The sequence below is a fragment of the Parasphingorhabdus sp. genome (genome assembly GCF_048267785.1).
In the GTDB taxonomy this organism is placed as follows: Bacteria; Pseudomonadota; Alphaproteobacteria; order Sphingomonadales; family Sphingomonadaceae; genus Parasphingorhabdus.
The window spans coordinates 1-97,807 of sequence record NZ_JBLWWU010000015.1; the positions used below are offsets into that span (position 1 = coordinate 1).

At 55.8% G+C, this 97,807-nt stretch carries 85 protein-coding genes, 3 tRNA genes and 2 pseudogenes; 45 read left to right on the plus strand and 45 right to left on the minus strand.

Annotated features, from left to right (window positions below):
* Nucleotides 1-26: 26 nt before the first annotated feature.
* The 4 genes from ACN0VD_RS12310 to ACN0VD_RS12325 all read right to left on the minus strand — a co-directional run bounded on the left by ACN0VD_RS12310 (nt 27) and on the right by ACN0VD_RS12325 (nt 3,135).
* Nucleotides 27-103: transfer RNA gene (locus ACN0VD_RS12310), tRNA-Pro, on the minus strand.
* A 103-nt stretch (nt 104-206) separates the two neighbouring features.
* A tRNA-Ile gene (locus ACN0VD_RS12315) sits at nt 207-283 on the minus strand.
* Nucleotides 284-394: 111 nt separating this feature from the next.
* Complete coding sequence (locus ACN0VD_RS12320; RefSeq protein ID WP_417594664.1) at nt 395-1,381, minus strand: polysaccharide deacetylase family protein; 987 nt, start codon at nt 1,379-1,381, stop codon at nt 395-397.
* Nucleotides 1,382-1,461: 80 nt separating this feature from the next.
* On the minus strand, nt 1,462-3,135 hold the full coding sequence (locus tag ACN0VD_RS12325; RefSeq protein ID WP_417594666.1) for a sensor histidine kinase: 1,674 nt from the start codon (nt 3,133-3,135) through the stop codon (nt 1,462-1,464).
* 178 nt (nt 3,136-3,313) lie between these two features.
* Between ACN0VD_RS12325 and ACN0VD_RS12330 the strand changes: the two genes are divergently transcribed.
* Nucleotides 3,314-3,787 (plus strand): Lrp/AsnC family transcriptional regulator, encoded by a 474-nt coding sequence (locus ACN0VD_RS12330; protein WP_417594668.1) that lies wholly within the window; start codon nt 3,314-3,316, stop codon nt 3,785-3,787.
* 45 nt (nt 3,788-3,832) lie between these two features.
* On the opposite strand, the gene ACN0VD_RS12335 is transcribed toward ACN0VD_RS12330, so the two are convergent.
* Nucleotides 3,833-5,128, minus strand: a complete 1,296-nt coding sequence (locus tag ACN0VD_RS12335; RefSeq protein WP_417594670.1) for a hypothetical protein — start codon at nt 5,126-5,128, stop codon at nt 3,833-3,835.
* Between the two features lie 176 nt (nt 5,129-5,304).
* Between ACN0VD_RS12335 and ACN0VD_RS12340 the strand changes: the two genes are divergently transcribed.
* From ACN0VD_RS12340 to ACN0VD_RS12355, 4 genes are all read left to right on the plus strand, one after another.
* A complete protein-coding gene (locus ACN0VD_RS12340) occupies nt 5,305-6,063 on the plus strand; it encodes a YaaA family protein (RefSeq protein WP_417594672.1) in 759 nt (252 codons plus the stop codon).
* On the plus strand, nt 6,060-6,764 hold the full coding sequence (locus ACN0VD_RS12345; RefSeq protein ID WP_417594674.1) for an SDR family NAD(P)-dependent oxidoreductase: 705 nt from the start codon (nt 6,060-6,062) through the stop codon (nt 6,762-6,764). Before ACN0VD_RS12340 ends, ACN0VD_RS12345 begins: the two co-directional genes overlap by 4 nt.
* Nucleotides 6,765-6,933: 169 nt before the next feature.
* Entirely contained in the window at nt 6,934-9,627 is a 2,694-nt protein-coding gene (gene gyrA / locus ACN0VD_RS12350; protein WP_417594819.1) for a DNA gyrase subunit A, read from the plus strand.
* Between the two features lie 116 nt (nt 9,628-9,743).
* Nucleotides 9,744-10,580, plus strand: a complete 837-nt coding sequence (locus ACN0VD_RS12355; RefSeq protein ID WP_417594676.1) for a TauD/TfdA dioxygenase family protein — start codon at nt 9,744-9,746, stop codon at nt 10,578-10,580.
* Here ACN0VD_RS12355 and ACN0VD_RS12360 read toward each other — a convergent pair.
* Nucleotides 10,571-11,251: a lysoplasmalogenase gene (locus ACN0VD_RS12360; RefSeq protein ID WP_417594678.1), complete on the minus strand. Its 681-nt coding sequence runs from the start codon at nt 11,249-11,251 to the stop codon at nt 10,571-10,573. The two genes, ACN0VD_RS12355 and ACN0VD_RS12360, sit on opposite strands and share 10 nt — an antisense overlap.
* Before the next feature lie 99 nt (nt 11,252-11,350).
* Here ACN0VD_RS12360 and trmFO point away from each other — a divergent pair, with 99 nt between their 5' ends.
* Nucleotides 11,351-12,703 (plus strand): methylenetetrahydrofolate--tRNA-(uracil(54)-C(5))-methyltransferase (FADH(2)-oxidizing) TrmFO, encoded by a 1,353-nt coding sequence (gene trmFO / locus ACN0VD_RS12365; protein WP_417594680.1) that lies wholly within the window; start codon nt 11,351-11,353, stop codon nt 12,701-12,703.
* On the opposite strand, the gene ACN0VD_RS12370 is transcribed toward trmFO, so the two are convergent.
* Both ACN0VD_RS12370 and ACN0VD_RS12375 read right to left on the minus strand, forming a co-directional pair.
* On the minus strand, nt 12,700-13,158 hold the full coding sequence (locus ACN0VD_RS12370) for a hypothetical protein (RefSeq protein WP_417594682.1): 459 nt from the start codon (nt 13,156-13,158) through the stop codon (nt 12,700-12,702). The genes trmFO and ACN0VD_RS12370 overlap by 4 nt on opposite strands.
* 29 nt (nt 13,159-13,187) lie before the next feature.
* On the minus strand, nt 13,188-13,859 hold the full coding sequence (locus tag ACN0VD_RS12375) for a hypothetical protein (protein ID WP_417594684.1): 672 nt from the start codon (nt 13,857-13,859) through the stop codon (nt 13,188-13,190).
* Nucleotides 13,860-13,991: 132 nt separating this feature from the next.
* Here ACN0VD_RS12375 and ACN0VD_RS12380 point away from each other — a divergent pair, with 132 nt between their 5' ends.
* From ACN0VD_RS12380 to ACN0VD_RS12390, 3 genes are read left to right on the plus strand one after another with little or no spacing between them, the layout of a single operon-like run.
* Entirely contained in the window at nt 13,992-15,965 is a 1,974-nt protein-coding gene (locus tag ACN0VD_RS12380) for a pilus assembly protein TadG-related protein (RefSeq protein WP_417594686.1), read from the plus strand.
* Nucleotides 15,962-16,567 carry a TadE/TadG family type IV pilus assembly protein gene (locus ACN0VD_RS12385; RefSeq protein ID WP_417594688.1) on the plus strand — a complete coding sequence of 202 codons (606 nt, stop codon included), beginning with the start codon at nt 15,962-15,964 and terminating at the stop codon, nt 16,565-16,567. The genes ACN0VD_RS12380 and ACN0VD_RS12385 overlap by 4 nt, the downstream gene beginning before the upstream one ends.
* Nucleotides 16,568-16,584: 17 nt before the next feature.
* Nucleotides 16,585-17,292 (plus strand): TadE/TadG family type IV pilus assembly protein, encoded by a 708-nt coding sequence (locus ACN0VD_RS12390; protein ID WP_417594690.1) that lies wholly within the window; start codon nt 16,585-16,587, stop codon nt 17,290-17,292.
* Between the two features lie 51 nt (nt 17,293-17,343).
* On the opposite strand, the gene ACN0VD_RS12395 is transcribed toward ACN0VD_RS12390, so the two are convergent.
* The 4 genes from ACN0VD_RS12395 to eno all read right to left on the minus strand — a co-directional run bounded on the left by ACN0VD_RS12395 (nt 17,344) and on the right by eno (nt 21,617).
* Nucleotides 17,344-18,726 carry a pyruvate dehydrogenase complex E1 component subunit beta gene (locus ACN0VD_RS12395; protein WP_417594692.1) on the minus strand — a complete coding sequence of 461 codons (1,383 nt, stop codon included), beginning with the start codon at nt 18,724-18,726 and terminating at the stop codon, nt 17,344-17,346.
* Nucleotides 18,726-19,811 (minus strand): pyruvate dehydrogenase (acetyl-transferring) E1 component subunit alpha, encoded by a 1,086-nt coding sequence (gene pdhA / locus ACN0VD_RS12400; RefSeq protein ID WP_417594694.1) that lies wholly within the window; start codon nt 19,809-19,811, stop codon nt 18,726-18,728. Before pdhA ends, ACN0VD_RS12395 begins: the two co-directional genes overlap by 1 nt.
* A 118-nt stretch (nt 19,812-19,929) precedes the next feature.
* A complete protein-coding gene (locus ACN0VD_RS12405) occupies nt 19,930-20,241 on the minus strand; it encodes an FtsB family cell division protein (protein ID WP_417594696.1) in 312 nt (103 codons plus the stop codon).
* Nucleotides 20,242-20,342: 101 nt separating this feature from the next.
* Nucleotides 20,343-21,617: a phosphopyruvate hydratase gene (eno, locus tag ACN0VD_RS12410; RefSeq protein WP_417594698.1), complete on the minus strand. Its 1,275-nt coding sequence runs from the start codon at nt 21,615-21,617 to the stop codon at nt 20,343-20,345.
* Nucleotides 21,618-21,762: 145 nt separating this feature from the next.
* Between eno and ACN0VD_RS12415 the strand changes: the two genes are divergently transcribed.
* From ACN0VD_RS12415 to ACN0VD_RS12435, 5 genes are read left to right on the plus strand one after another with little or no spacing between them, the layout of a single operon-like run.
* The gene (locus tag ACN0VD_RS12415) at nt 21,763-22,359 is read left to right on the plus strand and encodes a hypothetical protein (RefSeq protein WP_417594700.1); all 597 of its coding nucleotides are present in this window, start codon (nt 21,763-21,765) and stop codon (nt 22,357-22,359) included.
* A gap of 35 nt (nt 22,360-22,394) precedes the next feature.
* Nucleotides 22,395-22,805 carry a phage holin family protein gene (locus ACN0VD_RS12420; RefSeq protein WP_417594702.1) on the plus strand — a complete coding sequence of 137 codons (411 nt, stop codon included), beginning with the start codon at nt 22,395-22,397 and terminating at the stop codon, nt 22,803-22,805.
* A gap of 6 nt (nt 22,806-22,811) precedes the next feature.
* The gene (locus tag ACN0VD_RS12425) at nt 22,812-23,129 is read left to right on the plus strand and encodes a hypothetical protein (protein ID WP_417594704.1); all 318 of its coding nucleotides are present in this window, start codon (nt 22,812-22,814) and stop codon (nt 23,127-23,129) included.
* Nucleotides 23,130-23,132: 3 nt separating this feature from the next.
* Complete coding sequence (locus ACN0VD_RS12430; protein ID WP_417594706.1) at nt 23,133-23,672, plus strand: DUF883 family protein; 540 nt, start codon at nt 23,133-23,135, stop codon at nt 23,670-23,672.
* On the plus strand, nt 23,669-23,917 hold the full coding sequence (locus ACN0VD_RS12435; protein ID WP_417594708.1) for a DUF4170 domain-containing protein: 249 nt from the start codon (nt 23,669-23,671) through the stop codon (nt 23,915-23,917). Before ACN0VD_RS12430 ends, ACN0VD_RS12435 begins: the two co-directional genes overlap by 4 nt.
* Before the next feature lie 14 nt (nt 23,918-23,931).
* On the opposite strand, the gene ACN0VD_RS12440 is transcribed toward ACN0VD_RS12435, so the two are convergent.
* The 4 genes from ACN0VD_RS12440 to ACN0VD_RS12455 form a co-directional block, all read right to left on the minus strand.
* Nucleotides 23,932-24,552, minus strand: coding sequence for a rhomboid family intramembrane serine protease (locus tag ACN0VD_RS12440; protein ID WP_417594710.1), 621 nt, complete (start codon nt 24,550-24,552; stop codon nt 23,932-23,934).
* A gap of 26 nt (nt 24,553-24,578) precedes the next feature.
* The gene (gene greA / locus ACN0VD_RS12445; RefSeq protein WP_417594712.1) at nt 24,579-25,052 is read right to left on the minus strand and encodes a transcription elongation factor GreA; all 474 of its coding nucleotides are present in this window, start codon (nt 25,050-25,052) and stop codon (nt 24,579-24,581) included.
* A 113-nt stretch (nt 25,053-25,165) separates the two neighbouring features.
* Nucleotides 25,166-28,501: a carbamoyl-phosphate synthase large subunit gene (gene carB / locus ACN0VD_RS12450; RefSeq protein ID WP_417594714.1), complete on the minus strand. Its 3,336-nt coding sequence runs from the start codon at nt 28,499-28,501 to the stop codon at nt 25,166-25,168.
* Nucleotides 28,501-28,821, minus strand: a complete 321-nt coding sequence (locus tag ACN0VD_RS12455) for a ribonuclease E inhibitor RraB (RefSeq protein ID WP_417594716.1) — start codon at nt 28,819-28,821, stop codon at nt 28,501-28,503. The genes carB and ACN0VD_RS12455 overlap by 1 nt, the downstream gene beginning before the upstream one ends.
* Before the next feature lie 58 nt (nt 28,822-28,879).
* Here ACN0VD_RS12455 and ACN0VD_RS12460 point away from each other — a divergent pair, with 58 nt between their 5' ends.
* Nucleotides 28,880-29,149: a FitA-like ribbon-helix-helix domain-containing protein gene (locus tag ACN0VD_RS12460; protein WP_417594718.1), complete on the plus strand. Its 270-nt coding sequence runs from the start codon at nt 28,880-28,882 to the stop codon at nt 29,147-29,149.
* Nucleotides 29,146-29,559 carry a PIN domain-containing protein gene (locus tag ACN0VD_RS12465; protein WP_417594720.1) on the plus strand — a complete coding sequence of 138 codons (414 nt, stop codon included), beginning with the start codon at nt 29,146-29,148 and terminating at the stop codon, nt 29,557-29,559. Before ACN0VD_RS12460 ends, ACN0VD_RS12465 begins: the two co-directional genes overlap by 4 nt.
* Before the next feature lie 72 nt (nt 29,560-29,631).
* On the opposite strand, the gene ACN0VD_RS12470 is transcribed toward ACN0VD_RS12465, so the two are convergent.
* The 3 genes from ACN0VD_RS12470 to carA all read right to left on the minus strand — a co-directional run bounded on the left by ACN0VD_RS12470 (nt 29,632) and on the right by carA (nt 31,791).
* Nucleotides 29,632-30,009, minus strand: a complete 378-nt coding sequence (locus tag ACN0VD_RS12470) for a ribonuclease E inhibitor RraB (protein ID WP_417594722.1) — start codon at nt 30,007-30,009, stop codon at nt 29,632-29,634.
* 115 nt (nt 30,010-30,124) lie between these two features.
* The gene (locus ACN0VD_RS12475) at nt 30,125-30,601 is read right to left on the minus strand and encodes a hypothetical protein (protein WP_417594724.1); all 477 of its coding nucleotides are present in this window, start codon (nt 30,599-30,601) and stop codon (nt 30,125-30,127) included.
* Nucleotides 30,598-31,791, minus strand: a complete 1,194-nt coding sequence (gene carA, locus ACN0VD_RS12480; RefSeq protein WP_417594726.1) for a glutamine-hydrolyzing carbamoyl-phosphate synthase small subunit — start codon at nt 31,789-31,791, stop codon at nt 30,598-30,600. Before carA ends, ACN0VD_RS12475 begins: the two co-directional genes overlap by 4 nt.
* Nucleotides 31,792-31,924: 133 nt before the next feature.
* On the opposite strand from carA, the gene ACN0VD_RS12485 reads away from it, so the two are divergent.
* The 7 genes from ACN0VD_RS12485 (at nt 31,925) to ACN0VD_RS12515 (ending at nt 39,712) form a co-directional block, all read left to right on the plus strand.
* Nucleotides 31,925-32,377 (plus strand): GatB/YqeY domain-containing protein, encoded by a 453-nt coding sequence (locus ACN0VD_RS12485; RefSeq protein ID WP_417594728.1) that lies wholly within the window; start codon nt 31,925-31,927, stop codon nt 32,375-32,377.
* 122 nt (nt 32,378-32,499) lie between these two features.
* On the plus strand, nt 32,500-32,856 hold the full coding sequence (locus ACN0VD_RS12490) for a GIY-YIG nuclease family protein (protein ID WP_417594821.1): 357 nt from the start codon (nt 32,500-32,502) through the stop codon (nt 32,854-32,856).
* Nucleotides 32,853-34,727, plus strand: a complete 1,875-nt coding sequence (dnaG, locus tag ACN0VD_RS12495) for a DNA primase (RefSeq protein ID WP_417594730.1) — start codon at nt 32,853-32,855, stop codon at nt 34,725-34,727. The genes ACN0VD_RS12490 and dnaG overlap by 4 nt, the downstream gene beginning before the upstream one ends.
* A gap of 23 nt (nt 34,728-34,750) precedes the next feature.
* The gene (gene rpoD, locus ACN0VD_RS12500; protein ID WP_417594732.1) at nt 34,751-36,760 is read left to right on the plus strand and encodes an RNA polymerase sigma factor RpoD; all 2,010 of its coding nucleotides are present in this window, start codon (nt 34,751-34,753) and stop codon (nt 36,758-36,760) included.
* Between the two features lie 143 nt (nt 36,761-36,903).
* The gene (locus ACN0VD_RS12505; protein ID WP_417594734.1) at nt 36,904-37,563 is read left to right on the plus strand and encodes a DUF6975 family protein; all 660 of its coding nucleotides are present in this window, start codon (nt 36,904-36,906) and stop codon (nt 37,561-37,563) included.
* 106 nt (nt 37,564-37,669) lie between these two features.
* Nucleotides 37,670-38,515: an AAA family ATPase gene (locus ACN0VD_RS12510; protein WP_417594736.1), complete on the plus strand. Its 846-nt coding sequence runs from the start codon at nt 37,670-37,672 to the stop codon at nt 38,513-38,515.
* A gap of 15 nt (nt 38,516-38,530) precedes the next feature.
* On the plus strand, nt 38,531-39,712 hold the full coding sequence (locus ACN0VD_RS12515; RefSeq protein WP_417594738.1) for a vWA domain-containing protein: 1,182 nt from the start codon (nt 38,531-38,533) through the stop codon (nt 39,710-39,712).
* A gap of 3 nt (nt 39,713-39,715) precedes the next feature.
* On the opposite strand, the gene ACN0VD_RS12520 is transcribed toward ACN0VD_RS12515, so the two are convergent.
* Genes ACN0VD_RS12520 through ACN0VD_RS12530 form a run of 3 tightly spaced genes read right to left on the minus strand, consistent with a single transcriptional unit; the run spans nt 39,716 to nt 42,022 of the window.
* Nucleotides 39,716-40,018 (minus strand): hypothetical protein, encoded by a 303-nt coding sequence (locus tag ACN0VD_RS12520; protein WP_100094996.1) that lies wholly within the window; start codon nt 40,016-40,018, stop codon nt 39,716-39,718.
* A gap of 58 nt (nt 40,019-40,076) precedes the next feature.
* Entirely contained in the window at nt 40,077-41,273 is a 1,197-nt protein-coding gene (locus ACN0VD_RS12525) for an exo-beta-N-acetylmuramidase NamZ domain-containing protein (protein WP_417594740.1), read from the minus strand.
* Nucleotides 41,273-42,022, minus strand: a complete 750-nt coding sequence (locus ACN0VD_RS12530; protein WP_417594742.1) for a DOMON-like domain-containing protein — start codon at nt 42,020-42,022, stop codon at nt 41,273-41,275. The genes ACN0VD_RS12525 and ACN0VD_RS12530 overlap by 1 nt, the downstream gene beginning before the upstream one ends.
* On the opposite strand from ACN0VD_RS12530, the gene tyrS reads away from it, so the two are divergent.
* Together tyrS and ACN0VD_RS12540 are read left to right on the plus strand one after the other, a co-directional pair.
* The gene (tyrS, locus tag ACN0VD_RS12535; protein ID WP_417594744.1) at nt 42,021-43,250 is read left to right on the plus strand and encodes a tyrosine--tRNA ligase; all 1,230 of its coding nucleotides are present in this window, start codon (nt 42,021-42,023) and stop codon (nt 43,248-43,250) included. The genes ACN0VD_RS12530 and tyrS overlap by 2 nt on opposite strands.
* A gap of 93 nt (nt 43,251-43,343) precedes the next feature.
* A complete protein-coding gene (locus ACN0VD_RS12540; protein ID WP_417594746.1) occupies nt 43,344-43,661 on the plus strand; it encodes a PilZ domain-containing protein in 318 nt (105 codons plus the stop codon).
* A 3-nt stretch (nt 43,662-43,664) separates the two neighbouring features.
* On the opposite strand, the gene recG is transcribed toward ACN0VD_RS12540, so the two are convergent.
* Nucleotides 43,665-45,722, minus strand: coding sequence for an ATP-dependent DNA helicase RecG (gene recG, locus ACN0VD_RS12545; protein WP_417594748.1), 2,058 nt, complete (start codon nt 45,720-45,722; stop codon nt 43,665-43,667).
* A gap of 59 nt (nt 45,723-45,781) precedes the next feature.
* Between recG and ACN0VD_RS12550 the strand changes: the two genes are divergently transcribed.
* Nucleotides 45,782-46,048: a succinate dehydrogenase assembly factor 2 gene (locus ACN0VD_RS12550; RefSeq protein ID WP_417594750.1), complete on the plus strand. Its 267-nt coding sequence runs from the start codon at nt 45,782-45,784 to the stop codon at nt 46,046-46,048.
* Nucleotides 46,049-46,083: 35 nt separating this feature from the next.
* Entirely contained in the window at nt 46,084-49,554 is a 3,471-nt protein-coding gene (gene mfd / locus ACN0VD_RS12555; RefSeq protein ID WP_417594752.1) for a transcription-repair coupling factor, read from the plus strand.
* On the opposite strand, the gene ACN0VD_RS12560 is transcribed toward mfd, so the two are convergent.
* Nucleotides 49,551-51,566, minus strand: coding sequence for a putative bifunctional diguanylate cyclase/phosphodiesterase (locus ACN0VD_RS12560; RefSeq protein ID WP_417594754.1), 2,016 nt, complete (start codon nt 51,564-51,566; stop codon nt 49,551-49,553). The two genes, mfd and ACN0VD_RS12560, sit on opposite strands and share 4 nt — an antisense overlap.
* A 155-nt stretch (nt 51,567-51,721) precedes the next feature.
* Here ACN0VD_RS12560 and moaA point away from each other — a divergent pair, with 155 nt between their 5' ends.
* The 3 genes from moaA to ACN0VD_RS12575 all read left to right on the plus strand — a co-directional run bounded on the left by moaA (nt 51,722) and on the right by ACN0VD_RS12575 (nt 53,639).
* The gene (moaA, locus tag ACN0VD_RS12565; RefSeq protein ID WP_417594756.1) at nt 51,722-52,720 is read left to right on the plus strand and encodes a GTP 3',8-cyclase MoaA; all 999 of its coding nucleotides are present in this window, start codon (nt 51,722-51,724) and stop codon (nt 52,718-52,720) included.
* A complete protein-coding gene (locus ACN0VD_RS12570) occupies nt 52,717-53,490 on the plus strand; it encodes an NAD kinase (protein WP_417594758.1) in 774 nt (257 codons plus the stop codon). Before moaA ends, ACN0VD_RS12570 begins: the two co-directional genes overlap by 4 nt.
* A gap of 74 nt (nt 53,491-53,564) precedes the next feature.
* Nucleotides 53,565-53,639: transfer RNA gene (locus ACN0VD_RS12575), tRNA-Asn, on the plus strand.
* 166 nt (nt 53,640-53,805) lie between these two features.
* Here ACN0VD_RS12575 and ACN0VD_RS12580 read toward each other — a convergent pair.
* The 4 genes from ACN0VD_RS12580 to ACN0VD_RS12595 all read right to left on the minus strand — a co-directional run bounded on the left by ACN0VD_RS12580 (nt 53,806) and on the right by ACN0VD_RS12595 (nt 59,300).
* Nucleotides 53,806-54,960: a GGDEF domain-containing protein gene (locus ACN0VD_RS12580; protein ID WP_417594759.1), complete on the minus strand. Its 1,155-nt coding sequence runs from the start codon at nt 54,958-54,960 to the stop codon at nt 53,806-53,808.
* A gap of 372 nt (nt 54,961-55,332) precedes the next feature.
* The gene (locus ACN0VD_RS12585; protein ID WP_417594761.1) at nt 55,333-56,094 is read right to left on the minus strand and encodes a sulfite exporter TauE/SafE family protein; all 762 of its coding nucleotides are present in this window, start codon (nt 56,092-56,094) and stop codon (nt 55,333-55,335) included.
* Nucleotides 56,095-56,126: 32 nt separating this feature from the next.
* Nucleotides 56,127-58,868: a preprotein translocase subunit SecA gene (gene secA, locus ACN0VD_RS12590; RefSeq protein ID WP_417594763.1), complete on the minus strand. Its 2,742-nt coding sequence runs from the start codon at nt 58,866-58,868 to the stop codon at nt 56,127-56,129.
* Between the two features lie 105 nt (nt 58,869-58,973).
* Nucleotides 58,974-59,300 (minus strand): hypothetical protein, encoded by a 327-nt coding sequence (locus ACN0VD_RS12595; protein WP_417594765.1) that lies wholly within the window; start codon nt 59,298-59,300, stop codon nt 58,974-58,976.
* A gap of 59 nt (nt 59,301-59,359) precedes the next feature.
* On the opposite strand from ACN0VD_RS12595, the gene argJ reads away from it, so the two are divergent.
* Both argJ and ACN0VD_RS12605 read left to right on the plus strand, forming a co-directional pair.
* Nucleotides 59,360-60,589, plus strand: coding sequence for a bifunctional glutamate N-acetyltransferase/amino-acid acetyltransferase ArgJ (gene argJ, locus ACN0VD_RS12600; protein WP_417594767.1), 1,230 nt, complete (start codon nt 59,360-59,362; stop codon nt 60,587-60,589).
* A 4-nt stretch (nt 60,590-60,593) separates the two neighbouring features.
* A complete protein-coding gene (locus ACN0VD_RS12605; RefSeq protein ID WP_417594769.1) occupies nt 60,594-61,400 on the plus strand; it encodes an inositol monophosphatase family protein in 807 nt (268 codons plus the stop codon).
* Here ACN0VD_RS12605 and trxA read toward each other — a convergent pair.
* The 7 genes from trxA to ACN0VD_RS12640 all read right to left on the minus strand — a co-directional run bounded on the left by trxA (nt 61,397) and on the right by ACN0VD_RS12640 (nt 72,734).
* Entirely contained in the window at nt 61,397-61,723 is a 327-nt protein-coding gene (gene trxA / locus ACN0VD_RS12610; protein WP_100095014.1) for a thioredoxin TrxA, read from the minus strand. The two genes, ACN0VD_RS12605 and trxA, sit on opposite strands and share 4 nt — an antisense overlap.
* 75 nt (nt 61,724-61,798) lie before the next feature.
* Entirely contained in the window at nt 61,799-65,254 is a 3,456-nt protein-coding gene (addA, locus tag ACN0VD_RS12615; RefSeq protein ID WP_417594823.1) for a double-strand break repair helicase AddA, read from the minus strand.
* Nucleotides 65,244-68,243, minus strand: coding sequence for a double-strand break repair protein AddB (gene addB / locus ACN0VD_RS12620; RefSeq protein WP_417594771.1), 3,000 nt, complete (start codon nt 68,241-68,243; stop codon nt 65,244-65,246). The genes addA and addB overlap by 11 nt, the downstream gene beginning before the upstream one ends.
* Nucleotides 68,236-68,952 (minus strand): nucleotidyltransferase family protein, encoded by a 717-nt coding sequence (locus ACN0VD_RS12625; protein ID WP_417594773.1) that lies wholly within the window; start codon nt 68,950-68,952, stop codon nt 68,236-68,238. Before ACN0VD_RS12625 ends, addB begins: the two co-directional genes overlap by 8 nt.
* The gene (locus tag ACN0VD_RS12630) at nt 68,949-69,935 is read right to left on the minus strand and encodes an aminoglycoside phosphotransferase family protein (RefSeq protein ID WP_417594825.1); all 987 of its coding nucleotides are present in this window, start codon (nt 69,933-69,935) and stop codon (nt 68,949-68,951) included. Before ACN0VD_RS12630 ends, ACN0VD_RS12625 begins: the two co-directional genes overlap by 4 nt.
* On the minus strand, nt 69,932-70,375 hold the full coding sequence (gene tsaE, locus ACN0VD_RS12635; protein WP_417594827.1) for a tRNA (adenosine(37)-N6)-threonylcarbamoyltransferase complex ATPase subunit type 1 TsaE: 444 nt from the start codon (nt 70,373-70,375) through the stop codon (nt 69,932-69,934). The genes ACN0VD_RS12630 and tsaE overlap by 4 nt, the downstream gene beginning before the upstream one ends.
* A 7-nt stretch (nt 70,376-70,382) precedes the next feature.
* Nucleotides 70,383-72,734 carry an ATP-binding protein gene (locus ACN0VD_RS12640; protein WP_417594775.1) on the minus strand — a complete coding sequence of 784 codons (2,352 nt, stop codon included), beginning with the start codon at nt 72,732-72,734 and terminating at the stop codon, nt 70,383-70,385.
* Nucleotides 72,735-72,847: 113 nt separating this feature from the next.
* Between ACN0VD_RS12640 and moaB the strand changes: the two genes are divergently transcribed.
* Nucleotides 72,848-73,375, plus strand: a complete 528-nt coding sequence (gene moaB, locus ACN0VD_RS12645) for a molybdenum cofactor biosynthesis protein B (RefSeq protein WP_417594777.1) — start codon at nt 72,848-72,850, stop codon at nt 73,373-73,375.
* 48 nt (nt 73,376-73,423) lie between these two features.
* Nucleotides 73,424-74,521, plus strand: coding sequence for a PA0069 family radical SAM protein (locus tag ACN0VD_RS12650; RefSeq protein ID WP_417594779.1), 1,098 nt, complete (start codon nt 73,424-73,426; stop codon nt 74,519-74,521).
* Here the strand turns inward: ACN0VD_RS12650 and ACN0VD_RS12655 are convergent.
* The 5 genes from ACN0VD_RS12655 to ACN0VD_RS12675 form a co-directional block, all read right to left on the minus strand.
* Nucleotides 74,518-76,125, minus strand: coding sequence for a long-chain fatty acid--CoA ligase (locus tag ACN0VD_RS12655; protein WP_417594781.1), 1,608 nt, complete (start codon nt 76,123-76,125; stop codon nt 74,518-74,520). The two genes, ACN0VD_RS12650 and ACN0VD_RS12655, sit on opposite strands and share 4 nt — an antisense overlap.
* A 49-nt stretch (nt 76,126-76,174) precedes the next feature.
* Nucleotides 76,175-79,678, minus strand: coding sequence for a DNA polymerase III subunit alpha (dnaE, locus tag ACN0VD_RS12660; RefSeq protein WP_417594783.1), 3,504 nt, complete (start codon nt 79,676-79,678; stop codon nt 76,175-76,177).
* 176 nt (nt 79,679-79,854) lie between these two features.
* Nucleotides 79,855-80,328 (minus strand): glutathione peroxidase, encoded by a 474-nt coding sequence (locus ACN0VD_RS12665; protein ID WP_417594785.1) that lies wholly within the window; start codon nt 80,326-80,328, stop codon nt 79,855-79,857.
* 109 nt (nt 80,329-80,437) lie between these two features.
* Nucleotides 80,438-81,124, minus strand: coding sequence for an ABC transporter ATP-binding protein (locus tag ACN0VD_RS12670; protein ID WP_417594787.1), 687 nt, complete (start codon nt 81,122-81,124; stop codon nt 80,438-80,440).
* Nucleotides 81,117-82,367, minus strand: coding sequence for a lipoprotein-releasing ABC transporter permease subunit (locus ACN0VD_RS12675; RefSeq protein ID WP_417594789.1), 1,251 nt, complete (start codon nt 82,365-82,367; stop codon nt 81,117-81,119). The genes ACN0VD_RS12670 and ACN0VD_RS12675 overlap by 8 nt, the downstream gene beginning before the upstream one ends.
* Before the next feature lie 507 nt (nt 82,368-82,874).
* Here ACN0VD_RS12675 and ACN0VD_RS12680 point away from each other — a divergent pair.
* A complete protein-coding gene (locus ACN0VD_RS12680; RefSeq protein WP_417594791.1) occupies nt 82,875-83,354 on the plus strand; it encodes an Hsp20 family protein in 480 nt (159 codons plus the stop codon).
* Between the two features lie 166 nt (nt 83,355-83,520).
* Here ACN0VD_RS12680 and ACN0VD_RS12685 read toward each other — a convergent pair whose 3' ends face one another.
* The 4 genes from ACN0VD_RS12685 to tpiA all read right to left on the minus strand — a co-directional run bounded on the left by ACN0VD_RS12685 (nt 83,521) and on the right by tpiA (nt 87,560).
* A complete protein-coding gene (locus tag ACN0VD_RS12685; protein WP_417594793.1) occupies nt 83,521-84,207 on the minus strand; it encodes a Crp/Fnr family transcriptional regulator in 687 nt (228 codons plus the stop codon).
* A 142-nt stretch (nt 84,208-84,349) separates the two neighbouring features.
* Nucleotides 84,350-85,981: a CTP synthase gene (locus ACN0VD_RS12690; protein WP_417594795.1), complete on the minus strand. Its 1,632-nt coding sequence runs from the start codon at nt 85,979-85,981 to the stop codon at nt 84,350-84,352.
* 180 nt (nt 85,982-86,161) lie between these two features.
* Nucleotides 86,162-86,560, minus strand: a complete 399-nt coding sequence (gene secG / locus ACN0VD_RS12695; protein ID WP_417594797.1) for a preprotein translocase subunit SecG — start codon at nt 86,558-86,560, stop codon at nt 86,162-86,164.
* A gap of 253 nt (nt 86,561-86,813) precedes the next feature.
* Nucleotides 86,814-87,560, minus strand: a complete 747-nt coding sequence (tpiA, locus tag ACN0VD_RS12700; protein ID WP_417594799.1) for a triose-phosphate isomerase — start codon at nt 87,558-87,560, stop codon at nt 86,814-86,816.
* A 153-nt stretch (nt 87,561-87,713) separates the two neighbouring features.
* Here tpiA and ACN0VD_RS12705 point away from each other — a divergent pair, with 153 nt between their 5' ends.
* The 3 genes from ACN0VD_RS12705 to ACN0VD_RS12715 all read left to right on the plus strand — a co-directional run bounded on the left by ACN0VD_RS12705 (nt 87,714) and on the right by ACN0VD_RS12715 (nt 91,818).
* Nucleotides 87,714-89,657 (plus strand): SurA N-terminal domain-containing protein, encoded by a 1,944-nt coding sequence (locus tag ACN0VD_RS12705; protein ID WP_417594801.1) that lies wholly within the window; start codon nt 87,714-87,716, stop codon nt 89,655-89,657.
* A gap of 7 nt (nt 89,658-89,664) precedes the next feature.
* The gene (locus ACN0VD_RS12710) at nt 89,665-91,215 is read left to right on the plus strand and encodes an anthranilate synthase component I family protein (protein WP_417594803.1); all 1,551 of its coding nucleotides are present in this window, start codon (nt 89,665-89,667) and stop codon (nt 91,213-91,215) included.
* A 225-nt stretch (nt 91,216-91,440) separates the two neighbouring features.
* Nucleotides 91,441-91,818 (plus strand): DMT family transporter, encoded by a 378-nt coding sequence (locus ACN0VD_RS12715; protein ID WP_417594805.1) that lies wholly within the window; start codon nt 91,441-91,443, stop codon nt 91,816-91,818.
* Nucleotides 91,819-91,904: 86 nt separating this feature from the next.
* Here the strand turns inward: ACN0VD_RS12715 and ACN0VD_RS12720 are convergent, their stop codons facing one another.
* Entirely contained in the window at nt 91,905-92,207 is a 303-nt protein-coding gene (locus ACN0VD_RS12720) for a polyhydroxyalkanoic acid system family protein (protein ID WP_417594807.1), read from the minus strand.
* A gap of 88 nt (nt 92,208-92,295) precedes the next feature.
* Between ACN0VD_RS12720 and ACN0VD_RS12725 the strand changes: the two genes are divergently transcribed.
* The 7 genes and pseudogenes from ACN0VD_RS12725 to ACN0VD_RS12755 all read left to right on the plus strand — a co-directional run.
* Nucleotides 92,296-92,880, plus strand: coding sequence for an anthranilate synthase component II (locus tag ACN0VD_RS12725; protein ID WP_417594809.1), 585 nt, complete (start codon nt 92,296-92,298; stop codon nt 92,878-92,880).
* Nucleotides 92,877-93,863 carry an anthranilate phosphoribosyltransferase gene (gene trpD, locus ACN0VD_RS12730; protein WP_417594811.1) on the plus strand — a complete coding sequence of 329 codons (987 nt, stop codon included), beginning with the start codon at nt 92,877-92,879 and terminating at the stop codon, nt 93,861-93,863. The genes ACN0VD_RS12725 and trpD overlap by 4 nt, the downstream gene beginning before the upstream one ends.
* The gene (gene trpC / locus ACN0VD_RS12735) at nt 93,860-94,651 is read left to right on the plus strand and encodes an indole-3-glycerol phosphate synthase TrpC (RefSeq protein WP_417594813.1); all 792 of its coding nucleotides are present in this window, start codon (nt 93,860-93,862) and stop codon (nt 94,649-94,651) included. Before trpD ends, trpC begins: the two co-directional genes overlap by 4 nt.
* Nucleotides 94,648-95,118 (plus strand): cyclic pyranopterin monophosphate synthase MoaC, encoded by a 471-nt coding sequence (gene moaC / locus ACN0VD_RS12740; RefSeq protein ID WP_417594815.1) that lies wholly within the window; start codon nt 94,648-94,650, stop codon nt 95,116-95,118. Before trpC ends, moaC begins: the two co-directional genes overlap by 4 nt.
* A complete protein-coding gene (gene glp / locus ACN0VD_RS12745) occupies nt 95,115-96,299 on the plus strand; it encodes a gephyrin-like molybdotransferase Glp (protein ID WP_417594817.1) in 1,185 nt (394 codons plus the stop codon). The genes moaC and glp overlap by 4 nt, the downstream gene beginning before the upstream one ends.
* A 993-nt stretch (nt 96,300-97,292) precedes the next feature.
* Nucleotides 97,293-97,421: pseudogene (locus tag ACN0VD_RS12750) on the plus strand (LexA family protein); the annotation flags it as partial.
* 168 nt (nt 97,422-97,589) lie between these two features.
* Nucleotides 97,590-97,807 (plus strand): annotated as a pseudogene (locus tag ACN0VD_RS12755) (LexA family protein); the annotation flags it as partial.

Genomic DNA, 97,807 nt, shown 5'->3' on the forward strand with positions numbered 1-97,807 from the left:
GATTAATGCTCAACTTTGAGAAAAAATGGTCGGGGAGACAGGATTTGAACCTGCGACCCCCTGTACCCAAAACAGGTGCGCTACCAGGCTGCGCCACTCCCCGACGCGCGCTTCCCCTAGGCGGTGCTTTTGGGAAAAGCAAAGGGTTTTTACGCTTCTTTTTGCCGCTGCTCAAACTGAGCCATTCGCGGCATGGGAAAAAAATATGGTGGGCCCGGAGGGACTCGAACCCCCGACCTAGCCGTTATGAGCGGCCAGCTCTAACCAACTGAGCTACAGGCCCGTATGAGCAGCTTTTTTCAGGCAAATCTCAATGGGATGGTGCGATAGCGGAAGCCGTGATGATTTGGCAAGACCGATCATCGCAATTCGTCAGTTTGATAAAAATGAGATGCTAAGCGCCCGCAGCCGCCTGCACCAGTTCATGGATATCGACGGGCTTTACATTTCGCGTCTGCAGATGATCCAAAACCTCCCGCCACCAGTCGTAAAAGCCATCGAGATCTTCAGCGGTCCGCACATAAGGTGTATGCCCCGGTGACAGCGACGGAGAATGAAAAGAAAAAACCAGCAACCGCAGATCATCGTCCAGCGCAACGTCTATGGCTTCCTTGGTTTCGCGCGCCGAAACCCCTTCGGGAGTCAGCGGAATGCGTTCCAGCATCTTGCTACGCGACAACAGAGCATTGGCAAGCGGTGATTTTTCCATGAGCGCCGCCACGAGCCCCGGTTGCTTGCGCAACAGGCCCGAATAGATAGTCGTAAGCGGCACTTCGAGAAGCTGTTTGTCTCCGTCCCACCAGAATGGTTCGGAACCGACCGCCAGAAAATCCGGTCCACCCTCCCCGCTATAGTCAAAGCGCGGCCGGATGCTGCTGTCCATGACAAAGGCGTGCTTGATCAGCAGTTCAGCCGTATGCGGCCCAATACCATATCGACCGGCACGGTAGATGGTGGGCGTGATGCCGATTTTGGCGCGAATGGTATCGCGCAGTTCCACAAGCTTCTGTTCTTCCAGTTCTTTTGGCAGATTGCCGGCGAAGCTGTTATGATCATTCACCCGTTCGTCAAAAGGCGGATTGACCCAGGGATGCAGATGAACGCCGATTTCGGCAGTTTTCTGCTCCGCGACAGTTTTGAGAAACGCCACCGCCTCGGGATTCGTGATGATCGAATAGTCGACAAAATAGGCCGGTTTGACCTGGTATTTCTCGATAAACTCCTGAAATCTTCGCAGCATGGGCACGGAAATGGTCGTGTGTCCGCTACGCTGGAACGGGGCATCCCAATCGAATTCCTCTTCCGTGTCTACCGATATCAGAAAGCGTCTTCCGAATTCCGCCGACCATCGCACAGGACGATCCTGTCCATGGATTTTCATCGGCTGATGTTCTTGAACAGAAATTCCAGACGACTCCATTTGGCAGATCATTGTCGAAAATTACATTATCGACGGGACGCTTAATCCAGCTCCGTTTCCCGAATGGTAATTTTGCTAGACGTCGCTGCCGGTAGGGTCAAGGCAATGTTTTCCTGGTTGATCGTCAGCGATCCGCCGGCCGCTTGCGCCAGATTTCTTACCAGACGCAACGAGAAGCCAAGGCCGAGCAATGATGATTCCCCGCCATCGTCGTCGATTCCCTGCGACGGATCGAGCAATATGCTTTCGGCAATATCCTTTATCCGGGAGGGCCGCGACAGAGTGAACTGATTGGTCGGGTGCAGGCCTATCCGTGTCCGTAGCTCGCCTTTCAGAATCTCGCCATTTTCACAGGAAATGATCGCCGCCGACAATAATCGGGCAAATATCCGTTCGACAGATTCACCGTCCAGCGCAAACGGCCGAATGGGCTCCGCTTTGTTGATATTCAGTTCCACAGCCTTGCTCTGAGTCAGTCCCTGCAGCCGCTGCGTCATCCGCTCGAACAACCAGTCCGCTCTGGTGGTTCCCGTCGACTCAGGCAATTGTCCCGCATCAACCTTCACCGCGATATCCAGATCCTCAAACCCCGCCAGCAGTCGTCGCGCTTCATCCATGATGTTGCGCGCGAGCGAACGATATTCAAAGGAAGCAGGTCCGAAGAGTTGCTGTTCGATAATTTCGCTAAAACCGATCACAGCGTTGAGCGGCGTCCGCAGTTCGTGGATCAGTTGCTGGAGCTGTTCCCGTCGTTCGAGATCGATATTACGATGACCGGCATCCTCGGCAATATTCGGTCGCCGCATGATACCGCGATAGCCTTCGAACCGACCGGTTTCATCACTGAAAAAGGGAATGGCGCTCATCCGCCAGTCGCCGACCACGATGGATGCACCACACAGGCGCATACGGGCATTTTCCATCGGCATCCGCTGACGAAAAGCTGCGGCACCATAAGCGTCCGGGCCAGGTCCTTCATCGAACGCGGGCTGTGCTATGGTGACCCCTACGATTGCGCCTTTCGGAGGCCCCTCAGTCCAGACGATCGTCCCCGACTCGTCGGTCTCGAATCTGATCGTCTCAAGCGACTCGACAAAATAGCTTGTGTTGCTGCCGCTGCTTTTCGCAGGCTGTGGCGTTTCAGCGGTGCGGTTTTTTTGATAGTCGGCAATTTTCTCGACCAGCGCGCTGATCTGGGACGCTTCATCTGCCCCGGCAGAAACCTCGGACCTATTTTCTGGCAGATCATCGTCCGCCTTTTTATCAGGACTGTCGCTGACAGGATGGATCGCGCCCAGCGACGCCGGGGCACCTTCTTCCCTCTTTTTGTCCGCAAGTCCAAATCCCTGTGATTGCAAGTGCGCCTGCGCCCGTTCGGATAGCCGCGGAAACGCATCGGCACATATTTCCGGCGAGAGATCGGCCGCAGCGATGGCAGCATCGCAGACAGCATCAGTGTCGGCGCTCAGGTAAACCAGCAAAGGAGCCGAACGCAATCTGCCGTTGAGCGCCTGCACCGCTGCTACCCGGTCCGCTTCGGCGACCAGGCTGTGCAAATCGCGCAATCGGGTAAGTCCCGCCTGCACCTCCTGATTGCCCAGATCTCCCGGCTTCTGGGCCAGTAGATCGAGCACCTGTCGCCATTGCGTGGCAGCGGCCGGGCCTTCTGGCAGGCTCCCCTTGAGCACGGTGGTCAGGCGGTCATCGAAGCGCAATATTTGATCCTGAAAATCTTGGTTATTCACAACTGTTAACTGACCGATAACCTTTTCGCGCCGCCACTGGAAGCCATGAAAGTTTCGCGTCACAATGTGGGACATGGGAGAAAGCGTTGCTTGGGCGACTTATTATATTATACAGATCAAATGATTCGCGAACGGAAATTACTTCACCATGGCTGACATTACCCTTGATGAAATCGATCTTAAGATCTTGGAGCGGCTGCAAACTGATGGCCGGATTACCAATGTCGAACTTGCTAATAGTGTTGGCTTAACGGCCCCTCCCTGTCTTCGTCGTATGCGCGCGCTGGAAGAAGCGAATGTCATCAAATCCTATCACGCTGCGATCGACCCTGCCAAAATGGGATATACGATCACTGTCTTTGCGATGGTTAGCCTGAAAAGTCAGGCAGAAATCGATTTGCAGGCGTTCGAGGACCATGTGCAAAAACTGCCCGAGGTACGCGAATGCTACATGCTGAACGGTGAAATCGATTTTATGCTGAAGGTGGTCGCCAAGGATCTCCAGCAGTTCCAGAGTTTTCTGACCAGCCAGCTTACTTCGGCGCCAAATGTCGCCAGCGTAAAAACGTCGCTCACCATCAGGTCGGCAAAGCATCTCCCTGGCGTCCCGATCAATCAATAAAAAAGGGCGCCAAAAGCGCCCTTTTAATCTTCAAACCTATAGAGACTAGCTCGCTGGCTCCGCCGCAGCCGGAGCTGCCGCCGAAGCGGCTGGCTTTGTCTGTTGGCTTATCCACGTCTGCCACATCTTCGCGAGCGGAGCGCGGGTTCCCGAAACTTTGGTAAACGCCTCGGTTGCTGCTGCATAATTACCGGCATAGGCTTCGGCTGTACCAATGCCCATATAGCCACGATTCACGTCAGCCCCCGATTTCGACAGACCTGACTTATAAAAAGTCACGGCCTTGCCATAATCCTTATAGCCCAACCAGACATCGGCAAAATTCATCATCACCGAACTGCTCCCGGAACCGCGTACGCCAGATGGATCGGAAGGCAGTGATTTCTTGTCTGCAGCCACTTCGCGGCGGGCCGGTGCGAGCAGCTCTGCAATCAGAGGACTGGTGGAACTGACGATCCCCTTCTGCTGTCCATCTTCCAGAACCGCGACCACTTCACCAAAGAGGTTTTTGCGCTGCGCTTCTTCCGCAAATTCCTTATAGTCGCCAGAAGTCTTGAGCGAACCGGTTGCTTTCATAAACCGCAATACTTCGAGATTTTGTACACTGTCAGCTTGCGATGTACGGCGACTGGCTGCCACTGCATCGCCCCATGAATCACCCGACGGATAAGCGGAAGCCCATCTGGCAGCCCATGTCGAGTAGAGTCCCATATTACCGCTCGCCAACGCGCGGTCACGGGCCAGCCTGTACCAGCTTTCCGGTGGCTTGGTTTCTGACGCATTGGCGTTGTTGATGATTTCATCCCATTTCGCCAGGCCTTCGGTATGCATGTTCCTCTTGAAATAGGTCTCCGCCAGCAGGGGCTCTATGTTATTCTGGCGATAGCCAAGATCATAGGCAACCTGAAACCATTTGGCGGCGTCGGCCCAACGATCAGCGCCATAGGCAAAGTTACCGGCGAAAAAGTTGAACGCAGGCAATTGCTCCGGTCCGGTGCGACCACTTTCCAGCGACGCGATGATGCCTTTTTCCTGCAATCCGGTGTCTTTCAGCGTACCGCCGAGTTGAATGGCCAACTGGCCGGCAACGTAGCGATCATCCGGTCCCAGCGTTTCGGCAAGCAGCGCTTCCACCAGCGGCTTCGCGGTTGCTGGGGCGTCCGAGCCCATGGCCTTTTGAATTTCAGCCACTTTTGGCCGGACTTCTTTGCTAATTTTGATTTCAGATTTTTTTTCTTTTTTCGGTTTGGCCGCTTGCGCGTCCTGCGGCATCGCCGTCAGCGCCAGCGTGCCGGCAGTCGCCAATGCAACGGCCATGGAAAAATGAGATAAAAAACGCATGTATATCCTCCGGATGATGATTATGTGGGAGAAACGAGTTCCCCGGAATATGGTTGCACCACACACTCTTGGCCTTATTACCAAGCTTTCACCTATTTCCTAGAGGGAATCCGCTGAATAGAGGTTGAACAGTGGCAACCGCATCCCTCCCACATCGTATAATGAGGTAAAATCGCGTGCTTGCAATTATTTCTCCCGCCAAATCACTTGATTTTGAGTCCACCATTCCATCGGTTGCGCCAACCGAAAACCGCTTTCCTGCTGAAACCGAAAGACTGGCCAAAGCCATTGGCAATCTGACCGTAAAGAAATTGAAGGAAATCATGCCGGTTTCCGACAATCTGATTGCGCTCAACCGGCGGCGGTACAGCGATTTTTTCGCGCAACCCGAACGGCCTGCGATCTACGCTTATAATGGTGACGTATATACCGGATTCGAGGCGGCCAGCATAGGTGAGGAAGCAATGGCCTTTGCCCAGGATCATCTCCGGATTCTGTCCGGTCTTTACGGTTTGCTCCGCCCGCTGGATCCGATCCGCCCCCACCGTCTGGAGATGGGCACAAAATGGGCACCGCGCTACAACAAGCTGACCGACTTCTGGAAAGACAAGATTGCGGGCGCGCTTGCCGCAGATCTCCGGCAAATTGAGACCGAAACAATCGTCAATCTTGCGAGCAACGAATATTGGGCATCGGTCAAACCCCACGTGGCGAAATTGCCCGCGCGGATCATAGAAGTCGATTTCCGCAAGGATAGTCCCGACGGCCCCAAATTCATCAGCTTTGAAGCCAAACGCGCCCGCGGTATGATGGCGCGTTACATTTGCGAAAACCATCTGACCGATCCCGAAGCACTCAAGGGTTTCGACTATGACGGTTACCGCTATGACGCAGACGGCAGCACCGAGAGCAGCTTGCACTTCGTTCGGACATGACCGGAAAATCCGCGGTGGTGATCGGCGCGTCCGGCGGGATTGGCGCCGCCGTCGCCGATCTACTGGAGACCGGCGGCGAATATGAAGCCGTCGTCCGGCTGTCCCGCTCCGGCGATAGCCCCGTACCGCTAGACGTGACCTCCGAGGGCAGCATCGACGCGGCGGCGAAATGGCTTAGGGATCATCACATCGCCCCTTCGCTGGTTTTTGTTGCGACCGGGCTGCTCCACGACGAGAGGAACGGACCGGAAAAAAGCCTCCGCCAGCTGGACACCGCCTGGCTGATAAAAAATTATCAGGTCAATGCGATCGGCCCGACTCTGATCGCCAAATATTTGCTGCCGCTGATGTTACGAGACGGGACCATAAAATTTGCTGCTCTCTCTGCCCGCGTCGGCAGCATTTCCGACAACCGGCTCGGCGGCTGGTACGGCTACCGTTCGTCCAAGGCGGCACTCAACATGATGATCCGCAACCTGTCGATAGAATGGTCGCGCAAGAACCAACGTTCGATAATCGTTGCTCTGCATCCGGGCACCGTCGACACAGATCTGAGCGCCCCATTTCAAGACAATGTTCCGCCCCAAAAACTGTTCGGTTGCGGTCGCGCCGCCCGCCAGCTTCTGGCTGTTCTTGATGGCCTGGAACCCGCTGACAGCGGAAAGATTTTTGCGTGGGACGGTACGGAAATCAAACCCTGATTTCGGCAGTGCAATATTAATATAAAAATGGCCTGAAAGGCTGGCTTTTACCGGTCCGATCCCCTAGAGGAATCAGCAAGAAAAAACCCATGAAAAAGGCCCGTTTGTGAACGAACAAACCACTCCACCGTCGCCCTCCAGTATCGAACCGGTAGACATCGTCGATGAGATGAAAACCAGTTATATGGACTATGCCATGTCGGTCATCGTCAGCCGCGCGCTGCCCGATGTTCGCGATGGCCTCAAACCCGTCCATCGCCGGATTTTATTTGCCTCACAGGAAGGCGGCATGGTTGCCGGTCGGCCCTATCGCAAAAGCGCAAAAATTGTCGGTGACGTGATGGGCAACTATCACCCCCATGGCGACAGCGCGATCTATATGGCGCTGGCCCGGATGACTCAGGACTGGTCGATGCGCGTTCCACTGATCGACGGTCAGGGGAATTTCGGATCGATGGACCCGGATATGCCGGCGTCGATGCGTTATACCGAAGCACGGCTGAACAAGGTTTCCAATTTCCTGCTCAACGATCTCGACAAGGATACAGTCGATTTCATCCCCAACTATGACGGCAGCCGACAGGAGCCGAATGTTCTGCCCGCCCGCTTCCCCAATCTGCTGGTCAACGGCGCTGGCGGTATCGCGGTCGGCATGGCAACCAATATCCCGCCGCATAATCTCGGCGAGGTGATAAACGCCAGCCTAGCCTATATTGAGAATCCCGGGATCACGATCGACGAGCTGATCGAAATCATTCCAGGACCGGATTTCCCGACCGCACCTTTGATCCTGGGCCAATCCGGGGCCCGTGCTGCTTACAAGGACGGACGCGGATCGATCATGATGCGTGCCCGCCACGAGATCGAGGAAGGCCGGGGCGACAAGCGCTCGATTGTTCTGACCTCTATCCCGTTTCAAGTCGGCAAATCCGGGCTGGTTGAAAAAATAGCCGAAGCGGCCAAGGACAAAAGGATTGAGGGTGTCTCCGATATCCGCGACGAGTCCAGCCGCGCTGGCGTGCGTGTGGTGATCGACTTGAAGCGCGATGCAACGGCAGATGTCGTGCTCAACCAGATCTGGCGCTTCACGCCCGCGCAATCGAGCTTCCCGGCCAATATGCTCGCCATTCGTGGCGGTCGGCCAGAAGTTCTCAATTTGCGTGACATCATCGAATCCTTCATCACTTTTCGCGAAGAAGTCATCACCCGGCGGACCAAGTTTGAACTGAACAAGGCCCGGGACCGGGCGCATGTATTGCTCGGACTGGTGGTCGCGGTCACCAATATGGACGAAGTCGTCAGGATTATCCGCGGATCCGCAACCCCGGTCGAAGCACGCGAATCATTGCTTGCTCGTGAGTGGCCGATTGCCGAGATTGCGGGCTATATCAAGCTGGTCGAGGCGACGGAAACCGAGGTCGAGGGCGATGTCTACAAGCTGTCCCAGATACAGGTCAAAGCGATCCTGGATCTGCGCCTGCAAAAGCTGACCGCGCTGGGCCGCGACGAAATTGGCGACGAGCTAAAAGAACTGGCAGCCGCAATCGAGGAATATCTCGAAATATTGGCGGACAGGGTAAAACTCTATGCCGTGATGCGCGAAGAACTGGAGGAAGTGCGCGATCAATTTGCCACGCCGCGACTCTCCGAAATCACCGCTGCCTGGGATGGTCTGGAAGACGAAGACCTGATGGAACGGTCCGAAATGGTCGTGACCGTCACCCATGGCGGCTATATCAAGCGGACCCCGCTCGACACGTTCCGGGCCCAGCGCCGCGGCGGCAAGGGCCGCGCCGGCATGGCGACCAAGGATGAGGATGCCGTCACCGAATTGTTCGTAACCTCGACCCATACGCCGGTTCTGTTCTTCTCGAACCATGGCAAGGTCTACCGCCTCAAGGTCTGGAAACTGCCGGAAGGCGGTCCGCAGACCAAGGGACGTCCGATGATCAACCTCTTGCCACTTGCGGACGGGGAAGTCATTTCCACCGTATTGCCGTTGCCGGAAGACGAAGCCGAATGGGCTGATCTTCACGTCATGTTCGCCACCGCAAAGGGCAATGTGCGGCGGAACAGTATGGACAGCTTCACCAATGTGCCGTCCAACGGTAAATTCGCGATGAAATTTGATGAAGGCAGCGACGATCGCCTGATCGGCGTGGAGTTGCTGACCGACAATGACGACGTCCTGCTCGCAACCAAAAACGGCAAGGCCATTCGCTTCGCCGGTGACGCCGTGCGGTCCTTTCAGAGCCGGACCTCTACCGGTGTTCGGGGTATTGCACTGAAAGGCGATGACGAAGTCATCTCACTGTCGGTTCTGCGTGGTTTTGATGCATCGACCGAGGAACGTGACCAGTATCTCAAGGCCGCGGCATGGAAAGACAATGAGAATAAGCCGGAACTGTCCGCAGAACGCATGGCGGAATTCTCTGAAAATGAGGATTTCATCCTTACCGTCTGCGCCAACGGCTATGGCAAGCGTTCGAGCGCCTATGAATATCGCCAGTCGGGCCGGGGTGGTCAGGGCATTCTCAATATCGACAATATCCAGCGCAATGGCACGGTCGTTGCCAGTTTCCGCGCGTCTGACGATGAGCAGGTCATGCTGGTCACCGACCAGGCCAAGCTGATCCGCATGAAAGTCGCGGACATGCGGGTGATCGGGCGGAATAGCTCGGGCGTGAAATTATTCGACGTTGCGAAGGGCGAACATGTCGTCGGCGCGGCCAAGATTGACGAGGAAGAAGAGCCGGAAAACGAAGCAGAAGAAGCCGTGGTCGAGGAAATGGTCGATCAGGGCGTCTCGGACGGAGATGTCACGACGCCGGAAGATGACACACCGGAAGATACAGAAGAATGATCCAATACCGTTCGTCCTGAGCTTGTCGAAGGACGTCTTGCGAAAACAGGCCTCTCACTAGAAAGAGGTGTTGCGAAAGCCTCAGCACGAACGGAAAAATATCGAGGGGAAAGCCAATGAAGGTCACAGCATCCAACCAGGCATGCGGGGCCGAAGTGACGGGCGTCGACCTGACGCAACCGCTTTCCGCTGACATGGTCGCCGCAATTCGTTCTGCATGGCTCGAACATCATATTTTGTCCTTCCCGGATCAGACCATGGATGACGACGATCTCGAACGATTCACGCGCTATTTCGGCGATTTCGGACATGATCCATTTTTCGATCCGATCGAGGGCCGCCAGCATATCGCCGCGATCCGCCGCGATGCCGACGAGAAAAGCCCGCTATTCGCCGAAAACTGGCACAGCGACTGGAGCTTTCAAGCGCAGCCACCAGCGGGAACCTGCCTTCTGGGAATCACGATCCCGCCGGTCGGCGGCGATACATTGTTCGCCAATCAACATGCCGCGCTCGACGCCATGCCATCCGAAATGCGCGCGCAATATGACGGTCTGACCGCGATCCACAGCGCCCAAATGGCCTACGCGCCTGACGGTGCCTATGGTGAAAAGGACGAGGGGCGCAGCATGGCCATCCGACCCGACGAATCCGCGCGCGCAACCCAGACCCACATGTTGATCCGCGAACATCCAGAGACCGGACGGCCGGGACTGTTCAGTTGTCTCGGTTATATTATCGGCTTTGAGGGCATGGAACAGCAAGACGCCCTGCCCTTGCTCCAGCAATTATACGCCTGGCAAAGCCGAGACGAATTTGTCTATCGTCACCAATGGCAGGAAAATATGCTGATCATGTGGGACAATCGCTCGCTGCTGCATTGCGCGACCGGTGGCTATGACGGCCATGACCGGTTGTTGCACCGGACCACGATTGCGGCCTATCAGGCGTGAACCGGATCAGCGCTGTCCGCGGCCATCTCATGGCGTAACGTCCTGACAATCCCCGTAGCAATCATGAACTGGCCGAAATAATATAAGGGCCAGACCAGAAGATCGGGAATGATACTGGTTTCCAATGGTCCCATGCGGGCAAATATCAGCAAGTCGGAAACCAGAAACAACACCGCCCCCATACCAACCTGATAGCGTGAAAAGCGGCTCGTCCAGGCCATCGCCGCCATTGCCGCGACCGACAGGCAATAGACTCCAATACCCGCAGCGGCAGCCCGGTCCGATGGCAAGATCCATGCGATCAGCACGGACAGCGGCACCAATATGATCGCAAAGACTTTCTGGCTGAACCCCAGTTGGTGGCGGCGGAAGCGGGAATAGAAGGCAATCGCCAGCAAATGGCCGGCCATAAACGCTGCCGCTCCCAATATCAGGTCATATTCCAGAGCCATGTCGCCAATCGCGCCAAGCGCCATGATCCCGCCGACAATCTTGCCGTCCAGACGATGCAGGCGAACCAGCGCATAAATCGCGAGAAATCCGACGCCCGCTCCTTTCCAGGCCATCAGGTACAAGCCCGGAATATTGCTATCCTTAACAAAGAAATAGCTGATGCCGAACAACAGGCTGAGCAACAGAAACGGTCTGGATTCGGCAAATGCGTGTTTCATCGGAATGTCATGGTCCCCTCTCTTGTAAATCGCCTCTATCACGCAACAAGCGTGACTGCCAGATTGACTTTGCAGTCTTACCACAACACTAAGGCGCCCATGACAGATGTACATATTATCGGTGGCGGGCTCGCCGGGTCGGAAGCAGCATGGCAACTCGCGGAACAGGGTGTAAAAGTCCGCCTTTCCGAGATGCGGGGTAGCGGCGAGATGACGCCCGCGCATCAGACCGATGGCCTTGCCGAACTGGTCTGCTCGAACAGCTTCCGCTCGGACGATGCCGAAAAAAATGCCGTCGGACTTTTGCATCAGGAGATGCGCGACCTCAATTCCATCATCATCGGGGAAGGCGACAAGCACCGCCTGCCGGCCGGATCAGCACTGGCTGTCGACCGCGATCATTTCTCCGAAGGCGTAACCAAACGGCTGAGCGAGCATCCCAATATCGAGATTGTCCGCGAGCGGATCGATCAACTGCCCGAAAGCGGTCTGACGATTGTTGCCACCGGCCCCCTCACCGCGATGACGCTCGCGGAAAGTATCGGCGCCGCCACCGGCGAGGATTCGCTGGCCTTCTTCGATGCCATTGCCCCGATCGTCTATAAAGACAGTATCAATATGGACATCGCCTGGATGCAGTCGCGCTGGGACAAGGTCGGGCCGGAAGGCGATGGCAAGGACTATATCAACTGTCCGATGGATGAGGAGCAGTATAAGACCTTCATCCAGGGCCTGCTCGAGGGCGAAAAGACCGACTTCAAACAATGGGAAAAAGACACGCCCTATTTCGAAGGCTGCATGCCGATCGAAGTCATGGCTTCGCGCGGGCCCGAGACACTGCGCTTTGGACCGATGAAGCCCGTGGGTCTGACCAACAGTCACACCGGTGGCAAGGCATATGCCGTCGTCCAGCTCCGTCAGGACAACGCGCTTGGCACACTCTGGAATATGGTCGGCTTCCAGACCAAGCTGAAATACGGCGCGCAGGTCGAATTGCTCAAGACCATTCCCGGCCTTGAAAATGCCGAATTCGCCCGGATGGGCGGCCTCCACCGCAATACATTTATCAACGCGCCGAAATTGCTCGACAAGGAGCTGCGGCTCAAGAAAGCACCGCATATCCGTTTCGCCGGACAAATCACCGGCTGTGAAGGCTATGTCGAAAGCTCGGCGGTCGGCTTGATGGTCGGCCGAATGGTCGCAGCGGAAATCCGCGGCGAGCCGTTCACCCTGCCCCCGCAGACCACCGCGTTCGGCGCGCTGCTGTCGCATATCACCGGCGGTGCCGATGCCCGCGACTATCAGCCGATGAACGTCAACTTCGGTCTCTTTCCTCCGTTCGAACAGCGCGTGAAGAAGAAGGAACGCAAGGAAGCCTATACCGCGCGAGCCCGCGAAGACTTTGCCTTGTGGTTGCAGCCGCTGTCATCAAAAGGTCTGCAGCTCGCCTAGCATTTGCACTTGGGCGCCGAGCGCTTGGGGCGCGTGCTTCTGAATTCGGTTCGGGTCAGCTGACTGTTACCATCCCGGTCCGCGCCAGCGAACCGGTCACTGGTCGCGACGGCCCACTCCTCGAAGGTCAAAAGATTATTGCCGTCCTTGTCGAGCTTGCGGAAAGCATCGGTGCGGCTGCTTAACATCTCGAGACGGGTGATAATCTCATCGCCATTGCGGTCATAACGATTGAACCGCATTTCCTCGCGAGAAGGCTTGTAAGCTTTTGGCGGTGCCGGACCGATCATTTCCGCGTCCAGATCGGCCTCGGGCAAAATTTCGGGATCAACCGGTTCCGGTGGCGGCGGCGCAGCGGGCAGCGGAATATCCTGTCCTTCCGCACCGATCCAGAGGAACAGGCCTGCGGTCAACATCAGCATCATCCCGGCGGCACCGGCGGCAAATTTCTTCATAAGCAGATCCCGTGGATCAGCGGCTCGATCTAGCGACCAGCGATACCGTGCCAGATAATCCGCGCGGCGCTGGCCGGATTATATAGATCGGGAGCCAGTTGCCCCTTCCTAACATCACGCATCACCAGTTGGCAGAGGATTGAAAGCGGTCGTCCGCTTCTGTCAAAACCTGTACGCTGCCGTGATTGCAATATCCGCCTGCTGCGGTCGAAGGCGGAAGCCCGCATATTTGCGTCCGAGCAATGACGGGCAAAATCCCACAAGGCCCATGCCCTGGCTGTTTGAGCCTGACCTTCCGTCAAACTCTCTGTGCCCGGCAAGGCAAAATCGAAAAACCCGCAACCACGCGCACGGGCATAATTTTCAAACTGACGGTCGTCCCAGGGAAAATCATCAAGCATGAACTCCCATCCTTCGAGCAAGGCACACAGCGGCGCGAGATTTTCTCCATTGGCTTCCAGCAGATTGATTTGTTCGACCAGCGGTTCACCGACCGGTCGTTCAGCGGCAGGCTTGGTTAAAATATCCCGCCACCAGGTTAACCGCATCTGTCCTATCAATGTTTCCGATGTCGAACGGATAATCTCTGCGAATCGCGCATCGAGCGCAAATGCCAGCGCATAGCGGTCACGATCAGCCGATTTTGCATAGGCAATAATCAGCCGCTGTAGTGGTTCCAACTCTTGCAACGCATCACTCATGGCGCTGCGGTCGCGAGTTTTCTGCCAGAAATCAAGGTAAACTTCACCTTAACCAGCCCTGTTGCGCCGCCGCTAACCCTTTTTCCCGTAATTGGCATATTCAAATTGGATTATTTCAGGGGGCCGGAGCAAATGCTTGGCAAAAAGGACAAGAGTTCAACACGGGCTATTTTAAAGGCCTTACGGTCGAACACGGCCGGTAATGTCTATGCCATGGCAGCCGCCGCATTATTTCCGATCGCCGGTATCATTGGCGGCGGCGTTGATATTGGTCGCGCCTATATGGCGCAGGCCCGCCTGCAACAGGCCTGTGATGCCGGCGCGCTAGCCGGTCGTCGCGCGATGTCCGGGGCTACAATGTCGTCTGCCGATGCCGCGGAAGCACGAAAATTCTTTGATTTCAACTTTCCCGAGGGATCATTTGATACCGACCCCTTTGTCGCAACCAGCGATGGTGCCAACCCACGATTTGTTGATGGCCCCGGTGATAAAACCGTGAACGGTTATGCCGAAACCACATTGAACACCTCGATCATGAAAATTTTTGGTTTCAAGAAGATGAAGCTGAAGGTGGATTGTTCAAGCCGTCTGGACATCGGCAACGTCGATGTGATGATGGTGCTTGACGTTACCGGTTCGATGAATTGGAAACCCAATGGCTCTAGCACCAGCAATGAATCACTGAAGAAGATAACCGGTCTGAAGGACGCGGTTGAGGATTTCTACAATATTCTGGGGAGCGGCGGTGGCGCACAGGGTAGCCAGATCCGCTATGGTTTCATGCCGTATAACGCGATGATCAACGTCGGCGAAACTTTGTATGACGCAGATCCCTCCTGGCTGGTTGGTGGCGTCGGCACTGCTGAAGAAGACGAGTGGAATTATCAGACCCGGCGCGCTCATTGGAAAGTTCCTGGTACAGGACTGCGAACCACCTACGAACAGATCAACGTCGCTGGAGCCAGCGGCAATGACCGTGATGCCTGCGAATTCAAGTTCGGGCAAAACAAATCCACGCCTCCTGTATGGAGTCCGGGCGACAGTGGATACGGGTCCGGTACACCGCTCACGCAGAACGGCTATTATTATGAATTCAGCTATTACAGCTACAAGCGGAAAAGCTCGAACAACAAGGTGTGCAAGCGCAAGGTCGAACGATATGATACGCCCCCGATAAAAACGACCACCTGGCAACCGGGTGCTCAGTTCGACTTCTGGGAATATGACGAACTTGACCATGATGTATCGGCCTATGTCGCATCAATAAAATCGAGCAATCCAAAGGCACTGCGTCCAACCCTCTACAACAATCCTTCGGATAACACCGACGGTCCAACCGATCGCTGGGATGGCTGTATCGAGGAACGTGACAGTTATGCGGATATCACCGCTACCACCAATGCCATTCCCGCCAACGCCTATGATCTGGATATCGACCTGATTCCGGAGAGCAAGGCCACCCGCTGGCGGCCGTACTGGAGTGGCGTGGAATATCTGCGCAACGGCAATTCGGCGAACGATTCGTCATGCCCGGCACCGGGAAGACGGCTTGCCGAATATGCCAGCTATGATTCCGATCCCGGTCTCAATTCCGATGGCAACACGATCTACTCGGGCAGCCTGAAGAGCTACATCAATGCACTCAGCCCCAATGGCAACACCAACCATACTATCGGTATGATCTGGGGCGCGCGGTTCCTGTCGGCGAGCGGCCTGTTTGCGACGGAAAATTCCAAGTCCAAAAACGGATTCAATATCTCTCGTCATCTCATCTTCATGACGGACGGCGATTTGAACGTCTTTCCCAATAGATATAACGTCTATGGCTATAACGAGCTGGATGGACGCCTCGCTCCGGAAAACACCAACCAGTCGAACTATGAGAAAATTCAGGCGCAACGCTTTCAGTTGATGTGCCAGGCGGTGAAAGCACAAGGTGTGACGATCTGGGTTGTCCAGTTTACCAACAGCAGCACCATTCAGACGCATCTCAAAAATTGCGCGACCAGTGAAAGTCATGCTGCCGCTGCAACCAGTAACGCCGCACTGCAGGACGCGTTCGGCGATATCGCGAAAACCATTGGCGGACTGAGGTTGTCGAAATGACCAGATTGAAGATGAAAAAAATTCCTGTTCTGGTCAATGAAAGTGGCGCGACCTTGGTCGAGTTTGGCTTGGTGGCGGGACCGTTCATCCTGATGCTGCTCGGCATTATGGACCTTGGCTATCGCGGCTATGTCGATACCGTATCCAAGTCCGTTCTCCACCAGGTGGCTCGCGATGCTTCGACCGGCGAAATGACCGTGGCCGAGATCAAGCAACAGGTAAATGATGGCCTGGATGATCTGGTCCTCGACGACGCTGTTATTGCCGTGACCACCCAGAGCTATTTCGATTTTACCAATATCGGAAAACCGGAAAAGCTGACCACCGACAATAATGGCAATGGCGAAGTCGATCCCGGGGACTGCTTTATCGACAATAACGGCAATGGTGTGTTCGATACCGATTATGGCATCGAAGGTACTGGCGGCCCCGACGATATTGTGAGCTATAATATCGAAATTAAATCGCCGCGCCTGTTCCCGCTGGCATCGATGATCGGGCTGGATGAAGAAATGGTAATATCAAACAGCACAGCGGTACGGAATCAACCTTTTGGTGCACAAGTCGATCTCGTCGAAACCTGCATATCAACACTGGATTAGAGGGAGGCGGATTGAACATGGAAAATATACTGAAAAACAATGCCACCCAGATGGTCGAGCGGTTCAAGAATTTGCCGATCGTCGAAGATACAAGTGGTCTTGCGCTGCTCGAATTTGCCTTCACCGCACCGGTCATGCTTCTGATCGGCATGGCTGGCATGGAGACCGCAAATCTTGCCATCGCCCATCTTCAGGTCAGCCAGATTGCAATGCTGGTCGCCGATAACGCTTCGCGCGCACGGGAATCCATCGACGAAGCCGATATTCGCGAAATATTCACCGGCGCAGATCTCACCGGCGACGCAATCGATTTCTCTCCCAATGCCCGCATCATATTGTCCAATCTGGAAAGCAACGGTCGCAGCGGTTCCTCCAAAGGGCAATGGATCCGGTGGCAGCGCTGTTATGGCGGCAACACCAGTTTTTCTTCCTCCTACGGGGCCGAAGGTGACGGAAGATATGACTCCAGCCTGGCCGCCGGAATCGGACCAACCGGGAAGAAAATATCGGCAACGGGTTCAACCGCGATCAATTTCGCAGAAGTCGCATATGATTATAAACCGCTGATATCCGACCGGTTTTTCGGCAATACCATCATCCGCTATGAAAGTGCCTTCGTGGCACGTGAACGTGACGACCACGCGATGAAAAATGCCAGTTCGATTCCCAACAACCAATTGTGGAAATGCAATGTCTACGCAACGATAGACAATCCACCAAGCTAGGACGCCCGAACAGACAAATGTCCCGCGCCGGCTCCCGGGCCATCGCCAAGTCTATCGATAGCAGACCTTTTTCGCTGCCGCGATGATCCGTGCGCTGTCGATCAGGGCCGCTTTTTCCAGATTGGCCGCATAAGGTAGTGGCACATCTTCGTTGGTCACCCGCATCACCGGGGCATCGAGATCATCGAATCCCTGTTCCATGCACAATGCGACAATTTCGCTCGCAATCGAACAGGTCGGCCACCCTTCCTCGGCCACAACCATCCGGTTGGTTTTGGCAAGGCTCTTGAGCACCGTTTCTTTGTCCAGCGGTCGCAATGTGCGCAGATCGATAACCTCCGCTTCTATGCCTTCGCCGGCCAGACTGTCTGCTGCCTCGAGCGCAAGACCGACACCGATGGAATAGCTGACGATCGTCACATCGCTGCCTTCGCGCATGATCCGTGCCTTGCCGATTGGAAGCGTGTAATCATCAATCTCCGGCACTTCGAAAGACCGCCCGTAGAGCAGCTCGTTTTCCAGAAACACGACCGGATCGGGGGTCTGAATTGCCGCTTTCAACAGACCTTTGGCATCGGCTGCATCATAAGGGGCGATCACGACCAGACCCGGCACAGCGGAATACCAGGGACCGTAATTCTGACTGTGTTGCGCGCCCACCCGGGATGCCGCACCATTGGGGCCACGGAATACAATCGGGCAGCGCATCTGGCCACCGGACATATAATTGGTCTTGGCTGCCGAGTTGATGATCTGGTCAATCGCCTGCATGGCAAAGTTGAAGGTCATGAATTCGACTATCGGCTTCAATCCCCCCATCGCCGCACCGGCACCAATGCCGGCAAAACCATGTTCGGTAATCGGGGTATCGATCACCCGCTTCGGACCAAATTCTTCGAGCAGGCCCTGTGTCACTTTATAGGCGCCCTGATATTCGGCAACTTCTTCACCCATGACAAAGACCGTCTCGTCCTTGCGCATTTCCTCTGCCATCGCGTCGCGCAAGGCTTCTCGAACAGTGACCGAGACGAGATTGGTACCGGCAGGCACGGACGGATCATCTGCTCTCGAGACCGGGGCTGGCGGTGCAACATCCGCGATTTCCGGTTTCACTTCTTCCACGGCTTCATCCTTTGCGTCCGGCTTCGATGCACTGGCGGGTTTTTCTTCAGCCGCCGGACCGGTCTCTTCGTCTTCCCCGGCCATTTCAGCAATCACCGCACCGACCGGAACTTCATCGGTTCCGGCTGCGACCAGAATTTTCGTGATCACGCCTTCATCGACCGCTTCGAATTCCATCGTCGCCTTGTCGGTTTCAATTTCCGCCAATATGTCGCCGGAACTGACTTCGTCGCCTTCCTTGACGAACCATTTGGCCAATGTACCTTCTTCCATGGTTGGAGAAAGAGCGGGCATTTTGAGTTGGATCGCCATCAATATTGCTCCACCAGCACGTCAGTATAGAGTTCGGACATCGCCGGTTCCGGAGATTCCTCTGCGAAATCTGCAGCCTCCATCACCGTCTTGCGAACCTTTTTGTCCATCGCTTTCAAATCCTCTTCCTTCACACCCTGTTTGATCAGGGCCGCTTTCAAACGTTCGATCGGATCGGATTTCTCGCGCACATCCTGTACTTCGTCACGGCTGCGATATTTTGCAGGATCGGACATTGAATGGCCGCGATAGCGATAGGTTTTCAGTTCCATCAGAACCGGACCGCCGCCGCCACGCACGTCCTTCAAAACTTCTTCCACCGCACCACGAACAGCAAGAACATCCATGCCGTCGACTTGCACGCCGGGAATGCGAAAGCTTTCGCCGCGCCGGTAAAGCTGGTCTTCGGCGGAAGAGCGGTTGACACTGGTGCCCATCGCATATTGGTTGTTCTCGATCACAAAGATCACCGGCAACTGCCAGAGTTCCGCCATGTTGAAACTTTCGTAAACCTGTCCCTGGTTGGACGCCCCGTCGCCAAAATAGGCCAGACAGACGCCGCCATCTTCTTTATATTTATGGGCGAAGGCCAGACCGGTGCCGAGCGAGACCTGCGCTCCCACGATACCATGACCGCCATAAAAGCCATGCTCGACCGAGAACATGTGCATGGAACCGCCCTTGCCTTTGGAAATGCCCGAAGCACGGCCAGTGAGTTCTGCCATCACGATCTTGGGGTCGATCCCGCAGGCCAGCATATGGCCATGATCACGGTAACCGGTGATGACACTGTCCTTGCCCGGATTGATCGCCGATTGCAGGCCGGTCACAACCGCTTCCTGACCGATATAGAGATGACAGAATCCGCCGATCAGGCCAAGTCCATAGAGCTGCCCCGCTTTTTCCTCAAAGCGCCGGATGAGCAGCATTTGCTCGTAGAAATCCAGCATCTCTGCCTTGGTTGCACTATAGATGGGTGCCTTCAACCCGCCCGTTGCATGAACGACAGGCTTGGCCTTGGCTGGCGGCCGCTTGGCCGCTGTAGGTTTTTTGATTGGGGTGGTTTTCCGGGGAGATTTTGCCACGCGAGCGGGTCCTTTTTTTTTACGAACAAACAGCATAGCCAAAACTTTTGCGTTACCCAAGTATTTAGACTCAGTGACCGGTTAAATAAATGAGATGGCGGAAGGAAACAGCGGATCGCTATTTCAGTGGCACGATGATTTCATCGGGATGCACAACATTTACCTTTTTGCGCAGCAGTTCACCGATCAAATCAGGATCAGCACCGCGGGGGTCAAGCAACTGAACGCGGTTTGCCAAAGCAGCCCGCTCCGCTTCCAATTTGGCCAGTTCGGCTCCGCGCGTTTCCAGCTTTGCCTGATATTCCCCCCAAGCCAGAACGCCGGTTGGTCCAAGCACGGCATAGCCGGCGATCGCAAGCAGAGTCATCAGCGCGAATCCGGGCCCGAGAGCCGCTTTTATCAAATCCGTGATTTTTTCGCGTTGTGCCATAGACCAACCTTGAATCAGAAAAGTGATTCGCTGGCAAGAGGGTTAATCTTTATTTCGATCAAAGGACGCCAAGCTGCCTCCTGTGAACGAGGAAACAGCGATCAACTGAAAATGGAACGCCCTGCGTAGCGCGCAACATTTCCCAATTCTTCCTCGATCCGGATCAACTGGTTATATTTGGCGAGCCGATCCGACCGTGCCAGACTTCCCGTCTTGATCTGACCGCAATTTGTCGCAACCGCGAGATCGGCAATCGTCGAATCTTCGGTCTCTCCGGATCGGTGCGACATGACCGCGGTATAAGACGCATTTTGTGCCATCCGAACGGCCGCCAGTGTTTCCGACAAGGTTCCGATCTGGTTGACCTTGACCAGCAGTGAATTGGCCAGTCCGTCGTTGATGCCCATCGACAGACGCTCTGGATTGGTCACGAACAAATCGTCGCCGACCAGTTGCACCGTATCACCAACCGCATCGGTGATCAGTTTCCAGCCTTCAAAATCATCTTCCGACATGCCGTCTTCGATCGATTTGATCGGATAGTCCTTGCAAAGATCTGCCAGATAATCAGACATTTCAGATGGGCTGAGCACTTTGCCTTCGCCCGAGATATGATATTTGCCATCCCGGAAAAATTCGGTGGCGGCGCAATCAAGAGCAAGTACCACTTCGTCACCGATCTTGAACCCGGCCTTTTCGACCGACGCCATGATGAAATCGAGCGCTTCGCGGGTTGACCCAAGATTTGGCGCAAAACCGCCTTCGTCGCCCACAGCTGTTGCCAGCCCTTTTTCCGACAGGCCTTTTTTCAATGTGTGAAATATTTCCGAACCCCAGCGGACCGCTTCTGCAAGGCTGTCCGCACCCACAGGCATGACCATGAATTCCTGAAAATCGATCGGGTTGTCGGCATGCTCGCCGCCGTTGATGATGTTCATCATCGGTACCGGCAGGACATGGGCCGAAACACCGCCGACATAGCGGTAGAGCGGCAGACCGCGCGCATCGGCGGCAGCTTTTGCCGCGGCTAGGCTGACGCCCAATATCGCGTTGGCACCCAGTCTTGCCTTGTTCGGCGTGCCATCAAGGGCGATCATCGCGGCATCGAGTTCTTCCTGATCCTCGGCATCGAAATCGGTCAGCGCGTCCTTTATCTCGCCGTTGACCGCGTCAATCGCCTTGAGGACACCTTTGCCCAAATATTTACTCTTGTCGCCGTCGCGCAATTCGACCGCTTCATAGGCACCGGTAGACGCACCGGACGGAACCGCAGCACGACCGAAGCTGCCATCCTCGAGCAGGATATCAACCTCCACCGTGGGGTTGCCACGACTGTCCAGAATCTGGCGGGCATGAAGGTCGATTATTGCGGTCATGAATATGGCTCCGAATGAAGAAAAACTATAGCGTCGACCTTATCGTGATGGGCATCTTCTTGCAATCCATTACGCCCCATTTATCGTAGGCTTGCCCCTTGATTCATAAGCAAATGATACCATTTCGATAGTAAGGGAACCGCAAATGGAACGCTTTCTGTTTGCGGAGCGTTGGCAAGGGACAATTCAGGAAGGAATATTGATCATGGTAGAATCCACGAAACCGGCCACAAAGCCGACGACAAAAACGACGGCCAAAAAGCCCGCCGCAAAGAAGACCACAACCAGAAAAGCTGCTGCCAAAAAAGACACATCGGAAAAGCGCACCCCAAAAGCGCAAAAGGCTGCTCCCCTGAAAGCCGGAGCCACCAAGGCGGCATCGACTACCAAAGAAACAACCGGTGATTTCAAGGAACGCGCCGTGAGCAAAGCCAAATCGGCTGCGACTCAGGGCAAGGAGCGGACCGGTAACGCAATCGAGAATCTCAGCAAGATCATCGAGGACAGCGCCAAAACCATCGACAATAATGTCGGCGAAAAATACGGCAATTATGCCCGTTCCGCCGCCGATGCCGTTTCCTCCTTCGCCGAAAAACTGAACGGCAAGGAAATTGACGAAATGGTCGAAGACGCACGCGGATTTGTACGGAAAAGTCCAGCCGTCGCCATTGGCGCTGCAGCCGTCGTCGGTTTTCTGGTATCCCGTCTGGTCAAATCAGGGATGGATGATAGCGACGCATGAGTGTAGCATGATGTCACCATATCAGCGGGTGACGGATGTTGCAGAACAAGGATATTCCGATTTTGGATGACGAGCAATTTTCCGAAGAGACCGAAGCCACCGTCGCAGACGAATCAGAGGCCCGGTCTCTCGCCTCACAACTGACCGGCCTGATCGAGGATGTTCGGATTTTGGCCCATGCCGAAGTCGAATATTATCGGACCAAACTGTCGGTCAATATGGCGGCGACCAAGCGCGTAGTAACGTTGTTCGGGGGCGCGGTCGTGATCGGCACGACCGCGATCATTGCCCTCATTCTGGGGATATTGCTGGTGCTGTCTGAGCATTTGGGTCCCTTGGCCGCTACCGCTATCGTGGTCGGCACCGCCTTGCTGATTGCTAGCATCATGATGAGCATGGCGATAAAACAGGCAAAGAAACTGCCGCTGGATGAAAATGATTCGTGAGTAAGGATGATGCCAAATAATAATGACGATATATTCAGCCTGCGTGCCCTGTCGATCGACCGGGATCAGGCACGGGAAAATTTGAAACAGGATACGGCGGCAACCAGAGAGCGGCTGAAACCGTCCAACCTGATTGCCGAAGCAAAAGGCAAAGCGGCGCAGCGGGTCCGCAAGGCAGGAGAAAGCGCGATCAATGGAGTCAGGGCCCACCCGGGAATCACCGCCACCGTTGCCGCCACCGCGACGCTGATCGCCATGCGCAGACCAATCGCCAGAATGATGGCCAGACAGAAGAGAAACGAGCCGGATCAAATCGAGGAATAGAAAATGAGCAAATTGACCGACAATATCGACAAAGCCCGTGCAGCATCCCGGGAACGGTTTGAAACGGCAAAGGAAATTGCCAGCGAAGGCACGACCGTCGCGCGCGAGAAAATGTCCGAAAGCAAGGCGCGCGCCGCTGCCCTGCTGGGCGAAGGCCGTGAAAAAGCAGAAGCGAGCGTCGCCGCGACGAGGGATGTCGCGAAAAAAGCCGTCGAAAAATCCGAAGAAACCATTTCCAATAGCCCGCTGGCCATTGTCGCCGGTGGTGCCGCTCTGGGTATTCTCATTGGCGCATTGCTGCCCAAGAGTCAGGCCGAGGGCAAATATGTCGGTGCCGCCGGACGCAAGATCAACGAAACCGCAAAAACCGCCTACCAGGCTGCCAAGGAAGCAAGCCGCGACCAGATCTCGGAAATGGGTCTGAACAATGACAATATGCGCGCGCAGTTCAAAGATCTGTTTGGCAAAGCCATAGAGGCTGCTAAGACCGCCATGGCCGCAGCACAGGATGCGGTAAAAGATGATAATCAGGGCAAAAAATGAGCGAAGAACGCAGCAGAATGCATTTGGTAATGGGCGGACGGGTCAAGGATCCACGCGGGCTGGAATTTGAAAATCTCGACAAGATCGATCTTGTCGGTGTCTATCCCAACTATGAAGAGGCAGAAGAGGTCTGGCGCTCAAAGGCCCAGCAGACCGTCGACGACGCCGAAATGAAATATGTCGTGGTGCATTTGCACAAGCTGCTCGAACCGGATTTCCCCTGGGACGCCCCGAAGGAAGACTAGACGCCGAAGGAAGATTAGGCGCTGCGAAAACGCCATTCAAGCAGCGGCCTGGTCAGCACCAGCCCGGCAACAAACCCGCCGATATGCGCAAAAATCGCAATTCCTTGCAGGTTCCCGCTCGTCGCCAGTCCGATCATCAACTGAATGCCGACCCATGCGAGCGTCAGCCAGACGATGCGGACGACATGGCCCGGAATCGGGCCGACCGGATCGACCCTGTTGCGCGCGAATAACAACGCATAGGCTCCCAATATCGCCGAAATAGCACCGCTCGCACCGATCATCGGGATGGCGGAATCACTTTCCACGACATATTGCGCAAAAGCCGCCGCATAAGCGCCGACGACATAGAGAATGGCCATCAACTGCGGACCGAGTACCTGTTCGACATAGCGACCGCAGAATAGCAGCATCAGCATGTTGAAACTTATGTGCAGAAGGCCGCTGTGCAGAAAGGCAGAGGATAGCGGCGTCAGCCAAGCGGGCACGAGCCAACCATATTGCGCGGCATCGATGTCGACGCCGCTCAGCCTGATCGGGAACATCCCGCCGCGCAGTACCGCGTCCTGCTGCCAGCCGAAAATCCAGATCACCAGAAAGATCACGACATTGGCGATGATCAGTCCGTTGGTCAATTTTCCAGCCGGCATGGTCATCGTGTCTAGATGAACTCAATCTTGTCGAGCAGGAAATATTTGTCGCCCGCCGGCACGGTCACTTCGATCTCGTCGCCGACGCTGCGCCCGATCAGGGCCCGGCCAATCGGGGAGTTATAGCTGATCTTGCCAGCCTTGGCATCCGCCTCCGCCTGACCGACCAGCTGATATTTCACCGGCTTGTCATCTTCGTCGAGCAAGGTCAAAGTCGCCCCGAATACCGCCTTGTCGCCGGACAGGGTTTTCGGGTCGATAATCTGTGCGCGAGACAGCTTGTCCTCAAGATCGCTGATCGTCGCCTCGACCTGGCCCTGCCGTTCCTTCGCCGCATGATATTCGGCATTTTCCGAAAGGTCACCATGTGCGCGTGCGGTTTCGATCGCGTCGACGATGATCGGACGCTCCGCTTTCAATGCCTTGAGTTCGGCCTCCATTCTGGCATGGCCTTCGGCGAGCATTGGTACTTTTTCAACAGCCATTGATTGGCCTTTCCTTACTGATACGCTGCCGATTTCTGCCGTGCAGCGTTTAAAACAGTCTTCCGGCGCCCCTCTTTGGAGAAGCGCCCGCAGTGTGACGAAATGTCTGAAAATTAAGTCTGCGAAGCCTTATAATAGGACTGAAGCGCACGAACTTCAAGAGTCTGATCGCGCATCGCCTCAATTGCCTGCATCGCAGCGTTGCTCGCGGTGGCGGTTGTAAAGATCGGAATCTTCCCAACCAGCGCCGCCGCCCGGATCGATTTCGAGTCCTTGAGCGACTGCCAGCCTTCGGTGGTGTTGAAGATCAGGTTGACCTCACCATCCTTGATCCGGTCGACGATATGCGGCCTTCCCTCGATGACCTTGTTGACCTTCTCGACCTGGATGTTTTTCCCGGCGAGATAATCCGCGGTTCCCGAGGTGGCAATCAGACGAAAACCCAGCTTCTCGGCCAGACGCGCTGCCGGTTCGATCACCTTCTTGTCGGTTTCCTTGACCGAGATGAAGATTGTTCCGCTATCCGGCAATATATTGCTGGCACCGAGCTGTGACTTGGCGAACGCAATCGGGAAACCCTGATCGATTCCCATGACTTCGCCGGTGGATTTCATTTCCGGCGACAGGATCGGGTCGACGCCGGGGAACCGATTGAACGGGAAGACCGCCTCTTTGACAGCCGTATAATTGATATGCCGGTTGATCTCCGGCAAATCCTTGAGCTTCTCGCCCGCCATCACCCGCGAGGCGATCTTGGCAATCGGCACGCCAATCGCCTTGGCAACAAAGGGCACTGTCCGGCTGGCGCGCGGATTGACCTCGATCAGATAGATTTGCCCGTTCTTGACCGCGAACTGGATGTTCATCAGTCCGCATACTTTCAGACCAAAAGCCAGCGCCTCTGTCTGCCGTTCCATTTCGGCAATGATCTCGTCACTCAGATTATAAGGCGGGATCGAACAGGCACTGTCGCCGGAATGCACGCCGGCCTCCTCGATATGCTGAAGCAGACCGCAGACAACCACTTCGTCGCCGTCGCAAATCGCATCGACATCGACTTCAATCGCATCGCGCAGATATTGATCGACCAGCACCGGACTGTCGCCCGAGACCTGCACGGCCGTATTGATATAATTTTCCAGCTGCGCCGGTCCGTCGACAATTTCCATCGCCCGGCCACCAAGCACGAAGCTGGGCCGCAGCAGGACCGGATAGCCGATACGCTCGGCGATTTTCACCGCTTCGTCGCGGGTGCGCGCCATACCGTTTTCGGGCTGTTTCAGTTTCAGCTTGTTGACCAGTTCGGCAAAGCGTTCGCGGTCTTCCGCCAGATCAATCGCATCCGGCGAGGTGCCGAGGATCGGAATCCCTGCGTCTTCCAGCGCCTGTGCCAGTTTCAGCGGCGTCTGCCCGCCAAATTGGACAACCACGCCGACCAGTTCGCCCGACTGCTGTTCAACGTGGAGGATTTCCAGCACGTCTTCGGCGGTCAACGGTTCAAAATAGAGCCGGTCGGACGTGTCATAATCGGTCGACACGGTTTCCGGGTTGCAGTTGATCATGATCGTCTCAAACCCGGCGTCCGACAGGGCGAAACAGGCGTGGCAACAGCAATAATCGAATTCAATCCCCTGCCCGATGCGATTCGGTCCGCCGCCCAATATGACGATCTTCTTGCGGTCCGATGGCTGCGCCTCGCATTCCGGCGCGCCAAAAATCGGCGCTTCATAGGTCGAATACATATAGGGCGTCTTGGCCTCAAATTCGGCCGCGCATGTGTCGATGCGCTTATAGACCGGCCGCACGCCAAGCTTGTGACGCAAGGCGCGCACATCGGCTTCGGTTGTTGCCCCCGCCATGGCGGCAAGCGCGTCATGCACCAGCCCGTGACTACCGGCGACTGCACGCCCTGCCCCCCCGGCCACATGGACCGAATCAATCGCCAGCTTGGCCAGCCGCTGATCGGAAAAGCCCATGGATTTCAGCTTGCGCAAAGTCTCCGGGCCATTGGGCAGGCCATTGTCGAGTATGTCCTGCTCGGCGTCAATAATTTCCCGGATACGGGCGAGGAACCAGGGATCAAATCCGGCAATCGCGTGGATTTCCTGATCGGTAAAGCCTTCGCGCATTGCCTGGGCAGCGACAAGAATGCGATCCGGTGTGGCGCGCGCCAGAGCCGCGGCAATATCTTCGCGCGGCGCATCGATCAGCTCCTGCACCCGGTTGAACCCGTCGAGACCGGTTTCCAGGCCGCGCAAAGCTTTCTGCATCGATTCGTGGATATTGCGGCCAATCGCCATGACTTCACCGACCGACTTCATCGCGGTGGAAAGAAGCGGCTCTGCGCCCTTGAATTTTTCAAAGGCAAAGCGCGGGATCTTGGTGACGACATAATCGATCGTCGGTTCGAATGACGCCGGGGTCGCGCCGGTAATGTCATTGTCGATCTCGTCGAGCGTATAGCCAACCGCCAGCTTGGCGGCGACGCTGGCAATCGGAAAGCCGGTTGCCTTGGACGCCAGGGCGGAAGAGCGCGATACCCGCGGGTTCATCTCGATGACCACGAGCCGCCCGGTCTTCGGATTGACTGCGAACTGTACGTTCGAACCACCTGTTTCCACGCCAATTTCGCGCAGCACCGCGATGCTGGCGTTGCGCATGATCTGATATTCCTTGTCGGTCAGGGTCAGCGCCGGGGCAACGGTGATACTGTCGCCGGTGTGCACGCCCATCGGATCGACATTCTCGATCGAGCAGATGATGATGCAATTGTCCGCCTTGTCGCGGACGACCTCCATCTCATATTCTTTCCAGCCGATCAGCGATTCGTCGATCAGCACTTCATTGGTCGGCGACGCGTCCAGCGACGTCCGCACATAATGGATGAATTCTTCGCGGTTATAAGCGACGCCGCCGCCGGTGCCGCCCATGGTGAAGCTAGGCCGCATGATCGCCGGCAGCCCGATTTCCTCCAGGATTTCCATCGCCTGCGCCTCGCTATGCGCCACCGCGCTGCGCGGGCTTTCGAGGCCGATCTTGTCCATCGCTACCTTGAATTTCTCGCGGTCCTCGGCCTTGTCGATCGCCTCGGCATCGGCACCGATCATCTCGACGCCATATTTGTCGAGCACGCCCATCTTGTTGAGTGAGAGCGCCGTGTTCAGCGCCGTTTGCCCGCCCATGGTGGGAAGGATTGCGTCAGGACGCTCCTTCTCAATGATCTTCTCGACAATTTCCGGCGTGATCGGCTCGACATAGGTCGCGTCGGCCATTTCCGGATCGGTCATGATCGTCGCAGGATTCGAGTTGACCAGAATGATCCGGTAGCCCTCTTCCTTCAGCGCCTTGCACGCCTGCGTGCCGGAGTAATCAAACTCGCAGGCCTGGCCGATAATGATCGGGCCAGCGCCAATGATGAGGATGGATTTTATGTCAGTTCTTTTGGGCATTAGTGTTTATTCTCAATTTGGGTTTCCCATCCATCAAAATCGATGGCGGTATGTTCGATAATATTTTCCATTTCGGAAACCATCTCAACAACGGCTTCCTCTGTCGTGGCTTGCTGGCGTTCGCAAATGACGGTCCATTTATCCAGCGAGTAAAACGGCTCTATACTAGCCCACCCTGCCTTCTCCAATGCAGGTCCGATCTCATCCAGTTCCTGCTGGCTGCCATAAAGAAAGACTCGCATGGGTCGTTTGAGCGCAGCAATATCATGCTGTTCTTCCAGCAATTCCAGCACACGCATACTTGCGTTCAGATCAGCCATTGCGGAACCTGCAATCATTGATTACATTGACTGCATTGCAATCAATTGGTGAAAGATCATGGGAAGCGTAACGGTTCGAAAAATTGATGATGCGACCAAGCAGTCGCTCAGAGAGGTTGCTGCCAAACAGGGCCGCTCGATCGAGGCGGAGCTGCGCGCGCTGATTGAACGAACTTATGGTCCCAAGAAGACCGGTTCGTCCGATGACCTTCCCGACAAAAAAGTTGGAGAGAACCGGGCCGAATATCTCATCCGCATTGCGCCGGACTGTGACCCTCTTGATATTCCGTCCAGAGACAGAGGCATTCCGGACCCCGAATTCCCGTGATAATTGTAGATACCAACGTGTGGCGCGAGATATCGCACGCGCAAGGCAATCAGCGGGTGAAAAAATGGTTTGTCGATCAGGAATCTGAATTGCTGCTGTCCTCAATCGTGCTGTCGGAAATGCTCTATGGCGTCTGCAAAATGGATGAGGGCCGAAGGAAGCAGCTGATGCTCGGCTGGTACGAGCGACTGGAAGCGGAGTTTTCTGATCGTATTCTGGATTATGATCGGAAATGCGCTTCTGCCTTTGGAGAATTGGCGAATGAAATCCGCGTCCAAGGACTCGATACCGGCGTGATGGATACGATGATTGCCGCTCAAGCCGTTGCGAACGCAACCGCAATAGCGACCCGGAACGCGAAGGATTTTGCCTTTGCCGATATTGCGGTGATTGATCCGTGGGCCGCATAACGGTCGCCAACACAACCGACATTTGGCCAGCGCCATTAGAAAGAGCAGATTTTATGTATGCTCTTTTTGGCATCACGCCGGATTCTCATCAGAAATCTCTCCATTTTCGTTGCAGGCAAAGCAGCCCCAACCGTCATGGTCGATATCATATTCGCTTTCGATCTCGAGGCATTTGCGGGTCAGCTCGCGGATCGTTTCGCGCCTGGTGTCGAGGTCGATCTGCAGCTCGATCACCCACTCGTCATCCTCGTTGGACACCAGCGCCGAACGAAAGCCCCATTTCGCCGCGTCATTCTTCAGCTTGTTGAGATCGGCAACGGCGCCGACAAATTGCACGTTAATTTCGCGCACAACATGCGACAAATCGCCGCCTGCTGCCATATTTTGCAGGATTTCGTCATCAATCGCCCATTCTTCGGCAAGATGGGCGGGATCAATTGGTCCGCTCATTGATTCAATTCCTTCACGTATTTTCTGGGCATGATCAACTTCCAGCCAGAAAGTGAGCGCCTATGGAACTGCATCGGGAGCAGTTGCAGGACGCATATAGAAAACGCCAACCACCTCATGGCGCCTTTACCTCGTACGCAATATCGCCGACTTTACCCCGTTCACGACGAAAAACTTTATAAATTGGGATATTGGCAAGCCAAGACGCCTGACACGGAACTAGCAACCCATACTTGGAATCCTGATTTCGTTCAAAATCGGTGAAAGTATTTTTTCTTTCATCGTACGGCGGACCAAACATAATTAGGTCTGGTGCCTCAAAGTCGACGATCTTCACCCATCCATTTGTCTCCATAAATTCATATAGTAGACCTAAATCGCCAGTATCGCTTTTCCCGAATACTACAGTTTCAGCTAAGAATTTTTGAGGGTCTGATTTTTCATTTCTAGCATTGAACAGACGTTGCTCCCAGTCCAAAACACAGACCAGAGGATGGTCGCCCCTTTTAGCGTAATCGGTCGGGGTTGCGCTAACGCCAGGACCCAAAGCAAAGAAGGACAGAATAAATATCAGCGGAGAAATCTTCTTCACCCCAATCCCCCGACAAATTTCTCAAACAGATAGAAACTGTCCTGCGGGCCGGGGCTGGCTTCGGGGTGATATTGGACGCCAAAGGCGCGTTTGCCGATGATTTCGATGCCGCAATTGCTGCCGTCGAACAGGCTCTTGTGGGTTTCGCGGACGGTGTCGGGCAGTGTTTCACCATCGACCGCAAAGCCGTGGTTCATGCTGGTGATCTCGACCAGCCCTTCGGTCGCGTCCCAGGTGCCGCCGATCCGCTGCACCGGATGATTGGCGCCGCGATGACCCTGGTGCATCTTGACGGTCCTTGCGCCCGCCGCGAGGGCGAGCATCTGGTGGCCGAGGCAGATGCCGAACAAGGGTATATCCGCTTCCAGCAGCTTCTGGATCACCGGAACCGCATAGACGCCCGTCGCCGCCGGATCGCCGGGGCCATTGGACAGAAACACGCCTGCAGGCTGCAACGCCATGATATCTTCGTAGGAAGTTTCAGCAGGAACTACAGTGACTTTTACGCCAGCCTTCACAAGATTTCTGAAGATATTGCGCTTCGCGCCATAATCAATCGCCACCACATGCGGCCGCGACGAAGATGCTTCCAATTCTTCCAATGGCGCATAGCCATGACCCAGCCGCCACAGGCCACCCTTGTCCCAAAGATGGGTCTGGTGCCCGGTCACTTCCTTGGCCAGATCCATGCCTTCCAGCCCCGCCCAGGCCCGCGCCTTGGCGAGCAGATCATCGATATCGAACTGGCCCTCAGGGTGATGGGCAATAACCGCATTGGGTGCTCCCGCTTCGCGGATCCGCCGGGTCAAAGCCCTTGTATCGACACCGGAAATTCCGATCCGGCCGTTTTCCGCCATCCACTGGTCAAACGGCTTCTGGTCGCGGAAATTGGATGGTGCGGTAATATCCTCTCGGACAATGCAGCCCAGAGCATGCGGATTGTCCGCCTCGGCATCATCTTCGTTGGTGCCGACATTGCCGATATGGGGAAAGGTGAAGGTGACGATCTGCCCGGCATAGCTCGGGTCGGTCATCACTTCCTGATAGCCGGTCATCGCGGTGTTGAAGCAGACTTCGCCGACCGCAGAGCCGGTCGCGCCGAAGCCTTTGCCCCAGACCACCTTGCCATCGGCCAATACCAATATCCCTGTTGCACCCTCGGGAGCGGCGGGATTATGGGCATGGGTCATGGGCTGTTCCTTCAGGTCGGTCTTAGGCGCAAAATTTCATGGGGCCTAGAGGCAGATTTCTGCCGCCACAATCTATGAAAAATATTATCTTCCCGCTATAGTGGTCGCTTATTCCAAAAATATGAGGACCGCCATGATTCGCGATACCGTGAAAGCCGCGCAAATTGCCGCCATGAAGGCTGGTGACAAGGACCGCACCGCCGCCACACGCAGCATATTGGCGAAGATCAAGGACAAGGACATCGAACTGCGAACCAAGGGTGGCGCAGCAGATGATGACGCAATGGTCACCGATGTCCTGCAGAAAATGGCAAAGCAACGCCGCGAATCGATCGAGATGTTCGAAAGCGGCGGCCGCACCGAACTCGCCGCTGCCGAGAAAGTGGAACTGGCGGTGATCGAGGAATTTCTCCCAGCGCAATTGAGTGAGGAAGAAACCGCGGCATTGATCGCCGGTATCAAGAGTGAACTGGGCGCCGACAGCATGAAGGATATGGGCCGCGTGATGGGCGAACTGAAAAAGCGCCACGGCACCGAAATCGACATGAGCAAGGCCAGCGCGCTGGTGAAGGCGGCGCTTTCGTGAAACGGAGGACAACCCGTTTGTGTCGAGCAACTCCAGTCCTCTTGTATCGAGCAACTGCAGTCCGTTCGTGTCGAGCGAAGTCGAGACACCCGGGAGGCGCGTAATTGGCCTTTTGGACCTACATGCTGTTATGCGCAGACGGTAAGTTCTACACCGGTCACACGGATGATTTGGAGCGCCGGATAGCTGAACATAGCAGCGGTGGATATTGTAAGTTCACGAGCCAGCGACGACCTGTAGAATTGGTTTGGTCCGAGACCTTCCCGACTCGGGAAGAGGCTTTGTCGGCCGAACTCACGGTCAAGAAATGGTCCCAGGCCAAAAAGCGCGCTCTAATTGCAGGTGACTGGAAGAAATTGTCTTATTTTTCAAAGCCTCCGACAGAACGTCTCTCGACTTCGCTCGAGACGAACGGAGAGAGTGCCGCCCATAGCCCCGTTCGTGTCGAGCATAGTCGAGACACCGAGACTGCAGAATGACCCTAACCCCGCAATGGCTGGAAGAACTGCGCTCGCGCATCACTTTGTCGACGCTGATCGGGCGGACGGTCAAGGTGCAGAAAGCCGGCCGGGAATATAAGGCCTGCTGCCCGTTCCATAACGAGAAATCGCCCAGCTTCACGATCAACGACGAAAAGGGCTTCTACCACTGCTTCGGCTGCGGCGCCCATGGCGATGCGATCAGCTGGATGACCGAACAGCGCGGTCTTGGCTTCATGGACGCGGTCAAGGATCTCGCCGCCGAAGCGCAGATGGAAGTCCCTGCCCCCGATCCCCGCGCCGCACAGCGGCAGGAGGTCCGCGCCACGCTGCATGACGTCATGGCGGCAGCGCAGGACTGGTTTGTGACCCAGTTCAACGGTATTGAAGGCGCTGCTGCTAGAGAATATCTGAAGAATCGCGGTATATCGGAAACCACGATACGGGAGTTCGGCTTCGGCTTTGCCCCCGATTCCCGTGGTCGGTTAAAGGAGGCCCTTTCCGTCCATGGTGTGGATCGGTTGATCGAGGCGGGCCTGCTGATCAAGGTCGATGACCGGGAACCCTATGACCGGTTCCGTGGCCGGCTGATGATTCCGATCCGCGATCCGCGCGGCCGGGTGATCGCTTTCGGCGGCCGGATATTGGGCGATGGCGAGCCGAAATATCTCAACAGCCCCGACACGCCGCTTTTCGACAAGGGGCGGACGCTCTACAATCTCGACAAGGCCTCGCCCGCTTCGCGCCAGACCGGGCGGATATTGGTGGTCGAAGGCTATATGGACGCCATTGCTTTGGCGCAGGCCGGTTTTGCGGATGTTGTCGCTCCACTGGGCACAGCGCTGACCGAGCATCAGATCGAACGAATCTGGAAAATGGTCGAGGCCCCGATCCTCTGCTTCGATGGCGACAGTGCTGGTCAGAAAGCAGCGATGCGAGCGGCCTTGCGCGCCCTTCCGATTTTGCGGCCTTCGCACAGCCTCAACTTCATTTCCCTGCCCGCCGGACAAGACCCCGACGACCTGATCCGCTCCGAAGGTGCTCATGCCTTTGCCGCGCTGGTAGCCAGGCCGCAGACGCTCGACGACAAGATCTGGCAGGTGGAATATGAAGCGGAACCGCTCAATACGCCTGAAACCAAGGCAGGGCTGAAGAAACGGCTCTCCGATCATGTCCGCGATATCGCCGATCAGGATATTGCCCAACATTATCGTCAGGAATTTCAGGAACGGTACCAGGCCGCCTTTTTCGCGCAGAAGGACGGCCGATCCGAACGAAGATTTACGCCAAATAAGAATAAGGGGAGCAAATTCCCTTCGAGATTTGTCTCCTACAAGCCGCTGGAGGAGACCAAGACCTTTTTAGTAGAAGGCTATGACCTCCAGATCGCAAAGGGAATATTGGGGGGCTTGCTTCGTCATCCTTGCCGGATTTCCAGCCATTTTGAAGAGCTCAGCGCGATCAAACTGGCCGACTCACAATTGCAGATGTTGCTCGGCGAACTAATCAATGTCGCAATGCGCAAAGAAACGCTTGATATGCAGGGCCTTCTTACCATATTGGAAAAGACAGATTGTTATAATGTCGCAAAAGGGCTGTTACGGGCCGACGCGCTGAATTTCACTTTCAACCGCAAACTGCCAGAAGATGCCCCTTCGCAATTGGTCGAACGGGCGCATCGGGATTTGACAGAAGCGATTAAAGTGGTGACCGCGCGCCCCGGACTGGAAGCGGCCCTGGCAGAGGCGACGCGGCGGGTGCAGGATGATCTTACGGAAGAAAGTTATGCCGAGCAGCAGCGTCTTCGCAAAGCGAAGCAGTTATTTCACGAACGGTTGGTCGAACTGACCCAGATCGACGACGCATTGTAGTTTTAAATTAGGGGCCTGAGCCATTGGCAAGTAAAGCAAAAAATACCAAAACTGAAGACGAGCCGTTGATCGATCTCAATGATAGCGCCATCAAGAAACTGATCGCCCAGGCGAAAAAGCGTGGTTATTTGACGATTGACGAATTGAACGAAGCCCTGCCCCAGGACCAGAACGAGCAGATTGAGGACGTCATGTCCGCCATCTCCGAAATGGGCGTCCGGATCGTCGAGAATGACGAGGAAGCAGCCGAAGAAATGGGCGGCGATGAAGTCGAATCCATCGATGGCAAGGACAAGGATAAAAAAACCGCTGCAGCCGCTCCCAAAAAGGCTACAGGTGATCGCACGGATGATCCGGTGCGCATGTATTTGCGCGAAATGGGTGCCGTCGAATTGCTCAGCCGCGAAGGCGAAATCGCCATTGCCAAACGTATCGAAGCTGGCCGTGACACCATGATCTGGGGGCTTTGCGAAAGCCCGACTACGTTTAACGCGATCATCGAATGGTCAACCGCACTCAATGATGGTGAAATGCAGTTGCGGGAGATCCTCGATCTCGATGCCATGCTGTCGAAGGATCCGGTTCCGGAGAATCTGGAAGACGGTGACGATGATGATGGTGAAATCAGCGAAAAGACCGCCGGCCCGTCGTTCAAGGATGATGACGAGGTAGAGGATGAAGAATCGGTTGATGGCGAAGATGATGACGAAGCGGAACTGACCGAACGCCGTACAAAACGGGTCGTAGAGGAGGAAGAGGAAGACAATACCCTCTCGCTCGCCCAGATGGAAGAAGCCCTGAAACCGGATGCGCTGGAAAAATTTGCGCTGATTACATCGGTGTTCAAGAAATTCTCGAAATTGCAGACGACCAGACTGGAATCGCTGGCAGCGGGCAAGGATTTTCCTGCCGCTTCTGAGAAGAAATATCACGATTTGCGCGAAGAATTGACCGCATTGGTCGAAAGCGTGCAATTTCACGCCAACAAGATCGAGTTTCTGGTTGACCAGCTTTACTCGTTCAACCGCCGGCTAACAACTCTCGGCGGACAGATGCTGCGCCTGGCAGAGCGTCACAAGGTCCCGCGCCGCGCATTTCTGGAAAGTTATATCGGCAACGAGCTCGACGACGGCTGGTTGGCAAGCATGGCCAAAACCGACAAGAAATGGGCCGCTTTTGTTGAAAAAGAAGCCGATGCGGTTGATCGCATCCGGACCGAAATTTCGGATATCGCCAACGCCACAGGTACTTCACTGGTCGAATTTCGCCGTATCGTTAACATGGTCCAGAAAGGCGAACGCGAAGCGCGCATCGCCAAGAAGGAAATGGTCGAGGCCAACCTTCGCCTCGTGATTTCGATCGCCAAAAAATATACCAACCGCGGCTTGCAGTTCCTCGATCTGATTCAGGAAGGCAATATCGGCCTGATGAAAGCGGTCGACAAGTTCGAATATCGCCGTGGCTACAAGTTCAGCACCTACGCCACATGGTGGATCCGCCAGGCGATCACGCGGTCGATTGCCGATCAGGCGCGGACCATCCGTATTCCGGTCCATATGATCGAAACGATCAACAAGCTGGTTCGCACAAGCCGTCAGTTCCTGCATGAGCAGGGCCGCGAACCGACTCCGGAAGAAATGGCAGAACGTCTGTCGATGCCGCTGGAAAAAGTACGCAAGGTGATGAAGATTGCCAAGGAACCAATCTCACTGGAAACGCCCATCGGTGACGAGGAAGATTCCCATCTCGGCGATTTCATCGAGGACAAGAACGCGATCATTCCGGTTGATGCCGCGATCCAGGCCAATCTGAAGGAAACGGTCACCCGTGTCCTTGCCAGCCTGACGCCACGTGAAGAACGCGTGCTGCGCATGCGCTTCGGAATCGGGATGAACACGGACCATACGCTGGAGGAAGTCGGCCAGCAGTTCAGCGTTACCCGCGAGCGGATCCGGCAGATTGAAGCAAAGGCGCTCAGAAAACTGAAGCACCCGAGCCGCAGCCGGAAAATGCGCAGTTTCCTGGATCAATAATCACCGACGGCTCCGCCGGGCATCATGGTTTGCAATTCCCTAACAGTCAATAAACCGGCTCTTTAGGAATATCTGATATCGCCTGAATTTGACGAAGATGCTGATAGCATTTTCACGACAACACTCAGGATATTGGAAGTGCGATGCTCGGAAAAAACATAGAATCGACAGTGCAGCGCAACTCTGCTGACCAAGTCGAGGTCTATGGCAGTGACACGACGCCCTATGTCCGGACCATTGTCGAAGACTTCTCGATTCTATCGGGCGCAGATATTGCCGATATCGCACATTTTCTATGCATGTTGCATGGCCGGCACCCCGGCGTAATCGATCGCGCTGCGACCAAAACAGTTGATGATGCCGCTCGGGAATGGCTGATTCAGGCGATCGATGGTTTTACAGCCGAGCGCTCGCTGCTGACCAGATTGACAGTGGCTGCAGGACCAATTTCAGGCGTCAGTACCGATGACCAGAGCAACGCTGCGGTATTTGGCCAACGCAAAGCGCTGGACATGCTTTCCGAATCTGATCGCAACGGATGCGCGATCGGAGCGGCCATTGCGCTGGTATCGGACTGGCATGCGATACGGACTATTCTGGAACGCGTTGCCTTGCGTGTTGGTGTGGAAGCCCGTTCATCCACCTTGCCGGATGTTGCAACGACTTTGGCTCTCAAAGATCAATTGTCGGCACTTCCGGCCGTAGAGCGGGCATTGAATTTCGGTGTGGAACAGCTGCTCGCCCAGCATCGCGGTCTTTGGCAACTTCTGGAAGCACGGCGAAACACGCGCCTCTCCCATTGAGCCTCACGCCAGTTTTAACTGGCCTTAACTAAATGATTAACTTGCCTACAATAGGGGTTTTCCCTATCGCCTTTGCTTTGACTTTAAAGGCAAGGAATAGAATATCATGCGTTTTGACGGCACCAACGACTATGTAGCAACTGATGATCTGAAGGTTGCTGTCAATGCTGCCATGACGCTCCGGCGCCCTCTCCTCGTCAAGGGTGAGCCCGGTACCGGCAAGACGGTTCTGGCCTATGAAATCGCCAAGGCGATGGGCACACCCTTGATAGAATGGAACGTCAAATCCACCACCAAGGCGCATCAGGGTCTCTATGAATATGACGCGGTCGCGCGTCTTCGCGATGGCCAGTTGGGCGATGAACGCGTTCACGATATTTCCAATTATATCCGCAAGGGAAAGCTGTGGGAAGCCTTTACCGCCTCCGAACTGCCGGTGCTGCTGATTGACGAAATCGACAAAGCCGACATCGAGTTTCCCAACGATCTGCTGCAGGAACTCGATCGCATGGAATTCCATGTTTACGAAACCAAAGAGACGATCAAGGCGGTCGAACGGCCGATTGTGATCATCACCTCGAATAACGAGAAGGAACTGCCCGACGCGTTCCTGCGCCGTTGTTTCTTCCACTATATCAAATTCCCGGATCGCGAGACGATGCAGGATATCATCAATGTCCACTTCCCTGATATTCAGGGCATCTTGGTCAAGAAGGCGATGGATATTTTCTACGATGTCCGCGACGTTCCTGGCCTCAAGAAAAAGCCAAGCACCAGCGAATTGCTCGACTGGCTGAAGCTGATCCTCAACGAGGACATGCCGCTCGAAGCGCTGCAGTCGAACGACAGCACCAAGGCGATTCCGCCATTGCACGGCGCGCTGCTCAAGAACGAGCAGGACGTGATGCTGTTCGAACGCCTGGCCTTCATGGCGAAACGCGAAGCGCGCTAGGCAAAGGCAGACACGATGTTCTTTAACTTCATGGACGAACTCAGGGCCGCCGGGATTTCGGCGTCTCTTAAGGAACATCTGGTTCTGCTCGAAGCGCTTGAGAAGGACGTCATTCGGCGCAGTCCGGAGGAATTCTACTATCTCTCCCGCGCGACCTTCGTGAAGGACGAAGGCCTCCTCGATCGTTTCGATCAGGTCTTTTCGAAGGTCTTCAAGGGGATTGAAACCTCCTACGGCACGCAGGAAGAAGATATTCCGCTCGACTGGCTGAAAGCGGTTGCGGAGAAATATCTGTCCGAAGAGGAAATGGAAAAGATCAAGTCGCTCGGCAGCTGGGACGAGATCATGGAGACGCTGAAAGAGCGGCTCGAAGAACAGGAAAAACGCCATGAGGGCGGCAGCAAGTGGATCGGCACTGGTGGCACCTCGCCTTACGGTAATTCCGGCTATAATCCTGAAGGCGTCCGGATCGGCGGCGAAGGCGGCCAGAAAAAGGCGATCAAGGTCTGGGACAAGCGCGAATTCCAGAATCTGGACAATACCAAGTTGCTCGGTACGCGAAATATCAAGGTCGCGCTCCGGCGCCTGCGGAAATTTGCCCGCGAAGGGGCAGCCGACGAACTGGATATCGACCGGACAATCAACGGCACGGCCAAACAGGGCTGGCTCGACATCCACATGCGCCCGGAGCGGCACAATGCGGTGAAGCTGCTGCTGTTTCTCGACGTCGGTGGTTCGATGGATCCGTTCATCAAGCTATGCGAGGAGCTGTTCAGCGCGGCCACCAGCGAGTTCAAGAATCTCGAATTTTTCTATTTCCACAACTGCCCTTACGAAGGCCTGTGGAAAGACAATCGCCGCCGCTTTTCAGAACGCACCAACACTTGGGATGTGCTCCACAAATATGGCCATGACTATAAGCTGATATTCGTCGGCGACGCGTCAATGAGTCCCTATGAGATTACCCATCCGGGTGGGTCGGTCGAACATTTCAATGAAGAAGCTGGTGTGACGTGGATGCAGCGGCTGACAAACACCTACCCCGCGGCGGCATGGCTTAATCCGGTACCGGAAAAGCAGTGGGGCTATTCCCAAAGCGTTAAAATCATTCGTGAATTGATGAATGACCGGATGTACCCGTTGACCGTAGACGGTCTCGGCGATGCCATGAAAGAGCTAACCCGCAAACAGGGATGAGCCTCAGCCCTCTATTGCGAGCAGGGTCGTTCCGTCATATTTTTCGGCAGCGGGTTCAAAGACGTCCGACTTTTCGAAATGCAGGTCTTCGACGCGCACATCTTTCAGGCCGGAAAGCTTGAACGTTCCAAGCTTGACCTCCCGCGGCGGTTGCCCGTCTTTTTCCAGCGGAACGGCGTCGACATACATTTCGTCATGGCGCGTATAGAGAATATGCGGCGCCAGCTTGAAGGCCGTATTGTTGTAGGTCGCGGCCACGCATTTTTTCAGCGCGACACCCTCGAAAAATTCTTTACTCGGTAACATGGCGGCTGATTACCAGATCACGGACCAAATGCAATAAATATGTTGCAGTGCAGCATGGTCAGTAAAGACGAAATTCCTTTGATATCGCGGCCCAGGATTTTTCATCCGTAATCGCGATCGCGTCCAGATCATCTGCCGTCGAAGACGGATTCTCGATCCATTCTCGCAACGATGGCCCGCCGTTGATCACATCAAACGCCAGCTTGTCATTCTCATATTCGTAGGGAAAATCGCGCCATAACTCATATCCGTCGTGGAGATTCGCGATCGTCTTCAGCGCCACAGCCTGCAATCGCCAAGGCCGGAAAGCGGCGTGATCATAGCTTGGCCCCTCGGCATGGATCTGCACGCCGTTGCACAGCTGGCCCTGATGCTTGTGGAAGGTCGGTTCGAACCAGATTTCCCGCAAAAGGCATCCTTCGAGCCACTGCGGCGCGATTCGCTGCATTTCCGCAATCACCGGGCGCGCCTGGATATCCGGCGCGCCGAAAAGCTCCAGCGGTCTGGTCGTCCCCCGCCCTTCCGACAGCATCGTCCCCTCCAGCATCACCGTCCCTGCATAGGCACGGGCCATGTTGACATTGGGCGCATTCGGACTGGGATTGATCCAGATACGGTCCTCGGGCCAGCCATAACCCGGGCCTTCGGGTTGCCACCCCTGCATTTCAATGACCCGATAATCGACATCGAGATCAAAATGGCTGATCATCCAGCGCCCCATTTCGCCCATGGTCAGTCCGTGTCGCATCGGCATGGGCCCTGCCCCTACGAAACTTTCCCATCCTTCTTCCAACAGCGTGCCCTCGACCGGTCGTCCTGCGGGATTGGGCCGGTCCAGCACCCAGACGGTCTTGCCATGCTCGGCAGCGGCTTCCAGCATATAGCGCAAGGTGGTGATGAACGTATAAATTCGGCAACCGAGATCCTGAAGGTCGATCAATATCGCGTCGAACGTCTCCATTGATTGGGCCGTGGGCCGGCGGACCTCGCCATAGAGGCTGAAAACCGGAATATCGTGGATAGGATCCAGATAATCCTCGGTTTCAATCATATTGTCCTGTTTGTCGCCACGGAGACCATGCTGGGGACCAAAAGCAGCCGTGACATTGATTCCGCTCAAAGCCGCCAGCTCATCAAGCGAATGGGTAAGTTTGCTCGTGACGGATGCAGGGTGCGCTAGCAGCGCTACCCGCTTGCCTTCCAGCGGGCGTCTCAATTTGGCATCTTCTATCAGCCGGTCGATTCCAAATTTCATCAAATTTCCGCCGTTTCAAATTTGTGGATGAAGCAATCCCTGTCGTGAAAATCGGGATTACCCAAATTATGCTTTAAAGCCCATAACGATTTTCTGCCATTTTTTTCCTCAAGCACCGCCGCCAGCCCCAATTCCAGGCGGCCTGTTTCCAGCGTCGGAAGACCGCTAAGATTGACTGTAGCCAATAGCTCAAAATTATTCGCTGTCATGCTGGTCTCAATTCTCGGCGGACTCACCAGATCAGGATTGCTCATACCCTGGCGATAGTCTTCAAATGCGTAGGCCGCCCATTGCGTCGATGGTGATAGATTCAACTCGAAATATTCGGTGGTGTCTCGTGCACCAATAAACGCCTCGAAGCAGGTATTTTGCCAAAGATAATCGGTCCGCTCCGGCGTTGCGGGTTTCGGCAACGCCAATTGATCTCCCGCAACGTGAACATTGTAATGGAATAGAAAATTCCCGGACGGCAAACAATCCACAGTCACATCAACCATCGTGACGACATCGGTGGAAAAGTCAGGGTGGCAAGAGAGTATTCGGGACATTGCACTCCTTGAACGTTCAAAATTGGCACCTGACGGGCGGCGGCAAGGGATGCGGCTCAGCAGCCCAATTGATGCATCATTCACAATATGAGCCTTTTGCCTTAACAGCATATATTCGATCAAAATATATGCCAATCTTTTGCACAAACGAAAAACCGGTAATTGCACCAAAAGGAACAAGGCTGTAACGACGCCTTCCATGACCCAATATCAATCTGATCTACTGCGCTTGTTGAACGACCGCGGCTATATCCACCAGTTGACCGATGCCGATGCATTGGATTCTCTTGCCGCGAAAACCGTCATACCGGGTTATATCGGATTTGATGTCACTGCGGATTCCCTGCACGTCGGGAACCTGGTCCAGATCATGATGCTCCGTCGACTGCAACAAGCTGGGCACAAGCCGATCGTGTTGATGGGCGGCGCAACCACCAAAATTGGCGATCCGTCCGGCAAAGACGAGATGCGCAAGATACTCGACGACGAAGGAATCGCATCAAATTTCGCAAAAATTCGCGGCTGTTTCGAGAATTTCCTGACATTCGGCGACGGCCCGACCGACGCGATGATGGTCAATAACGACGATTGGCTCGGCGAACTCGAATATATTCCTTTTTTGCGAGATATTGGCCGTCATTTCACGATCAATCGGATGCTCGCATTCGATTCCGTCAAACTACGGCTGGAGCGCGAACAACCTCTCACCTTCCTCGAATTCAATTATATGATCCTGCAAGCATATGATTTTCTGGAGCTATCCCGCCAATTTGGCTGCAAGTTGCAAATGGGTGGCTCCGATCAATGGGGCAATATCGTAAACGGGATAGAACTTGGCAGACGGATTGATGGCGCCGAACTATTTGGCGTAACCACACCGCTGATTACCAAGGCCGATGGTTCAAAAATGGGAAAATCGGTGGATGGCGCGATATGGCTGAACGCTGATCGGCTTTCCCCATATGATTACTGGCAGTTCTGGCGCAATACCGATGACCGGGATGTGGGCAGATTCATGCGGTTATTCACCGATATTCATCTCGACGAGATAAAGCGACTGGAAGCACTGGAAGGTTCAGAAATCAACGAGGCTAAAAAAGCTCTCGCCGATGCGGCAACGGCCATGGCGCATGGACAATCCGCCGCAGAAGAGGCCGCAAGAACCGCACAGCAGACCTTTGAACAAGGTGCCACAGGACGAGACTTGCCCGCATTGGAGGTTTCCGAAGAACAAATTTCGATTCTAGACGCGCTGGTGGGAATCGGTTTCTGCGCATCAAAGGGGGAAGCAAAACGTCTGGTTGCGGGCGGCGGTGCGCGGATTGATGATATACCAATCGGAGACTCCGGTGAAATGATTACCTTATCGACCGGAGACAGAAAGATATCAGCAGGTAAAAAGAAGCACGGGTTGCTTCGCAAGGTTTAGTGCTACAGGATACAAACGATTTACGCCTGTTTACCTTTTCTTCTTAGTCATTGGCTATAGTCAGAGTTCAAACCCTATTGGAGCTCGCAGGGCATGACCAGTGTACCGCAACAAACATCACCCGACCCGCGCCGTGCAACGCGGTTCCCGGTCGATTTTGAAACCATTTGCGAATCTCATCCAGATCAGGAAATCCGCGTCAAGATCACCAATATCTCAGCCCACGGCATGATGCTCGGCGCTGTGCTGGATATGGCCAAAGGGGACAGAATTACCGTCCGATTGCCAGTCGCCGGACGAATCGAAGCCTATCTTGTATGGGCCCATGAGGGGCGCTGCGGCTTTGAATTTGAGCGCGTTATCCGGGAGCCGGATTTTGTCGCAATGCTCGACAAGATCAACAGCCTTTAATTACTATCCACTGCGCAGCAGACTGACACCTCGATCGCGCTCGAACAGATAAAGCGCGATCCGGGCCGCTTGGCCTCTCTCACTATCCAACCCTCCATCGCGATCCAGCAATAGCCGCGCGTCATCAGTCGCGGGACCTATCAGGTCATTAACTTGTCCTGGTGTCGCTACCCGGAAGCCGGAATCGCCCGATTGCCGCGTACCCAATAGTTCCCCTGCTCCACGCAAACGAAGATCTTCTTCAGCAATCCGGAAGCCATCATTCGTTTCGCGCATCAAAGCGAGCCTGGCCCGGGCCACTTCACTCAACGCATCGCCACGAATCAGCAGGCAATGTGATTTGACGCGTCCGCGACCGACCCGTCCACGCAACTGGTGCAACTGGGCGAGACCGAAGCGGTCGGCGGCCTCGATGATCATCAAACTGGCATTGGGAACATCCACGCCGACTTCAATGACCGTTGTAGCAACGAGAATCTTGATTTCATCCCGCTGGAAACGTCCCATTACCGCATCTTTTTCAGGTCCCTTCATTCGACCATGTACCAACCCGACCTGGTCACCAAATCGCTCTTTCAGGCTGGCAGCCCGTTCTTCTGCTGCAGCGAGATCGCTTTTTTCGCTTTCTTCGACCAAGGGACATACCCAATAGGCTTGACCGCCCGAGCCAATATGGCGCGCAAGCCCATCGACCACGTCTCCCATTTTCGCACCGGAAACCACGCTGGTATCGATCGCTTGCCGTCCCGGTGGCAGTTCGTCGATACGCGATACATCCATTTCACCATATTGGCTGAGTGTCAGAGTCCGAGGTATCGGCGTCGCTGTCATCGCCAGCAAATGCGGCATCCGTTGCGCCTTTTGCGTCAACATAAGGCGCTGGGAGACCCCGAATTTATGCTGTTCGTCGATGACGGCCATGGCGAGGTTTTTATACCGGACCTGCTCTTGAAAAATCGCATGGGTGCCGATCAGGATATCAATCGAGCCGTCCATCAGTCCCATCAACGTCGCCTCGCGAACCCTGCCTTTGTCACGCCCCGTCAAGATCGCCAGATTCACCGGCAGACCATTCAGCAATTTCTGCAACCCTTCAAAATGCTGCCGCGCCAGAATTTCGGTAGGCGCAAGGAACGCTCCCTGAAACCCAGCCTCCACCGCCGAAAGCAATGCTATCAAGGCGACCAGCGTTTTGCCTGATCCGACATCGCCCTGAAGCAGCCTGAGCATCGGTGCGCTTTGGGCAAGATCGCCTTCAATCTCCGCAATGCAGCGCTTTTGGGCGTTCGTCAGTTCAAAAGGCAGTGTCAACTGGTCCCGAAGCCGTCCGTATGCCTGGATCGGGATTCCTTTCTTGCTTTTGTTGTTCGCACGCACCAGCATGAATGCAAGCTGGTTGGCGAATATTTCGTCATAGGCCAGCCGTTCGTTTCCGCTCTCGCTTTCCATTTTGTGCAGCCCCACAATGCTATCGTGCCAGCTGTCCCAGTTTTTGGCGGAGACCTGACTCGGCTCGATCCATTCAGGAAGTTGCGGAACAAGCGTCAGCGCCTGTTCGATCAATTGCCGCATACGCGCGTTGCCCAGTCCCTCCGCCAAGGGATAAATGGGTTCCAAAAGCGCAATGCCATTCACTTGGCCGGGTTCAAGCACCTGATCCGGGTGGACAATCTGAAGTTCGTCACCATAGCGCTCAAGCTTGCCGGAAATGATTTTGGGTTCGCCAAGCGGCAGCAATTTTTTTGGCCAGCCTGGATTGCGTCCGAAAAAGGTCAGGCTGACATAATTGCCAGCCTTATCCGTTGCGTGCACCCGCAACGGACTGCGGGGACCGCCCGTGCGATAATCAACCGGTGTTACCTGAACGATTATGATTTGTCCGACATCGATTTCATCCAGTTCATCGACCCGTTTACGATGCATCCAGTGGCTCGGTTGATGGTAGAGCAAATCCTTCACCCGGGTAAGCCGCAACTTTTCGAGCGGCTTGGCCAGCACCTTGCCGACGCCCTTGAGCGACTGGGTTTCACCAAATAATGGATTGAGTATCTCGGGCCGCATGTCTATCCGCCTTTATACCCTCGCTGGCGCATTATGCCAGCCAAGTTGGAGCATCAAATATGGACCGCGAAACAAGGCTGAAACGGCTGCAATTTCGCGCCTGGCATCGAGGAACCCGCGAAGCTGACTTTTTGATCGGTGGTTTTTTTGATCGCTATGGTCAGGACTGGACAGAACAAGAGATGGACTGGTTCGAAAAACTGCTTGTCGAAGATGATGTAGATATCATGGCTTGGGCGATTGGTACGCTGCCTGTTCCTGACGCTTTTACCGGACCACAAATGAATGTCATGCAGCGACTCGATTATATTGACGCGACGAAATAATATTGTTCTTTCTCCCAATCCAAAAGCCATTTTAAATGTCTTATCTAGATAGATTAATCTCCTCCGAAAATAGTATGACCTTGGCGGGTATACCCGCTGGCTATCGACCTCTTTTCCTGTCAGAAATCGCGGTCAAATCAGGTAGACGGACAATGTTTATCGCGACCGACGACGCGGCGATGAGCGCCATCGTCGAGGCCGCCCGGTTTTTTGAACCCAATCTCGAGATTATCGAATTTCCGGCGTGGGACTGCCTGCCCTATGACCGGGCATCCCCGGCGCTGCACACGACAGCGGACCGGCTTGCTGCCTTGGCCAAGCTGGCGCTCCCCAATTCAGTAGGCCAATTGGTTGTGACTACCGTCAATGCGATAACGCAGCGGGTATTGATGCCGTCGCGAATCGATGAGTTTGTAACCCATCTTGCACCCGGCACTATTATCGAACAGGAAAAGCTGATCGCTTTTCTTTATGCCAACGGCTTTGTTCGAGTCGATACAGTGGCCGACAGTGGTGAATTTGCGGCTCGCGGTGGCCTGATTGACCTTTTCCCTCCGGGCGCAAAATATCCTGTCAGAATTGACCTTTTTGGCGACGAAATCGACACATTGCGGCAGTTCGACCCCGCCGACCAGCGCACGGTCGGCAATATCGACAGCCTTGACCTGCTGCCGGTTTCGGAATTTCTGCTGGATCCGGAAAGCATAACCCGGTTCCGCACCCGCTACCGCGATCTATTTGGTGCCGTTTCGACAAGCGATGCGCTATATCAATCGATCTCCGATGGACGCCGTCTCGCCGGAATGGAACATTGGCTGCCGCTTTTGGAGGAAAGGCTGGCGACGATTTTCGATTATGTCGGAGATGACTGCATTGTCCTACGCGATGCTGCAGGATCCTCTGCCGCAGAAGCGCAGTTCGCCGCTATCGCGGATTATCACAAAAACCGCATTGAAGCGGACAAAGCCAATCTTTCAAGCTATCGCCCGTTGCCCCCCGACATGCTCTATCTGACCCCTGACGAATGGCAAGCCAGAGAATCGAGCGCGCCAATTCATATCCTGAGCGAATTTGACGAACCGGAGTCGGATATAGTGATATCCATGTCTGCGTCACCACCCCGCGATTTTTCCCCCGAACGGGCGCGGAACGAGAATATTTATCAGGCATTGGGTAGCCACCTCAAGAGTCTCACAAAGTCCGGGACCACAGCCATTGTCGCTAGCTATAGCAAGGGATCACGCGCAAGGATCTTTGACCTGCTGAAGGATCATGACGTCCAGTCCGCGGTGCTTTGCGACGACTGGAAATCCTGTCTCTCGGTCAACACTGGCGTGGCTCTCACAATATTGCCGCTCGCTTCCGGTTTTCGGAAAGAAGGCCTTTCATTGCTCACCGAACAGGATATTTTCGGTGACCGTCTGGTCCGCAAATCCAAGCGCCGCAAGAGTAGCGATGCCTTTATCGAAGAGCTGTCTGCGCTCAACCAGGGCGATCTGGTTGTCCATCTCGAACACGGCATCGGCCTCTATGAAGGCATCGTCTCCATCCCGGTTGGCGATAGCCCGCATGATTGTGTCCATTTAAAATATGCCGGCGGTGACAAGCTGTATGTCCCGGTGGAAAATATCGACGTGCTCAGCCGCTACGGCGAAGGGGATGAGAGTGTTGTACTCGACAGGCTGGGCGGCGAAGGCTGGCAAAGACGCAAATCAAAGCTGAAGGAGCGTATTCGGGCGATTGCCCATGAATTGCTCCGCACGGCGGCAGCACGAGCATTGCAACCAGCTACCCCTGCCCGCGTTGAAACCACTGAAATGGCTGGGTTCGTTGATCGTTTCCCTTATCAGGAGACCGACGATCAGCAGCAGGCCATTGAAGAAGTCCTCGGTGACATGGCGTCCGGAAAGGCAATGGATCGCCTGGTCTGCGGCGACGTGGGATTCGGCAAGACGGAGGTCGCGATGCGGGCCGCCTTTGCCGCAGCCATGGCGGGAATGCAGGTTGCCATCATCGCGCCAACCACCCTGCTTGCCCGTCAGCATTTCAACAATTTCGAAGAACGTTTTCGCCCCTTCCCGATAAAAATTGGCCGGTTGTCACGACTAGTACCGCCGGCAGAAGCCAAAAAAGCCAAGCAAGGTCTGGCTAGCGGCGAAGTCGATATTGTCATCGGCACGCATGCTCTACTCGCCAAATCGATCGAATTTCAACGGCTTGGTCTGATCATTATCGATGAAGAGCAGCGTTTTGGCGTGACCCACAAGGAAAGGCTGAAAGCAATGAAGGCGGACGTCCACGTGTTGACGCTCACCGCCACGCCGATTCCCCGCACGCTGCAAATGGCGATGACGGGTATGCGCGAACTATCGGTCATCCAGACACCGCCCGTCGACCGGCTCGCTGTGCGAACCTATGTCATGCCTTGGGACCCGATCCCGTTGCGTGAGGCGCTGTTGCGCGAGCATTATCGTGGCGGTCAATCGTTCATCGTCGTCCCGCGCATCGCGGACCTTCTCGATATCGAAGATTTTTTCAAAAAACATGCTCCCGAACTGACCTATGTTGTTGCCCATGGCCAAATGGCACCGGCGACCGTGGAAGAGCGGATGTCCGCATTCTATGATCGAAATTATGACGTGCTGCTCTCGACTACAATCGTTGAAAGCGGCCTGGATATCCCCAGTGCCAATACGCTGATTATATACCGTGCGGATCGCTTCGGTCTGGCTCAGTTATATCAACTCAGAGGCAGGGTCGGACGTTCAAAAACGCGCGCCTACGCCTACATGATCACTCCAAAAGATCGGATCATCACCGAAAAAGCGGAGAAACGACTGAAGATTCTGGGCGACCTTGACAGCCTGGGTGCCGGCTTTGAACTGGCCAGCCATGATCTCGACATTCGAGGCGCCGGTAATCTGCTCGGTGACGAACAGTCGGGACATATCAAGGAAGTCGGTTTCGAACTTTATCAGTCAATGCTCGAAGACGCCATCTTGGAAGCAAAAGCCAAAGGCTCGGGTCTGAAGGCCGAAACCGACAGTTTCTCTCCCCAGATCACGGTCGACGCCCCCATCCTCATACCGGAAGCCTATGTACCGGACCTTTCGCTCAGAATGGGGCTCTATCGCCGGATGAATGGACTCAAAACCCTTCAGGAAATTGAATCCTTTGCTGCGGAAATGATTGACCGTTTCGGCGAACTCCCGGTCCAGACGGACAATCTGCTCAAGCTCATGCATATCAAGATGAACTGCGTGAATGCACGAATTGCAAAAATCGAGATGGGACCTCGTGGTGCGTTGGTTACCTTTTATCAAGACCGTTTCCCGAACGTTCAGGGCCTGCTCGATTATGTTGATCGCCTCAAGGGAACCGCCAAAATCCGGCCTGACAATAAGCTGTTTATCGAACGCAAGTGGCGTGATCCCAAATCCCGTCTCCATGGCCTGACACAATTGACAACAGGGCTATCAAAACTGGCGCAACGCGTTACCGGCTAATTGCTGCGTAAGGCGAAGGCTTCAAACTCGTCAGAAGAAAGCGGTCCGGCACATAAGAAGCCCTGAAAATATTCACAGCCGAGTTCGGCGAGAGTCTTGAGTTGACCTTCGGTTTCAACGCCTTCGGCTATCACGCCGAGATTCAGGCTGTGCGCCATGTCGATGATGGATCGCACGACCACCTGATCCTTGGGCGAACCGCTGATATCTCCGGTAAGGCCGCTGTCAATTTTCAAATAATCTACCGGCAGTTCCTTCAGATAAGACAGGCTGCTGTAACCGGTACCGAAATCGTCAATCGCGATACGAACGCCCGTCGCTCTCAATCGCTGCAATATGTCAGCCGATGCCGACAAATTCCCGATTAATTCGGATTCTGTTATTTCAAGAGTCAGGCGATCCGGCGCGAAACCGGCGTTATCGATCTGTTTTTGCATATTTGCATCAAATCCCGCTGCAGCCAGATCACTTGCCGTGACATTGATAGAGAGTCTCAGAAATCCAAGACTTTGGGGCCATCTGGCAGCCAAACTCAAAGCCTGTTTATGAATTTGAGTGGAAAGCGATTCCATAACGCCAGCACGTTCCGCCACGGCGAACAGAGTAGAAGCCCCCAATAGCCCGTATTCTGGATGCTCCCATCGGGCCAACGCCTCCGCACCAACGAGTTGTCCCGTGGCTACTTTCATTTGCGGTTGAAACGCGATGGCGATTTCTCCACGGCTCATCGCTCCGGCCAATTGCTCCTCCAGAGCCTCTTCGAGATGCACGTCGGCTTCGGTAACGGTACTGAAATTGATCGGTAAAGCATCCGCAGCGGTTGCTTCTGCCAGTGCCAAGACGGCTTTTCTGATCAAAGTCTTTTCGCTGGAATTACTGTTGCTAATCGCTACCCCCGCCCGCGCAACTGGGTTGATTGACCGTCCCTCAAACTGCAGGTCATAAAAAACGCTGCCGATCAAATCATTTGCAAATGCGGAAACCTTGCTCGTCTGAATATCAGCTAGAGCGATCATAAAATTCTGCCCATCGAGTCGCGCGACGAGTTGGGAACCCGCATATTGGCGCTGGGTCTGCTCCATCAACCTGTGTCCGACAATCCGCAATAGCTGATCTCCCGCTTGTCGCCCAAAAGCAGCATTGATCGTCCGGAAGTTTTTAATTCCGATCGAGAGGAGACTCAATTGACTGCCAGCTTCCAGTTTTTTTCGAATCCAGGCCCGGGCAGCTGCCGTATTTCTCAACCCGGAAAGCAGATCCCGTCCGGTCCAGTCATCCATATCTTCATTATTGGCAAGATATTCGATTCTACCGAAAATCCGGTCGCCAGCTTCGTGTAAGTGATGAATCACTGCACGTCCGTTAAGCCGGTGGGGAACCGCAGCCTGTCGGGCACCATCACGCAAACGTCCCATAGCGCCTCGCACGCGTTTGCGTTCTTCTTCCGATAACCGACGGTAAATTCCGGTAGCAGGGTAGCGTTTGAAATCAATTTCGCCGGCCGCTTTTAACAGACTATCGCTAGCCCAGAATTCCGTCACGCCGTCCACCGCCATTGACCATTGCAAATCCGCACTGGTAAGAAGCGATTGCTCATGACTTGCATGTTCAGCGCCACCCCGAAAATTCTCAACATAGCGATAGGCATATTTGATCGACAGTGCGAGATTCGCATTCGAGTCTGCAAAATCCAGATAATGGGTCGCACCCGAATCATAACATTGCGCCACTATTGGAGGGTGCCGACTGCTGTCCACCAACGCCAATATCGCAATTCCCCCTTCTGTTGCAGAGGTTGAAAGCTCTGCAATAGCCTCAAAACAGTCATCCGACGCACAACGTGCGTCAATAACCGCAATCATCGCTCCGGCGGAAAAAAAACGGGCACTCAGATTATCAGGTCTGCGGGCGGAATGAACCCGCCAGCCAAAGGACGTGATTTCGGCAGCAAGCGGATCGCGTTCGTGGAATGAAAGCAGAAACAGATTTCTGAATTCAACCAGATGCGGCATCGAGACGGATAATTCGGCGACCTCAAAACTCCTTAAGCGCAATGACGGAAACACCGATTTCCCGGCAACCGACTATCTTTTTCCGTAGCAGCAAAACCTTTATATGCCGTTGCCTGCCTGTCGGGAAATCGCTAGCCCTATAAAATGGAATCAACATGAGGCGGCCTATGCAAGACGGTTTCGGACGCAAAATTGATTATTTGCGGATTTCGGTCACCGACCGATGCAATTTCCGTTGCCAATATTGCATGTCGGAAAAAATGACCTTCATGCCGAAGTCCGAACTGCTCACGCTCGAAGAAATCACCCTGATCGCAGAACGCTTCATCGGCCATGGTATCCGGAAAATTCGGCTCACAGGCGGCGAACCGCTGGTCAGACGCGATATGAAAGACGTTATCCAGCGGCTCGGCAGAAAAGTATCCTCCGGTGAACTGGAAGAATTGACGCTGACCACCAACGGATCGCTGCTCACCGAATATGCCGACCATCTCGCAAGTCATGGCGTGCGACGGATCAATGTCAGCATGGACACGCTTCATCCCGCCCGCTTTTCCGAAATCACCCGGGGCGCTGATGTTAACGTTGTACTGGACGGTATCAATGCCGCCAAGGAAGCGGGTATTCAGGTTAAAATCAATATGGTGGCGGTTCGCGACTTCAATGAAGCAGATCTTCTTCCGATGGCTGAATATTGCGCCGAAAATGGGCATGATCTGACGATTATCGAGAGCATGCCTTTGGGTGATGTTGGTGCGGATCGCAAACTCGCGCATATTTCCGCCGATGAATTTCTGGTTTCGTTGAGAGACCAATATACGATCCGTCCCATCTCTCATCGCAGCTCGGGACCAGCCCGCTATGTTTCGGTTGAACCGCTCGGTCTCCGGCTGGGCCTAATCACGCCGCTCAGCAACAATTTTTGCGATGATTGCAACCGGTTGCGCCTGACCACAGACGGCAAGATATTCATGTGCTTGGGTCATAACGCACATGTCGACTTACGCACAGCGGTTCGCAAGGATGGCATCGCTGCCGTTGACCAATTGCTTCAACAGGCTCTAAAGCTCAAACCGTTGCGACATGAATTCAACGCGCAGCTGGAGGGGTCCGCAGAGATATTGGAGCGTCATATGAACGTCACGGGCGGATGAGCGATAAAAAGTGGGCACTGATCGTGTCGCCGACGCTACCGGCGCAGGAAGCGGCCGAAAAATTGAAACCGCTGATCGATTGGGTGCCCGTGGAAGAGGCAGATCAGGCGGTTGTTCTTGGCGGTGACGGGTTCATGCTGCAGACGTTGCACCAGATGCTCAATCGCCGGAATATCATGCCGGTATATGGCATGAATTTGGGCACAGTCGGTTTTCTGATGAACAACTGGCATATGACAGACCTGATCGAACGCCTGCACAAGGCCCGGGCTTTCAAGGTAAAACCGCTCAAAATGGAAGTGGAGACCATTTCCGGTGCCAAATTCACCTTGCCTGCGATCAATGAAGTCTCGCTGCTGCGTGAAACCCGGCAGACGGCAAAACTGGAAATTGAAATTAACGGCCGGATCATGATGGAAGAACTCGTCTGTGACGGGGTGTTGATTGCAACTCCCGCCGGCTCCACCGCATATAATCTTTCCGCCAACGGCCCTATCCTGCCGCTGACCTGTAATCTTCTGGCGTTAACACCGATCAGCCCCTTCCGGCCAAGACGTTGGAAAGGTGCGATTTTACCGGACAAGATGGAGATCACAATTCGTGTACTGAACCCCGAGAAACGGCCTGTCAGCGCGGTTGGCGATCAACAGGAAGTCCGCGATGTCAGTTGCGTAAAAGTCGCAATAGACCGCGCTCAGGCGCTTACGATGCTGTTTGATCCAGAACATGCTCTTGATGATCGCATAGCAATGGAACAATTTGTCGTTTGATGGCTTGCAGCCCTCAAAAGTCGTTGCTATAGGCGCGCTTCACCATGAAAGGCTCGGTCCAGAATCGAGCGTGTTCCCCGATAGCTCAGTGGTAGAGCATTCGACTGTTAATCGAATGGCCGTTGGTTCGAATCCAACTCGGGGAGCCATTTTCATATTCCACTTTTCCAAAAACTTGCCGATTTTTTGCCGGACTTAGGGCGCGAAACCCTGTCATTCGGTGACGAATCTTGTCTAGCGAATCAAGACAGATAGCGATTTACCATGACGGGGAGGATGTAGGAAAGCCGCCCCTGCCCTCGGTCGGGGAAGGAATCAGGCAGCTTGCGCCAGCGCAACCTGATTGCGGCCGTTCCGCTTGGCCTGATATAGCGCCTGATCAGCTCGATCCATGGCATCGCTCAGGGAATCGGAATCTGCCAGAACAACCAGACCAAAACTTGCAGTAATTTTGTGATCCGTAGCCAGTTCGGGATGGGCAACAAACCGTAGCGAATCACAGATATGCTGCGCCAGAAGCTCCGCCGTTTGGAGCGGAATCCAGTCGGTCAAAATTGCAAATTCCTCGCCACCGGTCCGGGCTACCTGACCTTGGTCCATACAAAGACCAGAGGCGGTCTTTGCGACTCTTTGCAGGACTTTATCTCCCGCCGCATGACCATATTGGTCGTTCACGCGCTTAAAATGGTCGATGTCAAACAGGATGAGGACTCTCGTGTAATCTTCGTTCCGATCCTGATTTCTGACAGCGTTGTATAGCCCTTTGAGACCACGCCGGTTTAGCAGGTTCGTCAACGGATCGCGGTTGGACTGCCCGTGGTAATGCCAGACCATGTCGAGCCCGGCAGCGTACAAGAGCACCACCGCAAGGGCGAGCGCGCAGATACCGCTGGTGAAATGGAGTATCCAGGCATATTCCGATTGCGAGTAGCTCTGCTCGGTCAGAGTCAGTCCGTGCAGGGAATAGACGAACAAGATACGCACGATGAAAATGACCGCTACGGTTGCAACGACACCGAACAATGCGCGGTCTATGACCTTTCCGCCCGCCTTCCACAAGGGCGGCAGCGCAAGGGCCAGAAGGATGGCCGCCACCACGCTGACCAGAACCGAACGAATGGAAATATCAGTGGCGACAAAAGTCAGCACGGCAAAGGCCGTTATGGCTGATGACAAGATAAGTCCGACCAGAACATTGGGAAAAGCCGCATTGCACCGAACATATATCGCCTTGGCAATGGCCAGACTGAAAATCCAGAACAGGCTGGTTGACGCATAAATAAAACCGATATTGGTCGATTCGTGCCGCGTGCTGTCGATGACATATGCTGCCAAAGCCGCAGAATAAGCGACGGCAACCCATCCGGGAAACGGCTGGCGCTTGTTGAAGAAATGAATGAGCCAGAATACCAGCGCAAAAATCGCCAATATCAAAACCGTTTGGATATGAAAGCCGGAATTCTCAGACATCCTGTTCAATCTACCGGCTATCTGTCAATGAATTGTTAACCTGCTGGCCCTTCATTTGGCCTTGGGATTCCAAAGTTCGTCAAAGTTCAGGCCAACAATGCATTTTCCGAATAAGATAATTGAACTTCACTATGCCCGGCAATACATTCTAATAAAAGGATAATAAAATAACAAATATACTATTCATCCTTCTAAAGCGAAAAGCGCCTCGTCGGCGAAAGAAGTTATTGTTGGTTACAAATTTAACGGTCTTCTCCTGCGCCGTGGATATGCTCATTGATCATTGAGGCGCTCGACAGAGCGACTATCGGCAGGCATCCGGCCATATGAGCATAGTCATGACCAGGCCAACCATCCGCTATTTTCTCAATCTCAAACCCACAAAATCCGCGCGGCCACATAGAGTATCAACAACGCCGTCAGCCGTCTGATCCATATCTCGGGCAAAGCCTTGCTCGCCAATATGCTGCCGACCTGACCGCCCAGCAGCACCCCGAGGAATAGCGGCCAATAGGCGAGAATTGCCTCTCCGCCACTGCTCAGACCCGATTTCATCAACTGCCCGCCAAGACCGGCGATCGAATTGACCAGAATGAACACGCTGGCCGTCGCAGCAATGCGGCGACTGTCGGCCCAGCGGGTCAGCAGCAGGATCGGTGCGAGGAAAATGCCGCCTCCGATGCCGACCGTGCCGGACAGAAACCCGATGGCTGTGCCAATGGCGGGAGCGAACAACTGGTGACCGGTCCATTGTCCCCCAATAGCCCTTGCCCGCCTGATAAACGGTTCGATGATCAGTAAAACGCCCGCAGCGGCCAGAGAAATACCGAGCAGGAGCATGAAGCTGTCCTGCTCCAGGACCATGCGACCGCCGAGCCAGGCAGCCGGCACCGATAGCAACAGGATGGGCCAGATCTTCGACCAGTCAATCAGTCCGCGCAACTGGAAGCGGATGGTCCCGCCGGTCACCACGATAATATTGCATAGCAAAGCGATGACCGGCAGCGCCCGGTAATCGAGCGCCGCCAAAGCCAGCAAGGCGATATAGGTAGAACCACCGCCGAAGCCGACGCTGGCATAGAGTGTGGCGGTTGCCGCAAACAGCAGGGCCAGGACGAGAATTGAAAAATCCATTTCGGTTCCCGCCAGGCCGAGTCGAATTCAGATCAGAACTTGCCGTGGCAATGCTTATATTTGCGTCCGGAACCGCAAGGACATGGAGCATTGCGGCTGACCTTGCTGCCATCGAACGCGTCATGAGGATTATCCAGTTGTCCGGATTGCCGTGGCGGCAAGGTGGTCGAAACCGTCCCCAAAGTGCCGCCGTCGATATCATTGCTGTTATCTTCCCCGGTCAGCGGATCAATATGCGTGGTCAGGAAATCCGGCAATTCAGGCAATTCAGGCACGGCAATCTCTTCCTGCCGCTGGAATTGGCTGATCGCGATCGTCTTGGTCACGCCTTCCCGGATAATTTCCAGCATGCGCTCAAACAGGCCAAAGGCTTCCTGTTTATATTCGTCGAGCGGTTTTTTCTGGGCATAGGCACGCAGGAAGACCACCTGGCGCAACGCATCGAGTGTTGCCAGATGCTCTTTCCAGTGATGGTCGAGCAGTTCCAGCAGAATCGATTTTTCAATCTGCGGCCAGACACCCGGATTCTCGCTCTCCACCTGTGCGACTTTGGCTTCGAAATCGGCATCGGCCATTTCGGAGATTCGCGTTTCGATAATTTCCGGTTCAAGCGCATCTTCCTGCATCCAGTTGTCAAAATCGGGTTCAAGATTGAGCACCTCCTTGACCCGGGTTTTCAGGCCTTCAACGTCCCATTGCTCCGGATAGGTACCGGGCGGACAGGCATCGGCAACGATCGCATTGACCGTTTCATGCCGCATGTCTTCGACGACATCACCGACCGAATCGGCGTCCATAATTTCAGAGCGTTGCTCGTAGATCACCTTGCGCTGGTCGTTCATCACATCATCATATTCGACGACCTGCTTGCGCGCTTCGTAATTGCGCGCCTCGACCTTTTTCTGGGCTGTTTCAATCGCTTTCGACAACCATTTGCCACCGATTGCTTCGCCATCCTCTAGATTCTTGTTCATCATCTTGGCAAACATGGTTTCGGTGCCAAAGATACGCAGCAGGTCATCCTCAAGGCAGAGATAGAAGCGACTCAGGCCCGGATCCCCTTGCCGACCGGAGCGTCCGCGCAGCTGGTTATCGATCCGGCGGCTTTCATGCCGTTCGGTGCCGAGTACGAACAGGCCGCCCGCTGCCCTCACCTCTTCGCGCAGCGCCCGCACCTCTTCCTCGATCTTGGCAATCGCCTTGTCTCTTGCCGGCCCTTCTTCCATGTCGCCAAGCTCTTCCTCGATCCGGAAATCGATATTGCCGCCGAGCTGAATATCGGTGCCGCGACCGGCCATGTTGGTCGCGATCGTAACCGCGCCGGGGGAACCCGCCTGCGCCACGATATGGGCTTCCTGTTCGTGAAAGCGGGCGTTCAGAACATTATGCTTCACGCCTTCCTTGTTCAGGAAGTTCGAGAGCAGTTCGGATTTTTCGATCGAAACGGTGCCAACCAGAACCGGCTGCCCCTTGTCGCTATGTTCCTTTACGGTTTTCGCGATCGCGGCAAATTTGTCGAGTGTATTCTTGTAAAACTCGTCATTTTCGTCGATCCGCTGCACCGGCTTGTTGGTCGGGATGGTGACGACGTTCATCTTGTAGATTTCGAAAAATTCTGCCGCTTCGGTTTCCGCGGTGCCGGTCATCCCCGACAATTTGGGATACATGCGAAAATAATTCTGGAAGGTGATCGACGCCATGGTCTGGTTCTCGGGCTCGATCTGAACGCCTTCTTTCGCCTCGACCGCCTGGTGCAGTCCATTGGACCAGCGCCGTCCTTCCATCATTCGTCCGGTGAATTCGTCGATGATGATGACCTTGCCATCCTTGACGATATAGTCGGTATCACGTTTGCGCATGACATTGGCCATCAACGCCTGATTCAGATGATGGACGACCTGGGTATTCTCGAAATCATAGAGATTGCTACCAACCAAAAGCCCCGCTTCCTCAAGCAGACGTTCGGCCTTTTCCGTACCTTCTTCGGTCAGCGACAGATTGCGCGATTTCTCGTCTTTTTCATAATCCTCATCTGTGAGATGCTGAACAACGGCGTTGACCGACAGATAAAGATCAGATTTGTCATCGGTCGGACCCGAAATAATCAATGGAGTCCGGGCTTCGTCGATCAGGATTGAATCGACTTCATCAACAATCGCGAAGTTGAACGGTCGCTGGACCATCTGGGAACGCTCGTGCTTCATATTGTCGCGCAGATAATCGAAGCCGAATTCATTATTAGTGCCGTAGGTGATATCCGCCGCATAGGCGGCCCGGCGCTTGTCCTCACCCAGATTTGGCACGATCACGCCAACCTCCAGACCAAGGAAATTATAAACCTGGCTCATCCATTCCGCATCACGGCGGGCAAGATAGTCATTGACGGTGACAACGTGGACACCCTTGCCTTCAATCGCGTTGAGATAACAGGCGAGTGTTGCAACCAGGGTCTTGCCTTCGCCAGTCCGCATTTCAGCGATTTCGCCGCGATGGAGCACGATACCGCCGATCAGCTGCACATCATAATGGCGCTGCCCGAGGGTTCGTTTGGCCGCTTCCCGCACGACCGCAAAGGCTTCCGGCAAAATATCGTCGAGCGATTCACCGCCTGTGACACGTTCCTTGAAATATGCTGTTTTGGCAGCAAGCTCTGCATCCGAAAGCGGCTCGATTTCAGGTTCGAATGCGTTGACCGCATCGACCACTTTTTGCATCGATTTTACATAACGGTCATTGGCTGACCCGAAGATAGATTTGGCTAAACCGCCGAACATGACATTTTCCAATTTATAGATTTTGCCGGCCAACAAGAGGCCGTGAATAGAATGAATTTAGGGAGATTTTCGTGCCATTCAACGATGGCGCGACAGAGAATGGCGCTAGGGCGCGCCTTCTTCATGCTCCAGCTTGTCGCCAGCTTCTGAACGCATCGCGACGACCGCCCATGCCTGTTGCTTGCTATCCGCCTTGTTCAAGGCCAACGGAACAGGAATCAGGCATTCTGCCAAAGCGCAGAAGCGATAATCCGACGCCCCTGTCTTTGCCGTTTCGATCACGGAATGTTGATCGGCGATCGAGGATTCTGAAAGATTGGCGGTGCTTCCCAACTCAGGCACCATGCGCTCTGCCGCTGCTGCTGACGCAGGCATGGCCAAGCCAACAGCGTTGAATAGCAGCAACATAAAACTTGCAAAATATGCGTTCATGGACAAGGCCCCGTCAATATCAGCGCGTTCTAACAAAACATTGGATAAAGGCAAGTTAAGTGTCGGACAAACTTTCTCCCCTGGCCCCAACACAATCTCCCGTTTTACCCGATATCGAGGGCGTATCCTGCCGCATTGCGCGGGCGCATTACAAGGATTGGGACCGCTGCGATCTGACTTTTGTCGAACTGGCAGCGGGAACATCGGTTGCCGGCGTGCTGACGCAAAGCAAATGTCCCTCGCCCGAAGTCGAATATTGCCGGGAAGCCCTCAAGGGCGGCAAGGCGCGCGGTCTGGTCGTCAATGCCGGCAATGCCAATGCCTTTACCGGCGCGCGCGGCAAGGCTGCGGTGCAGAAAATATTGTCGCTGGCCTCGGCGCACCTTGGATGCGCGGAACATGAAATATTCGTGTCCTCGACCGGGGTGATCGGTGTGCCGCTGCCGCAGGACAAGGCCGAAGCGGGTCTGAAAGCGGTGTTCGCAGCGGAGCCCTGCAGCTGGGAAGAAGCGGCGGCAACGATCATGACGACCGATACCTTCCCGAAAATGGCGACCACGAGCGCGATTATCGGTGGCCAGACGGTCCATCTTAATGGGATTATCAAGGGTTCGGGCATGATCGCACCGGATATGGCGACCATGCTCGGCTATATTTTCACCGATGCAACGGTGGACGCGGGCTTTCTGCAGCAAATGCTGAGCGCTGCAACCGGCAAGAGCTTCAACTGCATCACCGTCGACAGCGATACATCGACCAGCGATACCGTGCTGGCCTTTGCCACGGGGCAAAATTCCGCCCCTGCCCTGACGTCCTTTGACGACAATGGCACCGATGCCTTCCAAGCGGCGCTGAACGATCTGTGCATGCAGATGGCGCATCTGGTGGTCCGCGACGGCGAAGGCGCGAGCAAATTTATCGAAATTGCGGTGACCGGCGCGGAAAGCGACGACAGCGCAAAACGCATTGCCCTCTCGATTGCCAATTCGCCGCTGGTCAAGACCGCCATTGCCGGCGAGGACGCCAATTGGGGGCGGGTCGTCATGGCGGTCGGCAAGGCCGGTGAGCCAGCGGACCGTGACCGGCTGGCCATCGGCTTTGGCGGCGTCACCGTCGCCCGCGACGGTCTCGTCGTGCCGGATTATGACGAGGAACCGGTCGCCGCGCATCTCAAGGGCAGCGAAATCGACATCGCTGTCGACATTGGTCTGGGCGAAGGCCGGGCAACGGTCTGGACCTGCGACCTCACCCACGGCTATATTGAAATCAACGCCGACTACAGGAGTTAGATCCTTGCACAGTCTCTATCAGCCCGTCCTCGACATCATCGAAAAAGCGGCGCGCGATATTGTGCTGCCTTATTACCAGAATCTGAAATCGCACCAGATCGATGAGAAAACACCCGGCGATCTGGTGACGGTCGCCGACAAGCTCAGCGAGGAATATATCGCCGGGGCGCTGTCGGCATTGCTGCCCGAGACCAAGATTGTCGGCGAGGAAGCCTTTGCCGCCGATGAATCGGTGCTGGACCAGCTGGCCGACGGCCAAGTCTGTATTATCGATCCGATCGACGGAACCGGCAATTATGCCGCCGGACGGGGGCCTTTCGGAATCATGATTGCGCTGGTTGAGGAGAATGAAACCGTTGCCGGCTGGCTTTACGACCCGCTGACCGGGCGCATTTGCCATGCCGAGAAGAACGGCGGCGCCTTTATAAACGAGGACCGGGTCGCCGTTCCCGAAGATCATCCGGAAAAACCCGTTGCGGCGCTGGCAACCGGGTTCATGACACCGGAGGAGCGCGACACTCTACTCGCTGCAGCGGAGCCTTTTTACGAGATTGTCGATATCCCACGCTGCGCAGCCGAACAATATCCGCGACTGGTGGAGGGAACTAACCATATTTCGGTATTCAAGCGGACCCTGCCCTGGGACCATGGGTCCGGTGTGTTATTTCTCAACGAAGCAGGCGGAAAATGCGCGCGCTGGGATGGGTCGGATTATCGCCCCGCAGACCGCAGGAAAGGGCTACTCGGCGCTTCGTCACCGAAACTCTGGGACGAAGCAGCCGAGCGGCTCGGGGATATTTTCAGAAACTAGGCAGGAAGGCTGGATTCAAGCCAGGTTTTCAGCTGGCTCTTCGGAGCCGCGCCGACCTTGGTTTCAACCGGTGCGCCATTGTGGAACAATATCATAGTCGGGATGCCACGCACGCCATATTTGGCAGGTGCATCCGGGCTGTCGTCGATATTGAGCTTGGCGATGGTCACCTTTCCGGCCAGTTCGTCGCTGATTTCTTCCAGCGCGGGGCCGATCATTTTGCAGGGCCCGCACCATTCTGCCCAGAAATCGACGAGCACGGGGCCGTCAGCCTTCAGGACATCGCCTTCAAAACTTGCGTCGGTAATTGCTTTGGTAGCCATAACGAATCTCCAATTGTTCGGACCCTATCTAGTAATGGTCGGGCCTCGGCTCAAGCGCGGTAGCAGAAAGCTTTTTCATATCGGCTCAAAGCCCGGCTTGTGCCGTTCGATCAGATCCGGGGCCAGTTCCAGCATTTGCGGGCCGTGCGAATAGAGCAGCCCGGCCTTGATCGAACGATCCGGGAATATCTTTTCCAGCGCGGCGACATAGGCCGCCATCTGGCGCAGATAGGCGACGGGCGCCTGTTCGGCATTGTCGGGCACCCGGCGACCGGTCTTGAAATCTACGACATAGATCTGATCGTCGGTGATCAGCAAGCGGTCGACCGTACCGGAGATGACATGGTCGCCGACCACCGCGGCTATCGGCGCTTCTGCAAGGCTTTCCGGCGCAAAAAGCGCGGACCAGGCCGGATTGTCCATGACCGTCAGAACCGTCTTGATGATCTCTGCGCGGCGCGCCGGATCGGTGATCTGCTTCTGCTTTTCCAGCCAGCGGTCGGCGACATCCATCCGGCGCGCCGGCGCGATATTCGGCAATCGCTGAAACAGGCTGTGCAACAATATCCCGCGTTCGGCAGCGTCGCGCATGGTCAGGTCCGGCGGCGGATTGCTGGCATCGTCGGGGCCGAGATGCGAGGGGGTCAAGGGTCGCGGCGGGCGCGATTCTTCCGGAGCAGCGCGGAATAGCCAGTCAGGCGGCGGTACTTTGCCGACATCCTGGTCAATGCCATCATCTATGGCAGGCGCTATCGCCGGCTTGTTCTGGCTCTCCGTCCGATATTCCCGCACCGCAAACCAGTCCGGGTCTTCGCGCCATTCACTGCCCAAGGCCGTCAGACCGCGTTCCATAGCTCCATACCAGCTCAGTTCCGGCACTTCGCCTTTCGCTCTTGGGCCAAGAACGCCAGCCACGACCAGATGTTCTTCCGCGCGGGTCATAGCGACGTAGAGCAGCCGCCAATGTTCTTCCATCGCGACCTTGTCGGCATAAGCGGCATGTTCGGCCAATATGCCGACGCGCTCGGCCTTGCGGACCGGTACCACCGGATATTCCAGTTCGCGACCGGTCCCTTCGCCCAGTTTGATGCTGAAACCACCGCTTTTCTTGCTCGCGGGATCGAAGGTCGCATTGGCGAGGATCACCAAGGGTGCCTGCAATCCCTTTGCGCCATGCACGGTCATCAGGCGCACTTCATTGCCGCCCTCGACCTGCTCGCGCTTGATTTCGACATCGCCGCGGTCGAACCAGTCGAGAAAGCCCTGCAAGGTTGGAATATGATCCCGCTCAAAGGCCAGTGCCGTCGCCAGCAGTTCGTCGAGCGGGTCCACCGCTGCATGGCTGAGGCGGGACAATAATTTGCGCCTGCCCTGCATCGGGCCGGACAATATAGTCTCGAGAAACTGGTACGGCGTGTTGAAATCGGCCATCGCCAGCAATTGCATCAGCGGCTTGATCTGCTCGCCCAGCCCGTCCTGTCTGCGCAGAAATTCCCAGAGGCTCTTCTCGCCATGGTCCTTGCCGCGATGACCGCGCGCCAGCAAATCCTCCTGCGTCCAGCCGAGCAAAGGCGAAACCAGCAGGCTGGCGAGGTTGAGATCGTCATTCGGCTGCAGCACGAAGCGAATGGCCGCGAGCAGATCCTGCACCACCAGTGGCTGGTTCAGACGGATACGGTCGATCCCGGCCACAGGCACCTTTTCGGCAAACAGACGGGCGACGATCAGCGCGCTCAGCTCGTCGCGCTTGCTCACCAATATGAGGATGTCCCTGGGTTGCAGCGCCCGGTTTTGCCGGTCCAGCCAAAGCGGATTATCCGGAGACAGCCATTGCTTGATCTGCAGCGCCAGTTGCTGGGCAAAGACACGCTTTTCCTCGCTGGCCCAGGATTCCTCGTCCTCGTCATCACCATCGCTGGTGTTGGCAATCGGCCTCCACAAAGTCACGCTGCCGCTCGCGTCGAGATAATTGCTACGATGTTCCGGGATTTTCTGGTCGAGCCCCAATTGCTCATGGCTCAGCTGTTCCAGCGTCGCATCGACAACCTTCAATATCGGCGGCGTCGAGCGGAAACTGCGATCCAGTGACAGGTCGCCAAACGGTTTTTCCGATGCCTCTGCCAGACCGAAAAATTCAGTGCGGGCATTGGCATAATTATGGGGGCTGGTGCCCTGAAAGCCGAAGATCGCCTGCTTGAAATCGCCCACCGTGAACAATGTCCGGTGCCGCTCGGGCTCCACGCCCATGCCGGCAAAAAACTCGCCGGCGAGCGCGCGGACGATATCCCATTGGGCGACATTGGTGTCCTGCGCCTCGTCGATCAAGATGTGATCGGTACGCTGGTCGAGCTTGTAGCGGATCCATTCCGCCATATCGCTTTTCTGCAAGAGCCGGGCGGTCATCCGGATCATATCGTCAAAATCGACAACACCGTGCAGCCGCTTCGCGTCAGCATAGCGATGATAGAAAGCGCGTCCGGCTTCCAGCGCTCCGGCGAACAGGTCAGCATATTCGAACAGCACCGCTTTTTCGAGCAGGCCGTTGCTCCATTCGAACAGGGAACAGGCGATGAAATCATAGTCCGGAAGCGCTTTGAGCAGCCCCTTGGTGGGTTTGGGCGGTGCGCCGGTGGTCTTGGTCGCCCAGGCCAAATGAACATCGGGCAAGGCGGCTGCGCGTTCTTGTGGGTCGAGGCTCAGCCAGAGGCGGATCGCAAGCTGCCGTTCCTGTTCCTTCTTGCCGCCGGATTCCGCCATGGCATCGCGCAACAGGGTGATTGAGCGGAGGTCGATTGCTTCGTCGCTGCATCGGCTCGCCAGCCACGACTGCGCATCGCCGTCAATTGGCAGTCCCAGCAGGCCGCGAACAAAGGGGAATATGCCCGTGGCCAGCCCTTCCATCGCATCGGCTTTGGCCGCGCAGGCCATCAAAAACTGTTCAGTCGCCTCCTCACCCATCCGGACGCTCAGGCGCTGAATAGCCTCGACAATCTGCGGGCGCCCGGCCTTTTCTTCCTCGAGCAGCAGATCGCCCAACGCCTCGCGCGCCAATATCTTCTGGTCGCGGTCCTCGATCGGCTTGAACATCGAGGCGATACCCGCTTCTTCGGGAAAGGATGCAAGCAGCGACTGGCAGAAGCCGTGGATCGTCATGATCCGCAGGCCCCCGCCCTGCGCATCGAGGACCTGGGCGAACAAGGTTCGCGCCCGGGCTCTGGTGTCGGGTCCAGTCGATGCGCCGATTGCTTCCAGATCCTTGGCCAAAAGCGTGTCGTCCATCCGCACCCAGGCGGCCAGTTGCCGGTTGATCCGTTCCGCCATTTCGGCTGCGCCCGCCTTGGTGAAGGTCAGGCAGAGAATATGCTCGGGGTCGACCTTTTCGGTCAGCAGCAGCCGAAAGACGCGGGCGGTCAAGACCTGGGTCTTGCCGGTACCGGCCGACGCGCTGAGCCATATATTGGTCTCTGGCTCGACCGCATCGATCTGCCGGTCCTTGAGCGGAAAAATTTTCGGTTTGCCGCTACTCATCATCAGCCATTTCTGCCGGTGCACGACCGTACCATTCCTCGAGCCGCATCAGCTGGTCATAATCAGCATAGCGGGCATATTCCGGATGCAACTTGGCGGTCATCGGCTCGGTGCCCTTGAGATATTGGTCGGCGGCCTCGTTGAACCGGGCGACGGCGTGGTCGACCATGGCGTCCGCCGGGATGATATTGTCGCCGCGCCCTTTTGTAGGTGTGCGAACATAGCCGAAATCGTCGGTGCCGCCCTTTTTCGCCAGCGCCCAATATTCGAAGGCGACCGCCTCCCCTTCAATATCCTTGAAGCCGCCCAGTTCGGCGATGGCAGCGAGCAGGCCAAGCTGCAGATTATAGCCTTCGGCCACCGCCTTGTTGCTCGGCGCGCCACCGGTCTTGTAATCGACAATGGCGAGACCGCCATCGGGCATCCGGTCGATGCGGTCGGCGATGCCCGACAGCTCCACACCGGCAATCTCGGCCTTGCCGTATATTTCCGAGGCCAGCGGTTCACGGCCGCTCTTGCGGCCCTCCGCCAGCGTCGCGGCGATCCAGTCCAGCCCTTCCAGTAGGCGCGGCGCCCATAGACTGCGCATCAGCGGGTGGAGGCCGGGGTCGTTGAGGAACGTCTGCGCCCTCTCGCGCAACGCTGCCGGCACATAATCGTCCTGCTTGGCCCATTGTTCGAGAATGTCGTGGATGATTGTTCCGCGCCACGCTGCGCTCGGGTCGGCATCGATCATGTCGAGCGCGGCAAAGCCCATGATCTTTTTCGCGTAGAAGGAATAAGGATCGGCGATCAGACTATCAACCTGGGTGACCGAAATCGGGATATGCCGCTGCTCTTTGCTCGGCAAGGGAGCGGGGCGTGCATATGGCCGGGGTTCGCTTTCCGGCTGGTCTATCGCCGAGAGCCAGGCGCGGACCTGCGGATGTTCCTTCAGATTGTCGCCGCACATGCCCTTCAGCCGGAGCAGGAAACGCGAGGCAATTGCCGGTCCGGAATCATCGCGGTGCGCGCGGGAGAGAATGACTTTTTTCGCGCCCATCGCGCCGACCAGATCATGTGCGGAAAGGCCGATTTGCCGTTCCTGCGCGGGCAGGCCGAGCGACTTGCGGATCATTGGTGCGAGCCATGGATCGGGCGTAATCGCCTGCGGCCAGCTACCCTCGTTGAGGCCGCAGCAAATCACCAGTTCGGACTGTTGCAGGCGCGCTTCCAGCAAGCCGTAAAGCGCGATCCGCGGATGGCCTCCGTAGGGCGGGCGAACGGAGATATCGGCCATCAGGGTCTCGAAATAGCCGGGCAGCTCATTTGCCTTGATTCGGATCGGTCCCATTTCCGCGCGTATCTGCAACTTGGCCAACAGATCGGCCAGTTCCCGGCCGCCCGGACCGGCCCAGATCGCGCCATCCGTCAAATTCTCGGCGAGTTGCCGCAACTGGTCGAGGAGTTTCGGCCAGTCGAGCGCAGAGGCAAATAGGCTTTCCATCGGTTCGAACATGGTGCGCACCGATTGCCACCATGGCGTGATGGCGGCGCGCAAGGTTTTCGTCCGGTGATTTTCGGTCCGCAAGAGCGCGTCAATTCCCGCCAGTCCCGGTGCCGGACGCGGACCGCGCAGCAACAGGTCGAGCTTGCGGACATGGTCGAGCCATTGCAGCCGCCCTTCCCCGCGCTTCACCAGCGGATGTTTGAGCAAAGCGAGATATTCGGCCGGTGGGAATCCGTCGGCGACTGCGGACAGAAGGTTCAGGAAGAATACGCCCTCCGGCAGTTTTGCCAGAGGCTGGCCGGCCGTGTCGTCTACCTGGATATCCCAGCGTTTCAAATGCGCCGAGATACGCGTTGCCAAAGACCGGTCCGGCGTGACAATCGCCACCCGCTGGTCCGGGTCTTCCAGCGCCTCGCGCGCGAGCAGCGCGATGACCTGCGCTTCCTCGGCGCTGTTGCGCGCCTCGATCGTCTGCACCCCTGCGAGGCTGCGTTCGCTGCTATCCAGCGTCTGCCAGCGCACGGTCAGCTTCGGGATCGCGAAGGCATTGCTCAGCGCCCGGCTGCGTTTGGCTGCCGCGCCGCTTTCGCCAGTGCGCGGCCAGCGTAATATTTCGCCGCGCGCGATCGACATCCGGTCGAGCAGCAATTTTATATGATATTGCGGATGGGTTTCCTGCGCGCGCTTTATATAACCGCTGTCGGGGTCGGGCTGGAACGGGCCCAGCATATCCCATTCCTCGTCCGGCATGATCAGATCGAGGTCGGGAAGGACCACCAGCCCCTGAGGCATGAACGATATGGTTTCCAGAAAACGGGCAATGGCGGGAGCGGAAGTTGTGATACCCGCGGCAACAACAAAATGATCGGGTGGCGAAGTCTTCCAGCTTTTGGCGATATGGTCAAACAGGGCGTTGCGGCGCACCGCCTGGTCGACCCGCTGCCATTTTTCCAGTTGCTGCCGCCATTTTTCGGCGATGACCAGGAAGAAGCGGTAGGAATCCTGCCAGTGGCTCGACAGGTCGAGACTTTTCGGCTCCGTCTTCATCAGATCGGACAGCGAGATTTCCTCGACATTCAGCTGGTCAAGCGTGCTGGCGAATTCGCGCGCCAGCCGCAGCGCGTCCTTGGCCAATATGGCGTCGTCGCGCAGCCGGATTTTCTTCTGGATCAACTGCGCCAGCGTGAGCAGGCGGTCCATCGGATCGACAGCCGCCGGAATATCCAGCGCCAGTTCCCCGGAATCGAGCGCCACGCCGATGGATTCATCCAGATCAAGATCGCCGATCACCGCCATTTGCGGGAGCAACAGCCCGTCTTCACTCAGCCGGACAAAGGCTTCCTGCAACGCCCGCTGGGCGCGGTTGTTGGGCAATATGACGAGACCGCGAGCCAGCCCGAAGGCGTCCTTAGCAAAACGGTCGATCAGTCCTTGGGCAAGTGCATCGGCAAAGCCGCCATGCGCGGCAATATTGTAGATGGATGGCCGGCGGCGGTCAGACATTCGCCAGCGCGGCTTCTGTCGGCGCTATCGCTTGCGGCGAGCCAACCTCGAACCATTGGCCCTCGTGAACCGCGCCGAACAGGCGGCCCTCGCCGATCGCTCGTTCCCACAATATATTGGTGGAAAAAGCACCTGCGGGCGCATCGCGTAGCAGTCGTTTGGAAATCAGCTGGATGCCGGAATATATCAACGGCGCCTTCTGGTCCGGAAGCTTGCGCGAAATCCGCTTCTCGTCATCAAGATGGAAATCGCCGTCACCCTTGTAATTGTGGGCCGCTTCGCGCGCTATCAGCAGCAGCAGCGCGTCCATCCTGTCCCCGTCCCATGCCTGCGCCAATTGCTGCAGGCTGTTGGTCGGCCCGTCGGTCCAGAGATTATCGCTGTTAATGCAATAAAAAACATCTTCCTCGATTAGCGGCTCTGCCAGAACCAGTCCGCCGCCTGTCTCGAGCAGCTGCGCTCGCTCGTCGGACACCCGGATGTCGATCGGATAGGGCAAAGCGGCAAGATGCGCTTCCATCATGTCGGCGAGATAATGCACGTTGACCACGGCCTTACCAATGCCCGCCTCGACCAGTTTCTCGAAACAATGATCGATCATTGCCTTGCCGGCGACTTCGACCAAAGGCTTGGGTCGCGTTTCAGTCAACGGGCGCATCCGCTTGCCCAGTCCGGCCGCCATGATCATCGCGGTGTCGACCTTCATCATTTCGTTACGCCCGCCATCGGCATCGGCTTGCTCCGGACTTCCGCAGAAATATTCCGGTCAAACCACTCTGCCATCGGTTCAAGCGCCGGATGCCGCAGGTCCTTCTCCAGCAAGCGCCACATTCTGGGCAGGAAATCGAGATAGCGCTGCTTGCCGTCCCGCATGCAAAGACGGGTAAAAATACCAATGATCTTGGTGTTCCGCTGCGCGCCCAAAATGGCATAGTGACTGCGAAAATCCTCTGCCGCGTCCTTGCTATGGCCGGACAGATAATAAGCGAGCATGGTTGCTTCCAGCTCGTCCGACACATCGCGACGGGCGTCCTGCAACATCGACACAAGATCGTAGGCAGGATGGCCAATCAGCGCGTCCTGAAAATCCAGCAAGCCGAGACGACCGCCCTCGAGCAGCATGATATTCTCGGCATGATAATCCCGCATCACCGTGACCGGTGGATTTTGCGCCGCTATGACCGGTGCAAGAATTTCCCGCCAGATCGCTTCGAAACCCTCTGAATCGACGTCCAGTTGCTGCGCCGGACAATACCATTCGGTCAGCAAATTCACTTCCCGCAAATATTGCTGTTCGTCATAAGCGGGCAGTTCCGCAGCCGGTACCCGATGCAAGGCCTGCAACAGATCGATGACCTGACGGTAGATAGGCTCTTCGTCTTCCGGCTTGTGGTCGAGATGCTCGCGCATCCGCTGATCACCGAAATCCTCCAGAAGGACGAGGCCCTGCGTCAGGTCGCGTGCAAAAATCTCGGGCGCAGCAAAGCCGGAACCCGTCAGATATTCGGCAATCGCGATAAACGGCTTCGGGTCTTCATGCGGTGGCGGCGCATCCATCAGGATCGCCTTGCGGCCTCCTGCCTCGACACGGAAATAGCGCCGGAAAGAAGCATCCCCGGCGACCGGGGAAATCCGGGCATTATCCCACCCGTTTTTTGTCAAAAATTCTGCCGCTGCTACGGGCGGTTTCATGTCAGTGGCCATCGATCTTTCCAAGCGTCCCCGGCTGTCCAAGTCAACCGACGATTGCCGTCTCCCGTTATTTCAAGTTCAATCCTGAGCGCATCATGCCAAAAACTGTCGGGCATCCGGTCCGGCCACTCGACAATCATCGCGCCAAATTCCAGCGCCTCCTCGAGACCAAGTTCCGGAATTTCCTCCTGATCCTCGATCCGGTACAGGTCGACATGAGCAACCGGAATTCTGGTTTCCGGCGGTTCATATTGCTGCACAATAGCGAAGGTCGGGCTCGGCACTTCGTCGCCATAGCCCAGCCCTTCCAATATGCCTCTCGCCAGCGTGGTTTTGCCGGCGCCCAGCGTTCCGGTCAGCGCAAGCTTGTCGCCCATACGCAGCTTTGCGCCCAGTTTTCGCCCGACATCCAGCGTCGCCTGCTCGTTTTCCAGTAACATCATATTCTCATTGTCTCGGCAGGCGCAGGGTTACCAATGTTCCCTGCCCCGGTTCGGATGTCAGCGTCAGATCACCGCCATGCGCCATGATCAGCTGGCGCGCCAGGGGAAGGCCGAGACCGCCTACCTTGTCCGCCGCCTTTTGATCACGCGAGCGCGCGAAACTGTCAAAAGCCTTCGATTGCTGCCCCGCGGTCATCCCCGGACCATCGTCGGAAATATGGATCACCGCCTGTTTTACATTTCCGGAACCGTGAATGAGAACCCGTCCGCCGTCGCCGGTATATTTGATCGCATTGTCGACGATCTGGGAGATCGCCTGATTGAGTCTTTTCTTGTCCGCCATGGCCGAACCGAGCGTCGCATCCAGCTGCAATTCCACTCCGATCGTTTTTGCTTTTGCGTCGTCGGCGAAATGCCCGGCAATATCCTCGATCAATTTGTTGAGATTGACCTTGTCCTTGGCAATCGGCAGCGCACCGGCTTCGCTTTGGCTCAGGTCGAGAACATTGTCGATCTGGGTGCCCAGACGTTTGACGGACTGAAGAATTGCCCGAACATATTCATGGCCCTGATCGGTCAGCGGTCCGGCGATCCCCTGATCGAGAAGCTCCGCAAAGCCCCCAATCGATGTCAGCGGTGTGCGGAACTCGTAGCTCATGTTGGACAGGAAACTGCCCTTGATCGAATCGGCTTCGACCAGCGCTTCGTTACGCTCGCGCAGCGCCTGTTCGATCCGGTAACTGTCCGAGATATCCAGCATGGTAAAAAGCGCATTGCCGTCGGGCAGCGGGATGGCGGCAAATTCATAGCGGCGTCCGTCGGCAAAGCTGATCCGTCCGCCTCTTTGTCGGCGTTCGGTCGTCGCACTGCGCACCATTTCCCGGACTTCCGAAATCCGCGCAGGCTGTTTCAATTGCTGCGCCATTTTCTGCATCAGCAAATCCACCCGCGGATGCTTACCAAGGTCCCCTTCCTCAAGCCCCCAGTTGCTGGCGAATTGATGGTTCCAGATATTCAATTTCCCGTCGGCGGCAAAAACGGCAAGCGATTCGAACAGATTGTCAAAAGTCGCCGTCCTCACCCGTAGCAGAGTGTCACGGGCGCTCGCCAGTTGCACCTGTTCGGTTCGGTCCTCAAAAATGACCAGCAACCCGCCATCCGGGGTGGGGTTCGCCAGCACCCTCAGATGTGTGCCGTCAGCCAGAAGCCAGTTCTCTTCAATCCCGTCGGCGGACTGGAACCAGCTGGTCCGCTCTTCGCGCCATTCCGGGAAATCGCGAACCTCCGGAATACGGTTCATTTCCCGCATCCGGTCCAGAACACGTGGAAATTCCGGTCGTTCCGCTATCCACTGCTGTCGCATGGAGAAAATACGCTTGAACGGGAGATTACAGAATTGCAGCGACTTGTCGGAATTAAACTGGACAACGCCAGCGGAAATCTTGTCGAGCATGTCGCGCTGCGACTCACTGAAGCGCCGTTGCTCCCGCCGTGCGTCTTCCAGCTCCTGAATATCGATCGCATAGCCCGCGATACCGGATTTACCGAGCGGCACATCGACCACCTGGGTCATCCGTCGTTCGCCACCGACCGTCGTCGCGACGATCCGTTCCAACGGCTCGTTTCGCTCTTTCGCCCGTGCAGCGGCGTCGACGGGACTGAACCCGTCGATGGTTTCCACCAGCTCGATACCGTCTGCGATCACCTGCGCGCCGCTCTTGGCATCGACTGCGGCCACATAGGCACTATTCACCAATGTCAGGCGCAGGTCGGGTGAACGGTGCCACATGGGGACCGGGGCCGCCTCGATCAATGCGGAAAGAGCATCAAATGCCGCGCGCGCCGCTTCATACTCATCGCGCAGCCTTTCGATCTGACTTTCGCTGTCGGTAGCGTCAAAAACCCAAAGAAGCGCGCTGCCGTTGGGCGCTATTTTCTGATCTGCCAGCCCGCCGCGGATCAGCAGCGCCTTGTCCGATCCGGCAACCCGTATCGCGCGAACAAAGCTGCTGCCGGTTTTTTGCGCAAGATTGACGTCCTGCATCAGTTCTTCAAGCTCTTGCCGGCTCATCCCCCGGCCATCTTCATGCAGTTCCGAAATATGTGTCGGCAAGTGATCGAAACCGAGCCAGTGCATCAGCCGCTGCGATGCCTCCAGTTTACCGTCGGCTCGAACCAACAAGGGCAAAGCGGGAGAGGTTTCGAGTAACCGCCCCAGCCTTCCGGACTGACGCAAAGTGACATCGGCCTTTTTCTTCATCGCCAGACCGGTCCATATTGCCCAAGCGGCAGCCCCCAGCCAGGCAGCGAGAATCAGGCCCAAAATTACAGCAGTGAGGTCCGGGACGTTCGTCATTGACCCTTGCGATTAGACGGATAGTTAACCTACGAAAACCCCTATTCTTTATGACTTGGAAATGTGACGCAGGCTAAGCTATTATCGGCATCCCATCAAACTGGAGCGTAGCCATGCCGATTGACGAGAGCCGGATCTTCAAACCGATCAATATCGCATTGCTGACCGTCTCGGATACGCGCACGCCGAAAGAGGATAGTTCGGGCGACATATTGGCCGAACGGATCGAAAAAAAGGGCCACGTTCTTTTCGATCGAACATTGCTGCGCGATGACAAATCAATTCTCGTCGCTCAGCTGCATCAATGGATCGATGATGAAGAAGTGGATGTTATTATCACAACCGGGGGGACCGGGCTGACCGGCAGAGATATTACACCGGAAGCGCTCGATGCCGTCAAGGACAAGGATATTCCCGGTTTCGGAGAATTATTCCGTTATCTGAGTATCGACAAAATCGGCACCTCAACGGTACAATCCCGGGCTTGCGGCGTGGTTGCGCGCGGCACCTACATCTTTGCATTGCCCGGCTCCAATGGTGCCGTCAAAGACGGCTGGGACGGCATATTGGATAGCCAGCTTGATAGCCGTCATCGTCCCTGCAATTTTGTTGAACTGATTCCAAGATTGCTTGAAAAATAAGGATTCAATTTCTTTGTTCTTTTTATGTTCTCATAGTATGAACGGCAAATGCGCCCGAAAAACCAGAGATATGCCGAGACTCGGAAAGGCCGAGGTGCGCCAACCAATGCAGCGCCACAACGATTCAATCTTCACGACCGGGAGATCGACGGGGACTGGCTGGACGAAAGAGACGTTATCGGGGATGGCGCCTCGAAGCTGAGGACGACGGTCACGACCGAATTCCCGAAATCGATCATCAATTACAATGTATCGCCCGATCTTCCGTTCGATCGTTCGATAAATGCCTATCGCGGATGCGAGCACGGCTGCATCTATTGCTATGCGCGCCCGACCCACGCCTATCATGACCTGTCTCCCGGACTGGATTTTGAAAGCAAACTTTTCGCCAAGCCGAATGCGGCCGATCTACTGCGCCAGACATTTGCCAAGCCGAAATATCATCCGGCGAGCATAGCCATTGGCACCAACACAGATCCGTATCAACCGATCGAAAAACGCTACCGGATCACCCGACAGATATTGGAGGTGATGCTGGAAACGCTCCATCCTGTAGCTATCACCACCAAATCCAATCGTGTGGTCGATGATATTGATTTATTGGAGCGGCTGGCAGCCCGACAACTGACCGCGGTGGCCATTTCGATCACCACGCTCGACCGCGAGACCGCGCGCTTGCTTGAACCCAGGGCACCTGCTCCGGCGCGACGGCTGGAAGCGGTTATGAAACTTAGCAAGGCGGGCATTTATGTACATGTCAACATTGCGCCGGTTGTGCCCGGAATTACCGACCATGAAATAGAAGCGATTGTCGCAGCCGCATCGGATCACGGTGCCAGCAGCGTTTCCTTCATACCGATGCGGCTTCCGCACGAAGTCGCACCGTTATTCGAACAATGGTTGGAAACATATTATCCCGAGCGCAGGTCAAAGGTAATGAGCATCATCAGACAAATGCGCGGCGGCAAGCGGAATGACCCCGCGTTCCACAGCCGGATGCGTGGTCAGGGGCCATGGGCGGACCTCATCCGTACCCGGCTTCTCATTGCGGCGCGCAAAACCGGATTGGCCAAGGGAAAAATCAGTCTCAGAACCGATCTGTTCCGGCGCCCTGTGATCAAGGGCAGCCAGTTGGAACTCTTTTAGGCGTCCACCAGACTCTTCAGCTTATAGTCCTTATATTGCTCGCGAATATTCCTTTTCAGGATTTTCCCGGTTGCGGTGTGCGGTAACTCATCGACAAATTTCACTTCATCGGGAAGCCACCATTTGGCAACCTTGTCTTGCAGATAAGACAGAACATCAGCCTCCGAAACATCGCTGTCCGGTTTGCGCACGATCAACAGCAAGGGCCGCTCGTCCCATTTCGGGTGATAGACGCCAACCGCCGCCGCTTCGGCCACGCCGGGACAACCGACAGCAGCATTTTCAAGCTCGATGGAGCTGATCCATTCGCCGCCGGACTTGATCACATCCTTGGCCCGGTCGGTGATCTGCATCGTGCCGTCGGGATGCAGCACCGCGACATCACCGGTATCAAACCAGCCGTCATCTTCGACAGCGTCCTCATCCGTTCGATAATAGCGCTGTATGATCCATGGCCCTCGAACTTCCAGCGTACCGCTTGTCTTACCATCACGGGGGGCGATATTGCCTTCCTCGTCAATCACACGCAGTTCCACGCCAAGCGGTGGACGACCCTGCTTGCAAATAACATCCACCTGGGCGTCAAAGTCGAGTTCATCCCAATTGGCCGGAAGCGCGCCAGTCGTACCAATCGGTGATGTCTCGGTCATGCCCCAGGCATGGGCGACGCGAATATCATTCTTCATTAGTCGTTCGATCATCGACCGGGGACAGGCCGATCCGCCGATCACGACAACGCGCAATTTGCCATAATCGCCGCCTTTTTCATCCATATCGGCAAACATCGACAGCCAAACCGTCGGCACGCCCGCACTATGCGTCACGCCTTCTTCGCGGATCAGTTTCCACAGAACCGGTGCATCATTGCTGGCCGAGAAAACTATCTTTGCTCCAACCGCCGCGCAAGCGAAAGGCAGCCCCCATGCATTGGCATGGAACATGGGCACGACCGGCAACATGACCGAGCGGGTCGCCAGATCCATAACATCGGGCTGGACCTCGGTTATGGCATGCAGGACGTTCGAACGGTGCTCGTACAATACGCCCTTCGGATTGCCAGTAGTGCCGCTTGTGTAACAAAGGCCACAAGGGTCATTTTCATCGACATCGACCCATTCAAAATCCCCGCTTTCCGCGTCCAGCAATTCGCGAAAGATGGGATAGTCGCCCTTTTCCCCGTCGAACTGAATATAATGTTCAACGGTTTTCAGCTGCGGTTTGAGCATCTCCACGATCGGGGTGAACATCTTGTCGAACAAGAGCACGCGATCTTCCGCGTGGTTGATGATGTAGACCAGCTGTTCCTCAAATAGCCGAGGATTAACGGTATGAAGAATGCCGCCGATACCCGCCGACCCATACCAGCTGATCAGATGGTGGGCATGGTTCATCGCAAGGGTTGCGATCCGGTCCCCTTTTTTCATGCCGAGACGCTGCATTGCCTGAGAGAATTTGCGAGAGTCGAGGCCGATTTCGGCCCAATTGCTGCGCGAGATGTTGCCGTCTGCCCAATAGCTGACGATCTCGCGGGTGCCATGCTCCCGCGCAGCATGATCGATCAAATTGGTTATCTTGAGCGGTCTCGCTTGCATTGCACCAGCCATATTGTCTCTCCACACAGTTATATTTGGCTGGCTTTTGGTATGTTTAATACTAGCTGACAAGCCTTAATTTGGGCTTTGCCACCCTCATGGGTCTAGCCGGTCCCAATCGGACATTCCCGATCCCGTCAACCCGTTCCAGCATATCCGCAGTTTCTGCGTCTAGCCGAAAGGAGCGACCGAGACATACTTTCACCGGATCCCCAGCGGGGCCAGCCATCGTCGCCACCAATTCACTCTGACCACCGACCAGAGGGGCCACCAGATTGGTCAGTTCATGCAGTCCGGCGATATCGTGAACTTCCAGTTCCATGCAGGTTCGGGTAGTTTTTTCCAATCCTTCCAGTGGCTGGGCCCGTTTGATCGCGACGCGCGGATTATCGTCCTCTGACTGCTGGTCAAGCTCGACGTTGAGCAACGCGCAACCACCCTGATCGGCTAGCTCGGCCAATATCTTGCACTGGTCCTCATCAAAGCAACTAGCGGAGAATTGCCCACTGCTGTCGGACAGGTCACCCAGTACAAAACGCTTTCCTCGACGGCTATCGCGCCAGCGAACTTTCTCTATCAGCGCTGCCATCACCGCCGGCTTGCGCACCCCTTCCCCAATCGGGCCTTCGCTGCACAAAGCTGCATAGGTCAGCGCTCCCAGGGAAGATGTCACGGCCTGAAACTGGGATACGGGATGGGCCGAAAAATAAAAACCGAACGCATCACGCTCATGAACCATGATTTCGTTGAGCGACCAGTTGCTGTCCTCGGGCAATCTGATCGCCTGCATTTCGCCACCGGCACTGCCTTCTCCGAAGAGGCCACCCTGCCCGCTTTCGCGCGCGTCTGCAGCGCTGCTCGCGACCGATAATATCATGTCCGCGCCGTCATAGATTGCCGCACGATTGGGTTCCAGCTCGTCAAATGCCCCGGCCGACGCAAGGCTTTCCAATTGCCGCTTGTTGAGACCGTGCGGATCAATTCTGTTGGCAAAATCTTCAATGGACGAAAATGGCCCGGCCTCTGCCCGCTCGGCTACAACCGACTGCATGGCCTTCTCTCCGACGTTTTTCAGGCCTGCCAACGCATAGCGGACGGCAAGATGACCCTGCTCCTGTTCTTCGACAGAAAAATTGGGACGGCTTTTGTTGATAGCCGGTTGCAGGATAGTATATCCCAATCGCTTCATATCATCGACAAAAATGCTGAGCTTGTCGGACTGATGCATATCGAAACACATGGAAGCCGCATAAAATTCATGCGGATAATGCGCTTTGAGCCAGGCGGTCTGATAGGCGAGCAACGCATAGGCCGCCGCATGGCTTTTGTTGAAGCCATATCCGGCAAACTTATCGATCAAATCGAACAATTCGTTGGCCTGCTCGCTGTTCAAACCATTCTCGGCGGCGCCCGTCACAAACCTCTTGCGCTGAACATCCATTTCCGCCTGGATCTTCTTGCCCATCGCCCGGCGCAGCAAATCCGCTTCGCCAAGCGAATAGCCGGCGATGATCTGCGCGGCCTGCATCACCTGTTCCTGATAGACGAAAATCCCGTAGGTCTCTTTCAGAATGCCTTCCAGCAACGGATGAGGATAGGCAATTTCGGCGCGGCCGTTCTTGCGGTCGCCGAAGAGCGGAATATTGTCCATCGGGCCAGGGCGATAGAGCGACACCAGCGCGATAATATCGCCGAAATTTGTGGGCTTCACGGCGGCCAGTGTGCGCCGCATACCTTCCGATTCAAGCTGGAACACACCGACAGTGTCGCCACGCTGGAGCAGATCGAAGACGCCCTCGTCTTCCCAGCTCAATCCATCCAGATTGACCTCTATCCCGCGTTCGGCAAGCAGCTGGACCGCCTTTTTCAACACCGACAATGTTTTGAGACCCAAAAAGTCGAATTTCACCAGACCGGCCTTTTCGACAAATTTCATGTCGAACTGGGTCACCGGCAGATCCGAACGAGGATCCCGATACAGGGGAACAAGCTGATCGAGTGGACGGTCGCCAATGACCACGCCCGCTGCGTGGGTGGAACTATGTCGCGGCAGCCCTTCCAGCTTCATCGCCAGATCGAATAACCGCTTCACGTCAGATTGTTTATATTCCTGCGCCAGTTCCGAGATGCCGTTGAGCGAACGCTTCAAATCCCACGGATCAGTCGGATGGTTGGGAACCAATTTGGTCAACCGGTCGACTTGCCCATATGGCATTTGCAACACCCGGCCGACGTCGCGCAGCACCGCCCGTGCCTTCAGTTTTCCGAAGGTGATAATCTGGGCAACTTGCCGGTCGCCGTATTTTTCCTGAACGTAGCGAATGACCTCGCCGCGCCGCGTTTCGCAGAAATCGATATCGAAATCCGGCATCGAAACACGCTCCGGGTTCAGAAAACGTTCGAACAGCAACCCCAGCTTGATCGGATCAAGATCGGTAATGGTCAGCGCCCAGGCAACAACCGAACCGGCCCCCGAACCACGCCCCGGTCCAACCGGAATATCGTGATCCTTTGCCCATTTGATAAAGTCGGCAACGATCAGGAAATAGCCCGGAAATCCCATGTTGACGATGACATCAAGTTCAAATTCCAGTCGATCATAATAGGTTTTTCGCTCGGCCTCATCGGCCAGATCAATAGCCGCCAGTCGTGCTTCGAGCCCGGCCGATGCATCGCGCCGCAACTGCTCTATCTCCCCTGCCAGATCGCCGGCCAGACTGGGCAAAATCGGATCTCTTTTGGGCGGGGAAAAAGCACAACGCTGCGCAACGACCATCGTGTTCTCAAGCGCTTCTGGAATATCCGCAAACAGTTCTTCCATCACCAGCGAACTTTTCATCCACAAATGTTTGGATGGTTTTTCGCGTTCGTTATTTTCGACATAGGCGGACTGCGCGATACATTTCATCGCATCATGCGCTTCGTGGAAATCAGGCTCGGAAAAGCAGCTCGGGTTGGTTGCGACCAGCGGAATATTGCGATCGATGGCAAGCTTGATCAATCCTGCTTCAGCAGCCATTTCGATCGGGTCTTCGCGGCGCGATAACTCGATATAAAGCCGATCCGGAAAATACCGCTGCAACATTGCCAGATAATTCTCGGCTTCCGTCTGCTGCTCTTCGGCAATCAATCGCGCCAGTGCGCCCTCACCGCCACCAGTCAAGGCAAGCAAGCCGTTGCTGTGACCAGCCAATATGTCCATCCCGACATGGGCTTCGAATTCGCTCGGACGATCGAGATGGGACGCGGAAACCAGCTTGCAGAGATTTTCATATCCCTCCGCATCCTGTGCATAGAGCGCGAGCCAATCCAGTACCGGCTTGTCCTTTTCTGCGCCTCCCGGTCGCGCCACTCTCAGGAAACAGCCAATGATCGGCTGGACACCTTGGGCACGACACCCATCATCAAATGCCATCGAAGCGAAGAGACCAATCCGGTCGCAAAGCGCAACCGCCGGAAAACCACGCTCTTTGGCAGCGGCACCAATGGCTGCCGGTTCCATGGCACCATCCAGAATCGTATAGGCCGAAAAGGCGCGGAGATGGACGAAAGGAACAAGAGCCATGATGTCAGACTAACGGGGCAATATGGATTTGCATATACTGTCGGTAATGATCGTTCGAACTGTCGACCATTTGTCCACAGCTATTTGGCTATTCTTGACCGCGAACCGCTCCCTGCTGCTTATCGCAGGATATTCACGCCTATCCATGCTGGCCTGATCATGTGGAAATACTGACGTTACAGAAGCGCTTCAATCTCGCTTCTTAGCTGTTCGGGCTTTACCGCTGGCCCATAACGCGCAATAACATTGCCTTCACGGTCAACCAGAAATTTTGTGAAATTCCACTTGATACGGGAACCCAGAAGGCCTGATTTTTCAGATTTCAAATATTTCCAGAGTGGATCAGCATCCTCGCCATTAACGTCAATTTTTCCCATCAACGGGAAACTCACATCGTAATTGAGTGAACAGAAATTCTTGATTTCCTCGGCATTGCCGGGTTCCTGATGACCGAACTGGTTGCAAGGGAAAGCCAGTATTTCGAGGCCCTTGTCCTTATATTCCTGGTGAAGCTTCTCGAGCCCTTCATATTGTGGCGTGAAGCCGCATTTTGAAGCTGTGTTTACGATCAACAGCACCTTGCCCTTGTGAGCGGACAGATCCTGGATCGAACCATCTGCTGCTTTCACCTGAAATTCAGTAACCTTCATATGCGCCCCGCATTTTCTAATTTTATCTGATTTTTATCGTTTTACTTGGCCTTCAGATCGATAATTGCACCAGAAAAGTCAAAGCCATTCTGGTTTGGAATTGAAAAGACTAGGTTAAAACTCCGTCGTGGAGGCGGACAACCCGATCCATTTTGGCAGCGAGGCGTTCGTTATGCGTTGCGATCAAAGCCGCGCTGCCTTCCTGCCGCACCAGCCCAATAAACTCGGCGAGGACCAGATCGGCGGTCGCTTCGTCAAGGTTTCCGGTTGGTTCGTCTGCCAGCACCAGTTTCGGCGCGTTCGCCAGCGCACGGGCAACCGCAACCCTTTGTTGTTCGCCGCCGGACAATTTGCTCGGAGTGTGATTCAGTCGCTCCACCAGTCCGAGACTGCGGAGCAATACTTCGGCTCTCTCTTCGGCCACATTTTGAGCGGTACCCGCAATCAACTGGGGCATCACAACATTTTCCAATGCGGAAAAATCGGGTAGCAAATGATGAAACTGGTACACGAAGCCCAGCAGATCACGCCTGATCCGTGTGTGTCCGCTGGCTGGCAATTGTGCCGTTTCCTCGCCATCCAGTTTGATGGACCCCTCAAATCCTCCTTCGAGCAATCCGACGGCCTGCAACAACGTTGATTTCCCCGAACCGGACGGCCCCACCAGCGCCACAATTTCGTTGGCATTAATGTCGAGGTTTACGCCGCGCAGCACTTCTATTTCAACGTCCCCCTGGACAAAGCTACGCCTGACATTGCGCAATTCGACCGTTTTGCGATTGACGAGATCATTCATAACGAAGCACCTGGACCGGATCGGTACTGGCCGCCTTATAGGCAGGATAGAGTGTGGCAAGGAAGCTGAAGAGCAGCGCCAGTCCGGCTATGCCGACGACTTCCATCGGATCGGTTCGCGCCGGAAGTTCTGTCAGAAAACGGATCGACGGATCCCAGAGATTTTGCCCGGTAATCATCTGGACAAAATTGATCACATTCTGGCGAAAATGGATAGCAATCAGACCGAGGACAATCCCGGCAGCGATACCGAGCATCCCGATTGAAGTACCCACCGTCACGAATATCCGCAGCAGGGATGCACGCGAGGCCCCCATCGTGCGCAGGATAGCTATGTCGCGGGTTTTGGCACGCACCAGCATGATCAGCGAGGACAATATATTGAAAACGGCAACCAGAATGATGATCGACAGGATCACGAACATCACTACCCGCTCGACCTGCAGCGTTTCAAACAGGGAGGCATTCATCGTCTGCCAGTCGGTAATGACACCGCGATCCGCCACTTTTGGAATCAGGGGCGCTATTATATCGCTCACATTATCCGCGTCGTTGGTCTTGATTTCGATCATCCCGATCTGATCGCCGAGCAGAAGCAACGTCTGCGCATCTTCCATCGGCATGATGACAAAGGCCTTGTCATAATCATAAACCCCCACTTCAAAAATTGCCGCCACTTCATAGGCAATTTCCCGGGGTACGGTTCCAAAGGGTGTCGAACGTCCCTGTGGATTGATGATCGTGATCCGGCTGCCGACCTGCGCACCCAGCGTCATCGCCAGACGGCTGCCGATACCGACCCGCCCCGCTCCCGGCTCAAGCCGCGCCAGATCTCCGGCTACGGTTTTTCCATCCAGCGTTTCATTATTCAATATGTCCGAAACCAGCATCCCGCGGACAAGGACAGCCTCAACTCGTCCATTATACGTGGTCAGCAAGGGCTGTTCGATCAATGGTGATGCGGAGACTACCCCTTCTGTCTGGCGCGTTTCCTCCAGCAAGTCCCGCCAGCCGGGCAAACGACCGCCATAGCCCTGGATAACGGCATGACCATTGAGACCGACGATCTTGTCGAATAATTCGGCCCGGAAACCGTTCATGACACTCATCACCACGATCAGCGCCGCGACGCCCAACATGACCGCGACCAGACTGATACTGGCAACGAGAAAAATAAATCCCTCCCCTTTGCCGGGCAACAAATAGCGTTTTGCGATTACCCATTCATAACGGGATAGGAGCATGATTTTCGATGACTTCCTTGGATCAGGTTCCCCTCGCCTTTACGGTCGCCAGTCAACGCAAGCAAGTGGCATGGTTGACAATTTGCTGTTGCCGATATGACACAAGAGACGATTAATCTTCCTAAACTCCCAAATTTCTCATGACAAATTTATGTCAGTCGATCACAGATAGAAACAGAATCAAACATCTCGATTAACGGGTCATGGTTCAGGGATCCTTTCAGGTTCCGCCAAATGTTGGGGGACATGCGGCGTCGAATATGAAGGGAAAACAGGGGGCGAATTAATTCGTCACCATTTTCGCCCGGGTGCTGAATAGCATCCGGGCGTTTTTTTGTCCCGATAAAGTGTCCAAACTACTGGTTTTAGCCAATTTTCTTCCTCTTGAAATTTGATAATCTGAGCATATCTATATGGTGTGAAATGCCTCTGGGGTTTCACATTGACGAAGGGGATGCCGCGTTAGCGGGTCCTAATTTACATTGCTCAATTGAAGAGGATATAGATATGAATCGTTTTGACTTTACCCCCTATCGCCGGTCGACCGTAGGTTTCGACCGGCTGTTCGACCTTCTTGAAAATAATGCCCGCGCCCAGCAATCCGAGAATTACCCGCCGTTCAATATCGAACGCAGCGGCGAAGATCATTATCGGATTACACTCGCAGTCGCCGGTTTCAAGGACGAGGAAATCGAAATCACCGCCCAGCAGAATCTTTTGCTCGTCACCGGAAATAAAAATACCGATGAAAACGAAGGCAAACAATTTCTCCATATGGGCATAGCCAATCGCAGCTTTGAACGGCGGTTTGAACTTGCCGACTTCGTGCGGGTAGATAACGCAGCGCTTGCAGATGGCCTTCTGACCATTGATCTGGTCCGCGAAATCCCCGAAGCGATGCGGCCACAAAAGATCGCCATCAATAAAGCGGACAATGTCACCAAGATCGCGCACAAGCAGAAAAAGAAAGAAGATAAGGCAGCATAAGCTGACTTTTTTCAGGTGACTGTCAGGCAGCCAGAGCAATCTGGCTGCCTTTTTTATCAACCGTAGAATGAAATAGGGCAGCCGGATGAGGATCCGACTGCCCCTGACACCCGCTTGGTGTCACTCTCGACGACAATTAGCCCGGGTCGCAAATGGCCAATTTCCGTCAAGAATCTGCTTCGGCAATATGGGAGAGCATAGCATGATCCAATATCCGGACCTTTCCGCTCTCTACTGCCACGATCTCGCTTTCCGACCATGATGACAGTTGCCGATTAATATGTTCACGCGACATCCCGGCAAAGTTGCCGAGTTCGCTCTGGCTCAGGTCCAGTTTCAGTCGCCCTTCCTCCGCTCCGGCGACAGAAAGCCGTAGCAAGTAGCGCGCCAGACGCGGTCCGGATGTATAGGCACGATCACCTTCGATCATGCTGTTCGCCATCCGGATACGGCTGGCCATCACTTTCAGCAACCGCAGCGCCATATTCTTGTGTTTGCCCAGAATCTCCTCGAAAGCATCCCGCGTGATCGAAAGCACCGACGTCGGTTCGATCGCGGTCACGCTGGCGGTTCGTTCTCCGCCATCCAGCAACGCAATTTCACCCAGCACCTGACCCGCTTCCGCATAGTCAAGAACGACTTCATGACCATTACTGGCGATCATGCTGGTCCGCGCATTGCCCGATAATAATATCAGAAGCGAATTCCCAGGGTCGCCTTGCATTATCAAATCATCCCCCTTTTTATATTGCACAAAATGTCCGCGCAATATCAGGTCAGCCAGTTCAGCTTCATCGCAATCGGCAAACAGACTATGTTCTGCCAATATATTTGCCAGTTCTTCGGCTTTCACTATTACTAATCCCTCAACGCCACCTAAAAGTGTTCCCTAACCCTTCCATGCGGCATGTGCGTTACAATAGTCAATTTTCGTAAAATAGATTGGACAAATTCGACATTCGATCAAAACTGTTTCGTTTACGGGAACTTAATGCTTAAACGAGGCGGCTTTGTTGCAATGCAGCGGCGATGAAAGACGCAAAGAGGGGATGTGGATCAAATGGCTTGCTCTTGAGCTCTGGATGGAACTGGACGCCAACGAACCAGTTGTGGTCAGGTCGTTCCACGATTTCCGGAAGCTCACCATCGGGTGACATGCCGGAGAAGATCAGTCCGGTATTTTCCAGACGTTCGACATAGCCCTTGTTCACTTCATAGCGATGACGGTGCCGTTCGCTGATTTCCTGGCAGCCGTAAATTTCGCTTATTTTCGAACCTTTCTGCAACACGGCGTCATAGGCTCCCAGTCGCATGGTACCACCCAGATCACCGCCAGCCTCGCGCTTCTGCAGCCCTTCTTCGGTCATCCATTCGGTGATCAGACCCACGACCGGTTCTTCGGTTTCACCAAATTCGGTGGTTGATGCCGCGCTGATTCCCGCCAGATTGCGCGCGGCCTCCACACAAGCCATTTGCATGCCAAGACAGATACCAAAGAACGGGATATTATTTTCACGGGCGAATTTGACCGATCCAATTTTGCCTTCGCTACCGCGTTCCCCGAACCCACCGGGCACCAATATCGCGTGCAAAGGCTCCAGTTTCACAGCGAGATCTTCATCATTCTCGAAAAGCTCCGCGTCCAGCCAGCGAACCTGTACCTTCACCCGATTCGCCAGACCACCATGGAACAGCGCTTCCTGAAGCGATTTATAGGCATCCTGCAGACCGACATATTTGCCGACCACGCCGACAATGACTTCGCCCTCCGGATTCTCGATCCGTTCCATCACATCATGCCAGCGCGACAAGTCGGGCTCGGCTGCGTCGGCGATGCCAAAGGCACGCAGCACTTCGGAGTCCAGACCTTCCTTGTGATATTGCAGGGGCACATTGTAGATATTGCTCGCGTCCAGCGCCGGGATCACCGATTCTTTCCGGACATTGCAGAATTGGGCGATTTTGGCCCGCTCACTGTCGGGCAGTGGATGTTCACAGCGGCAGAGCAGGATATCCGGCTGGATACCAAGTGAAGTCAACTCCCTGACGCTATGCTGGGTTGGCTTGGTTTTCAGTTCGCCTGCGGCGGCAATATAGGGCACCAGCGTAACATGTACGGAAATCGCATTTTCGCGCCCGACCTTGTTGCGGAGCTGCCGAAGCGCTTCGATAAATGGCAAGCTCTCAATATCGCCGACCGTACCGCCAATTTCGCACAAAACAAAATCAATGCCGTCGAGCCTGTCCTGGGCGAATTCCTGAATCGCATCGGTTACGTGCGGAATGACCTGGACCGTCGCGCCCAGATAATCACCGCGGCGTTCTTTGGTGATGATCGACTGATAGATTCTACCGGACGTAACATTGTCGGATTGCAACGAGGGAACACCGGTAAAGCGCTCGTAATGGCCAAGATCGAGGTCTGTCTCTGCGCCATCATCGGTAACATAGACTTCGCCATGCTGATAGGGGGACATCGTCCCCGGATCAACGTTGAGATAGGGGTCAAGTTTCCGGATTCGCACGGAATATCCGCGAGCTTGCAGAAGAGCACCGAGGCTTGCCGCCATCAGACCTTTGCCAAGAGAGGAAACCACACCGCCGGTAATGAATATATATCGCGCCATGGGAGGAGAGGCTTAAGGCGTTATCACCACATATGGCAATCCCGCGAATCCGGAAAAGTGAAATAAATATTATTTTACTTTGCTCGTTCGTCGATCATCGGAGGCACACCGACTCGAGCCGCAGCCGTTGTTGCCCAAAAGCCCGGGGGATTGCTGCCAATCTATGGCTTTGAAAAATGCCTATTGATCGAGAGGAACGGAAGTATCCGGTTCAGCCGCTGGGGCATCATCCTCGGCCGCGGCTGCCGCAGCAGCTGCCAATGGGTCATCACCGATCAGCGGCACGTCATCAGCCGGTGCGGAAACCGGTGCGCTATTGTCACGTTGCAGGCTCTGATCGATCGTTTCAACCTTGCCTTCTGCCGCTGCCAGAATCGCAAGCGCGATCGACAGGGACACGAATAATACCGCCAATACCGACGTCGTCCGTGTGAGCAAGTCAGCCGCACCACGAGCGGTCATCATACCAGACGGGGACCCACCGACGCCCAGACCGCCACCTTCGGATTTCTGCATCAGGATAACGCCGACCAGCATGGCGGCGACAAGGGCTTGAAGAACGGTGAGAAATAGAAACATGGATTTTCCGGACGTGTTCTGTTTGTTTGTGCAGCGCACATAGCGATTGGGACGCCCGAGTTCAAGCGATGATCGACGCACCTCCAAGAGCCAAAGTTCGTCAAAGTTCGGGCCTGAAAGGCCTGAAATCCGGTAATATTGGTCAGATTATACCAAATGTTGGAAATTTAATTACTTCAAAGGCCAGTCTACAGGGATGGCATGATGACATGGGGCCATCGCCCCCTGTCATCATCACGCCAACGGTTGACGTCTAGCTTTTGGCCGCTGCCTCGATAATCGGCCCGAATTTTGCTGCCGTCAAACTCGCTCCGCCGACCAATCCGCCGTCTACATTCGGGATTGCCAGCAATTCCGCAGCGTTGCCGCCATTCATCGATCCGCCATAGAGAATGCGAACCGCGTCGCTGCCCTGCCCCATCAATTCTCCCAGTTTCTCCCGAATCGCAGCATGCATTTCCGCGACATCGCTCGCCTCAGGCACCCGGCCGGTGCCGATCGCCCATATCGGTTCATAGGCGATGGTGAGCCATTCTGCGCTTGCCTTGGCGGGGAAAGAACGGGCCAGTTGTATCGTGACAATTTCAATCGCCTGTCCGGCATCACGCTCTTCTTCGGTTTCACCGACGCAAATAATTGCTCCCATGCCCGCTGCATGGGCCGCCTCTGCCTTTGCCTTCACTTCTGCATCGCTTTCCTGCTGGTCGGCACGGCGCTCGCTGTGACCGACGATCGAATAGGTGGCCCCTGCTTCCTTTAGCATTGCAGCAGAAAGGCAGCCCGTATGCGCGCCGCTTTCGGCGAAATGGCAATCCTGTGCGCCGATGGCGAACTCCGGGTTGGCCTGCGCGGCGGGACCGATCAGTGTCGCCGGGGGACAGATACCAACATCGGCACCCTCATGATTGGCTGCAATGGCCGCAATGGCAGCAATATCTGCGAGCTGCGCACGCAGCCCGTTCATTTTCCAGTTGCCGACAATATATTTGCGGTTTGCCATGATGCATTCTGCCCTTTCTGTTTTTCTGATATTCATCCGCTATCAAATATCGTTCGGCTTGCCAATTTCCTTCCGCAGTCTTTTGCTTGAACCACAAAGCCAAGCCGCCTAAAGCAAGCAGAAATCCAACTCCCGCAATGGAATATTTCTTTTATGATCAGTTTTTTCCGCCGCATTTTTTCCTCGAAACTCGGTCTTTTTCTGACCTTGTGTTTCGTCGGCTTGATCGCCATTGCCTTTGCCACGGCCGACGTGTCGAGCAGCGGCACATTTGGCGGCGTGACGGGATCGGGTACGGCAGCAAAGGTAGGCGATAGCAAGCTGACCACCGCAGAACTCAGCCAGTCCGTGAACAACGCCTTTCGCGGCGAGCAGCGGGAAAATACCGGGCTGGATCTCAAAACCTATATAAACGGCGGTGGCTTTGACGATGTTTTGGAGCGCCTGATCAACAGCTTTGCGATTGCCGATTTCGGAATGAAATATGGCATGACCGCTGGCAAACGGCTGGTTGACGGAGAAATTGCGAGTATACCGGCCTTCCAGGGCGCAGACGGGCAGTTTAGCGAAGAGAATTTTCGACGCGCCATGCAGCAGCAAGGGTTGAATGAAACCCAGTTGCGCGACGATTTTGCCCGCAATTTACTGGCTGATCAACTGTTGACCGCAGCCGGTTTTGGAGCAGCGGTACCGCAGAAGCTTGTCGTTCCCTACGCTTCTCTGTTGCTGGAATCGCGCGAAGGCCAGATTGCGACAATTCCGTCGGTAGCCTTCATCGAAAATGTCCAACCGGCAAAAGCGGCGGTCGAGGCCTTTTACGCCAAGAACGCATCCCGCTATACGATTCCCGAACGCCGGACGATCCGCTACGCATTGTTCGACAAATCCCGGTTCAACGACAAGATCAAACCAACCGAAAAAGAAATTGCGGGCTATTACAAGCTGAACAAGGCCCGATATTCGGCCAGCGAGACGCGCAATCTCACGCAGATCATTGTACCAACCGAAGCCGCCGCCAAGGCGTTGGTCGATAAAATCAACGCCGGCACTTCGATTGAGCAAGCGGCACGTTCGGTTGGCTTGTCTGCTGCCGAAGTGGGATCAATCAACAAGGCTGATTTTATTGATTCAGCCTCGCAAGCCGTTGCCGACGCTGCATTCGCGGCCCCGTCCGGCGCCATCGCCGGACCGGCACAAAGTGCGCTCGGCTGGCATATCGTGAAGGTCAAAGCCATCAAACAGATTCCTGGCCGCACGCTGGACCAGGTGCGCACGGAAATTGTCAGTGAATTGACGCGCTCGAAAATTGACGAGGCTATCGCCGACCTCACGATCCGTTTGGAAGATGAGTTTGCTGACGGCGCGTCACTGGACGATATTGCCAAAGCGGAGCAGCTTAAGGTGGAAGAAACGCCGGCGCTGCTGGCCAATGGTCAGAACCCGGACGATCAAAATTACAAGCCCATTCCAGAGATGCAGCGCATTTTGCCGACCGCCTTTGCAGTGGACGAAGATTCCGATCCACAGATCGTCGAAATCATTCCTGGCCAGCAATATGCTGCGATCGACGTTTCCAATATTACCGAGGCCGCTCCGCCACCTTTGGCGAAGATCGAACAACTTGTGACCCGTGACTATATGCTTGATCAGGGCTCGAAGAAGGCAAAGACGGTCGCCGACAAGATTGCGAAAGCGGTCAGTAACGGCACATCCTTGTCCAAGGCCGTTGCCGATGCCGGTGTGAAGCTGCCCCGCCCCGAACGGATCAGTTCGACCAGAGCAGAACTGGCGCAGCAGAGCCAGAAGGGCCAGGTACCGGCACCGATCAGCCTGATGTTCAGCATGGCGCAGGGCACCGCCAAGGCGCTGGCTGCACCACGCGATCAGGGCTGGTTTGTGGTTGTGCTCGACAAGCTCAATCGTGGCGATGCTTCCAAGCGGGATGATCTGCTGAAGGCCACCCGCACCCAATTCAAACAGGTGATCGGCAACGAATATACCTCACAATTCGTCAACGCCATGAAGGCTGATATCGGCGTAGAACGGAACGAGAAGGCGCTAACCGCGCTGAAGAACCAGCTGCTCGGCGGGAATTGATCGCTCCATGGCGGGCAGTTTCGGAATAGAGGCGGCACGCGCGGCACTGGACAGTGGCAAACCCGCGCTGATCTGGCGGCGGCAGGTGGCCGATACTGAGACGCCTGTATCTGCTGCCCTGAAGCTGATGGAAGATGGTCGCGGCGATTATCTGCTCGAGTCGGTTGAAGGGGGCGAGACCCGTGGACGCCACAGCATGATCGGTCTTGCACCCGATCTGGTGTTCCGGGCCGATGGCGCTGAGGCTGCAATCAATCGGACATGGCTGCAGGACCGCGGGGCATTTGCCCGGGAAAGTGGCGACAGCCTCTCGGTCCTGCGCAGTCTGGTCAAGGCCTGCCAAATGGAGGTGCCGGAGGAACTGCCCCGTGCGCTGGCCTGTCTGGTCGGCTATTTCGGCTATGAAACCATCGGTCTGGTCGAAAAACTTCCTCGCGCCCCGCAATCCGAACTCGACCTGCCCGACATGCTCTTCGTCCGGCCGACGGTGATCCTGATCTTCGACCGGCTGGCCGATGAACTGTTTCTGGTGGCGCCGGTGTGGCCCGAAACAGCTGGTGAAAGCGAAACAAAGATTACCTCGGCAGAGGAACGGCTGGATGAAGTTGAGCGCGGACTGGCTAACACCGTTCGTCCTGAGCTTGTCGAAGGACGGTTGTCAGGCAACGGAGAGACTGGCTCCGACAATCCCGGCCCGAACGAACCGGAGTTCACGCCCCAGGTCCCTGCCGAAAAATATGGCGAGATGGTGCTGCGCGCCAAGGATTATATCGAGGCCGGGGACATTTTCCAGGTGGTGCTGGCGCAGCGGTTCACCACGCCGTTCACGCTGCCCCCGATCGAGCTCTACCGCGCTTTGCGCCGGATCAACCCGTCACCGTTTCTGTTCTTTCTCGACCTGCCCGGCTTTGCCCTTACCGGCTCCAGCCCGGAAATTCTCGTCCGTGCACGCGATGGCGAAGTCACCATCCGGCCGATCGCGGGAACCCGGCCACGCGGAAAAAACGCGGTCGAGGACAAGGCGAACCGGGAAAGCCTGCTCGCCGACCCCAAGGAACGGGCGGAACATCTGATGCTGCTCGATCTGGGCCGCAACGATGTTGGCCGCGTGGCCAGCGCCAACAGCGTCGAGGTAACCGACAGCTATACCGTCGAATTTTACAGCCATGTCATGCATATCGTTTCCAACGTGGTCGGAGAACTGGCCCCCGACAAGGATGCGCTTGATGCCCTGTTCGCGGGTTTCCCGGCCGGCACGGTCAGCGGCGCGCCGAAAGTGCGCGCCTGCCAGATTATTGCCGAACTCGAGCCCGAAACCCGGGGCGCCTATGCCGGCGGCGTCGGCTATTTCTCCCCCGATGGCAGCATGGACAGCTGTATCGTTCTACGCACCGGGATTGTGAAGGAAGGCATGCTGCACGTGCAAGCAGGCGCCGGGATCGTGGCAGACAGCGAACCGGCTTACGAACTGGCCGAATGCCGGGCCAAGGCAGGCGCCCTGCTGGCAGCTGCCAGAGAGGCGGTGAAGCGGGCGCAGGAAATCGGTTTCGGGCAGTAATCTGAAGCGTTCGCTTTGGCCGGAAAAAGGACATGGCGCGTGCCATTTCTGTCGGTCAGCTAGCGTCCCGCAAGTGGTCCTTCAAACAGAAGCTGCGATCCTTCTCAGACGGCTTGCCTCTTGAATTTGATGCACATGGTCGCTAATTCGCCCTCGCGGTGACCACGTTCCCGCCCCAAGTGGATATCAAGACCGGGACGGCCCGGCAGTCAAAAGGAGGCTGCTATGGCGTGGATATATCTGGTACTTGCTGGCGTTTTCGAGATTGTCTGGGCCACTGCAATGAAACAGTCACTCGGATTTTCGCGGTTATGGCCCAGTGTGATCACCATCGCGGCAATGATTGTCAGTTTCGCCTTGCTCTCCGCTGCGATGCGATCCCTTCCGCTGGGTACTGCCTATACGATCTGGACAGGCATTGGCGCTGTTGGAGCATTTGTGATCGGCATTCTCATATTTGGCGAGACCCTCAGTCCGATGCGCGTCGGAGCAGCCGTGCTGATCGTAAGCGGTCTTGTCATGATGACAACTCTCGACGCCCTGATTAGAGAAGAACCAGCAGGACGTTTTGACATTCCAGGACTGCTGTTCGAATCGCATTGACCAGAAGCGGCCTCTTCTCTTCCCCGCTCCTTGCCGCCGTCACAAAATGGTCAATGCTATCGTTCCGTTTAAGGCTTCAGCCAACCTCACTCCAGCATCTTCGGCCCTTCCTTCTGCAGCTTTTCCTTAATCTTGTTGGCGAACAGCGCCAGCATCGGCGGCAGGTCGAGCACCGCGTAGACCTCGTCCTCGCGGACATGCATATCGCTGACGATGCGCTGGCCGATGGCTTCGAGGGTGAAGTGGAGATGATCGCCCTCCCAGTGATGGTCGGTCAGGCTGGCACCCGGAATGACATCGCTCAGCGTGTGGATGCCGCTGCCGATGCGGTTTTTGGCTTCGGCCAGACCCAGTTTGTGCGGAATGTTGACGGTGACGGGCTCGCCCATGAAATATTCTCCCTTTTCGGTGCTTTATCAGCACTCGGTCGCACGTCAAAGCTTGGCGAGAGCGGAATTTCCGATTAGGCAGCTTTGCATGATCCTCGTTATCGACAATTATGACAGCTTCACCTTCAACCTGGTCCATTATCTGATGGAACTGGGCGCAGAGGTGCGCGTGGAGCGCAACGACGCTCTGACCGCCGGCGAAGCGTTGCGCACGGGCGCACAAGCCTTTCTGATTTCACCGGGTCCCTGCACCCCCAATGAAGCGGGCATATCGCTCGATCTGGTCGCGGCCTGCGCCGATGCGGCAAAGCCGTTGCTCGGCGTGTGCCTCGGCCACCAGAGCATTGGCCAGCATTTCGGCGGCAAGGTCGTGCGCGGCGGCCTGATGCACGGCAAGACGTCGCCGGTCACCCATGATAGCAGCGGCGTCTTCGCCGGCCTGCCCTCGCCTTATACCGCGACCCGCTATCACTCGCTGATCGTCGAGGATATTCCCGCCTGTCTGCCGGTCAACGCGACCGCCGACGACGGTTCGGTCATGGGTTTTCGCCACGAAAGCCTGCCGATTCACGGCGTGCAATTCCACCCCGAGAGCATCGCTACGGAACATGGCCATAAGCTGCTGGCCAATTTCATGGCGATTGCGGGGATCGAAGCGAAGGAACGGGCATGACCTTGGCCGATCCGGCGACCCCGCTCACCGAAGCAGCGGCCCGCGAAGCCTTTTCCGCGATACTGGACGGCTCCAGCTCGGCAGAGGAGATCACCGCTTTTCTGATCGCACTGGCCGACCGGGGCGAGACCGCAACCGAAATCGCCGCTGCCGCGACAGAAATGCGCGCCCGGATGATCGGTGTGGACGCGCCCGCCAACGCCATTGATGTCTGCGGCACCGGCGGCGATGGCAGCCACAGTCTGAATATTAGCACCGCCACCGCGCTGGTGGTAGCCGCCTGCGAAATCCCCATGGCGAAACATGGCAACCGCGCTGCCTCGAGCAAATCGGGCGCGGCGGATACGCTGGAGGCGCTCGGTCTTGATCTGACGAAAGCGGCGACCAATGGCGAGCAGAGCCTGCGCGACATCGGCATCGCCTTTTTCTTCGCGCCCAACCATCATCCGGCGCTCGGCCCGCTGGGACCGATCCGCAAGGCCATCGGCCGCCGGACGATCTTCAATCTGCTTGGTCCCTTGTGCAATCCCGCGAAGGTCAAACGCCAGCTGATCGGCGTTGCCTCGCCCGATCTGGTCGAGACCTATGCCGAGGCGGCGCTGCAACTGGGCTATGACAAGGCGATGATCGTCTCCGGCGAGGAAGGCCTCGACGAGCTCAGTATCTCCGGTCCCAGCCGCGTTGCCATGATCAGCGATGGCAGCGTCACGATCAGTCGGATCACCCCGGAAGATGCCGGCCTGACCCGTCACCCGGCGGAAGCGTTAAAGGGCGGCGATGCGAAGTATAATGCCGCTGCGCTCAAGGCGCTGCTGCAGGGTGAGAAATCGGCCTATCGCGACGCCGTGCGGCTCAACAGCGCAGCTGCGCTGATGGTCGCGGGCGAAGTCGACAGCTGGGAAGAAGGCGTCGAGGAAGCCGCCGAGGCGCTCGACAAGGGATTTGCCAACGCCATGCTCAATTGCTGGATCGCCAATCAATGAACAAGCTTGAAGAAATCTGCGCGACGACGCGGGACTATGTCCGGCAGCGGAAGGCTGATGTTCCGGCGTCGAAGCTGAGCGATGACATCGCCCGACAGAGTGCACCGCGCGGTTTTGCCGCAGCGATCCGCGCAAAATCGGCCAGCGGCTTTGCCCTGATCGCGGAGATCAAGAAAGCCAGCCCGTCCAAGGGGCTGATCCGCGAGGATTTCGATCCCCCCGCCCACGCCCGCGCCTATCAGGCCGGCGGCGCGGCGTGCCTGTCGGTATTGACGGACCAGCCCTATTTTCAGGGCGCGGACGAATATCTGGTGGCGGCGCGCGCTGCGGTTGAACTGCCCTGTCTGCGCAAGGACTTCATGGTCGATCCCTGGCAGGTCGCCGAATCGCGGGCGCTGGGCGCCGATGCGATATTGATCATCATGGCGGTGCTGAACGATAGTCTGGCGGCGGAGATCGAGGCGGAAGCGCTGTCGCTCGGCATGGACGCGCTGATCGAGGTGCATGACGAAGCGGAGCTGGAACGGGCGTTGAAGCTGCAATCCCCGCTGCTCGGCATCAATAACCGCAATCTCAAGACCTTCGAGACCAGCCTCGACCAGACCGAACGGCTGGCGAAGCTGGTGCCCGACGACCGGATCATGGTGTCGGAAAGCGGCATCTTCAGCCATGAAGACTGCCAGCGCTTGTCACAATCCGGCGCCCGCGCCTTTTTGGTAGGTGAATCCCTGATGCGACAGGATAATGTGGAGGCAGCAACCCGGCAGCTGCTGACAGGAAGTCCATGAGCAAATTGACCCATATCGACGGCGACGGCGCGGCCCATATGGTCGATGTCGGCGGCAAGGCCGACACGGTCCGCGAGGCCCGTGCCGAGGGCCGGATCGCGATGAAACTGGAAGTCCTGGAAGCTATTAAAGCGAACGCCATGAAGAAGGGCGATGTGCTGGCGACCGCCCGCATTGCCGGGATCATGGCGGCGAAAAAGACCAGCGACCTGATCCCGCTCTGCCACCCGCTGGCGCTGACCAAAGTGGCGGTGGATTTCGCCTTTCTTGACGATGGCATCAAGGTCTCGGCCATGGCCCGCCTAACCGGCAAGACCGGGGTGGAAATGGAAGCTTTAACAGCCTGTTCTGTCGCACTTCTCACAATCTATGACATGTCCAAGGCGATGCAGAAGGATATGGTGATCAGCGATATCCGCCTGCTGTCGAAAAGCGGCGGCAAATCGGGAGACTGGGTCGCGGAATGAGCAGCTTGCTGCCTCTGGACGAAGCCCAGCAGCGACTGATCGCGCTGGCCTCCCGCCTGCCCGCCGAAACGCTTTCCGTCCATGATGCGCTCGGCCGCTATCTCGCCGCGGACCTGATAGCAAAGCGCGAGCAACCGGCCGCCGATATGTCGGCGATGGACGGCTATGCGATCCGCTTTGAAGACCGGGACGGCCCGTGGACCTTGGTCGGCGAATGCCCGGCTGGCAGCCCGCCCTGCCGTGCGCTCCAACCCGGCGAAGCCGCCCGCATCTTCACCGGAGCGCTGCTGCCCGAAGGCGCGGACACCGTGGTCATGCAGGAAAATGTCGCAGCCGATGGCGGCACCATCCGTCTGACTGCAGAACCCTCGCCCGAAAAAGGCCGTCACGTCCGCCATCAGGGTGGTGATTTCAAGCGGGGAAGCATCGGCTTGCCCGCAGGCAGCCTGCTCAATGCGGCGGCCCTCAGCGAAGCGGTGATCGCCGGCTATGGCGACCTGTCGGTCGGCGCACAGCCCCGCGTGGCAGTGGTTTCGACCGGCGACGAACTGGTCGCGCCCGGCAGCGAGACCCTGCCCCACCAGATACCCGCCAGCAATGACGTCATGCTGTCAGCCATGCTCTCCGGCCTGACCGCCGAAACCCGCAGTCTGAGCCGCGTTCCCGACGATATGGACATATTGTGCCAGACGCTGGAAAGCGCGAAGGATTGCGATATCATCGTCACCATCGGCGGCGCATCGGTCGGCGATCATGATCTGGTCGGCCCCGCCTTCGAGCGGCTCGGCGCGGAGATCGATTTCTACAAAATCGCGATGAAACCGGGCAAGCCGGTGATGGCCGGAACACTCGGCAAGACGGTGATATTGGCGCTCCCCGGCAATCCGGCGTCGGCGTTCGTCGCGGCGACGCTGTTTCTGCTCCCTTTGATACGATTTATGGCCGGATCTGACCAATATCTGCCCGAATATCAAAGCGCCCCGACCACAAAAGCCCTCCCCGCCAACGGCCCCCGCGCACAGTTTCTGCGGGCGAAAGTGGATCAGACCGGGATCACACCCTTTGGCAGCCAGGACAGCGCCAAGCTTTCGGTGCTAGCGGCGGCGAATGCGCTGCTGTATCGGCCGGCCCATGCGGAGGCGGCCGATGTGGGTGAGATGGTGCCGTTTATTGGGATTTAGTTGTCAGGCTCCCGCGAAGACGTTTCCATGCCAGCAATTTACGCCTATTTCCTCGGGCTGTTTGCGGGAATTGCCTAAGGATCGTCCGCTATATCCACCCGGCTCGAACGGGCTGAAAGGCTGAAACTGGGTGGGTAGCTGCCTTTAACATCTTCACTTTCTAATGTCGGCTTCATCCCGACAGCTGACGCTAGGGGTATCCCAATTGGTCATGGCAATTGTATTGAAAGCGGACGGTTTAATGATAGGTTAGCATATGGCCAGAACCTTAACTCATCTTGGAGCTATGATAGTAGCATCACAGTTCATCACTATGAATGTTGCGCGAGCGTCGGACGATCCACTGCCTTGCTTCGACGTTAGCGTAAAAGCTAGTATCGTCGATGAGGTGCCGAGCCCTTTTCCCGACTGTGGGTCAGACTGCATCATCATATCTTGGCCTTGGTTTGTAGATTTGAAAGTTCTCCGTGTTTTGCAGGGTGAACTAAAAGACAAAGAACTTTCAGTTTTAGCTATCTTGCACACGGGTCATTCTAAAGTCGGTAAGCGAGCGCAAAGGCGTTGGTTGCGGCGAAACTCCGAGGGAGGTTTTAACCTACTGAGATTAGGAGACGATGACCGACCGGACCAATGTTCGCCCGATACTCCACCGATGCCAGCATATTTAATTCCAGCAGAAGGACGAACACTGGCTGAGGACCGACGGGAAGGCGAAAAGGTTTATAAGAAGTATCAGTAGAATATGCCAATTCTGACGTCAGCTTTTGTGCCCGAAGCTGACATATATTAGCATTGAGGCCAATGTCCGAATTTGGGGCGATTGCAGAAGGGCAGCTTTTTAACGGACGACGCCAATAGCAGCCATCGACGCAGCGGACCAATTCCGACCATGTCACCTACCCTCTTGCCAGCGAAATTAGTCACTTCCCGCTTGACTTCCCCCGTTTTGTTTCATAATTGTTCTGTATTCGTTCCCAGAACAGGACACCGGACATGCTCACGCAAAAGCAACATGAACTCCTTTGCTTCATCGACGACAGGCTGAAGGACAGCGGCGTTTCGCCCTCGTTCGAGGAAATGAAGGAAGCGCTCGGGCTCAAGTCCAAGTCGGGCATTCATCGGCTGATCAGCGCGCTCGAGGAGCGGCACTTCATCCGCCGTCTGCCCAACCGGGCGCGCGCTTTGGAAGTGTTGAAGCTGCCCGAAGGCGGTTTGCACGAAGCGGAACCTTCCAACGTTGTCTCGCTGCACCCCGAAACACCGGTGCGCGAAGTGATCTCCAATCCTGCTCCGGCGGCTAATAATGATGTGCTGGAAATTCCCTTGCACGGCCGGATCGCCGCTGGCGCCCCGATCGAGGCGATGGAAGGCCAGTCGGCGCTCAGCGTGCCGGCCGCCCTGCTCGGCCCCGGCGAACATTATGCGCTGGAAGTGTCCGGCGATTCGATGATCGAGGCGGGCATTCTCGATGGCGACTATGCGCTGATCCAGAAAACCGAAGTGGCGCG

Excerpts from the sequence above, each read along its gene's own strand:
- greA (WP_417594712.1), bottom strand. The coding sequence starts at position 25,052 with ATGGCTGTTGAAAAAGTACCAATGCTCGCCGAAGGCCATGCCAGAATG.
- carA (WP_417594726.1), bottom strand. The coding sequence starts at position 31,791 with ATGACCCATGCCCATAATCCCGCCGCTCCCGAGGGTGCAACAGGGATA.
- gyrA (WP_417594819.1), top strand. The coding sequence starts at position 6,934 with ATGAAAACCAGTTATATGGACTATGCCATGTCGGTCATCGTCAGCCGC.
- ACN0VD_RS12380 (WP_417594686.1), top strand. The coding sequence starts at position 13,992 with ATGCTTGGCAAAAAGGACAAGAGTTCAACACGGGCTATTTTAAAGGCC.
- ACN0VD_RS12415 (WP_417594700.1), top strand. The coding sequence starts at position 21,763 with ATGGAACGCTTTCTGTTTGCGGAGCGTTGGCAAGGGACAATTCAGGAA.
- addB (WP_417594771.1), bottom strand. The coding sequence starts at position 68,243 with ATGTCTGACCGCCGCCGGCCATCCATCTACAATATTGCCGCGCATGGC.
- ACN0VD_RS12330 (WP_417594668.1), top strand. The coding sequence starts at position 3,314 with ATGGCTGACATTACCCTTGATGAAATCGATCTTAAGATCTTGGAGCGG.
- ACN0VD_RS12345 (WP_417594674.1), top strand. The coding sequence starts at position 6,060 with ATGACCGGAAAATCCGCGGTGGTGATCGGCGCGTCCGGCGGGATTGGC.
- ACN0VD_RS12430 (WP_417594706.1), top strand. The coding sequence starts at position 23,133 with ATGAGCAAATTGACCGACAATATCGACAAAGCCCGTGCAGCATCCCGG.
- ACN0VD_RS12670 (WP_417594787.1), bottom strand. The coding sequence starts at position 81,124 with ATGAATGATCTCGTCAATCGCAAAACGGTCGAATTGCGCAATGTCAGG.
- tyrS (WP_417594744.1), top strand. The coding sequence starts at position 42,021 with ATGACCCAATATCAATCTGATCTACTGCGCTTGTTGAACGACCGCGGC.
- ACN0VD_RS12655 (WP_417594781.1), bottom strand. The coding sequence starts at position 76,125 with ATGGCTGGTGCAATGCAAGCGAGACCGCTCAAGATAACCAATTTGATC.
- ACN0VD_RS12630 (WP_417594825.1), bottom strand. The coding sequence starts at position 69,935 with ATGAAACCGCCCGTAGCAGCGGCAGAATTTTTGACAAAAAACGGGTGG.
- trmFO (WP_417594680.1), top strand. The coding sequence starts at position 11,351 with ATGACAGATGTACATATTATCGGTGGCGGGCTCGCCGGGTCGGAAGCA.
- ACN0VD_RS12360 (WP_417594678.1), bottom strand. The coding sequence starts at position 11,251 with ATGAAACACGCATTTGCCGAATCCAGACCGTTTCTGTTGCTCAGCCTG.
- secG (WP_417594797.1), bottom strand. The coding sequence starts at position 86,560 with ATGTTTCTATTTCTCACCGTTCTTCAAGCCCTTGTCGCCGCCATGCTG.
- ACN0VD_RS12370 (WP_417594682.1), bottom strand. The coding sequence starts at position 13,158 with ATGAAGAAATTTGCCGCCGGTGCCGCCGGGATGATGCTGATGTTGACC.
- dnaE (WP_417594783.1), bottom strand. The coding sequence starts at position 79,678 with ATGGCTCTTGTTCCTTTCGTCCATCTCCGCGCCTTTTCGGCCTATACG.
- eno (WP_417594698.1), bottom strand. The coding sequence starts at position 21,617 with ATGACCGCAATAATCGACCTTCATGCCCGCCAGATTCTGGACAGTCGT.
- trpD (WP_417594811.1), top strand. The coding sequence starts at position 92,877 with ATGACCTTGGCCGATCCGGCGACCCCGCTCACCGAAGCAGCGGCCCGC.
- ACN0VD_RS12540 (WP_417594746.1), top strand. The coding sequence starts at position 43,344 with ATGACCAGTGTACCGCAACAAACATCACCCGACCCGCGCCGTGCAACG.
- ACN0VD_RS12385 (WP_417594688.1), top strand. The coding sequence starts at position 15,962 with ATGACCAGATTGAAGATGAAAAAAATTCCTGTTCTGGTCAATGAAAGT.
- ACN0VD_RS12505 (WP_417594734.1), top strand. The coding sequence starts at position 36,904 with ATGCTCGGAAAAAACATAGAATCGACAGTGCAGCGCAACTCTGCTGAC.
- trxA (WP_100095014.1), bottom strand. The coding sequence starts at position 61,723 with ATGGCTACCAAAGCAATTACCGACGCAAGTTTTGAAGGCGATGTCCTG.
- ACN0VD_RS12640 (WP_417594775.1), bottom strand. The coding sequence starts at position 72,734 with ATGACGAACGTCCCGGACCTCACTGCTGTAATTTTGGGCCTGATTCTC.
- moaB (WP_417594777.1), top strand. The coding sequence starts at position 72,848 with ATGCCGATTGACGAGAGCCGGATCTTCAAACCGATCAATATCGCATTG.
- ACN0VD_RS12570 (WP_417594758.1), top strand. The coding sequence starts at position 52,717 with ATGAGCGATAAAAAGTGGGCACTGATCGTGTCGCCGACGCTACCGGCG.
- ACN0VD_RS12335 (WP_417594670.1), bottom strand. The coding sequence starts at position 5,128 with ATGCGTTTTTTATCTCATTTTTCCATGGCCGTTGCATTGGCGACTGCC.
- ACN0VD_RS12510 (WP_417594736.1), top strand. The coding sequence starts at position 37,670 with ATGCGTTTTGACGGCACCAACGACTATGTAGCAACTGATGATCTGAAG.
- ACN0VD_RS12470 (WP_417594722.1), bottom strand. The coding sequence starts at position 30,009 with ATGAGCGGACCAATTGATCCCGCCCATCTTGCCGAAGAATGGGCGATT.
- ACN0VD_RS12435 (WP_417594708.1), top strand. The coding sequence starts at position 23,669 with ATGAGCGAAGAACGCAGCAGAATGCATTTGGTAATGGGCGGACGGGTC.
- ACN0VD_RS12625 (WP_417594773.1), bottom strand. The coding sequence starts at position 68,952 with ATGATGAAGGTCGACACCGCGATGATCATGGCGGCCGGACTGGGCAAG.
- tpiA (WP_417594799.1), bottom strand. The coding sequence starts at position 87,560 with ATGGCAAACCGCAAATATATTGTCGGCAACTGGAAAATGAACGGGCTG.
- ACN0VD_RS12455 (WP_417594716.1), bottom strand. The coding sequence starts at position 28,821 with ATGGCTGATCTGAACGCAAGTATGCGTGTGCTGGAATTGCTGGAAGAA.
- ACN0VD_RS12595 (WP_417594765.1), bottom strand. The coding sequence starts at position 59,300 with ATGAACGCATATTTTGCAAGTTTTATGTTGCTGCTATTCAACGCTGTT.
- ACN0VD_RS12715 (WP_417594805.1), top strand. The coding sequence starts at position 91,441 with ATGGCGTGGATATATCTGGTACTTGCTGGCGTTTTCGAGATTGTCTGG.
- trpC (WP_417594813.1), top strand. The coding sequence starts at position 93,860 with ATGAACAAGCTTGAAGAAATCTGCGCGACGACGCGGGACTATGTCCGG.
- glp (WP_417594817.1), top strand. The coding sequence starts at position 95,115 with ATGAGCAGCTTGCTGCCTCTGGACGAAGCCCAGCAGCGACTGATCGCG.
- tsaE (WP_417594827.1), bottom strand. The coding sequence starts at position 70,375 with ATGTTACTGGAAAACGAGCAGGCGACGCTGGATGTCGGGCGAAAACTG.
- ACN0VD_RS12375 (WP_417594684.1), bottom strand. The coding sequence starts at position 13,859 with ATGAGTGATGCGTTGCAAGAGTTGGAACCACTACAGCGGCTGATTATT.
- ACN0VD_RS12320 (WP_417594664.1), bottom strand. The coding sequence starts at position 1,381 with ATGAAAATCCATGGACAGGATCGTCCTGTGCGATGGTCGGCGGAATTC.
- dnaG (WP_417594730.1), top strand. The coding sequence starts at position 32,853 with ATGACCCTAACCCCGCAATGGCTGGAAGAACTGCGCTCGCGCATCACT.
- ACN0VD_RS12520 (WP_100094996.1), bottom strand. The coding sequence starts at position 40,018 with ATGTTACCGAGTAAAGAATTTTTCGAGGGTGTCGCGCTGAAAAAATGC.
- ACN0VD_RS12665 (WP_417594785.1), bottom strand. The coding sequence starts at position 80,328 with ATGAAGGTTACTGAATTTCAGGTGAAAGCAGCAGATGGTTCGATCCAG.
- ACN0VD_RS12725 (WP_417594809.1), top strand. The coding sequence starts at position 92,296 with ATGATCCTCGTTATCGACAATTATGACAGCTTCACCTTCAACCTGGTC.
- ACN0VD_RS12720 (WP_417594807.1), bottom strand. The coding sequence starts at position 92,207 with ATGGGCGAGCCCGTCACCGTCAACATTCCGCACAAACTGGGTCTGGCC.
- ACN0VD_RS12485 (WP_417594728.1), top strand. The coding sequence starts at position 31,925 with ATGATTCGCGATACCGTGAAAGCCGCGCAAATTGCCGCCATGAAGGCT.
- ACN0VD_RS12550 (WP_417594750.1), top strand. The coding sequence starts at position 45,782 with ATGGACCGCGAAACAAGGCTGAAACGGCTGCAATTTCGCGCCTGGCAT.
- ACN0VD_RS12705 (WP_417594801.1), top strand. The coding sequence starts at position 87,714 with ATGATCAGTTTTTTCCGCCGCATTTTTTCCTCGAAACTCGGTCTTTTT.
- ACN0VD_RS12355 (WP_417594676.1), top strand. The coding sequence starts at position 9,744 with ATGAAGGTCACAGCATCCAACCAGGCATGCGGGGCCGAAGTGACGGGC.
- ACN0VD_RS12690 (WP_417594795.1), bottom strand. The coding sequence starts at position 85,981 with ATGGCGCGATATATATTCATTACCGGCGGTGTGGTTTCCTCTCTTGGC.
- ACN0VD_RS12580 (WP_417594759.1), bottom strand. The coding sequence starts at position 54,960 with ATGTCTGAGAATTCCGGCTTTCATATCCAAACGGTTTTGATATTGGCG.
- ACN0VD_RS12675 (WP_417594789.1), bottom strand. The coding sequence starts at position 82,367 with ATGCTCCTATCCCGTTATGAATGGGTAATCGCAAAACGCTATTTGTTG.
- ACN0VD_RS12405 (WP_417594696.1), bottom strand. The coding sequence starts at position 20,241 with ATGGCACAACGCGAAAAAATCACGGATTTGATAAAAGCGGCTCTCGGG.
- addA (WP_417594823.1), bottom strand. The coding sequence starts at position 65,254 with ATGATGAGTAGCGGCAAACCGAAAATTTTTCCGCTCAAGGACCGGCAG.
- ACN0VD_RS12710 (WP_417594803.1), top strand. The coding sequence starts at position 89,665 with ATGGCGGGCAGTTTCGGAATAGAGGCGGCACGCGCGGCACTGGACAGT.
- secA (WP_417594763.1), bottom strand. The coding sequence starts at position 58,868 with ATGTTCGGCGGTTTAGCCAAATCTATCTTCGGGTCAGCCAATGACCGT.
- ACN0VD_RS12390 (WP_417594690.1), top strand. The coding sequence starts at position 16,585 with ATGGAAAATATACTGAAAAACAATGCCACCCAGATGGTCGAGCGGTTC.
- mfd (WP_417594752.1), top strand. The coding sequence starts at position 46,084 with ATGTCTTATCTAGATAGATTAATCTCCTCCGAAAATAGTATGACCTTG.
- ACN0VD_RS12420 (WP_417594702.1), top strand. The coding sequence starts at position 22,395 with ATGTTGCAGAACAAGGATATTCCGATTTTGGATGACGAGCAATTTTCC.
- ACN0VD_RS12490 (WP_417594821.1), top strand. The coding sequence starts at position 32,500 with ATGCTGTTATGCGCAGACGGTAAGTTCTACACCGGTCACACGGATGAT.
- moaC (WP_417594815.1), top strand. The coding sequence starts at position 94,648 with ATGAGCAAATTGACCCATATCGACGGCGACGGCGCGGCCCATATGGTC.
- ACN0VD_RS12460 (WP_417594718.1), top strand. The coding sequence starts at position 28,880 with ATGGGAAGCGTAACGGTTCGAAAAATTGATGATGCGACCAAGCAGTCG.
- ACN0VD_RS12525 (WP_417594740.1), bottom strand. The coding sequence starts at position 41,273 with ATGAAATTTGGAATCGACCGGCTGATAGAAGATGCCAAATTGAGACGC.
- carB (WP_417594714.1), bottom strand. The coding sequence starts at position 28,501 with ATGCCCAAAAGAACTGACATAAAATCCATCCTCATCATTGGCGCTGGC.
- ACN0VD_RS12530 (WP_417594742.1), bottom strand. The coding sequence starts at position 42,022 with ATGGAAGGCGTCGTTACAGCCTTGTTCCTTTTGGTGCAATTACCGGTT.
- recG (WP_417594748.1), bottom strand. The coding sequence starts at position 45,722 with ATGCGGCCCGAGATACTCAATCCATTATTTGGTGAAACCCAGTCGCTC.
- ACN0VD_RS12515 (WP_417594738.1), top strand. The coding sequence starts at position 38,531 with ATGTTCTTTAACTTCATGGACGAACTCAGGGCCGCCGGGATTTCGGCG.
- ACN0VD_RS12650 (WP_417594779.1), top strand. The coding sequence starts at position 73,424 with ATGCGCCCGAAAAACCAGAGATATGCCGAGACTCGGAAAGGCCGAGGT.
- ACN0VD_RS12395 (WP_417594692.1), bottom strand. The coding sequence starts at position 18,726 with ATGGCGATCCAACTCAAAATGCCCGCTCTTTCTCCAACCATGGAAGAA.
- ACN0VD_RS12560 (WP_417594754.1), bottom strand. The coding sequence starts at position 51,566 with ATGCCGCATCTGGTTGAATTCAGAAATCTGTTTCTGCTTTCATTCCAC.
- ACN0VD_RS12680 (WP_417594791.1), top strand. The coding sequence starts at position 82,875 with ATGAATCGTTTTGACTTTACCCCCTATCGCCGGTCGACCGTAGGTTTC.
- ACN0VD_RS12425 (WP_417594704.1), top strand. The coding sequence starts at position 22,812 with ATGATGCCAAATAATAATGACGATATATTCAGCCTGCGTGCCCTGTCG.
- ACN0VD_RS12585 (WP_417594761.1), bottom strand. The coding sequence starts at position 56,094 with ATGGATTTTTCAATTCTCGTCCTGGCCCTGCTGTTTGCGGCAACCGCC.
- moaA (WP_417594756.1), top strand. The coding sequence starts at position 51,722 with ATGAGGCGGCCTATGCAAGACGGTTTCGGACGCAAAATTGATTATTTG.